The organism is Paenibacillus montaniterrae (assembly GCF_018403185.1).
Classification (GTDB): Bacteria; Bacillota; Bacilli; order Paenibacillales; family Paenibacillaceae; genus Pristimantibacillus; species Pristimantibacillus montaniterrae.
In genome coordinates this window covers 1-115,343 of sequence record NZ_BOSE01000011.1, presented here as the reverse complement: position 1 = coordinate 115,343, position 115,343 = coordinate 1, and the positions used below count along the sequence as shown (strand labels likewise).

At 46.3% G+C, this 115,343-nt stretch carries 94 protein-coding genes and 4 pseudogenes (1 of these 98 running past the window's edge); 29 read left to right on the top strand and 69 right to left on the bottom strand.

Annotation, left to right across the window (positions count from 1 at the left end; genetic code table 11):
* The 6 genes from KJS52_RS22785 to KJS52_RS22760 form a co-directional block, all read right to left on the bottom strand.
* Positions 1-1,027 carry the 5' portion of a helix-turn-helix domain-containing protein gene (locus KJS52_RS22785; protein ID WP_213519603.1) on the bottom strand. It extends 536 nt beyond the left edge of the window, so the window shows 1,027 of its 1,563 coding nt (coding positions 1-1,027); the start codon lies at positions 1,025-1,027; its stop codon lies off the left edge, out of view.
* Complete coding sequence (locus tag KJS52_RS22780; protein WP_213519602.1) at positions 1,008-2,798, bottom strand: sensor histidine kinase; 1,791 nt, start codon at positions 2,796-2,798, stop codon at positions 1,008-1,010. Before KJS52_RS22780 ends, KJS52_RS22785 begins: the two co-directional genes overlap by 20 nt.
* A gap of 166 nt (positions 2,799-2,964) precedes the next feature.
* The gene (locus tag KJS52_RS22775) at positions 2,965-3,240 is read right to left on the bottom strand and encodes a DUF2277 domain-containing protein (protein WP_213519601.1); all 276 of its coding nucleotides are present in this window, start codon (positions 3,238-3,240) and stop codon (positions 2,965-2,967) included.
* A 53-nt stretch (positions 3,241-3,293) separates the two neighbouring features.
* The gene (locus tag KJS52_RS22770) at positions 3,294-4,241 is read right to left on the bottom strand and encodes a hypothetical protein (protein ID WP_213519600.1); all 948 of its coding nucleotides are present in this window, start codon (positions 4,239-4,241) and stop codon (positions 3,294-3,296) included.
* A 19-nt stretch (positions 4,242-4,260) separates the two neighbouring features.
* Positions 4,261-5,358: a sensor histidine kinase gene (locus tag KJS52_RS22765; RefSeq protein ID WP_213519599.1), complete on the bottom strand. Its 1,098-nt coding sequence runs from the start codon at positions 5,356-5,358 to the stop codon at positions 4,261-4,263.
* Positions 5,355-6,074, bottom strand: coding sequence for a response regulator transcription factor (locus KJS52_RS22760; RefSeq protein ID WP_373871386.1), 720 nt, complete (start codon positions 6,072-6,074; stop codon positions 5,355-5,357). The genes KJS52_RS22765 and KJS52_RS22760 overlap by 4 nt, the downstream gene beginning before the upstream one ends.
* Positions 6,075-6,265: 191 nt before the next feature.
* Between KJS52_RS22760 and KJS52_RS22755 the strand changes: the two are divergent.
* Positions 6,266-6,937 (top strand): annotated as a pseudogene (locus tag KJS52_RS22755) (ATP-binding cassette domain-containing protein); the annotation flags it as partial.
* Positions 6,938-6,986: 49 nt separating this feature from the next.
* Positions 6,987-7,691, top strand: a complete 705-nt coding sequence (locus KJS52_RS22750) for an ABC transporter permease (protein ID WP_213519596.1) — start codon at positions 6,987-6,989, stop codon at positions 7,689-7,691.
* Positions 7,692-7,801: 110 nt separating this feature from the next.
* Here KJS52_RS22750 and KJS52_RS22745 read toward each other — a convergent pair whose 3' ends face one another.
* The 11 genes from KJS52_RS22745 to KJS52_RS22695 all read right to left on the bottom strand — a co-directional run bounded on the left by KJS52_RS22745 (position 7,802) and on the right by KJS52_RS22695 (position 22,393).
* Positions 7,802-8,692: a sugar phosphate isomerase/epimerase family protein gene (locus KJS52_RS22745; protein WP_213519595.1), complete on the bottom strand. Its 891-nt coding sequence runs from the start codon at positions 8,690-8,692 to the stop codon at positions 7,802-7,804.
* Between the two features lie 81 nt (positions 8,693-8,773).
* Positions 8,774-9,631 (bottom strand): sugar phosphate isomerase/epimerase family protein, encoded by an 858-nt coding sequence (locus tag KJS52_RS22740; RefSeq protein ID WP_213519594.1) that lies wholly within the window; start codon positions 9,629-9,631, stop codon positions 8,774-8,776.
* A gap of 57 nt (positions 9,632-9,688) precedes the next feature.
* Positions 9,689-10,558, bottom strand: a complete 870-nt coding sequence (locus tag KJS52_RS22735; protein ID WP_213519593.1) for a Gfo/Idh/MocA family oxidoreductase — start codon at positions 10,556-10,558, stop codon at positions 9,689-9,691.
* On the bottom strand, positions 10,555-11,616 hold the full coding sequence (locus KJS52_RS22730) for a Gfo/Idh/MocA family protein (protein WP_213519592.1): 1,062 nt from the start codon (positions 11,614-11,616) through the stop codon (positions 10,555-10,557). The genes KJS52_RS22735 and KJS52_RS22730 overlap by 4 nt, the downstream gene beginning before the upstream one ends.
* A 992-nt stretch (positions 11,617-12,608) precedes the next feature.
* Positions 12,609-13,622, bottom strand: coding sequence for a sugar kinase (locus KJS52_RS22725; protein WP_213519591.1), 1,014 nt, complete (start codon positions 13,620-13,622; stop codon positions 12,609-12,611).
* Entirely contained in the window at positions 13,615-14,370 is a 756-nt protein-coding gene (dagF, locus tag KJS52_RS22720; RefSeq protein WP_213519590.1) for a 2-dehydro-3-deoxy-phosphogluconate aldolase, read from the bottom strand. The genes KJS52_RS22725 and dagF overlap by 8 nt, the downstream gene beginning before the upstream one ends.
* 4 nt (positions 14,371-14,374) lie before the next feature.
* Positions 14,375-15,475 (bottom strand): DgaE family pyridoxal phosphate-dependent ammonia lyase, encoded by a 1,101-nt coding sequence (locus tag KJS52_RS22715; protein ID WP_213519589.1) that lies wholly within the window; start codon positions 15,473-15,475, stop codon positions 14,375-14,377.
* Positions 15,453-16,547: an amidohydrolase/deacetylase family metallohydrolase gene (locus KJS52_RS22710; RefSeq protein ID WP_213519588.1), complete on the bottom strand. Its 1,095-nt coding sequence runs from the start codon at positions 16,545-16,547 to the stop codon at positions 15,453-15,455. Before KJS52_RS22710 ends, KJS52_RS22715 begins: the two co-directional genes overlap by 23 nt.
* 65 nt (positions 16,548-16,612) lie before the next feature.
* Positions 16,613-18,925 carry a glycoside hydrolase family 3 N-terminal domain-containing protein gene (locus tag KJS52_RS22705; protein WP_213519587.1) on the bottom strand — a complete coding sequence of 771 codons (2,313 nt, stop codon included), beginning with the start codon at positions 18,923-18,925 and terminating at the stop codon, positions 16,613-16,615.
* 74 nt (positions 18,926-18,999) lie between these two features.
* Complete coding sequence (locus KJS52_RS22700) at positions 19,000-20,610, bottom strand: response regulator transcription factor (protein ID WP_213519586.1); 1,611 nt, start codon at positions 20,608-20,610, stop codon at positions 19,000-19,002.
* A gap of 4 nt (positions 20,611-20,614) precedes the next feature.
* Positions 20,615-22,393 carry a sensor histidine kinase gene (locus tag KJS52_RS22695; protein ID WP_213519585.1) on the bottom strand — a complete coding sequence of 593 codons (1,779 nt, stop codon included), beginning with the start codon at positions 22,391-22,393 and terminating at the stop codon, positions 20,615-20,617.
* A gap of 87 nt (positions 22,394-22,480) precedes the next feature.
* On the opposite strand from KJS52_RS22695, the gene KJS52_RS22690 reads away from it, so the two are divergent.
* Complete coding sequence (locus KJS52_RS22690) at positions 22,481-22,963, top strand: hypothetical protein (RefSeq protein WP_213519584.1); 483 nt, start codon at positions 22,481-22,483, stop codon at positions 22,961-22,963.
* 445 nt (positions 22,964-23,408) lie between these two features.
* On the opposite strand, the gene KJS52_RS22685 is transcribed toward KJS52_RS22690, so the two are convergent.
* The 4 genes from KJS52_RS22685 to KJS52_RS22670 all read right to left on the bottom strand — a co-directional run bounded on the left by KJS52_RS22685 (position 23,409) and on the right by KJS52_RS22670 (position 28,425).
* A complete protein-coding gene (locus KJS52_RS22685; protein ID WP_213519583.1) occupies positions 23,409-24,239 on the bottom strand; it encodes a carbohydrate ABC transporter permease in 831 nt (276 codons plus the stop codon).
* Positions 24,240-24,255: 16 nt separating this feature from the next.
* On the bottom strand, positions 24,256-25,128 hold the full coding sequence (locus tag KJS52_RS22680; protein ID WP_213519582.1) for a carbohydrate ABC transporter permease: 873 nt from the start codon (positions 25,126-25,128) through the stop codon (positions 24,256-24,258).
* Between the two features lie 636 nt (positions 25,129-25,764).
* Positions 25,765-27,072 carry an ABC transporter substrate-binding protein gene (locus tag KJS52_RS22675; protein ID WP_246563881.1) on the bottom strand — a complete coding sequence of 436 codons (1,308 nt, stop codon included), beginning with the start codon at positions 27,070-27,072 and terminating at the stop codon, positions 25,765-25,767.
* A 339-nt stretch (positions 27,073-27,411) separates the two neighbouring features.
* Positions 27,412-28,425 (bottom strand): glycoside hydrolase family 130 protein, encoded by a 1,014-nt coding sequence (locus KJS52_RS22670; protein ID WP_213519581.1) that lies wholly within the window; start codon positions 28,423-28,425, stop codon positions 27,412-27,414.
* 438 nt (positions 28,426-28,863) lie between these two features.
* Between KJS52_RS22670 and KJS52_RS27550 the strand changes: the two are divergent.
* The 6 genes and pseudogenes from KJS52_RS27550 to KJS52_RS22645 form a co-directional block, all read left to right on the top strand.
* Positions 28,864-29,376: pseudogene (locus tag KJS52_RS27550) on the top strand (RICIN domain-containing protein); the annotation flags it as partial.
* Positions 29,377-29,463: 87 nt separating this feature from the next.
* Positions 29,464-30,369, top strand: a pseudogene (locus tag KJS52_RS27545) (pectate lyase family protein); the annotation flags it as partial.
* Between the two features lie 37 nt (positions 30,370-30,406).
* Positions 30,407-31,093, top strand: coding sequence for a helix-turn-helix domain-containing protein (locus tag KJS52_RS22660; protein ID WP_213519579.1), 687 nt, complete (start codon positions 30,407-30,409; stop codon positions 31,091-31,093).
* A 195-nt stretch (positions 31,094-31,288) separates the two neighbouring features.
* Positions 31,289-31,813: a PadR family transcriptional regulator gene (locus KJS52_RS22655; protein WP_213519578.1), complete on the top strand. Its 525-nt coding sequence runs from the start codon at positions 31,289-31,291 to the stop codon at positions 31,811-31,813.
* Positions 31,814-31,819: 6 nt separating this feature from the next.
* On the top strand, positions 31,820-32,572 hold the full coding sequence (locus KJS52_RS22650; protein WP_213519577.1) for a CPBP family intramembrane glutamic endopeptidase: 753 nt from the start codon (positions 31,820-31,822) through the stop codon (positions 32,570-32,572).
* A 378-nt stretch (positions 32,573-32,950) separates the two neighbouring features.
* A complete protein-coding gene (locus tag KJS52_RS22645) occupies positions 32,951-33,967 on the top strand; it encodes an aminoglycoside phosphotransferase family protein (protein ID WP_213519576.1) in 1,017 nt (338 codons plus the stop codon).
* A 105-nt stretch (positions 33,968-34,072) separates the two neighbouring features.
* On the opposite strand, the gene KJS52_RS22640 is transcribed toward KJS52_RS22645, so the two are convergent.
* Positions 34,073-34,942 carry a LysR family transcriptional regulator gene (locus KJS52_RS22640; RefSeq protein ID WP_213519575.1) on the bottom strand — a complete coding sequence of 290 codons (870 nt, stop codon included), beginning with the start codon at positions 34,940-34,942 and terminating at the stop codon, positions 34,073-34,075.
* A 101-nt stretch (positions 34,943-35,043) separates the two neighbouring features.
* Here KJS52_RS22640 and KJS52_RS22635 point away from each other — a divergent pair, with 101 nt between their 5' ends.
* On the top strand, positions 35,044-36,210 hold the full coding sequence (locus tag KJS52_RS22635) for an MFS transporter (RefSeq protein WP_213519574.1): 1,167 nt from the start codon (positions 35,044-35,046) through the stop codon (positions 36,208-36,210).
* 54 nt (positions 36,211-36,264) lie between these two features.
* On the opposite strand, the gene KJS52_RS22630 is transcribed toward KJS52_RS22635, so the two are convergent.
* From KJS52_RS22630 to KJS52_RS22600, 7 genes are all read right to left on the bottom strand, one after another.
* Entirely contained in the window at positions 36,265-36,738 is a 474-nt protein-coding gene (locus KJS52_RS22630) for a GAP family protein (protein WP_281425693.1), read from the bottom strand.
* A 305-nt stretch (positions 36,739-37,043) separates the two neighbouring features.
* The gene (locus tag KJS52_RS22625; RefSeq protein ID WP_213519572.1) at positions 37,044-37,523 is read right to left on the bottom strand and encodes a hypothetical protein; all 480 of its coding nucleotides are present in this window, start codon (positions 37,521-37,523) and stop codon (positions 37,044-37,046) included.
* Complete coding sequence (locus KJS52_RS22620) at positions 37,520-38,308, bottom strand: MerR family transcriptional regulator (protein WP_213519571.1); 789 nt, start codon at positions 38,306-38,308, stop codon at positions 37,520-37,522. The genes KJS52_RS22625 and KJS52_RS22620 overlap by 4 nt, the downstream gene beginning before the upstream one ends.
* A 304-nt stretch (positions 38,309-38,612) precedes the next feature.
* A complete protein-coding gene (gene guaA / locus KJS52_RS22615; protein ID WP_213519570.1) occupies positions 38,613-40,151 on the bottom strand; it encodes a glutamine-hydrolyzing GMP synthase in 1,539 nt (512 codons plus the stop codon).
* 170 nt (positions 40,152-40,321) lie between these two features.
* A complete protein-coding gene (locus KJS52_RS22610) occupies positions 40,322-42,934 on the bottom strand; it encodes a transglutaminase-like domain-containing protein (protein WP_213519569.1) in 2,613 nt (870 codons plus the stop codon).
* Positions 42,918-44,564 carry a DUF58 domain-containing protein gene (locus KJS52_RS22605; protein WP_213519568.1) on the bottom strand — a complete coding sequence of 549 codons (1,647 nt, stop codon included), beginning with the start codon at positions 44,562-44,564 and terminating at the stop codon, positions 42,918-42,920. Before KJS52_RS22605 ends, KJS52_RS22610 begins: the two co-directional genes overlap by 17 nt.
* Positions 44,561-45,604: an AAA family ATPase gene (locus tag KJS52_RS22600; protein ID WP_213519567.1), complete on the bottom strand. Its 1,044-nt coding sequence runs from the start codon at positions 45,602-45,604 to the stop codon at positions 44,561-44,563. The genes KJS52_RS22605 and KJS52_RS22600 overlap by 4 nt, the downstream gene beginning before the upstream one ends.
* A 221-nt stretch (positions 45,605-45,825) precedes the next feature.
* On the opposite strand from KJS52_RS22600, the gene KJS52_RS22595 reads away from it, so the two are divergent.
* The 7 genes from KJS52_RS22595 (at position 45,826) to KJS52_RS22565 (ending at position 53,957) form a co-directional block, all read left to right on the top strand.
* Entirely contained in the window at positions 45,826-46,509 is a 684-nt protein-coding gene (locus KJS52_RS22595) for a response regulator transcription factor (protein WP_213519566.1), read from the top strand.
* Positions 46,493-47,920 carry a sensor histidine kinase gene (locus KJS52_RS22590; protein WP_213519565.1) on the top strand — a complete coding sequence of 476 codons (1,428 nt, stop codon included), beginning with the start codon at positions 46,493-46,495 and terminating at the stop codon, positions 47,918-47,920. The genes KJS52_RS22595 and KJS52_RS22590 overlap by 17 nt, the downstream gene beginning before the upstream one ends.
* Before the next feature lie 14 nt (positions 47,921-47,934).
* On the top strand, positions 47,935-48,738 hold the full coding sequence (locus KJS52_RS22585) for a DUF3919 family protein (RefSeq protein WP_213519564.1): 804 nt from the start codon (positions 47,935-47,937) through the stop codon (positions 48,736-48,738).
* A gap of 203 nt (positions 48,739-48,941) precedes the next feature.
* Positions 48,942-49,976, top strand: a complete 1,035-nt coding sequence (locus tag KJS52_RS22580) for an ABC transporter substrate-binding protein (RefSeq protein WP_213519563.1) — start codon at positions 48,942-48,944, stop codon at positions 49,974-49,976.
* A gap of 34 nt (positions 49,977-50,010) precedes the next feature.
* On the top strand, positions 50,011-51,666 hold the full coding sequence (locus KJS52_RS22575) for an ABC transporter permease (RefSeq protein ID WP_213519562.1): 1,656 nt from the start codon (positions 50,011-50,013) through the stop codon (positions 51,664-51,666).
* 48 nt (positions 51,667-51,714) lie between these two features.
* Positions 51,715-52,803, top strand: coding sequence for an ABC transporter ATP-binding protein (locus KJS52_RS22570; RefSeq protein ID WP_213519561.1), 1,089 nt, complete (start codon positions 51,715-51,717; stop codon positions 52,801-52,803).
* 128 nt (positions 52,804-52,931) lie between these two features.
* Positions 52,932-53,957, top strand: coding sequence for an extracellular solute-binding protein (locus tag KJS52_RS22565; protein ID WP_213519560.1), 1,026 nt, complete (start codon positions 52,932-52,934; stop codon positions 53,955-53,957).
* A gap of 290 nt (positions 53,958-54,247) precedes the next feature.
* On the opposite strand, the gene KJS52_RS22560 is transcribed toward KJS52_RS22565, so the two are convergent.
* Together KJS52_RS22560 and bcp are read right to left on the bottom strand one after the other, a co-directional pair.
* Positions 54,248-55,417, bottom strand: a complete 1,170-nt coding sequence (locus KJS52_RS22560; RefSeq protein ID WP_213519559.1) for a polysaccharide deacetylase family protein — start codon at positions 55,415-55,417, stop codon at positions 54,248-54,250.
* A 1,203-nt stretch (positions 55,418-56,620) separates the two neighbouring features.
* Positions 56,621-57,091 carry a thioredoxin-dependent thiol peroxidase gene (gene bcp / locus KJS52_RS22555; RefSeq protein ID WP_213519558.1) on the bottom strand — a complete coding sequence of 157 codons (471 nt, stop codon included), beginning with the start codon at positions 57,089-57,091 and terminating at the stop codon, positions 56,621-56,623.
* A gap of 205 nt (positions 57,092-57,296) precedes the next feature.
* Here bcp and KJS52_RS22550 point away from each other — a divergent pair, with 205 nt between their 5' ends.
* Positions 57,297-57,908, top strand: coding sequence for a TetR/AcrR family transcriptional regulator (locus KJS52_RS22550; protein ID WP_213519557.1), 612 nt, complete (start codon positions 57,297-57,299; stop codon positions 57,906-57,908).
* A 149-nt stretch (positions 57,909-58,057) separates the two neighbouring features.
* Here KJS52_RS22550 and KJS52_RS22545 read toward each other — a convergent pair whose 3' ends face one another.
* The 3 genes from KJS52_RS22545 to KJS52_RS22535 are packed head-to-tail and all read right to left on the bottom strand — an operon-like array spanning position 58,058 to position 60,719.
* Positions 58,058-58,849 carry an ABC transporter permease gene (locus tag KJS52_RS22545; protein ID WP_213519556.1) on the bottom strand — a complete coding sequence of 264 codons (792 nt, stop codon included), beginning with the start codon at positions 58,847-58,849 and terminating at the stop codon, positions 58,058-58,060.
* Between the two features lie 5 nt (positions 58,850-58,854).
* The gene (locus KJS52_RS22540; RefSeq protein WP_213519555.1) at positions 58,855-59,649 is read right to left on the bottom strand and encodes an ABC transporter permease; all 795 of its coding nucleotides are present in this window, start codon (positions 59,647-59,649) and stop codon (positions 58,855-58,857) included.
* Positions 59,646-60,719 (bottom strand): ABC transporter ATP-binding protein, encoded by a 1,074-nt coding sequence (locus tag KJS52_RS22535; RefSeq protein ID WP_213519554.1) that lies wholly within the window; start codon positions 60,717-60,719, stop codon positions 59,646-59,648. Before KJS52_RS22535 ends, KJS52_RS22540 begins: the two co-directional genes overlap by 4 nt.
* Positions 60,720-60,981: 262 nt before the next feature.
* Between KJS52_RS22535 and KJS52_RS22530 the strand changes: the two genes are divergently transcribed.
* From KJS52_RS22530 to KJS52_RS22520, 3 genes are all read left to right on the top strand, one after another.
* Positions 60,982-62,142, top strand: coding sequence for an LCP family protein (locus tag KJS52_RS22530; protein WP_213519553.1), 1,161 nt, complete (start codon positions 60,982-60,984; stop codon positions 62,140-62,142).
* A 135-nt stretch (positions 62,143-62,277) separates the two neighbouring features.
* On the top strand, positions 62,278-63,588 hold the full coding sequence (locus KJS52_RS22525) for a glutamate-1-semialdehyde 2,1-aminomutase (protein WP_213519552.1): 1,311 nt from the start codon (positions 62,278-62,280) through the stop codon (positions 63,586-63,588).
* Positions 63,589-63,790: 202 nt separating this feature from the next.
* A complete protein-coding gene (locus KJS52_RS22520) occupies positions 63,791-65,071 on the top strand; it encodes a class II aldolase/adducin family protein (protein WP_213519551.1) in 1,281 nt (426 codons plus the stop codon).
* 80 nt (positions 65,072-65,151) lie between these two features.
* Here the strand turns inward: KJS52_RS22520 and KJS52_RS22515 are convergent, their stop codons facing one another.
* The 5 genes from KJS52_RS22515 to KJS52_RS22495 all read right to left on the bottom strand — a co-directional run bounded on the left by KJS52_RS22515 (position 65,152) and on the right by KJS52_RS22495 (position 70,028).
* Complete coding sequence (locus KJS52_RS22515; RefSeq protein ID WP_213519550.1) at positions 65,152-66,432, bottom strand: methyl-accepting chemotaxis protein; 1,281 nt, start codon at positions 66,430-66,432, stop codon at positions 65,152-65,154.
* A 44-nt stretch (positions 66,433-66,476) separates the two neighbouring features.
* On the bottom strand, positions 66,477-67,325 hold the full coding sequence (locus KJS52_RS22510) for an inositol monophosphatase family protein (RefSeq protein ID WP_213519549.1): 849 nt from the start codon (positions 67,323-67,325) through the stop codon (positions 66,477-66,479).
* Between the two features lie 186 nt (positions 67,326-67,511).
* Positions 67,512-68,528 carry a UV DNA damage repair endonuclease UvsE gene (uvsE, locus tag KJS52_RS22505; RefSeq protein ID WP_213519548.1) on the bottom strand — a complete coding sequence of 339 codons (1,017 nt, stop codon included), beginning with the start codon at positions 68,526-68,528 and terminating at the stop codon, positions 67,512-67,514.
* Complete coding sequence (locus KJS52_RS22500; RefSeq protein WP_213519547.1) at positions 68,529-68,843, bottom strand: hypothetical protein; 315 nt, start codon at positions 68,841-68,843, stop codon at positions 68,529-68,531.
* Positions 68,844-69,038: 195 nt separating this feature from the next.
* Positions 69,039-70,028, bottom strand: a complete 990-nt coding sequence (locus KJS52_RS22495) for a chemotaxis protein CheB (protein WP_213519546.1) — start codon at positions 70,026-70,028, stop codon at positions 69,039-69,041.
* A gap of 161 nt (positions 70,029-70,189) precedes the next feature.
* Here KJS52_RS22495 and KJS52_RS22490 point away from each other — a divergent pair, with 161 nt between their 5' ends.
* Positions 70,190-70,567 (top strand): helix-turn-helix domain-containing protein, encoded by a 378-nt coding sequence (locus tag KJS52_RS22490; RefSeq protein WP_213519545.1) that lies wholly within the window; start codon positions 70,190-70,192, stop codon positions 70,565-70,567.
* Positions 70,568-70,887: 320 nt separating this feature from the next.
* Here KJS52_RS22490 and KJS52_RS22485 read toward each other — a convergent pair whose 3' ends face one another.
* Together KJS52_RS22485 and KJS52_RS22480 are read right to left on the bottom strand one after the other, a co-directional pair.
* Entirely contained in the window at positions 70,888-72,000 is a 1,113-nt protein-coding gene (locus KJS52_RS22485; protein ID WP_213519544.1) for a D-alanine--D-alanine ligase, read from the bottom strand.
* An 85-nt stretch (positions 72,001-72,085) separates the two neighbouring features.
* Complete coding sequence (locus KJS52_RS22480; RefSeq protein ID WP_213519543.1) at positions 72,086-73,336, bottom strand: amidase domain-containing protein; 1,251 nt, start codon at positions 73,334-73,336, stop codon at positions 72,086-72,088.
* A gap of 355 nt (positions 73,337-73,691) precedes the next feature.
* Between KJS52_RS22480 and acnA the strand changes: the two genes are divergently transcribed.
* Entirely contained in the window at positions 73,692-76,403 is a 2,712-nt protein-coding gene (gene acnA, locus KJS52_RS22475) for an aconitate hydratase AcnA (protein WP_281425677.1), read from the top strand.
* A gap of 105 nt (positions 76,404-76,508) precedes the next feature.
* On the opposite strand, the gene KJS52_RS22470 is transcribed toward acnA, so the two are convergent.
* The 15 genes and pseudogenes from KJS52_RS22470 to KJS52_RS22400 all read right to left on the bottom strand — a co-directional run bounded on the left by KJS52_RS22470 (position 76,509) and on the right by KJS52_RS22400 (position 93,230).
* On the bottom strand, positions 76,509-77,306 hold the full coding sequence (locus KJS52_RS22470) for an ABC transporter ATP-binding protein (protein ID WP_246563879.1): 798 nt from the start codon (positions 77,304-77,306) through the stop codon (positions 76,509-76,511).
* 73 nt (positions 77,307-77,379) lie between these two features.
* The gene (locus tag KJS52_RS22465; protein WP_213519541.1) at positions 77,380-79,992 is read right to left on the bottom strand and encodes an ABC transporter permease; all 2,613 of its coding nucleotides are present in this window, start codon (positions 79,990-79,992) and stop codon (positions 77,380-77,382) included.
* 244 nt (positions 79,993-80,236) lie between these two features.
* Entirely contained in the window at positions 80,237-80,908 is a 672-nt protein-coding gene (locus tag KJS52_RS22460) for a hypothetical protein (protein ID WP_213519540.1), read from the bottom strand.
* Positions 80,893-81,759 carry an ABC transporter ATP-binding protein gene (locus tag KJS52_RS22455; protein WP_213519539.1) on the bottom strand — a complete coding sequence of 289 codons (867 nt, stop codon included), beginning with the start codon at positions 81,757-81,759 and terminating at the stop codon, positions 80,893-80,895. Before KJS52_RS22455 ends, KJS52_RS22460 begins: the two co-directional genes overlap by 16 nt.
* Positions 81,728-83,815 (bottom strand): ABC transporter permease, encoded by a 2,088-nt coding sequence (locus KJS52_RS22450; protein ID WP_213519538.1) that lies wholly within the window; start codon positions 83,813-83,815, stop codon positions 81,728-81,730. Before KJS52_RS22450 ends, KJS52_RS22455 begins: the two co-directional genes overlap by 32 nt.
* 176 nt (positions 83,816-83,991) lie before the next feature.
* Positions 83,992-84,750, bottom strand: a complete 759-nt coding sequence (locus KJS52_RS22445; protein WP_213519537.1) for a glycerophosphodiester phosphodiesterase family protein — start codon at positions 84,748-84,750, stop codon at positions 83,992-83,994.
* Between the two features lie 18 nt (positions 84,751-84,768).
* Complete coding sequence (locus KJS52_RS22440; protein WP_213519536.1) at positions 84,769-86,082, bottom strand: ABC transporter substrate-binding protein; 1,314 nt, start codon at positions 86,080-86,082, stop codon at positions 84,769-84,771.
* A 54-nt stretch (positions 86,083-86,136) separates the two neighbouring features.
* Positions 86,137-86,955: a carbohydrate ABC transporter permease gene (locus KJS52_RS22435; protein WP_373871385.1), complete on the bottom strand. Its 819-nt coding sequence runs from the start codon at positions 86,953-86,955 to the stop codon at positions 86,137-86,139.
* A 22-nt stretch (positions 86,956-86,977) separates the two neighbouring features.
* Positions 86,978-87,856: a carbohydrate ABC transporter permease gene (locus KJS52_RS22430; RefSeq protein ID WP_213519534.1), complete on the bottom strand. Its 879-nt coding sequence runs from the start codon at positions 87,854-87,856 to the stop codon at positions 86,978-86,980.
* Positions 87,849-88,901, bottom strand: coding sequence for an ABC transporter ATP-binding protein (locus KJS52_RS22425; RefSeq protein ID WP_213519533.1), 1,053 nt, complete (start codon positions 88,899-88,901; stop codon positions 87,849-87,851). The genes KJS52_RS22430 and KJS52_RS22425 overlap by 8 nt, the downstream gene beginning before the upstream one ends.
* 160 nt (positions 88,902-89,061) lie before the next feature.
* Positions 89,062-89,823 carry an MgtC/SapB family protein gene (locus tag KJS52_RS22420; RefSeq protein WP_213519532.1) on the bottom strand — a complete coding sequence of 254 codons (762 nt, stop codon included), beginning with the start codon at positions 89,821-89,823 and terminating at the stop codon, positions 89,062-89,064.
* Positions 89,824-89,928: 105 nt separating this feature from the next.
* Positions 89,929-91,005: an alcohol dehydrogenase catalytic domain-containing protein gene (locus KJS52_RS22415; protein ID WP_373871383.1), complete on the bottom strand. Its 1,077-nt coding sequence runs from the start codon at positions 91,003-91,005 to the stop codon at positions 89,929-89,931.
* A 100-nt stretch (positions 91,006-91,105) separates the two neighbouring features.
* On the bottom strand, positions 91,106-91,867 hold the full coding sequence (locus tag KJS52_RS22410; protein WP_213519530.1) for a DeoR/GlpR family DNA-binding transcription regulator: 762 nt from the start codon (positions 91,865-91,867) through the stop codon (positions 91,106-91,108).
* Positions 91,868-92,422: 555 nt separating this feature from the next.
* Positions 92,423-92,767: pseudogene (locus KJS52_RS22405) on the bottom strand (multicopper oxidase domain-containing protein); the annotation flags it as partial.
* Between the two features lie 79 nt (positions 92,768-92,846).
* Positions 92,847-93,230, bottom strand: coding sequence for a hypothetical protein (locus tag KJS52_RS22400; protein ID WP_213519529.1), 384 nt, complete (start codon positions 93,228-93,230; stop codon positions 92,847-92,849).
* Between the two features lie 118 nt (positions 93,231-93,348).
* Here KJS52_RS22400 and KJS52_RS22395 point away from each other — a divergent pair, with 118 nt between their 5' ends.
* Positions 93,349-94,068: a hypothetical protein gene (locus tag KJS52_RS22395; RefSeq protein ID WP_213519528.1), complete on the top strand. Its 720-nt coding sequence runs from the start codon at positions 93,349-93,351 to the stop codon at positions 94,066-94,068.
* Positions 94,069-94,555: 487 nt separating this feature from the next.
* Positions 94,556-95,266, top strand: coding sequence for an iron-sulfur cluster repair di-iron protein (gene ric / locus KJS52_RS22390; protein ID WP_213519527.1), 711 nt, complete (start codon positions 94,556-94,558; stop codon positions 95,264-95,266).
* Between the two features lie 103 nt (positions 95,267-95,369).
* Here ric and KJS52_RS22385 read toward each other — a convergent pair whose 3' ends face one another.
* The 4 genes from KJS52_RS22385 to KJS52_RS22370 all read right to left on the bottom strand — a co-directional run bounded on the left by KJS52_RS22385 (position 95,370) and on the right by KJS52_RS22370 (position 99,339).
* Complete coding sequence (locus KJS52_RS22385; RefSeq protein ID WP_213519526.1) at positions 95,370-96,071, bottom strand: Crp/Fnr family transcriptional regulator; 702 nt, start codon at positions 96,069-96,071, stop codon at positions 95,370-95,372.
* A gap of 20 nt (positions 96,072-96,091) precedes the next feature.
* Positions 96,092-97,105, bottom strand: a complete 1,014-nt coding sequence (moaA, locus tag KJS52_RS22380) for a GTP 3',8-cyclase MoaA (RefSeq protein ID WP_213519525.1) — start codon at positions 97,103-97,105, stop codon at positions 96,092-96,094.
* A complete protein-coding gene (locus KJS52_RS22375; RefSeq protein ID WP_213519524.1) occupies positions 97,105-97,248 on the bottom strand; it encodes a hypothetical protein in 144 nt (47 codons plus the stop codon). Before KJS52_RS22375 ends, moaA begins: the two co-directional genes overlap by 1 nt.
* 132 nt (positions 97,249-97,380) lie before the next feature.
* Positions 97,381-99,339, bottom strand: coding sequence for a glycoside hydrolase family 127 protein (locus KJS52_RS22370; RefSeq protein WP_213519523.1), 1,959 nt, complete (start codon positions 99,337-99,339; stop codon positions 97,381-97,383).
* 120 nt (positions 99,340-99,459) lie between these two features.
* Between KJS52_RS22370 and KJS52_RS22365 the strand changes: the two genes are divergently transcribed.
* Complete coding sequence (locus KJS52_RS22365) at positions 99,460-100,320, top strand: helix-turn-helix domain-containing protein (protein WP_213519522.1); 861 nt, start codon at positions 99,460-99,462, stop codon at positions 100,318-100,320.
* Between the two features lie 841 nt (positions 100,321-101,161).
* Here the strand turns inward: KJS52_RS22365 and KJS52_RS22360 are convergent.
* The 3 genes from KJS52_RS22360 to KJS52_RS22350 all read right to left on the bottom strand — a co-directional run bounded on the left by KJS52_RS22360 (position 101,162) and on the right by KJS52_RS22350 (position 105,032).
* Positions 101,162-101,800, bottom strand: a complete 639-nt coding sequence (locus KJS52_RS22360) for a pentapeptide repeat-containing protein (protein WP_213519521.1) — start codon at positions 101,798-101,800, stop codon at positions 101,162-101,164.
* A 228-nt stretch (positions 101,801-102,028) separates the two neighbouring features.
* The gene (locus KJS52_RS22355) at positions 102,029-103,765 is read right to left on the bottom strand and encodes a methyl-accepting chemotaxis protein (RefSeq protein ID WP_213519520.1); all 1,737 of its coding nucleotides are present in this window, start codon (positions 103,763-103,765) and stop codon (positions 102,029-102,031) included.
* A 517-nt stretch (positions 103,766-104,282) separates the two neighbouring features.
* A complete protein-coding gene (locus tag KJS52_RS22350) occupies positions 104,283-105,032 on the bottom strand; it encodes an IclR family transcriptional regulator (RefSeq protein ID WP_213519519.1) in 750 nt (249 codons plus the stop codon).
* 610 nt (positions 105,033-105,642) lie between these two features.
* On the opposite strand from KJS52_RS22350, the gene KJS52_RS22345 reads away from it, so the two are divergent.
* The 3 genes from KJS52_RS22345 to KJS52_RS22335 all read left to right on the top strand — a co-directional run bounded on the left by KJS52_RS22345 (position 105,643) and on the right by KJS52_RS22335 (position 108,123).
* Positions 105,643-106,638, top strand: coding sequence for an alpha/beta hydrolase (locus KJS52_RS22345; protein WP_213519518.1), 996 nt, complete (start codon positions 105,643-105,645; stop codon positions 106,636-106,638).
* Positions 106,639-106,822: 184 nt separating this feature from the next.
* Positions 106,823-107,560: a class I SAM-dependent methyltransferase gene (locus tag KJS52_RS22340; protein ID WP_213519517.1), complete on the top strand. Its 738-nt coding sequence runs from the start codon at positions 106,823-106,825 to the stop codon at positions 107,558-107,560.
* A 17-nt stretch (positions 107,561-107,577) separates the two neighbouring features.
* Positions 107,578-108,123: a hypothetical protein gene (locus KJS52_RS22335; RefSeq protein WP_213519516.1), complete on the top strand. Its 546-nt coding sequence runs from the start codon at positions 107,578-107,580 to the stop codon at positions 108,121-108,123.
* 140 nt (positions 108,124-108,263) lie between these two features.
* Here KJS52_RS22335 and KJS52_RS22330 read toward each other — a convergent pair whose 3' ends face one another.
* From KJS52_RS22330 to KJS52_RS22305, 6 genes are all read right to left on the bottom strand, one after another.
* Complete coding sequence (locus tag KJS52_RS22330) at positions 108,264-109,736, bottom strand: UDP-N-acetylmuramoyl-L-alanyl-D-glutamate--2,6-diaminopimelate ligase (protein WP_213519515.1); 1,473 nt, start codon at positions 109,734-109,736, stop codon at positions 108,264-108,266.
* 114 nt (positions 109,737-109,850) lie between these two features.
* Positions 109,851-110,849 carry an iron-siderophore ABC transporter substrate-binding protein gene (locus KJS52_RS22325; protein ID WP_213519514.1) on the bottom strand — a complete coding sequence of 333 codons (999 nt, stop codon included), beginning with the start codon at positions 110,847-110,849 and terminating at the stop codon, positions 109,851-109,853.
* A gap of 45 nt (positions 110,850-110,894) precedes the next feature.
* Positions 110,895-111,971: an NAD(P)/FAD-dependent oxidoreductase gene (locus tag KJS52_RS22320; RefSeq protein WP_213519513.1), complete on the bottom strand. Its 1,077-nt coding sequence runs from the start codon at positions 111,969-111,971 to the stop codon at positions 110,895-110,897.
* A 59-nt stretch (positions 111,972-112,030) separates the two neighbouring features.
* On the bottom strand, positions 112,031-113,347 hold the full coding sequence (locus KJS52_RS22315) for an NtaA/DmoA family FMN-dependent monooxygenase (RefSeq protein WP_213519512.1): 1,317 nt from the start codon (positions 113,345-113,347) through the stop codon (positions 112,031-112,033).
* A 116-nt stretch (positions 113,348-113,463) separates the two neighbouring features.
* Positions 113,464-114,303, bottom strand: coding sequence for a helix-turn-helix domain-containing protein (locus tag KJS52_RS22310; RefSeq protein WP_246563876.1), 840 nt, complete (start codon positions 114,301-114,303; stop codon positions 113,464-113,466).
* A gap of 75 nt (positions 114,304-114,378) precedes the next feature.
* Positions 114,379-114,912, bottom strand: coding sequence for a general stress protein (locus KJS52_RS22305; protein WP_213519657.1), 534 nt, complete (start codon positions 114,910-114,912; stop codon positions 114,379-114,381).
* Positions 114,913-115,343 lie beyond the last annotated feature (431 nt).

Sequence of the window (115,343 nt, the reverse complement as noted above, 5' to 3'; positions counted from 1 at the left end):
TGGCAGCCAGCTCATCAGTGAACGCGGTGATAAGCTCATGAAGATACTGCTTATTTTTCGTTCGGACTGCCTCCAAAATGACGCGTTCCTTGTCAAAAAAGTAATTGATGGTAACTGCTTTTTCAGTCTGCCTTGCAGTTTGATTCAAAACATTGCAGTTGAGTATAGCAGACTTTTCCTCCAGCAAAGCCTGCTGCAGTCCACTCGAAGCCAGGCTTTGCTTGTGAAAGCCTACAAAGCAGTTCAGGCGCAAAGTTCGCCGCCATGCCTCCTGTAATTTGTGCACCGCCTGTTCAATATCGACGAGCAGCAAGCTCGAGCTGATAAACAAAATAATAAAGGCTTCATACTGCAGCGCATACCATCTCCCAAGCGGCTCAAACAGCTCCTTAATAATGTTATTGATCGCAAAATTAAACAGCTGCTCATCCCGTGCATAATACTGCTTTACGATCACATCCTTATTTCTCGGCAAAAATGTAACGACATAAAACTGCTCGGAATCAATGCCCAGCGAGTCAAGAAATGAAGTCAGTGCTTTGCTGGAAACTTGCTCTTCCTCAATCAAGCTGGCGAAGCGCTGCTCGTTGACGAGGTGGTTAACCTCATTTAAGCGAAAATTGGTGCTTAACTCCTTCAGCCGCGCTTCCTGCTCCTGCTTGATTTGACTGCATGCCTTTTGAATCGCTTTGTCGAGATCACTAATTTTAAATGGCTTGAGCAAATAATCGACGCCATTGGCCAGCAATGTCGCACGTGTATAATTAAATTGCTGGTAGCCGCTTAGCACAATAACCTTGGAGGACCAGCCTTCCTCCCGCAGCTTTTCCAAAAACTGCGGCCCATCCATAATATGCATGCTCATATCACAAATAATGAGCTCAGGCTGATGCTGTCTTACAAGCTCCAACGCCTCCAGGCCATGCTCCGCCATTAATATTTCATTGATCTGATACTGGCTCCAGTCGATAGAAAGCTCTATCCCTTCGCGCACATGCTCCTCATCATCAACGATCAGCAGCTTCATCCTCGTTCCCCCCTTGCTGTTGAATTGGCAAATGCAACGCTACACTTGTTTTCTCATACGGTTTGCTTGTAATTGACCATTTGAACGTACTGCCATAATAAAGCACTAATCGCTTCAGTACGTTGGACAAGCCAATTCCTCGCTTCTCCGTTTCAATGACCTGCTCAATATAGGAAGCTTTTACCTGCTCGATTTGCTGTTCGGTAAAGCCTTTGCCATTATCACTCACTTCTATAAGCAATTCATGCGGCAGCAGCACTATCGACACTGCTATATGAATTTGCCCATTCCCTCGCTCCAGACCATGAATGATGCTGTTTTCTACAATTGGCTGCAGCGTCATTTTAGGCACTCGAATATTTCGGGCTTCATCTGGACATGTCAGCACAAACTGCAGCTTTTGCTTATAGCGACCTTGCTGCAGCACCATATAATGCTCGAGATGCTCAATCTCCTCGGATAGCAAGACATCCTCCTTCTCAATATCCATTGAGTAGCGAAACATCGCAGCAAACTCAGCCAAGCGATCGCTGACCTCACGAGCATTGGACTTAATCGCCAAGGTTCCGATCGATTGCAGCGTATTGTAGAAGAAGTGCGGATTGATTTGCGCTTGCAGCATTTTCAAGCGTGCCTGCGACAGCTCAAGCTGATGGCGATACTGTTTATTCCACAGCTCATCCAGCTCGCTTGCCATTTCCTGAAATCTTATTTCCAGCAAATCCAGCTCGTCGGGTGTTGACGGCTTCGGTTTGCGTTTCAAGCGAAAATTACCCATTTGCAGCTTTTTAATATGCTGCAGCATAAGCTTGACTCTGCGAAGCATATAGTACGAGATGATCGCCGCCATAATAGAGACGAAGATGACCGAAACCGCTTGAATGGACAGCGTTTTGCTCAAGGCCGATGTGCGCGCTTCATTAATGAGCGATTGCGGAATAAGCTTGACAAGCGTAATGCTGAAGCCGTCATCATCCGTATTGCGATAGTAGACGTAGCTGCCTTCATCTGCTTGCAGCTCTCCCTTTTCGGTGCCTGACACCCCATCTTCCAGCTGCAATTGAAGATTATCCTGCCACGGCATATCCTGCTCTGCCAGCTGATCCGTTGAATAGAGCAGCTCCATATCCTTACCGATAAACAAATAAATCGCGCCATGCTCGCTAGTCGTTAATGAAGCAATCATATTGCGAATTTGCGTCGGCTTAACTTCAAAGGTAGTCAGTCCGATAATATCTCGCGTTGAAACATCTATAAATGGCCGATTGACCCGCAGCCTTCTCTCTCGATTGTTAAATGTAACTTGAAATGGCTGCTGCAGCTCGCTATGGACGTAGGACAGATCCTGCCCCTTGAAATCCGGAATCGTTATTTTGGAGTTGTAATTATGGCGAATGTTGAACTGTTTATTCGTGAGCGCGCTTTTATAGGAAACAGAGCTGATCTCACTGTAAGGAGCATAGATTTGCTCCAGCCTTTGGGCGATATAAACGCTTTCTGCAGGCGTTTGCGGCTCTGTAGAGGATAGCAGTCTGACCAGCCCAACATCAGAAAAATACGACAGACCGAGCAGCGACAATTCATGAAAATACGATTGCAAGGAAGACATCGTAATCGCCATGGAATTTTGATTCAACTCTACTAGCTGAGTTTTAATCGCCTTGCCTGTAATCTGATAAGACAAATAATTGGATACAATAAAAGGGATCGTCGTTGCTACGATTAAGCTAATGATGATTTTAGATATAATGCTGCCTTTAATAAGCTTCATCTCAAGCACCCCCTATTACATAAGCTTGCTGCTGTACATTGTAGCATAGCAGAAGCGAAATAGGTAAGTTGGTTAAGTCTGGCAGCATTGAACATAAGAAAACCACATGGAGTAGCACTCGCATGTGGTTAAAGCCGAACTATGACAACGGATGGGGACATTCATCTTATTCGTTGATCCCAAACCTTTTCGCTGCTCTGCTTCGGGCGCGTTCAATTTCAATCTCGCGATTTCGTGGCTCCGCTTTAGTCTCTAACGTTTCCAATAAAGTTTTGGAGATGAGCTGAATTTCATAAACGGCACGATTGAAAGCTGCCTCGTTTGCCTTTGACGGCTTGTTAAAACCCGTTATCTTTCTCACATACTGGAGAGCGGCTGCCTCGATTTCTTCATCAGTAGCAGATGGGGAAAAGTTGAATAGCGTCTTAATATTTCGGCACATAACTATCTCCTTTTAACCTTTTTAATTATTATTTTACTACACGCTTCCGAGTTCTACAGATGGCTGGCGTTTTCAATCCAGATCAAGCGATTGCGCTTTAAGGTGGACAGCTCGCTTTCTGCTGCTCGATAGTCAGACTCCAGTGTGTTGACAATCATCCTTACCTGATGCAGCGCCTCTAGCGTCTGCTCCTGGGCATTGTTGATTTTGCCTTGCACCATCCAATCTGTTATAAGGCCGTCAAACCAGTAATCCGCCATTTTGAGCATGCTGCTAATATCAATTTGAATATTGGTTGATCGCTGCAAATCCGCAAGCTCTTTATGAAAATTCTGCAGCTGGCGATTGGCATGATGAATAAAATTTCTCGCATCGTCCACATGTCCGTGCTTTATATGCGTGCTAATTAGCCCGCCATTGGCCCACATATCCCAGTTGCCCCAATTCTCCGCTTTTTGCAGGCTGTTGGAAGCGTCGGTTAACGATGCCATTACGCCTTTGCCAGCAGATAAAGCCTCGCCGATCTCCTTAAGCAGCAGGCTTTTGTCCGATATTTGCTCCTCCATCTCCTCCAGCTCGCGAGCTGTTTGCGGTGAATTGCGCAGAGCAGCCTCCTTGCGGACCATCCATTCATTGTATTCCGCATGCGCATTGGAGAGCTCGGCAATTCGCTCTCCTGTTTTAAGCAGCTCCTCCTGCAGCTCGGCAAGGCTCAGCTTCGCTTCCTGCAAGCGCAAGGCTGCCGTCAGCACCTGCTGGCGCTCCATCTCCAGCTGCTCCTGCTTGCTTCTTAAAATCGTATGAAATAAATTAGTCAGCGACATCCGCGTCAGCTTCTCAACATCCTGCTGCTCCATCTCCAGCTCTACTTCCAGCTTGACAATAAGACCTTCCTGCTCTCGAATCCGCTTCAGCAGCTCAGCTCGCTTTCCTTCAACTCTCGCCAGCTCATGCTTGCGCTCCCGCAGCGCTGTTATCTGTTCAAAATCATGCACAGCCATCCCATCATCGCTCCTTTTCTTATATACGATACAAGCTATGCGGCAAAGCAATCGTGAAGGTTGTTCCCTGCTGCAGCTTGCTTTCTACTGCAATCGTTCCTTCATGCGCTTCAATCAAGCTTTTTACAATTGCCATCCCCAGGCCAGTTCCATCAGATTGCTGCTCAGTCGTCGTACCACGGTAATAACGATTAAATACTTGCTGCCTGGTTTCCTCTGACATCCCGATTCCATTATCCTGGATCGTTATCATTACTGCACCTGGCTCCACATCGACATACGTATCAATTTTGATTGGTGCTTCATTATGAATAATCGCATTCATATAAATATTTTGCAGCGCCCGTTTTAATAAATACGGATCAAACTCCGCAACGATGTCATAATCTGTTCCATGCAGCTCAAAATGATGCTTTTGAGCGCGCATATCGTTGCTAATATCGGCTAGCACCTGCTGGACAAATGCTACGAGCTGCTGTGCCGTTTTTCGAAGAGGCAGCGATTGCGAGCTGTCAAAGCGCATCGCCAAGCTTAAATCCTGCACCAGCTGCTCCATGTGTGTTCCTTTGTCCTCAATTTCCCGGACGAAATTCATTTGCTCCTCTTTCGACCAATCATATTCAGCATTTAACAGCAGCGTTGAATAGCCTTTAATGTACGTTAGCGGAGTTTTAAGATCATGCGAAATACCTGCAATCCACTCTTGCTTGGCCTGCTCAACCTGCGCACGCTCATGCCTTGCTTGCTCTAGTTGCGTACGCATTTGATCAAGCTGGACAATTACCTCCTGATACAAACGAAAGCGCATTTTCAATTTGCCTTTGCGCGTATAGATCCTTTCACGCTCTTTAAGCGGAGAGCTGTCTTCATTCGCCAGCTGATTGATCCACTTCATAATAAGCAGCAGAGGACTTCCAAAATACCAGCCGAACCATACGATGCAAGCGAATGTATCGACAGCAAAAATAATGACGGCAATCCACTCATACTGCTCATTGTCCATTCCAAGCCTCGGCAATATCCCGTCCATCACAACCGGTACAGTAATTCCAAACAGAATAATTAAAATAAAAAAGCCAAGCAATATATGCTGAATAAAGCGGCTTTGGATTTTCATGACGCATCACCTGCAGGCGGAATAAATTTGTAGCCAATCCCCCGCAAATTTACAATAATCGCCGGCTTTCTTGTATCATCTCCCAGCTTCTTGCGCAGCCTTGCGATATGAATCGTGACTGTCTTCTCCTCACCAAATACATCGGCTCCCCAAACCAGCTCATAAATTTGCGAGCTGGTAAATACACGATTAGGATTTTCACAGAAAAATTGCAGCAATTCCAGCTCCTTAGCGGTAGCCTGAACAGCCTCCCCATTTACAGTTAATAACGCTTCATTGGGCGAAAAAGTGAATGTATCGTAAACATAGCTTTTGCTTTCAACCTGGATCTCTTGTTTCATATAGACGTGCTGGCGCCGCAAAATCGCGCGTACTCTGGCAACGACTTCCAGCGGGTTAAACGGCTTCGTTATATAATCGTCGCCGCCGACACTAAGCCCCGTCAGCTTGTCAAAGTCGCTGGAACGCGCACTAATAAACAGGATTGGCGCAACTGTGTGCTGGCGAATCGCTGAACATAAGGCAAAGCCATCCCCATCCGGCAGCATGACATCCAGCAAAATAAGTTCAAATTCTCTCTCCGCTAAAGCCTTCAACGCCATCGCTTTAGTAGTCGCTGTGACGATATGGGTAAAATGCTCTTTTCGCAGCGTGAGCTCAAGCAGCTTCAAGATACCTACCTCGTCATCCACGATTAAAATGTTTGCATCATCTATCATTAGCTTCCCTCTGTTTTTGTTTCTATTCTAACAAGTTTTTGCTCGCTGTGCTTGCAATCTGCCAAATATTACTCGCTTTTTCCCGACTGTTTACTTTATTTTTACTTTCATCGTTTACGCTTTAAATACGAATTCAAAGTCGTACTTTTGAACATTCGCTTCAGGTACGTAACAATAGGAGGCTGCAAATGGACTATATCATTCAAACTCATCAACTAACGAAATGCTTTGTTGTAAAGCCTGAAATTAACAAGGTCAATATGCGTATTAAACAAGGCGAAATTTACGGCTTCCTCGGCCCGAATGGCGCCGGCAAAACGACGATTATGAAAATGCTATTGAATTTAGTAAAGCCGACGTCTGGAGAAATTTATATTCAAGGTCAGCCTATTGCCGCTAGCTCGTACAAGTACTTAAAGAACATCGGCAGCCTGATTGAACACCCGATATTTTATGAGGAGCTAACCGCGTATACCAATCTGCAAATCCACTGTGCTTATATGGGCTATGAGGATCAAAAGCATTTGATGAAGGTGCTGGACATCGTCGGGCTGCGCAATATTGAAGGGAAGAAGGTAAAGGATTTTTCTTTAGGCATGCGGCAGCGGCTGGCAATTGCACGCGCCATCGTGGCCAAACCAAAACTGTTAATTTTGGATGAGCCAATCAATGGACTTGATCCGATGGGCATCAAGGAGGTACGAGAGCTGCTTGTCATGCTGAAGCAGCAATATGGGATGACCATTTTAATTTCAAGTCATATCGTCACTGAGATGGAATTTATTGCAGATACGATCGGCGTATTGAATCAAGGGGAGCTGCTGGAAGAAATCTCGATGGATGTTCTGCGTGGAAAGCAGCAATCCTTGGAGGATTACTATATTAAACGTATTTATGGAGGTGAGCAATTTGTTTAAACTAATCCAGTTAGAATGGCGCAAGCATCATATGGCCAAATATTTGAGCAGCTTTATCTTCTCTGTTGTTGGCGTTTATTGCTTTGTAGCCTTGCTCTCGCTCGACGCCAAGCATGATATTGACGGAGCAATGGGCTCATTTCAAGAGTTTATGTCTCTCTTAAATACGCTGTCGAACATTACATTTATTATTATAGGCAGCGTTATTTTATCTCGCCTGGTTATATCGGAGTTTCGCAGTAAAACGATGCAGGTGCTGTTTACTTATCCAGTACAGCGCAAAAAGCTTCTATTCGCCAAGCTGATGCTTGCCTACCTATTTACTGCAGCCGGCTCATTTATCGGCGCTTGGCTGATGCAGGTAACAACCTACTTTTTACAGCCTTCACTCGGCTTATTTGAGGGGACTGTTACTGCTCAGGATTTGATCGCGACGCTGCCAAAAACGGCGACAAATGCATTAATGGTTGGCGCGATCGCGTTAATACCGCTGTTTTTCGGGATGCGGAAAAAGTCTACTGCCGCTACCATTACATCAGCCTTCGTTATCGCGGTTTTAGTAAACACCACCGTTTCAGATGGAGGTGAAACGTTCAGCTTGGCAAACATCGTCATCATTCCCATTGTCCTCGCGCTGCTCGGTGTCGGGATCGCCTATTTATCGTTCCGCAATATAGATGCAAAGGATGTCAGCTAGGTTTTTTCTAGTAAAGAGCGGCAAAAAGCAAGGGAGCAGCGGAAGAAAACCTCGCCTGCTCCCTTGCTTTTTGATACTTCAAGGGCTTTTAGTCGCTTGAAGCCTTTATTTTAGCCTTTATATGCCTTCAAGAAATTAACTGCAAGGCGGATATCCGCTTCCGGATTACTGCCAACCTCGCGTTCAATTGTCAAATATCCTTTGTAGCCAATATCGTTCAGCGCCTGCAGATAGCCGTTCCAATCAACACTGCCTTCGCCAAGCGGCACCTCGCGGAAGGTGGCGCCATTCTCTACCATGTCTGCAATTTTATCGTGATCCAGCTCCGCTTCATAGCCGTACATGCCATAAACCTCACGCGGATCGACTGGCCCCAGCTTAATGCCGTCCTTGGCATGCGTATGGACAATATAATCCTTCAGCGTATATACCCCTTGAACCGGATCATCGCCAGTTACCATTACCATATTGGCTGGATCAAAATTAACAGCTACGCCTTTCGTGCCAAGACCATCGAGAAATGACTTCAAATGCGAAGCTCTTTCCGGTCCTGTTTCAATGGCGAAGTACGCGCCCATGCTGTCAGCATAGCTGCTCAATTCTGCGCAAGCTTCATGCATCGTTGCATAAATTGGGCTGTTCACATCTTCAGGCACAATGCCGATATGCGTCGTAACGACATTTGTGCCAAGCTCTAGCGCCAGCTCCATAATGCGTTTCGATTTTTCGATTTTCTCTTTATTTTGCGCAGGATCCTGAAAGCCGTGTCCTCCAAGATCGCCAACTAAAGCGGAAATTTCCAATCCTAATGAAGCGATATAGGACTTCCACTCCTGACGTGCCGCTGCAGTTAAATTGGCTGGGTCAAACTCTCCTTTAACCGCATAAATTTGCACGCCATCTGCGCCTACATCCTTCGCTTTCAGCAGTCCTTCCTTTACACCCAAGCCAAAGCTGTCTACGATCACACCGATTTTGTTCGTTACTACTGGCTTTGTCATAATATCACGCTCCCTTTTATTTATTACACATATTCGATCCGACTGTCCATAATGATGCCACCGTATACTGCTTCCAGGCTGCTACAGCTCTTCCCACATCCGTTTTATATAATCGAGGCCAAGCTTGGTTCCCCGCTTGCATTCCTCCATACCTTCAAACTCTATGGAAATATAGCCGTCATAGCCGCTATCCTTGACAATTTTTACAATGCGCGGCATGTCGATATCGCCTTGGCCCACGATCGCTCCTCTCAACCAACGGCCGCCACTGGAAGTAAACCACCCTTCCCCAGGCTGCAGATCGGCTGGACGAATATAGAAATCCTTGAAATGAACCATAGAGGCGATCTTAATATTTTTCGCCACTGCTATAACAGGATCCTCGTCTGCACAAAGAAAATTTCCGATATCAAGCGTTGTACGGAAGTTGTCGCGCGCAACGGCATGAACAATAGCCTGCACCCGATCACTGTGCTGGACGAAGAAGCCATGATTCTCAATACTCGTCGTAATACCACGCGTTGCAGCATGCTCGGCAATTTGCCGGCAAGCATCGACTAGGCCCGGCATTTCCTCAAGAAAATGGCTGATTGAAATATCTTCAGCTTTGGCTACATCATGGCGCATCCGCTTAATGCCTAGCGCCGCACAGGCATCCACCTCGCGCTTCACACGCTCGATCTCCAGCGCTCGTGCTTCCTCATCCAAGCCTGCAAAATTAGCCGGAATCGCATAGCTGGACAGCTCCAGGCCTGCATTGGCTGCCGTCTTTACGATCGTATTGATCAGCTCAGGCTGTTCAACCAGATTGTAGCCGATTGGAACGATTTCCGCATGCTCTGCTCCAAGCTCGGCAATCGTTTCAATAACGCCTTCCAGTGTTAATTCTCCCGACTTATAAGCGGAATATAGGCTGTACGTGCTAATTCCAAGTTTCATCGTTGGACCTCCTCGCCCTTGGGACGCTTTGTTAAATACCATTTAGCCGACCTGCTTCTAGTCGTGCTGCGGCTGTGCTACCTCGATCCATTCGTCGCGGTGTGCAAGCGCGGTCTGACCTGCTTCAATTAGCGCGATAACAGCGAGTGTTTCGGCTGGCTGAACAGGGGGCTTGCCGTCCTCGAAAAATCGCAAAATCGCATCCATCAACTGCATAAACATATCCGAGCATTGCGGTATGAAGCTGCCTTCTCCATCCTTAAGCTGAATGATCGCCTGAAATGGAGCGCTTTTCAGCTGCAAATAGGAGGCTTGGCGCCCGCCGCTGAACTCGACAATGATTTGGCGGCCATGCTCCGTGGACAAGCTTTTCAATCGGTTTGCCCCAGTGCCCATCAATGTCACGATCATTTCAAATTGGTGGACCGCGTAGTTGGAATACTTGCCAGGACCCGATACCGCTAAATAGTCGATAGATTCTGCATCCAGCTTGGCGGCATGCTCTTGAATTTCAAGCGCATAGCGCAAAGCAGAGGTCGAGAATAGCGGTGTGCTTCCCGCTTCAGCATGCTTGAAAATCCGCTGCGCCGTTGCCAGATCAGGTGCAAACGTCTTGTCCATATAGACCGGCTTGCCGGATTGTAGCGGCAGTCGAGCCAAACGCTCATGATGCTCTGGATGATCCGGCGACAAAATAACAATCGCATCGGAAAGCTCAATCAGCTCTTCAATTGTCGCTATGCGCTGTACACTTTGCGCTTCACACCATTGATCTGTCGTCATGCCGTCAGACTTGTCAATCTCAGCCCAAGCGTAGGCTACGTCCCAGTCAAGGCCAAGCTGCTTGCTGCGCTCGCGTATCCATGCCGGATAGTTGTTGGCATGCCATTCATCCAAATAATAGTCGATAAAGCCTATTTTTTTCATAGGCTCACCTCTTTGCCTTTGGCAGCAGATTCATATAGTGCATCCATAACCTGAGTTGTAACGAGTGTATGGTCGATATTAGCGCGATTTTTCTCTATCGCAGTGATCGATTCCAGGAAGGACTTAACCTCAGCGGCAAACATATCCTCCTGCGCAAAGGTAGCAGCCGTTTCATACAGCATACCGTTTTTGCTTGTATATAATGTGAATTCGCCGCCGTATTGCAGCTTAATGCCAGCCTTGCTGCCAAGGAATTCTACAAACATCGCCTTTTCACCGATATTTTGCGCCCATGCGCCGTTCAAGCTGATCGTTGGTCCTGAGGTACGGATTAAGCCCGTTACGAAATCCTCAACATCAAACGTTCCATCCAATACAGGCGGGCCTGCCCACATGCTCGTATAAACATATTCCTTAATTTGACGTCCCAGCTCTCCATAAGCTGCGCCGGATACGGTAAGCGCTTTTGTATTTTCGCCAAGAATATAGAAAATAAGATCAAGGAAATGCACGCCCCAATCAATTAGCACGCCACCGCCAGATTTGGCTTTGGACGTGAATGGGCCGCCAAGACCAGGAATTGAGCGATGGGAACGGAATGAGCAGTACACATGATACAAATCGCCAAGTTCCCCTGCTTCCACCAGCTCTTTAATTTTGTTGACAGCCGTATTGAAGCGGTTGACTACACCAATGTTAAGAATTTTATTATTGCGATCTGCCGCCTGCTTCATCTCCAGCGCTTCGGCAAAGGTCATAGCAGCCGGCTTCTCGCAGAGCACATGCTTGCCCGCGTTTAAAGCAGCGATAGAAATCGGCGCATGCGAAGCATTCGGCGTACAAACCGATATCGCATCAATCTCGGGATCAGCCAGCACCTTTTCCAAATCCGACGTCGTATGCGGCACATTATATTCCGCGGCCAGCTCATCCGCTCTTTCAATAATGCCATCCACCAAATATTTAATCTCCGCCAAACCACTTTTCACATAAGCTGGCACATGCTGTGTACGTGCGATCTGACCACAACCAATAACGGCAACTTTCAATTTACTCATATTATTTGGCCTCCAATTTATTTGATTTACAGCGCTTAGGAGCAATGCATCCTCAGCGCTCAGGAGCAATACATCCTCAAGTCGCTTTTTAAATCGTAATGCTCTTATTTGAATTTTAATAGGTCGCATTTCGATGTTAAAGGCGACACACTGCGTTTTTCGGTATGCATTGCTCCTTCGCTGGTGTCTTTTTTTCTTGTTTGTTGAGCTTCGATGTCCAATAAACCCCAAAGTTCCTCAGCGCTGCGGAGCAATGCATTCCTACAGTCGCTTTTTAAAGCGTAATGCTTCCTTGTTTAATTTTATGGTTGCATTTCGATGTTAAAGGCGACTCACTGCGTTTTTCGGATTGCTTTGCTCCTCCGCTGGTGCACGTTTTTCACTGTCAAGACAATGAATGCTTGCATGATACTAGAAAGCGAGAAGCGAGCGCGGCGTAGAGCAGGGCTACGTGGGCACCTAAAATATCTGTCTAGTAAATTCCTCGAGGCTTACGTGAAGGTTTAAAGAATCTAGGTAACGTTAATTTGTCAGATTGGTGTTTATCAAATTCTAATGAATTTACATAACGTTAATGACGAGAAACTACCTTGGTTACAGTGAAAATCATAGAATAAGACGCTACATATTCATTAGAACCGAAAACAGCTTCATTTGGCTCAAATAACGTTCCCTAGTTTCCTTAGCCGCACTCGCCTCTCAGCCCGCCCACTTCGGAAGCATAATCCTTCGTTAGCGTTCAAGCGTCACCGTCGACTAAGCTACAACGCCCAGCATCGTCATCAAAGTCGGATTTTTGGACCTCCCCTTCCAATGAAAGTTCAAAAATTCGGCTTTCAGGACCAAAAAGATGGCACGATACTAGAAGGCGAGGAGCGCAGCGTAGGCAAATTGCTACGTGAGCACCGGAGCCTTCGGTAGCGTGACATATTCGACGTCGAATACGCTACAATGCCCTACCTCGTCATCAAAGTCGTTTTTTTGAACATCCTCTATCTTGAGATGTCTCGAATTTCTTTTCCCATCGCCTCAAGTACCTCCCCCTCCGTAGCTAACGGCGTGTCGCCGGCTACGGTATGGGCCAGCATGGCTGCGGCTGCGGCGAACTCGACTGTATGCGATGGAGATGCGTTCTGCAGCTCGCCATGAATAATGCCGCTCGCATAAGCGTCGCCTGCTCCTACGCGGTCATATACGGCAAAGGTAAGCTGGTTGGAGAAATGAAATTCTCCTCCCTTATACATATAGCCGGTCAGCGAATGGGTGTTGTCGCCATTAATGCTGCGATGCGTGCCGGCTACGGTATTCAGCTTGTAACGCTGTGCTGCTTGAGGGATGAGCTCCCGCAGCTGATCTGCTCTATTCTGCTCACTGGTCGTCATGCCAAGGATATGGATGGCATCACGCTCGTTCATAAATGCAATGTCGGCAAGCTCCAGCATTTCCTCGTAATGAGGCTTTGCCAGCTCGTAGCCGCCGTCTCCCCAAAGCGATGGACGGTAGTTACAGTCGAATATAACGGTCTTGCCCGCAGCTTTTGCAGCGCGCCCCAGTCGCTTCATTGCAGCACGCACGCCATCGTTCATTGCGAGTGTAATACCGCAAAAATGTATCGCGTCGATTTCGGCGACCGCTGCTTTAAACCATTCATCATCGAACTCGGCGGTATTGAAGCTGCTGCCCCAGCGATCTGTATAGGTTACTCGGCTGGGCCTTGCACCAAAGCCGTGCTCGAGAAAGTAGCTTCCGATATAGCGACCACCGCGAGCAGCATAATCCGTTTGTATGCCTAGTCGCCGCAAGTAGGCAATCGCTGCATCGCCAAGCGGATTGTCCGGAAGCACCGTCAGCAGGAAGCCTTTGTGTCCATAACGAGTTAAGGCTGATACGACATTGACGCCAGTACCAGAAAAGGAATAGTTCAAGCTGCTGCTTTGCAACAATGTTGCGTAGCGCGGCACCTCAAGCCGCATCATCACCTCTCCAAAGGCTGCAACTCTACTCATAGCGATCAACCAGCGTTTTAAGCGAATGATACAGCTTGATTACATCCTCAACCTTCGTTGCTCCAGTAGCAGGATCAATAATCGAGGTGTACACATGCGGAATAATTTGCGGTACGCCAGCCTGCAGTGCAATTTCGACGATCTCAGCAAAATTGTCCAGATCAATGCCGCCTGTCGGTTCAAGCGCAAAGCCTTCCTCGCCGCAAGCGCGTGCCACTGCCCGATATTCCGCTTCCAGCTTTAGTCCGCCCATCGGGTAATATTTCAGCGCATTTCCGCCCATATCGCGCACCAGCGCAATGGCAGCCTTGACTGGAACAATTGCCTTGTCTTCAATAGCGCTGCTTGCTACGCCTGTAGAGATGTTTACATAGCCCGGCTTGCCGCAAGGCGATACAAGGCTGTTTACCCAGCTGTCTCTTCCATTAAGATTGGCGCGGGTTGCACCTACAGCAGGGAAAATTTGATTAATATGCGCGCCGACATAGCTCTTTACGATTTCCGCTACGACAGCAGCTTGACGGTTATCGCCTGCACCGAGACCGATCGATACCGCATCGTCAATCGCTGCCCCATACTCCTTCATTGCTTCTACAGCCGTTGCCGCATCAGGATATGACTTGGATAAGACGCCAACCAATACATGACCTTCCGCCGCTGCAAATACATCCTTGGCATTGGCGATCGAGTTCGTTAATACATTTAATGCCGCCTTGCCTTTATATAAACGTTTATTCATATTGCTCATGTCCTTATCCCCCAATTATTTCGCGTATTCTGCTGGCAATTACCGAGATGTCATCCCCCTGCAGGGAGCGAGGGTCAATGTCGAAATAGCCTTGCTTAACACCGTAATCGCGCGTATAAACAGCAATCTCGCCCTCACGCAGCTGATCATTGACCTGTGCAGCATTAACACCAGCCTTGCTCTCGTCAATCCGAATGCGGCTGCGGAAAATAGCGCGGCCCGCTTCATCCTGCACGATGCTGACCGAAACGCCTGGCAGCTCGGACAAGCTGTCCAGCTCAGCGAGAGCTGCCTTCTCCTGCTCGCTGTTATCCTGCTTGACCAAGTATTCGTCAAGCGCCTGCAGCAAGCCAAAGATGCTTTCCTTGCCAACCTTCATGCTGCGCCCGATGCCGTGCAGCTGAGTTCGCACCCAATCGGTGTAAGGCAGCTTGCCTGCTACAATTCCAGATGTCGGGCCTTCGATTGCTTTCGAGCCGCTGTAAATTGCCAAATCCGCAACGCGAACATATTTGTGCAAATCCTCTTCAGCTGCAGCATCTACGATGAACGGGATGCCATGCCGCTTCGCCAGCTCGCTTACTTCCTCTACAGAGGCCATATTTTTTTGCACGCAATGATGCGATTTGACAAATAAAATAGCTGCCGTCCGCTCGCCAATCGCCTCTTCAATATGCTCCGTGCGGCCTTCGTTGGCGTAGCCAACCTCAATCAAGCGACCACCGCCAAGCGCAATCATCGTTTCTACAGGGGCACCGTACTGCACATTATGTCCTTTGAACATAATGATTTCGTTGGCATAGATCGGGTCCTGATGCAAGCGAAGGCTCGCCCGTGAAAGACCTTTGGTCACCATAGCCGCTACAGACAATGCAATCCCGCTCGATGCGGAATTGACGGCTACCGCTCCTTCTGCACCAAGCAGGCGGGCAATATGCTCACCGGATTTGACAACCAAATCCGCCATCTCCACATACTTTTGCCCTCCTTGCTTCACTGCCTCCATCACCGTATCCGTTGGTGCGGATACCCCTAAAATGCTCATCCTGCCGCTCGCATTGACAACCCGCTTCAATCCGTATTTAGCATGCATGGTATGTGCCACCTGCCACCACTCCTTGTACTTTAATAAATTCGGCTGCGACTCTTTCCTGTCCTTCTGAATCGATCAGCGTCTTTTGCCCTCGCACCACCTCAAACAGTGTTAAATCTGCCGGGCCTCCTACCTGAATGCTGCCCAGCTCAGGCCGTCCCAGTCTGGCAGCAGCGTTTGCCGTTACCATCGACACCACTTCATCGAGGCTGTAGCCCAATAGCAAAAACTTGCTCATCGTATCGGCGAGACTGTATACCGGCCCATTCAGCCGATTGTTGCGATAAATATCTGTACTGATCGTATGCGGATGTATCCCCGCTGCTTTGGCCTGCTCTGCCACCTTGAAGGAAAAGCTGGCCGTCCCATGCCCTACATCCAGCTTCACGCCTCTGGCAAGCGCTGCACGCAAGGCTGGAACAGGCTGGCCTGTTTGATCAAATAAATTGTTGGCCTTGCCGTTCAAAAAATGCGTAATAATATCGCCCTGCTGCAGCAGCTCTATTACTTCTTCAATCGCAGGCGGACCTGAGCCGATATGAACCATTAATGGAAGTTTATAGCGCTCGGACCATTGACGTGCAACCTTAAGCGGCTCCAACCCCTGCTCCTTCACGACGCTGCGGCTAATTCTAGCTTTCAATCCTACTATAAAATCTTTATGCTCCATAAGTGCATGCCTAAGCTTTGCTTCATCCAACCATTTCATATCGGACAGCTCATCAATCCGCTGCAAGCCGATATGCGATATATTCAAAAATGATAATACCCGTGTCTGCGCTTCTGCCGCTCTCTCCCGCAAGGCCGCAATTTTGTCTGCCCCACAGCTGCCTGCATCTGCAATTGTCGTCACGCCCAGCTTGATACCGATCTCATCAATCTCATCGCCATAAGGCGCAAGCTCGGCCATTGCGTGCACATGCAAATCGATCCAGCCCGCTGACGCCAAAAGTCCTGAGCCATCGATTGCTTGTTCGGCCTTTCCTTGTCCGGGAGCAGTAAGCTCGCATATTTTGCCATCTGCAATTACAATATCGACTGCCTTGCCACCTGCCAGCGTAACATTTTGCAGCACCCATGACATATGCCTTCTCCCCCATTCCTTTCCAAATGTGTTCCCAGTAAAAGTAGATCCTTCCGGACTTTAATCTAAGGACTAACCTTAATTTTGCAAACTTCAGGCGCTAGCGAGCTCCCACCTGCAAATACTGTAAGCTCGCAAGGCTCGACTTTAAACATCATCTCCTGATTCCAGATCGCCACTTCTTCCTTGCTTAGCTCGAACTCAACTGATGCCTGCTCGCCCGGCTGCAATTCCAGCTTGCGAAAGCCTTTTAATTCTCGAACTCTGCGGGTAATCGGAGAGCCTACAGCCTGAATATATAGCTGTACCGTTTCTGCTCCGAAACGCTGCCCTTTATTCGTTACGCGAACGACCAGCTTAATGCTTTCGCCGCGCTCCAGCTGCTGCGCAGAAATTTGCCGAGCGGATACTGATTCCAGCTCACAGTCAAATTCGGTATAGCTGAGCCCGAAGCCAAATGGATAAAGCGGCTGCTCGGTCATATCGACATAAGGCCGGCTCCTTCCTTGATTTTTCTGATTGTAATAGACCGGCAGCTGGCTCGATGAACGAGGCAGCGAAACCGACAGCTTGCCGCTTGGATTAACCTGGCCAAACAAAATCTCTGCAAGCGCCCTGCCTCCTTCTGGCCCAGGATACGTAGCATAGACAAGCGCGTTGCAGTGCCGCTCTATCGCTTCCAGCGCATGCGGTCTTCCCGCGATAACGATTGCTGCAATCGGCGTTCCCGTAGCAGCGAGCTGCTCGACCAGCTTCTCCTGCACGCCGCCAAGCCGCAAATCAGCCAGATCGACGCCTTCGCCGCAATCCATTTCGCCTGCATGATCTCTCCCCATAATGATGGCGCCGTTATTATCAAATTGGTCGCCAAAATCACGGGCGCTGCTGCCTCCCAGCACCAACACTGCAACATCCGCATGTGTTACTGCTTCAATCGCTTCGGCAAAGCCATCCTCTCGCATATCGCGAATACCGCAGCCTCTGGCATAAACGATCTCTGTGCCGACAGGAGCCATTTGCCGAATCCCTTGCAGCACCGTCGTGCACGTGCCTGGCAGCTGGATGCTCGTATAATCGCCCAACTGGTTGTAGACATGATCGGCGTTAGGGCCAATCACCGCAATCCGACGCTGCTTAGCCGATAATGGTAGAATGCTGTTTTCATTGCGCAGCAGTACGGACGATTCACGTGCAAGCTGCAAATTAGCGGCTTTAGCCTGCTCTGTCCCGACTGCGGAGACGGAAAGCGCTTCGTCGACATACGGCTGCTCAAACAGCCCAAGCTCAAACTTAAGCTGCAAAACGCGGCGCACGGAGCGATCCACTTTCTCCATATCCACTAAACCGCGCTCTACTGCCGCTTCTAACGTTGTATAGGCTTTATCCCACAAGCTGAGATCAACGCCCGCCTGCAAAGCCATTGCTGCCGCTGCTTCATAATCGCCAGCAAGCGCGAGCAGTCTGTCGACAGCGCCGCCATCGGCCATTACGATTCCATCGAACTGCCATTCGTCACGCAGGATGCCCTGCAGCAGGCGAGAATTGGCGTGACAAGGCACGCCGTCTATTTCGTTGTAGGCTGCCATTAGCCCCTTCGCTCCAGCAGCAACCCCTATGCGCGCAGCAGGCAGGTGAATTTCACGAAGCTCCCGTTCACCAATATTGGCTGGTCCCGCGTTATGACCTCCCAGCGCCGCTCCTTGCGCACACAAATGCTTCAGCACTGCAGCGACTCTGCTGTTCGAGCGCAAATCCTTCTCACCGTCTCCCTGCAAGCCGCGGACAACCGCCTGGGCAAATTGAGCTGCCAGGAACGGATCCTCGCCATAGCATTCCTCGGCGCGTCCCCAGCGCGGCTCGATTAAAATATCCAGTGCTGACACTAAGCCAAGATGAGCTCCGCGGCCGCGAATTTCAGAGGCCACATATGAATAAGCCCGCTCAGCCAGTGCAGGATTCCAGGTCGAGCCTACCGCCAAATTTACTGGCAATAACGTCGAATCCAGCGCCTGATGGCCGTGCGGGCATTCTTCTGAAAGCAATACAGGGATGCCGAGTCGTGTATGCTCGCGCACGTACCTTTGAATAGCATTTGCTGCTTTTCCGTTCAAGCGAGTCGGAATTCCGTTATCATGCGTAACCGCCGACCATGGATCAGCGCGGAATAGACCGTAAAGCGCTCCCATGCCTCCGCCAAACGCTACCTGCTCCTTGAATTTGTCGGTTAACTCGATGTCTTGACCTGAGCGGCGATAAGCATCCCAGCCATACATATGCTGGTTAAGCTGACCGACCTTTTCCTTAAGTGTCATGCGCGATACAAGATCGTCTACCCGCTGTTCCACAGAAAGCTCCGCTTTCATATAATCGGCAACCATTTCACTCACTCTCCCAATGAGCTCCATCTATGATCAGAGCATAATTTTGCTTTTGCTTTCATAGTGTCAAGATGCTACATGCTTGCTTTTATAGCTCGATATTCCTTTGGCGTCATGCCCGTTACAGATTTGAATACAGACACAAAATATTTATACTCCTTGTAACCAACCCGATCTGCAATTTCAAAAACTTTGTCGTTCGTCGTAGCAAGCAGCCGCTGCGCATGACCGATACGCACATCATTCATATATTCCTTGAAGTTTTTTCCTGTATTTTGCTTGAAAATATAGCTGAAATGGTTCGGCGTAATATTAAGCCACTCTGCTACCTCGGAAGCCTTCATATCCTCGCTATAATGCTCGGCAATATATTTCATCGCCTTCTCAACAATCCAGTATGATTTGTTTACCGATTGATTGCCGACCGCATCGAGCAATGCGTGCAATTCCTCGAGCAGCAGCTGTTCAAAAGCATCGTAGGAATTGTACTGATGCAAATCAACAGACAGCTTCCGCTCATTCGTTTGATTCATTTGCATCGCATTATGGCGCAGACGCTGACGCAGCAGTGCCATTTGCTCCTCATAAATGCTCAGCATTTCAGGCAGCAGCAGACGCTGCTTGCGCATTTCCGCAAAAAGCTCGCGCAGCATAGCTTCAGCCTCCGCCCATTCCTGACGGTACAGTAAACTGCTTAGGCGGCTGGCCCAATCGCCAGGCGGCGAGTAACCACGAAACGCCCTTCTTTCGTTTTCCAGCTCCTTGCATAGCTGCTCTGTCAAAATCGCTTCAGGCTGTAAAATAGAATAGAACAGCATTTGTTTTACGCGTTCACAGGCCTCGGACGTTTTTTCAGATTCCGTAAAAGAAGCTGAAAGTGCGACTGCTACTTCGCCCTCGCGCTGCCAATTGGCTGCTGCTTGACTCAACATTTTCTCCCATTGTCGTTCGTTCATGCTGTTATGAGGATCGTGGACAAAGGCATATAGCAAATTGGGATGAGCAAATGCAAAAATAGTAGACAGTCCGGCAGCATGAAGACTTGCTTCCAGCATATCCTTCCACTCCGCCTGCACATCTCTAATTTCCTCAGCAGGCATATCGCCGTAACGCTGCTCATAGTCAGTCAGCTGGCTGGCAATCACGCGAAAGGAACCTCCCGCGCCAATACAGCGGCGAAGCGGCACCGCTTCGGCAAATTCAGCCTTACTGTGGATCGCATTCATTAGCCACAATACGTCCTCTTCCCGCGAGCCGTGATCATCCCGCTCGCGAATGCGAGCTATGACATTGCTTACTACAGCCTTCAACTCATCAATATTGACCGGCTTCAGCAAATAATCGCTAACGCCAATTCGCATTGCGCGGCGCGCATATTCAAAATCCTCATATCCGCTAATCATCACCAGGCTGATTTCCGGGTACATCGCTCTTAGCTGCTCAGCCAATTCCAGACCGTCGATGCCGTCCATCCGAATGTCCGTTAATACAATATCAATTGGCTCAGACTGAACGATCTGCAGCGCCTGCTCGCCATCATAGGCCACACCTGCAACCTCGACGCCAAGCTGCGACCAGTCAATCGTTTTTTTCAAACCCTCGCAAATGATCGGCTCATCATCGACAATAATCATGCGAATAACCCGATGATTGCTGCGTCTCTTATCATGTTCATGGTTGTTCATAGCGTTATTCACCACCATTGGAGTTGAGATAAGGGATTTTAATTCGCACAAATGTACCCTTTTCCTGACTTGACATTAGCTCAAGTCCAGCGCCAGGACCATAAAAGATCGTCAAGCGCTCATTAATATTTTGCAGCGCTCCGATTTTGTCTGACCGCTGCTGTCTTCCTTTAAGCGAAGCTTGTATTTGAACCATGCGCTGCGCCTCAATTCCTTTGCCATTATCGCGCACATCAATCCAAACCTCGTCGCCGTTGTGGTAAGCATTTACCTTGATCCAGTTGTTGTTGGATTTCGTATTAAAGCCGTGAATCAGAAAATTCTCAACTAACGGCTGAATGACCGTTTTCGGCATTTTCAAATCAGCCAACGAATATTCCATAAACAAAGCGTAATGAAGCCGCGTCCCCAGACGCACCTGATGCAGCGTAAGATAGGACTGTACAAATTCCATTTCCTGCTGCATGGACGTAACATATTGTCCATTATTCATGCTGGAGCGGAAAAAGCGGGACAGCATTTCGATTAAATGGCTCGCCTTGTCTGCATTTTCAAGACGTGCCGTCCAACGGATCGTATCAAGCGTATTATAGAGAAAATGCGGATCGACCTGGCTTTGCAGCAGCTTCAGCTCCGATTCCCGTTCTCTGATTTCCATCTTATATTTATGATCAATCAGCTCCTGAATCGTATCCACCATCGCATTGAATTTGCGATTCAGATCTGAAATCTCATTGTTCGAGTTAACTGGCACCCGCGCATTAAAATCTCCCATCATGACGCGTGTCGTCTCATTTTTCAAGCGGAGAATCGGGCTAATAATCATATATTGAAATCCTGCCAATGCGGTAATAAGCAGCAATAAAATAACGATCAATACCGTCGTCATCAGCCACCGAACGCCAACCAGCTGCTGATCGATCACCGACTTGGGAATAGCCGTCACAACCGTCCAATTGGTGCCTTCCATTACACGACTAAACGTATAATAGGAGCTTCCGTCCGCTTTATAGCTCATATCTCTGACGCCCTTGCTGTTCATTGTCTCGAGAATGTGATTAGGATCGAGCTGCGACGTAAGGGCTTTCTCAGACTGGAGCACATGCTCGCCGTCGGGACCGACAACGAACACAAAGCCTTCTTCACGATACTGCTCGTTTTCCAGCAAATCGACAATACTTTGTTCATCCAAACGAATCGTCAAATTGCCAAGCGGTGTCGTTACGTCCTTATACAGATTCAAAACCCGGAACAAGGACACTACGCTTATATTGCCCTTCCACCCGCTGTTAACCGTATAGCCTTCACTCCATACAATTTTCCCTCTTTGCTCAGCAGCTTCAAGCTGCCAGGCTCGCTCATCGCCAATGACCGGCTCGCCCATCTCAATCAAGCGACCATTCAAGCCTTCAATCGTAATCGACAAAATATAAGGCTTGGAAAATATATGGAAAATGAGCAACCCTTCCACTGACTCCTGAAGTCTATCAATACGCTCGCTGTACTCCTCAGGATCAGATTGCAAGTAAGCATTGAGATCGGCATTATAAATCAAATAATCTGCAATATCCTCAACCATGGAAAACTGCTCTTCAAGCTGGTTCACAACCGCATCCAAATTGCGGAGCGTCGATTGAACATATTGCTTCTGTAAAATTTGCGTATAGCTAGATTGCACGAGGATGCCTACTCCCAATGTTGGCAAAATTACCAGCAGTAGAAAAATGAGCAGTGCAATTTGTTTTAATCCGAAATTTCTAAACATTCGTAATTTTCCAGGCATCGGACGCATCCCCTTTCAGCGCTCCGGAGCAAAGCATCCTCCAGTCGCTTTTTAAATCGTAATGCTCTCTTATTTGAATTTTTATGGTTGCATTACGATGTTAAAGGCGGCACTCTTCGTTTTTCTGCGCTCCGGAGCAAAGCATCCTCCAACCGCTTTTTAAATCGTAATGCTCTATTATTTGAATTTTTAAGGTGGCATTACGATGTTAAAGGCGGCACTCTTCGTTTTTCTGCGCTCCGGAGCAATGCATCCTCCAGCCGCTTTTTAAATCGTAATGCTCTATTATTTGAATTTTTAAGGTGGCATTACGATGTTAAAGGCGGCACTCTTCGTTTTTCTGCGCTCCGGAGCAATGCATCCTCCAGCCGCTTTTTAAATCGTAATGCTCTATTATTTGAATTTTTAAGGTGGCATTACGATGTTAAAGGCGGCACTCTTCGTTTTTCGGATGCTTTGCTCCTCCGCTGGTGCTTTTTTTTGAATGCAGGGTCAAGAAGCTTGGACGCTGGTAGAAGACGAGGAGCGCAGCGTAGAGCAGAGCTACTTGAGCACCGGAGCCTTCGGTAGCGTGACATATTCGCCGCCGACTATGCTACAACGCATAACATCGTCATCAAAGTCGTGCTTTTTAAACTACCCTTCCAATCGAGGTTTAAAAAGCTGGGCTTTCAGGACCAAGAAGGTTGGACGCTAGTAGAAAACGAGGAGCGCAGCGTAGGCAAATTGCTACGTGAGCACCGCAGTTTTCGCTAGCGTTCAAGATTCGATGTCGACTATGCTTCAGCGCCCCACATCGTCATCAAAGTCCTGCTTTTTAAACTACCCTTCCAATCGAGGTTTAAAAAGCTGGGCTTTCAGGACCAAGAAGATGGCACGATACTAGAAGGCGAGGAGCGCAGCGTAGGCAAAAGCTACGTGAGCACCGCAGCCTTCGGTAGCGTGACATATTCGCCGCCGACTATGCTACAACGCATAACATCGTCATCAAAGTCCAGTTTTTTAAACTACCGCTCTAGCCTTTGACTGCACCTGCTACCATCCCGTTTACAAGCTGCTTCTGCAACAGCAGGTAGAAAATAATGATCGGAACTAAGGCAATTGTAAGGGCCGCCATCTGCAAGGTCAAGCTTGCCGTTTCAATGCCAACGAAGTTGGCGATACCAAGCGGCAATGTTTTGAGCGACTCTGAGCTGATTAGTACCAGGGCAAACAAGTATTCATTCCAGTTATAGATGAAGTTCAGGATCACGACCGTTGCGATAGCTGGACGTGTGATAGGCAATATAATCGACCAAAAGATTCGATAGATGCCGGCTCCATCCATAATTGCGGATTCTTCAAGGTCTCGCGGAAAGCCGCGCATAAAGCCTTCCAGAATAAAGATGGTAAGCGACAAGTGAAAGGCAGTATACGGCAAAATCAATGACATATAGGTATCAAGCAAGCTCATATTTTTCATAATCATAAAGATTGGAATCAGTGTTGCATGAATCGGTATAAGCATGCCTAGAAGAAAGATTGAATAGGTTGCGCCACGCAGCTTAAATTCAAAACGCGATAAGAAAAATGCGGCAAGTGCACCGAGCAGCACCGTTACAATCAATGAAGCAAAGGTGACAATCAAGCTGTTCAAAAAGTAAACATCCATTTTTGCGATTTCCCACGCCTTGCTATAGTTCGAAAATTCGAACACTTTAGGCATGGCAAATGGACTTGCAGCGTACTCCTGCTCCGATTTAAAGGAGCCTACGATCATATAAAATATCGGGATAATGTTAAATATGGCGAACAGTCCAAGGAACGAGTAAGCCAAAATATAATAAAGCGGTGATTTTTTGGTCATCATGTTCAGTTCCTTTCTAATTCTTTTCCTTGCCGACTCTGTTTGCGATCATGACAACGATAAGACTGAATATTAGAATCAGAATAGAAACCGCGCTTCCGTAGCCGAATTGTCTGCTCATGAAAGCATTATTGTACATATAAATTGTCATAACCTCAGTCTGGTGAGCAGGTCCTCCGCCAGTCAAAATTTGAATTAAGTCAAATACACGGAAGGAATTACTGATGCTGAAAATGACTGTGAACAGAATCGTAGGACGGATAATCGGAATCGTAATCAGGAATACCTTTCTCAATCCTGTAGCCCCGTCCAGCTCTGCCGCTTCATTCACTTCACTAGATATGTTTTGCAAAGCGGCTAGAAAAATAATCATGTACAAGCCACAGTTCTGCCAAATATATGCTACGCTGATCGATAGCATCGACCAATCGGGATCACCAAGCCAATTGCGCTGCCAGCTTTCCAGGCCAAGCACGCCTAAAATGCTGTTGAGAAACCCATATTCCGTGTTATAAATCATTCCCCAAATAAGCGATACCATTACGGAAGAAATAACGACTGGCAGGAAACCGATTGTTCTGAAAAATCCATTTCCTTTTAACCCGCGATTAAGCAGCAGTGCAAGCAAAAGCCCGAGCGGCAGTTGCCCTATTAGACCAGTGAGCATAATGATGACATTATTTTTTACAGAAAGCCAAAAAATATCATCTTTAAATATTTCACTGAAATTATCCAAGCCAATAAATACTTTGGCGGAAATGCCATCCCAATTAAAAAAAGAATAGTACAAGGAAAGAATGATTGGAACAATGGCAACGCCAATATAAATAATTAGCGAGGGGAGCAGCCCCACAAAAATGGCCAGCTTGGTCTTTCTTAATGTATGCATCAGGCATCCTCCTCCAAGCGTAAAGATTTTTTTTCATCAAATAAATTTCAATTCAGCGCTATGGAGCAAAGCATCCTCCAGTCAGCGGTACGGAGCAAAGCATCCTCCAGTCGCTTTTTAAATCAGCGCTCCGGAGCAAAGCATCCTCCAGCCGCTTTTTAAATCGTAATGCTTACTCATTTTAATTTTTATGGTAGCATTACGATGTTAAAGGCGGCACACTTCGTTTTTCGGATGCTTTGCTCCTCCGCTGTAGCTTTTTTTGAGTGCAGGACCAAGAAGATGGACGCTAGTAGAAAAGGAGGAGCGCAGCGTAGGCACAAGCTACGTGAGCACCTAAAATGTTTCCGTAGGAAAGCATAACCCTTCGCTAGCGTTCAAGATTCGACGTCGACTATGCTACAATGCTAAGCATCGTCATCAAAGTCCAGCTTTTAAACTTCCTCTTTAAATAAGTGTTCAAAAAGCTCGGCTTTCAGGACCAAGAAGCTTGGACGCTAGTAGAAAATGAGGAGCGCAGCGTAGGTACTTACTACGTGAGCACCGAAATTTTCGCTAGCGTTCAAGATTCGCCGTCGAATCAGCCACAGAGAAGTTACATCGTCATCAAAGTCGTGTTTTTTGAACTACCTCTTATTATTTGCCGATCAATGCTTGCGTATCTTGGGCAACCTCCTCAGCAGTACCTCTACCTACTGTAATAGCTTGCAGGCCGTTTTCAAATTCTTTTGCTGCCTGAGTATTAATGACAGCATCAAATACCGGAGCAGTGCCATGGCTGGTTAGCTCGTACATTTCTTTCAGGTACGGACTAATGTCATCACCCATTTCTACATTTGCAGGAACCAGAATGCCAGCCTTAGCTAAATCTGTATACAGTTCCTCGCTTACAAAGAACTTGATGAACTCAAGTGCTGCAGCTTGTTTCTTCTCATCGAGACCATTTTTGATTGAAATACCGAACTGAGATACGCCAGCGGACATTTTAGGATCACCTAAGCCTCCAGGCACGCTCGGGAACAATGCGATTCCAAATTTATCGCCTTCTTCGTTGTTCGTACGAATACGTCCATCAACAGTAGCGGATGAAATATGCATAGCAGCTTTACCTTGGATCAAATAGTCTTGCGCTTGTACAGAGTCCATATTGTTAGCATCTACGTTAAATGCTTCCAGCTTAGTCAATTCATCAATGACTGCAATAGCTTTCACATATTGCGGATCAGTCAGTTGAGCTTCACCAGCCATTACTTTGTTAAGGAAGTCCTCTCCAGCAAAGCGTTGTCCGATAATGGACATGTAGGACGATTGAAGAGGCCATTTTTCTTTGTTGCCCAAGGAGATTGGTGTAATGCCTGCTTCCTTCAGCTTCTTGATCATGTCAATAAAGTCTTCGTAGGTCGTCGGGAATTCGTTATATCCTACTTGTGCGAGATATTCTTTGTTGTAATAAATAATGTCTACAAAGTTGCGTTTTGTTGGAATTGCCAGCTGATTGCCGTCTGCATTATAACCGACCAGAGAATCTTCAAGAACAAGACCATTCCAATTGTCCATATAATCGTTTAGCGGCATAAGCAAGTCGCCTTTAACTAGCGGCTCAAGGTCCGCACCAGGCCATGTAACGTTAATATCAGCCAAATTGTTTGCAGTAGCCAATGTGAACAGCTTTGTTTTATATTGCGCTGCTGCTACACCATCCTGTTGAATTTTAATATGCGGGAACTGTGCTTCAAAGGCAGCGATACGAGCTTTATAAACTTCATTATCCACGTTAGGCGATGTCCAAGGGTGCATCATCGTTAGCGTAATCGTTTCTTCCTGCGAAGCACCTCCTGTATTATTTGCGCCCTCGTTATTTTCCTTTTGATTGCCGCATGCTGCAACTACAATCATTACTGTAGCCATAACCATTGCAAATGTAAGACGTGTCCATTTCTTCATTTAAACCCACTCTCCCTCATAAAGTTTAATGATATAAAATCTGACACAAAATATATAATCTCATGTCATATTTCCATGATAATCTTCCACTCCAGTAAAAAATATCCGAATAATTCATGATTATATCTGTATTTTTAAGATTTCACTAAATTTAATGTCATATTACATTACATAATATTGAATTCGCTTCAGGTTATAAGGTTTTCCATAACTATAGCCAACCATTCGGAAGCGTTTTCATTTCAGCTAAATGACAGCGCTTTGATATTTTCGAGCGTCAGATTGTGTGTAGTTTTAACAAAAACATCACGCAATCTGACATCATCGCTTGTTGAAAACTTAATTTCCTGCAAGTACGTAATCAACTAGCTCATCCAATGGAACTGTAGCAAGCGCAATCGCTGTATCTGTTACTCCGTAGTAAATGTAGAGCAAGCCATCTTTCACAACATTTCCAGTTGGGAAAATAACATTAGGAACTTGGTAGCCGAACTTTTCATAGTAAGGCTCTGGCTCCATAATGAAATTGTTCGTTCTGGCGATAATTTTTTCCGGATTTTCAAGATCAAGCAGAAGCGCGCCAACACGGTACACACTATCGTAATCAACGCCGTGATACAAGACCAGCCAGCCTTTATCCGTTTTAACTGGTGGAGTTGAGCCTCCGATTTTTTTCTGCTCCCATGGCTCTGGACCAGCTTTAGCAAGCAACTTAGGCTCTTCCCAATGAATCAGATCATCCGAATAGGTAATCCACATCGCTGCTTTCTCTGTGCCATATTCAGGTCCGACATACTCCTCAGGGCGGCGCAGGAGAACATATTTATTATTAATTTTTTCCGGGAACAAAATGTTGTCGCGATCATTAATCTCCAAAGGCGTCGTATCGCAAAGGTACTCCCAATTCAGCAAATCCTTGGATGTCAAAATCCCCGAGCGAGTCAGCCAATGCTGTGGATCATCTCCCCAGCCGTCAGGATATTGAGGGATCGAGCGTTCCGGCAGTCCCGTTCCGGTCGGATAATAATTCATGGCGCAAGGGCGAAGCGCATAATTAAGATAGAACGTATCGTCTATTTTAACGATGCGCGGGTCCTGCACACTTCCGTAAGGAAAGCCCAGCATATCTGGCGTTACGATCGGCTCATCCTTCACATGGGTAAAGTTGACGCCGTCCTCACTTTCCAGCAGACCTAAATAGTTTTTGCAAGGTGTCAGAGAACCCGCTGTGCGCTCAATCATGTAAAACTTCCCATTCTCGATAATGACGGCAGGATTAAACACTGTCGCTTTGCGCCATTCAAACAAGCCAGGCACTACAATCGGATTCTGGGGGTGTCTCGTTATTTGCATTCGTGAACCTCCTGACAAGATGTAATTGACTTCTGGGTTACATTATATAACGCAGATCCTATCATTTATATCCGAAAAAACTTCGATTACATCCAATTTTATAGCAAATTTGATTTTTAATCGCTTACATTTTGTGGATTTTCAAAATAAGGAAAATTAATGTAATGAATAGTAACATATAAATAACAAATAACTAACACATTTTTACACTTGCAAAATCTTCATATTCTCAGATTTGATGAAATGTTTTCTAATGATTATCGACGTTATGCCGGACGTGTGCTATATTGGCGGTAATCTATTTGGAAGTATTTTACTTTGGTTGCCAAAATTGATAACGCTTCCAAATTTGAAGGGAGGGATGGGTGCAGCGACACCGAAACATTGGGGTTGAGGAGAAAACCTTCTACTGTAAATTTACAGATTCAGGAGTGATTAATGATGAAGCGCATTAGTTCTATTCTGCTCGCATTTGCGATGGTTTTGTCTGTTGTATTTATAGCTCCAGCCCAACATGCAAGCGCAGCCTTTGATACCTCAAAATCGTATGTGCTGCTCAACAAAAACAGTGGACAGGCGCTTGATGTCTTTGAATGGGCAACAGGCGACGATGCCCCGCTTGCTCAATTTACACGCAATGATTTGGCCGTACAGCAATGGCAAATTGTCGATGCCGGGAGCGGCTACAGTCAATTGATCAGCCGCCATAGCGGAAAGCTTGTCTACGTCAAGGACAAGTCCAAGGAAAACGGTGCCCAGATTGTGCAGATGCGTTCACGCAGCAGCCAAGCGCATGATTGGAAGATTGAATCTGTCGGCGGCGGATTTTACAAGCTGACCAACAAAAATAGCAACAAGGTACTGGAGGTAAGCCAAGGCTCGCAAACCCCTGGCGCCCTGATCGTACAAAATACGTATGATGGCTCAGACAAACAGCTATGGCAAATTGTCGAGGTCGGCCAATCCGGCGGCAATCCTGGAAATCCTGGTAATCCTGGAACTCCCGGAACTCCCGGAACCCCTGGTTCAGGAACGCCTGACTTTAGCATGAAGGGCTTTGCAACGCTTAACGGCGGTACAACCGGCGGCGAAGGCGGGACGACGGTCGTCGTAACAACGGGCAACCAAATTATAAACGCCTTGAAAAACAAGTCGAGCAATACTCCGCTTAAAATTATCGTCAACGGCAAAATTACACCTTCCAACACCTCTGCAAGCAAAATCGACATTAAGGACGTGAATGATGTTTCAATCGTCGGCCAAGGCACCAATGGAGAATTCGACGGCATCGGCATTAAAATTTGGCGTGCAAACAATATCGTTATTCGCAACCTGAAGATTCATCATGTCAATATCGGCGACAAGGATGCAATCAGCATTGAAGGGCCATCCAGCAACATCTGGATCGACCACAACGAGCTGTACAACAGCCTTAATGTCGACAAGGATTATTATGATGGCTTGCTGGATGTGAAGAGCAACGCTGACTATATTACGATTTCATGGAACTATTTCCATGACAGCTGGAAAACCTCGCTCGTTGGCAGCTCAGACAGCGACAACCATAACCGCAAAATTACGTATCATCACAACCGCTGGGAGAATGTTAACTCTCGCTTACCTTTGTTCAGGTTCGGTCAAGGGCATTTATTCAATAACTACTATAACAACATTATTGATTCCGGCATTAATTCACGAATGGGAGCAAAGCTGAGAATCGAGCATAATCATTTCGAAAACTCCAGCAATCCAATATTGTCGGCCTACAGCAGCCAGGACGGCTACTGGCATGTCGTCAACAACAAATTTGTCAATAGCTCTGGAAGCATGCCAACTACTTCAACTACGACCTACAATCCGCCTTATTCGTATTCACTTGATCATGTCGATCAGGTCAAGTCGATCGTTACACAGTATGCTGGCGTAGGCAAAGTAAATCCATGAGTTGATGTGTGAATCTGCAGGCGAAGGAGGCGCTCAGATGTGGAAGTGGAAGGATACCTTCATGGCGCTTGCATTCTATGTTCAGACAAGCTTCGCTCGCAATAGGGGAACAAGCGCTCCACCACCACAAGGCAAACCTCCTGAGGATGCAAGCACTGTACACAAAACAGCGGATAAGATGCTAACGACAGCAGACAATACGCCAATTTTGACTCACAACATGCTAGCGGCAGCTGACGCTGCATCAGTGAAAGCTTACAGCATGCCAACAGCAACTGACGCTACATCACCATCAGCTCATAAGGCTCCAAATCTAGCGGACAACCTGCGAGCGGCAGACTTCAGCTTCAAAGCAGCGGACCGTTTGCAGCGCGTTTTTGAGAGCAAGCCGACTTATAGCGGCCGCACGGCAAGCCTAATAATGAATACCGTGGAGCACTCGTATGTAGAGCCTATAACGCTACATTTGCTCGCATCGCGCATGGGACTGCATCCAAACTATTTGAGCACGGTGATCAAGCAGGAGCTTGGCATCAGCTACACAGAGCTAATAGCTCGGTTAAGAGTAGGCAAATCAATGGAGTTGCTGGACGATCCGCGCTTAACCGTTAAAGAAATTGCCGTTGAATGCGGATATGAGAACGTCAACACATTTATACGTAACTTTAAACGGCTGCAAGGTATGACACCAGGACAATACCGCAAAAGACAGCGCAGCAACTAAAATCAAGCGTACTACTGTCTTCCATACAAAAAGCAGCTCCTGATGACTAAACAGCAAAACAGCCTCCCTTCATCAACTTGGAAGGGAGGCTGTCGTTTATTTAAAATTGACATTGACAGAAATGAATGAATCGGCTAAATTTTATATATCAACTCGATATATCAATTCGATGCATTTTTGAAAGGAGCATTAATAATGATCGACCTCGTTATACTCGGAATGCTTATGCAAGAAAAAATGAGCGGCTACGATATAAAAAAAATTACAGAGCAGACAATCGGTATATTTTACAAAATGAGCTATGGCAGCCTCTATCCTGCCTTAAAAAGATTAGTAAAGGACGGCTATGTTTTCGAGGAAGAAACGAACGATAGTAAAAATAAAAAGCTGTATGCCGTTACTGAGAAAGGTCAGCAGCATTTCATAAAATGGCTGGCTGAGCCGCTCAAGGCATCAAGGCGAGAGTATATGGTCAAAATATTTTTTTATGACTATTTGGATGAAGAAACGCGACTACGCAATCTAAAGGACTATCAATACAGCATCACTCGTCAAATGGAGCAAATGGATGCTGTCCAGGCTATCGTATCTCAAGAGCTTGAGCAGCTGGAAAACAAGGATCAGTACTACTATCGCGTCTCGACAATGTACTACGGCTTGAAATTTTTTCAAATGGAAAACGAATGGCTTAAACAAATTATGAACAAAGAGGAGTTTTAGTATACGATGACAGACAACTACCATGTAAAACGTCCTTATCTGCTGTTGATTTTGATCGAGCTGGCTTTAATTATTTTTGTAGCAGGAGGCAGTGCATATGTGTCAATCGCAGAATTGACGCATCCACTTGCACCATTTCTGGGCTTTGTTCCAATTGCGTTATTTTTATTAATTTATCTTTCTATTAAAAAGAGATGGCAGAGCTTCTTTTTCAGCAATCTTCGCGAGCTGACAGCAAAGCAATGGCTCGATTATTTTCCTTTGCTGCTGATCCTGATCGTACTGCTAGTTGGAAACCAGGGCTTCCAGTCTCAGCCACCTGCTTATTTTGTCTATTTGCTGCTTTCTCAGCTTTTACTGGTCGGGTTTGTTGAAGAAACGCTGTTCCGAGGAATGATGCTGCGGGCACTTATTCAGAAAGGAAAAATGTATGCTGTTATTTTATCCAGCGTACTATTTGGTGTTACCCATGCGCTTCAAGCGCTAGGCGGTCAATCCTTGGAGGATACGCTGCTGCAAATTGTATATGCATTTCTGGTTGGTTTTGTACTTGCTTTGCTCGTTGCTAAAAATCGTGCTATTCAGCTAACAATTTTGTTCCACGGCTTGCACAACTTTATTAACTTTACCGGCAATACACCAAGCACCCATCTATACGATTATATCGTGCTTGCTATACTCGTTGCTCAGCTCATATGGCTGTTGCTCTCGCCGCGCAATTATTCTGTCCTCAAAGAATCTGCTCAGATTGTTTCATAACTTGATACATTAATTGATACATTACAACATGAATTTTAGATGATACTTGATATGGATATATTTTCTAAAATATGTTAAGCTATAGTAGCTTAGCAATAAGCAAGTTCCTTACACGAAGGGAGAGGTTTTTAATGGCAATGAAGTATATGGTGGTTTTGCCTTAAAACTGAACAGAAGGCATACATCAAAAAAGCGGGAAAACGCCCGTATTATTTGGTGTGCCGTCCAAAGTAACCTTTCGTGAATATTGCTGTTTGCGGGATACGATGAAGGTCGTATCTAATTTATGGCCTGATGCCGCGCGACAGCAGCTTCTTTAGAGGCTGCTTGTCCGCGGCTTTTTGCGTCCAAAAACAACATAATAAGGAGCTAACAAACATGAATATTAAAATCGAAACGCTAAATTTTGCGTTAAGCCAGCTATTCAATACGGAAATAATCTCCGCCGATTGCGAAACTGTACCGTTACATGGCGGGACTGTGGGAAGTGTATACTTGGTAACAGGGAATGCTAACACCGCTAATGGGGAAACGTTGCCGTACCGTATCGTTTTAAAAATCCAGAAGAAATGGGAGCGTTACGGCGATCCTGGTTCATGGCGCAGGGAGTACGATCTCTATACGTCTGATTTTGGAGCAACGTTCTCAGATGCTTTGCGCTGGCCGACATGCTATCACGCCGAAATCAATGACGATGAAAATGAACTCCAGCTATGGCTGGAATATATCGACGGCGTATCCGGTTTAGACTTAACTGGTGACATGTATGAACAAGCCGCACTGGAGCTAGGACGATACCAAGGCAGGCTCTATGCAGAGCAGCCAGCCGTACTGCAGCGTTTGAGCAATCTAAGCCAAGCCGAGTTCATGAAAAATACGTATCTCCATTACCGGTCATGGCCATTGGTTTACAATTATTTACGCTCAGAGGACTGCGAATTCCCGAAGCATGTGCGAGAAATGCTCACTGACATCGATGAGCATGCAGACGACATATTCAAACGAATCGAAAAATTGCCGCTCGTGCTATGCCACCGGGACTTCTGGGTAACCAATATCATTCACGCCGATGAAAAAATCTTCCTTATCGACTGGGATACTAGCGGATGGGGCTACCTTGGCGAGGATCTTGCAAGCCTGATTGCCGATGAAGCAGATATCGACCACATGGTCGAGTACTACCAGCGTTGCGTTTCCGCGTATTATAGAGGGTTTTCGGAGCATGCGGATGTATCCCATATCACCGATCCTTGCATCTACGAGATGATCCCACTCACATTTGGATACAGACTTGTAGAGTGGTATATCCACGCAGAGGACGATGAAGAAAAGACACAGTGTCTCCAGACGCTGCAAAAAATCTATGAGATCGGTACCAGCCGAGCGCAGGGCTGACCTTACCCTCGTGCTTATATGAATAAGCTGCTCGAGCATTATAGGTAGCGTTAAACAAAGAACTCCGAAATCCCGTTGCATTTAACGGTTTCGGAGTTCTTTCATTCAGGCAAAAACTTCTTTGGCAACATGAAGAAATTCCTTCACAGCAGGAGAAGCATTCGCAATGGAGCGACAAGCGAGTGCAACTTCTCGGCTATTGTTAAGATTAAGCTGGCTAAGCTTTAGATTGGACTGAGTCTTTAAAAACAGCTCTGGACCAATCGTAACGCCAAGCCCTTCCTGCACCATATTGGCAATGGTTGTACAGTCGTGCACTTCAAAAAGAATCGCTGGTTTGATCTGTGCTTCCTCGAACAATTCCATTACATGTGATTGATACATCCCGGCTGGCATAATAAATGGCTCGTTTATTAGCTCTGCCATATCGACTATTGCTTTCGACTGGAAGCGATGTTGTGGATGATAAGCTACGACCATGTTGTCTTTAATAAGAGGCACTAATTCAAATTCTGGATTTGATTTTCCTTTTACAACAAACCCGATGTCAATGATTCCTGAGCTTACCCATTCCGTAATCTCCTCATACGTTCCTTCGTAAAACTTAAACTCTATTTTAGGATGTTTTTTCTGAAATTTTGCCAGCAGCTTAGGCAATAAACAGGAAGACGCGCTTGCAAACGTGCCGATACGAATCATTCCTGCTTCCAGATTTGTCGCTAAGGCAATTTCCTGGTTTATTGCTTCGACTTGTATTAATACTTCTCTAATATGCGGCAGTACTTTTTGTCCGATCTCCGTTAGTTTAATGCCTTTTTTGCGATCACGAATCAATAAGGAGACACCCCATTCAGACTCTAAGCTCGCAACTGCATGACTCACTGCTGATTGAGTCATATTTAACTGCTCTGCAGTTTCTGTAAAGCTTTTTAGCTCGACTACTTTGGCAATAACTTCAAAGCGAGCGATGCTCATGAGTAATTACTCATCTCCCTTATTAAAAACATCAATTTTACTTATGTTAACACGCGACTTAAAATGAAAGCAATGTTTTCAAATGTAAGGAGATGTGCAATATGAAAAACAATCAACTAATCATTATACTTTTAGCTTTAGGGTCCTTTGTAACTGGAACGGCAGAATTTGTTGTTTCAGGAATATTGGAATTGATAGCTTTTGATCTAGGCATATCTATTTCGGCTGCTGGACAGTTAATAACGATCTATTCTTTATCCTATGCCATAGGGGCACTGGCATTAGTTATGTTAACGTCCAGGTTTGATCGTAAGAAAGTGCTTTTGTATGCTGTGTTTGCTTTTATTTTGGGCAACCTTGTCGCATTTCTTAGTTACGATTATATTTTCCTTATGCTATCGCGAGTTATCATGGCAATGAGTGGAGGATTATATATTGTAGTTGCAACGAATTACGCTGCTCAAATCGCAGCACCAGAAAAAAGAGGCAGTGCCATGGCAACTGTTATTACGGGATTTACTGTCTCACTAGTACTTGGAGTGCCGATCGGGACATTTTTAGCTGGCTATCTAAATTGGCATTACATTTTTTTAATTATCGCTCTCTTCACAGTTCTGCTTCTCGCAGCACTTTATCGAATATTACCAAACATACAAGGGAATCAAGCTTTGCCGTTCAAGCAACAGCTTCGTATTGTCAAAGATAAACGCATCCTTACTGGATTAGCAACTACGATTTTTTGGATCTTAGGATATACCATGGTGTTTGCTTACATCTCTCCATTGCTAAGTCAAGCCGCAGGCTTTTCCATAGAGATGACTAGTATCGCATTGTTTGTATTAGGTGTTTTTGCTTTTATTGGCTCTCGCTTTGGGGGATATGCGGCAGATAAATGGGGACCTGCTCGAACGATAGCTATAAGCTTATGTGTGCATATCATTTCTTTATTTGTCCTGGCATTTACACAGTACTCAGCCGTTGGTGTTTTTATTACGCTAGCCTTTTGGGGAGTCGCAGCCTGGACCACTACGCCAGCCAAGCAATTTTATTTAATTTCACTAAAACCACAATCGTCCGAAACTGTACTCAGCTTTAATACAGCCTTAATGAATGTAGGAATGATGCTGGGCTCTGCACTAGGAGGAATCCTGATTCAATATACGGATATAGGTAATTTAAGCTGGATTGGCGGACTATCCGTCATACTTGCCCTTGTGTTTATCAGATATTCCTTCTACTTAAACAAAAGCTCAGATGTACTGTCATAGCAAGGACATTAACTTTATATTCGTTGGATCTCCTTTACCTTTTATCTTATTAAATTAGTTAAACCAATCTAGAGCATAAATAGCATTAGCAGCTAATAAAAATCCAACGATACCAATAATCCAAGCTGTCATACTCTGTGCATTTTTAGTTAACCATTTATCCAGCCTAATGAGTATTGGTTCTAGTGTTTTATGAGCAACAAGCCGACCTACCAATAGTAAAAGTGCAGGAAGTATCATTATAATACAGTAACCTAAGAGCATAAAACTAGAAATTGACCATGAAGGACTTTCAACTGTAATTAGGCCAATTGCTGCTAAATAGGGGAGCATTGTTGCGATTTCTAACACCACAGCAGTCAATGCAAGTCCAACCAACGTGATTAGAGCACTTTTATTGGAATCTTTGCCTCCCATAATGCGTTGTCGCCAATTTAAAATTCGACCACCACCTTGTGCTGCACGCTCAGAAGCTCGAAGACGGGCTTTTTTTGAATCCATTAACTGGCTAATAATCAGTAAGAGAATCCCTAAATAAATTGTCCAATTAACATCTGTTTTGATTCAAGTAATGAGCCATATCTGTTCAGAAATAGATCAGCACTAAACATGATTATCAAACCAAATAGAAAGTAAAGTCCTACTACGGTTAATAAGTAGATTAAAAATCTATCTACTCGAACGCGACGAGAAGTCATTAATAACCAAACGGGTATCAGTAGTGTACCGAAACTCATAGAATCAATTAAAGCGAGCACGACAAGGCTAGAAGTAAATGTTAAGAATGTCACTAATAGTTGACTCCTCTCTTTTATAAATGAAAAATAAAGCTCCTATAGTCCCCTTGGTCCCGTAAGTTTTTCACAGTAAGCTCTTCCTGCATCTCCTTTTGATTGATGCGTGGCTACTTCTTCTCCGTTATATAGGATGGTGCAGCTTACCTGACTGCCATCACCCACGCTTGCCCGTGCTCGGGTAGAAGTAAGAGGAAACATCATATCTGAAGAAACAGTGAATTCTTCTCTGTAAGGAACTTCAATAGAATCAAAATAAACACTTTGTGGATTCTTACGACTATTTATTTCTACTTCAAGGTTATTTACTGAATCACCATCACTTTCAATAATAATCTCTACAGTAATTTCATTGGTTTCTTCTTCGGATTGTTCTTCTGCATTCTCGCCTGTCTTTTCATTTCTAAACAGTCCTTCAGACACACCTTCATACGTGCTCTTTATTACTCCGCAGCCCGATAGCATAATTAACATCACAGCAAAGAAAAGCATAAAAAAACTTAGCCGACTGAACTTCATCTTTCTTCTTCACTCCTTTGCTTTAAAAAATAGTCCATCATTTTATCAACATAATCTATAAAATCTGAATCCATTCCCACAATAACTGGTTCACCATCTTCCTGTACTCGAATCATTTCCCAATATTTATCTAATAAATCTTCATCATTATCAAATAGTTCAAGTGATTTTTGATATAATTTACCTGCAATCTCTTGTGCTTCTAAAGAATAAGGGGATTGATGCATAATTCCTCGTATTTGTTGATAAATAGCAATAATATCCTCAAGCCGCTTATCATCACTTCCAAAAACGGGTAAATGGTTAAGTATCTCTTTTTCCTTAGAATTTAATGATAAATCATCACCGAAATGGGCGGGGATTACTCCTTCTACAAGAGAACGATTTTCTAATGCTTGAATAACTTGAAAAATTTCTTTTGCCTCAATTCTTCCTTTGAGCTGAATGGCATGAACGGTTGACCTAAGGTAATATTGTTTGCGGTTCAATTCTTCCTTTTCCTTCTCGATCAGCTCTATTTGTTCATTTAATGAAGTTATCCAGTTTTTATTTTCTTCAATATCATTTTGATTTTGTGATAATAGTTGTTTTATTTGTTCTAATGTATAGCCAATTGATTTTAGCAATAAAATTTTTTGAAGGCGAAATAAGGCATTCTCGTCATAGTAACGATAACGATTTTCTCTCGTTTCTGTAGGTTTTAACAAGCCAATCTGTTCATAGTGGTAAAGTGTTCTTTTACTGATATTTGTTTTTTTCGCTAATTCTCCAATCAATATCTTCATTTGTTGTTCCTTCCCTTAAAATTATTATAAACAATGACGTATACGTTATTGTAAAGCAATTTATTTTTAAAGCTATCATATAGCAACATACTTTTAGGTAACAGTTTTTCTTCTAGAAAAAATCCCTAAGAAGTATTTACACAACTTAGGGATAATTTTAGAGTAATGATATCGTCATATTAAAAAAGCATCTTCTAAAAATCAGTATGCTCAAGCTATTTACGAAACAAGTATTCAAAATGTGCAATAAACAAAAAAGAGTTAGAAGCCCTCATATATCAAGGGTTTCTAACTCTTCTCCAATTTATTCCCACTCAATTGTCGCAGGCGGCTTGGACGTAATGTCATACACAACGCGGTTGACGTTGTCTACCTCGTTAACGATACGCACAGAAATTTTCTCCAGCACGTCCCACGGAATACGCGCCCAGTCGGCAGTCATGCCGTCGATCGAGGTTACAGCACGGATGCCTACAGTGTAGGAGTACGTACGCGCATCGCCCATTACGCCGACGGATTTCATATTCGGCAGTGCGGTGAAATATTGCCAAATTTCACGGTCAAGGCCAGCCTTGGCAATTTCCTCACGCAGAATGTAGTCGGAGTCGCGAACGATCTTCAGCTTGTCCTCTGTTACCTCGCCCAGCACGCGAATGGCCAGACCAGGTCCCGGGAATGGCTGACGCCATACGATTTCGCTTGGCAGGCCGCATTCTTCGCCTACTTTGCGCACTTCATCCTTGAATAGTGCTTTAAGCGGCTCAACCAGCTCGAATTTCATATCTTCAGGCAAACCGCCTACGTTATGATGCGACTTGATTGTTTGCGCAGTTGCCGTACCGCTTTCGACGATATCGGTATATAGCGTGCCTTGCGCAAGGAATTTGAAATCATCGAATTTCGAGGATTCCTCGTCAAATACGTAGATAAATTCGTTGCCGATAATTTTGCGCTTCTGCTCAGGGTCGTCGACACCTTTCAGCTTGCTCAAGAAACGCTCCTGTGCGTCGATTTTCACAACCTTCATATCGAATTTGCCAACGAAGGTTTCCATTACGCTTTCCGCTTCACCCTTGCGCAGCAAGCCGTGATCGATAAACATACAGGTCAATTGATCGCCAATTGCTTTATGCAGCAAAATTGCAACGACAGAGGAATCTACGCCGCCAGAAAGCGCGCAAAGCACCTTTTCGTTGCCTACTTGCTTGCGAATGTCGGCGATTGTGTCCTCGATAAAGCTTTCCATCGTCCAATTGCCTTCGCATTTGCAAATATTGTACAGGAAGTTGTAAATCATTTCGTTGCCTTTTACAGAGTGGCGAACCTCAGGATGGAATTGCACGGCATAAAAGCGGCGTGCATCATCGCTCATCGCTGCAATTGGCGCATGCTCCGTGCTTGCATCAACTTTAAAGCCTGTGGGCGGCTCAATAACAAGGTCGCTATGGCTCATCCAAACCGTTTGCGAGCTTTCCAGGCCAGTTGCAATCAAGCTGCCTTCTATAAAGGTAACATCCGCTTTGCCGTACTCGCGCTTGCCAGCACGTTCAACCTTGCCGTTAAGCTGATGCGACATCATTTGCATGCCGTAGCAAATCCCTAAAATTGGAATATTCAAATCGTATACCGCTGGATCAACAAGCGGAGAATTTTCTTCATATACGCTTGCAGGACCGCCCGAAAATACGATGCCCTTCGGATTTAATTCGCGAATGCGTTCAACAGAGGTGTTGTAAGGCAATAGCTCACTATATACCCCTAAATCACGAATACGTCTTGCAATCAATTGGTTGTATTGTCCTCCAAAATCGAGAACAACGATAATTTCGTTTTGCTTCGTCATGACCGAGCCTCCCATAATTAATGTGATAATTATATCTATACCGCTTCGGCGTAGTCAAGGTGGTTGCAAACTTCTACGCAAAAACGTCGCGCTATTTGACGAATAATCGCAAATAACACGACGTCCAGCATCATTTAGTTCCATTATTTGCCGAAACCAGGCAAATGTCCTTACTTTCGCTCAGTCACAAAACCTGTCTCCTGCTCGCTGCCGGCTAGAGACACAGATGCCGAGCTTTGGCTGGCAAGCGTTCGTGCTTTACTGCTCCGCAGCCGCAGCGGCAATCGCATGCCGAGCAAGCGGCCGGGCCGCAAGGCTAGCAGCTGCTGCCTTAGCTCATCTGGAGCAGGCGCCGTCATGCTCATGCTGTACTGCATTTGCTCAAGTGATGAAAGCAGTGCGGCAAGCTGCTCGCGTTGCACTTGATCTGTGCTGCATGCAGAGACTGCTTCAATCCGCTGCCGCCATGTCAGCCCCGTTCGCTTCACTGGTTGCTCCATCGTTTGCTTCACCGTCTGCTTCGCTGTTTGCTTCATCGCCTGCTTCGCTGTTTGTTTCATCGCCGTAGTTTGCTTATTCGGCTGCTTCACCTTTTGCTTTACAGCGGCCTTTCGCTCAAGCGAGCTTAGCTTCTGATCGACAAGACCTTCCATAGCATGCTGCAAACGCTGCTGGAGATGAGGCTGCCTGTCTCTTGCCAGCCTTTGCACAGCTAAACGCTTTTTGTTGCGCGACGGAAAGCTGCAGGATAGCTGCAGCAGCTGCTCATCCTGTTTAAGCTGCTTATACGCACGGGCGTACCTGCTCAGGTACATGCGGCGTCTAAGCGCCGACCAGCCCGTAGCAACTGCCAGCAGAGCGCCGACGGCTGCAGCTGCTGCTACAGCTAACCACTGCCACTGCTTTGTAGACAATAACGCGCTCCAACGCTTTAATTCACCCCAAATGTCTCCGCCCAGCTGATCCAGATCACCTAGCCAAGCAGAAGTCTGCTGCTCAGCTGCCGCAGGAGTCGGATCGAACGGAACCCAGCCTGCTTCCGGGAAATAAACCTCAACCCAGGCGTGGGCGTCCTGCTCCCTTACCTTATACTGCGTCTCAACAATCCCGGCTGCATTGGTTTGCTCTCCGACTGCTTCGCCGGTCTGGTACCCTTTCACCCAGCGAGCCGGAATTTCTTGCGAACGAAGCATGACGACCATCGCTGTTGCAAAATGTACACAGTAGCCCTTCTGCTGCTCAAACAAAAAATGATCGACAAAGTCTTCATTTTCACCCGGCATTTTGCTTTTCAGGCTGTATGTATAGTTTTCCTTCAAATATTGCTCAATCGCTTTAACTTGATCGTAACGGCTCGTCCAGCCGCCGCCGGACACCTCTGCAGCGAGCGCAGCTACCCGTTCAGGCAGCTGCTCAGGCAGCTGCAAATAAGGCTGCAGCATATCACTTTCCCAGGCACGCTGGGCCAGCTCCTCATCCCGCTCCGCGAGCTCATTCAAGACCGCTGGATCACTCACAGGCAGCTCGGTCAATACTGTATAGCTTTTAATCGCGGCATCTGTTACAGGCGGGTACAGCGCTCCTGTAGCGGGCTCAGTAATGTAGCTGCTTAGCTCGCGCTCTGGATTGCTTGCTTGCAGCTCCAGTACAACACCCTTCGTGCCTGACTGAAGCAGCGGCATGCCGGCAATCGGCTCGATGAAGGCAACCTTTTGCTCGATTTGCTCCCGCTTGCCCTTACTGCCCAGCTCTGCTGCTGCGGACTCTGCTCCGTCTGCGATTTTATGCAGCGTGACTGCTCCGCCCTGATCACCCCAGCCTTTGCCCGTATAAGTCGCTTTCGTCTCGGCGCGCCAATAGCCTGGCTGCGGCGACCAGCCGTAAAATACGACTTCATTGGACGGCCGAAGCGTTTGTCCAAGCTCGCTGTCATCACTGTCATAGCCGGATACTGCGACCGATGAGCCGCTGTAGTTGCTGCTGGTTACATTTTTTAGCGGAATGCCGCTTGCCTGCTGACTCCAGGCAACAAGTTCTTCTGTAACCGAATCAGAAAACAGCTCCGTCCAGGCAATCGGCTCGCTTCGCTTTTCCTTGCTGTCACTGGCCAGCATGCCGCCAGCAACAATTGCGACAGACAGCACCAAAACACTGGCAATTTGATAGCGATAGCGTCCGGCCCCGCCTAAGGCAAACTGGTAACGCTGCAGCTTAAGCAGCGTGGCAACCGCAATAAGCAGCAAGCCTTCGCCAATGACGCGCAGCAGGCCCAGCCAGACGTTAAAGCCAAGCGATAAATGCAAAACGATAAGATACATGATGGTAGCCGCCACCAGCGACAAGGATAGCTGATAGTACCACACCATCGACTGCAAAGCGGGAGCAAGCAGCAGCCAGCCCGTAAACAACAGCAGCGTACGGAATTCATCGGACATGTACCAAATGCCGAATTTCAGCATATCGTTGAAGTTGCGGCCCAATGAAGGGACGAGCTCGAGCAAATACTGACCGATCGTTTGACCTTCTCCGCGATATACGAGAAACATCGCCACCAGCCCAACGATAACGCCGGCAGCGATAAACCAGAGCAGACGCGGCCTTGTCAAGCCAAGTGCGAGCATCACTACAGTCATCCATATTAACGGCTTCGGCTGCAGCAGCTGGCTCCATTCTCCCGCATGCACCCAAGGAATTAGCCATTCCACCAGCAGACCGAGCAGCAGCAGCGTTGTCATGAGTCGGTAAACAAAAGCAGGCTCCTGTTCATCATGTGCCTGATGCATAGCGCTCACTCCCTTTCTCTACTTCGATGATAGAGGCGGGCTTAACATAGCTGTATCGCCATACTAGCTGAATGCCCGCGGCTTCCAGCACCTTCTGCTGCTCGCGCATAGCGTAGGTCATAACCCGATTAGTCGTAACGAATTGCAGCTCCAGGCTGCTTCCCTTCAGCCACGCCGCCTCAGCTAGCGCAAGCCAGCCTTCGCTATCCTTCCAGGCACCTGAATAAACAACGACATGACCGCCGTCCGGCAGCAGCGGCGCCAAAAACTGCACTCTTTCCTTCAAATGAGTAGTCACATCAGGGCGTGTCAGCGCAAGCAAATATTTCAGCTCTGCTGCATGCCGCTGCCCGCCGTATTCAAAGCTCCAGTTATCGCTTAATACCGAAACATTTTGCTCTTCCCCCGCCTTGATTGTATCTGCCAGACACCAGTTAACCATGGAATCAAACAGCTGATCCTGCTGCGCATCCTGATAAGGCAAATCATACTGGTCCAGCAGCATGCACAGCTTTGGTGCCGTATCATCCTGCTGCGCCAATCTCGTATGCAATCCCATCCCTCTGGCTGCTGCGCGACTATCGATTCGACGATAGCTGTCTCCTGCTGCGTAGGGCCTTGTAGCGAGGCCATTCCCTTCCTCCTGCAGGCTGCTGCTGCCAAATTCCGCATCGCGCTTTTGCCGCAGTTTGCTTCTATGCTGCAAGGTCTGGTCTTGCTTGCCGGCATTCGTCATATGCTTCATCCAAATGCTGCTCGTATTGCGCGCAACATAGCTGTCTTCCTCAGGCTCTTGAAATTGCGGAAGCACGATAAACGACGCTGCCAGCTCTCGCTGCACCGTTATACATGTAAGCCCAAGCCAATCGCCGACACGAATCATGGCAGGCTTGGCTTCATAGCTGCCGCGCTCGATATTTTGAATGCGATAGGTTAGCGACATCGATTTATGAAATAGAGGCATAAAGCCCGCCTTCAGCGTAATCCGTTGCCCGCGCATCGTGCTTGTATTATGCAATTGATCATAAATGGAGTACCAAACGCTCGGCAGCGGCAGGCTGCGCTGTAGCTTAATCGCAATATACAGCTCTCCCTGCTCAATCGTTGCAGCCGATAAACTCCGCTCGTATCGCAGACGATACGCAGCAAGCAGCGGAAACAGCCCGCTGCTAATGAAGACAAGCGTCAGCGTCGTCAGCAGCAGCCATTCAGGCGCATCTCCGCGTAGCACAACGGCTGCCAGCGAGGCAAGCCACAGCACGACGATGCCAGCCCACGCAACATATCTCGTGCGATAGCTTGGCTCCAGCTCAACAACCTTGCCTACCGGCGCTGTACGTGCACTATGTAGAGTCGAAGCAGGCTGATCCGCCATTTCTAGCCGATCAGCCGTTTCTTGGCTGTTATCGCTATTGGACAGCTTCCCTTGTTGCTCGTCTACGGGCTGCTGCGAGAAAGTCATCGCTTCATGCTTGTTGGCTTTCGGCTGTTCCACTTGCTGCTGCTCGCCCGGAGACTGCTGCTCACCCGCAGGCTGCTGCGAGAAAAGCACTGCATCCGTTTGAGGCGGCTGCGGCGTGCGAGCAGCCTGCCTCCTGGATGAGGAGCGTTTAATTGAACGTTTGCTCATTGTACTCTCCCCTTTGCGCGCGGCGACATCGGGATTCGCTGCAGCAGATCAGCAATATAGCCCAGCTTCATGCCTTCTGTTTGCGGGTAGCCGTTAAGCTCAATCCGATGGGCCAGTACGGCTCCGCCTAGCTGCAGCAAGTCATCAGGCACAATAAAGCCTCTGCCCTGTTTATAGGCGCTCGCTTGCGCGGCCCGCAGCCAATCCCGCAAGGCACGCGGACTCAAGCCAAGCGTTAATGCTTCGTCTTGCCTGGACGCTGCTGCAACATCCGTCATGTAAGCAAGCAGCGATGGATGCACATAAACCTGCTGCACCTCCGCTTGCATATGCAGCCATTCATCATGCGAAATAACCGCTCGCAAAAGCTCGGCCTGCGGTCTGGATTGCGAAGCAAATTGCGCGAGCAGCTCCCGCTCCGCCTCCAGATCAGGGTAGCCGATGCTAATCTGCATCATAAAGCGGTCAAGCTGCGCCTCAAGCAGACGATTCGTCCCTTCATAGCGCAGCGGATTTTGCGTTGCGACAAATATAAATGGCTCGGGCAGCGCATGTGTTACCCCTTCAATGCTGACACTGCCATGCTCCAGCGCCTCCAGCAGCGCTGACTGCGTACGCGAGCTGGCGCGATTCAGCTCATCTGCGAGCACTACGTTAGCCATAATCGGGCCTTCACGGTAAACGAGCCCTCTGCCCTGTGCATCAAGCACCATCCCGCCAATAATGTCAGCAGGCATCAGATCCGACGTAAATTGAATGCGATGAAACGTTCCGCCAAGCAATTTGGCAATTGAGGTAGCAAGCAGTGTTTTTCCTACGCCCGGCACATCCTCGATTAGCAAATGTCCGCCTGCAAGCAAACAGGTGATCACATGGTGAACAACCGCCCGCTTGCCAAGCAATTGCTGCGAAAGCCTTGCTTCAAAGCGCTGCAGAAGCACCTCTGGCGGCTGTGCCCAAGTAAAGGAATCCGCTTTGCTTGATTGGCCAGATTGAAAAACCGTATCGGAAAATTGGATACTAGAAGAGGGAATATTCATAAAAAACCTCCTAAATCTATTCGTTTCATGATGTATAACAGACTTGGTAGCAGGACCTATCATTTCTTACTCTAGTATCGCCAATCTCTTAATCTTTTAACCGCCAGTTTCTTCCGGTTTGCACATAATATACCCTTTACAAAGTTCAAGTGTTGACCAATAATATAGAGCAAAACAAATCCCTCGCTGTTTATTGAAAGAGGAAAATAAGGTGAAATGATATGAACATACTAATTGTCGAGGATGATCCGAGCATTCAAATGCTGCTGAAGCTCAGTTTACAGGTAGAAGGCTATGAAGCGACCGTTGCAGGTACGGTACGCGAAGGCATGGAGCTGCTTCAAGAAAAATCGTTTGCTCTTATTTTGCTAGACCTTATGCTGCCCGATCAATCAGGCTTTCAATTTTTGCAAACGCTTCAAAAACAGTATCAGCATATTCCCGTTATTGTACTAACCGCCAAAAATGCGATGAATGATAAAATTCTCGGGTTCCAGTTAGGTGCTGACGATTATATGACTAAGCCATTTGAGACAAGGGAGCTTGTTGAACGGATAAAGGCGGTTATAAGAAGAATGAAAGCACCCGCTCCTAATAAAGCGATTGTCATTGGGAATATTGAAATTGATTACGATGAGCGCACCTTAAAAATTGATGGCAAGCTCATTAAAACAACGTCGAAGGAATTTGATTTCATGTGGCTGCTGTGCAACAATCCCAAAAAGGTATTTACACGCGAGCAGCTGCTGGATGCTGTATGGGGATATGACTACTATGGTCCGACTCGTTCAGTAGACATGATGGTCAATCGCCTGCGTGAAAAATTAAAGCCGCATGATGCTATCGTCGCTACGGTGCACGGCAAAGGGTACAAGCTGGAGGCTGCAAATGAAGCTGCGAAATAAAATGTTCATTCAGCATTCGCTAACGATTATTATGCTGCTTATCGTCATGTACGTTGTCGTGCAATATTCTTTAAGCAAAGGAATGCTCGAAAAGGAAACAGGCACGCTCAATCAATACTATACGCTGCATCGAATCGAAACGATGAAACTGATTAGTGATCAGAAAATTAGTGTCGATCAATTGTTTACGGGCAATTATGCCCCATTTATCGCCTCGCATCTTTCCGCGAACAGCAATTTTCAGGTTCAGCTGTTTACGAAGGATGAAACAATCGTGGGCAGCAGCGATAAAAGTCTGTTGTTGAAGCGCAGCGACATCACTTCTGCGTTAAAAGGACAAACTGCAACAATCATTGCTCAAGAAAATGGTACTCGCTACTTTATCTACGCTGCCCCGTTTACTTACCAGGGAGAAATTGTAGGAGGCATTCGCTATCTGGTTGATCTTGGACAGCATGATGCCGCGCTTCGTGAAACGAGATTATGGTTTATAGGCGTTGCACTTGCCTGCCTCCTTATTTCATTGCTTGCGGGCTTCTCCCTTTCTTCTGCCCTGCTTAAGCCTCTGCATGATTTGCAGCGTGCGCTCAAGCATGTTGCTAAAGGAAACTTCAACATAAAAATTAAACAAAGCAGCAAGGACGAAATTGGGGAGCTTAGCCAAGATTTCAACCATATGTCGGACGCGCTGCTGCATCATATTGCGCTGCTGGAATATGAACAAAATAAACAGAAAAAATTTTACGATAACATGACGCATGAGCTTAAAACACCATTGACCTCAATTATCGGCTTCTCCAATTTGATCGACAAGCTGCAGCCAAACGATGATGTTCGTGAAAGCAACAGCTACATTCGTAAAGAAAGCACTCGCTTGCTTCATATGGTCGAGCAATTATTGCACATTTCCCTTACAAAGCAGGACGGCTGGAATATTCAATGCAAATACGTCAATCTTGCCGAGGTAGCTGAAGAATGCTTGCAAATTCTTCAACCAACAATAGCGAAATCTTCGATAAAGCTGACCGTAAGCAAGCAATCTGCAATCGTGTACATTGATCCTTTGCGCACTCAGCAAGTAATCTTTAATGTAATTGACAATGTGCTGAAGCATAGTGCCTGCAGCAAGCTGCAAGTCGAGCTGCGTGAAGATGCCTTGTACGGCATAATCATCATTACCGACAACGGCAAGGGAATGGATGCAGAGCAGCTTGCTTCGTTATTTAAGCTTAACCAGAAAAGCAGCCGCACCCTATCCTCCAATTCATATGGGTTGGGCATGCCGCTCGTTAAAGAGCTTATGGAATTGCAAGGCGGATCAATAAACATCTCCAGCAAGCCTGGTCATGGCACGCAAGTTACGCTGTTGTTTGATAAATATGAGAAGAAGGCATCATCATATCAAGTTTGAAGGGAGAGATATTGTTGCTGCGCAATCGTCATTCATTGCCTTGGCATTGGCTCATCATGATGCAGCTTTTAATAGGCAGCTTGCTTATTACCTTTTGTGCGTATACCTTTCGCATCCCTGTAGAGCAGGTCAGCATTGTTTCCAGCGACCAGCTTGCACTAGACGCGATGTCCGGCATGCCTATGAAAGTAGAAGTGAGCTATCCTGGTCTGGGCAGTGTCTCGATAGAAGATCCCAAAGAGCTGCTTCAGCTTAAAACGATCTTTCAAGAGCTGTTCGCGGCCGGATCAAAAGAGCCTGTAACCAAGCGTTCCAAGTTTGCCATTAGCGGCGTCATGCATTATCTTGATCAGGATCCAAGTTATTTTATCATCGATGCCAAAAGCTTTAGCTTCAATGATGAATACGTTAGCTCCTTAAATATTAGTGCGCAAATTCGCCAGCTGCAGAGCCAGTTTATCGACAAATTGTTAACGGAAGACATGATCGTCGCCGCTTTAAATGAGCCGACAAATTCAGTCGCTTCTCTTGTTGACGGCAAGCTGACGCCATTAGGCCAGTCTGAACGGGTACGTTTAATGAACGACATCAGTATGGCTGGACGCGTAATCGACTTTAGTCCGATTACTCAGCTTGATCATCAGCCTGTTGCCCACTATGTCCTGCAATTAAATGACTCCAGTGACGTAAACAAGCACTGGCTGCACATCGATGCATACGACAGCGGCTACTTCGTCGTATACGATTTGCTGGATGAAACGAATCATCACGCCTATTTTAAACTCGAGACGCTTTCACAAAGTGAAACGCAGCTTTAACGCATAAAGAGCATCAATGTCCGATTTACTGCGACATTGATGCTCTTTTTTTGCAAAAATGAAAGCGCTGTTACAAAACTGATACATTTATTCAATCTTTTTAAGATAATAAATCGTTACAGTTGAGACATGAGCAAAAGAAAGGGCTTTCATGAGGCGATGTTCTTTTCTCTAAACAACTATTCAAAAGGTGGGAATTTACGATGGCAAGAAGAAAAAATAATTCGTCAATCGTTGCAATCGCTGTCATTGCTGTAGTATTAATCGCTGGCTTCTTTCTATACAAAAGCGGCGTGCTTGGCAGCAAGGAAAACAAAAAAATTACGGTCTACTCTATTTTCCAGGAAGAAGATGCACGAAAAATATTGGATCAATTCAAAGCTGAAACCGGAATTGACTATGATATTTTGCGACTGCCAAGCGGCGAGGCTGTAGCTCGCGTGCAAAATGAAGCAGGCAATCCGCAAGCAGACTTTTTAATGGGCGGCCCTGCTGATTCCCATGAAGTATTAAAGCAGGCTGGCGTGCTGGAGGCTTATATTTCGCAAAATGCCGCTGATGTTGCCGCCAACCACAAGGACCCGGAAGGCTATTGGACTGGCTTTTATCTCAATCCAATTGCAATCGGCATAAATGAAGAACGTTGGAAAACGCTATACGGCGACGATCCATATCCGCAAACATTTGAAGAATTGCTGGACGCGAAATTCGAAGGAGAAATCGGCATGTCCGATCCTGCAACATCTGGCACGGCTTATACAGCTGTAGCTTCGCTGGCACAAGTATGGGGCAAGGATAAAATGCTGGAGTATATTGATCAATTGCTGCCTAACTTGAAGGAACGACCAAAGTCTGGTATTGAGCCAATTCAAAAAGCGGCAAATGGTGAATATACAATTGGCATTACGTTCCTTGGAGATCAGCTGAAGATTAAAGCAAAAGGCAATCCAATTGTAAGTATCGTTCCTGAGAACGCTGGCTATGAGGTTGGAGGTCTTTCCATTGTTAAAAATGGTCCAAATACTGAAGCTGCAAAAAAATTGATGGATTTCATGCTTACTGATCAACCAGGCATTATCTATACTTCATCAGCTTATTCCGTATCAGTTAAGGCGAGTGTGCCTATTCCTGATGGCGGCATTGATATTAAGGAAACGAATTACAACGCCAACTACGACTTATGGCAAGCCGCAGCAGATCGTAAAGAGCTGCAGGATGCCTTGAAAGATTTGAAATAAGCTTAAACGCGAAAGGTGGTTAGAGCCCACTATGATGAAAGAGAAAAAAGGTGCAGGCGAGTCGTTTAAACGCTTATTGAAAGATCCATCTTCATTAGTTCTAGTACTGACAAGCTTCATCTTCCTTATTCTGTTTGTTATTTATCCTTTAATCGTTATTGTTTTTACTACAGATGGCAGTGACTGGTCAACCTTCTTCACCAAGCCGCGCTATGGAACGGCTTTGCTGAATACGATCGTCAGTTCCACGCTATCTGCTTTAACGGCAACTGTGTTTGGCTTTATTTATGCATACTCTATTCACTACAGCAACATTAAAGGGAAAAAGTTTTTTAGATTTATCGCCTTTTTGCCGCTGCTTGCTCCATCTGTCATGAGCGGTTTAGCATTTCTGCTGCTTTTTGGCCGAGGCGGCTTTATCTCGCAGTGGCTCCGTTCAAATTTCGGAGTTGAGCTTGATCTGTATGGCTTGCCGGGATTGTGGATCGTACAAACGATCTCCTATTTTCCGCTCGCCTATATGACAATTACAAGTGTGCTGCGCTCCATTTCTCCCAATCTTGAAGTAGCAGCTCAAAACTTGGGAGCGCGCGGCTTCAAATTGTTCAGAACCATTACGCTAAAGCTTGCGTTGCCAGGAGTCGTCAACGCCTTCCTGCTGGTGGCAATCAATTGCTTTGCCGACTTTGGCAATCCTAAGCTAATTGGCGGAAACTATTCTTTGCTGGCAGTAGAAATCTACGGAGAGATCATTAACAATGAGCCTGGATTAGCTTCCGTAATGGGAATTATTCTCGTAATTCCTGCCCTGCTCGTCTTTTGGCTGCAAAATAAAGTGTTGGCGAAAGGCTCATATTCAACCGTAACAGGCAAGCCGGTAGCAGGCTTGAACCGCGTTACAACTTCAAAACGTACAGATTGGCTGTTATTTCTGTTCAACAGCTTGATCTCGCTTATGATTATCGCGATGTTCCTGATCACCATTCTTTATGCGTTTACGCGCAATTTTGGACGCGACAATACGTTTACATTGGATCATTTGCAAAAGGTCGTATTTAGTTCCTCCAGCCCTGCGGTGATGAATTCATTAGTACTCTCGCTGATTAGCGCCTTGTTGGCGGTTGGCCTTGGACTTGTCCTGTCTTATATTATTACACGCAAGCCATTCCCGGGCAAAAAAGCTCTCGACTTTTCAGCTGTGTTGCCAATTGCCCTGCCTGGCACGTTTGTTGGTCTTGCCTTAATTGTTGCTTTCAGTAAAGGTCCTATTATTTTGCAGGGCTCGGCTATTCTCATCGTTATAGCGATGCTGCTCAAGCAAATGCCCGTCAGCTATCGCGGGTTGACGGCAGCATTTAAACAAGTGGATAAATCCATTGAGGAAGCCTCAACGAATCTTGGTGCGAACAGCAACAAAACATTGGGTACGATTGTGTTCCCGATGCTGCAAAAAACGATTGTCGCAAACTTTGTATATGCCTTCATGAAAAATATGAACACACTGAGTACGATTATTTTTCTGATAACTCCTAAATGGGTCGTTGCCGCGGTTTCGATCTTTAATTATGCGGAAACCGGAACGTACTATTGGGCTGCTGCTGTAGCAGTCGGACTTATGGGAGCAACGCTGGGAACGCTGGGGATTATAAAGCTGATTTTCCGCGATAAAGTGAAAATTTTCGATTTCTAATTCTGCTGCTCAGCATGTTAAATATGACGACTCTAGGGAGTGAAGACGATGGCATCGCCACTATTGCTAGACTTAAAAAATGTCAATAAAATATTTGGTCAAAATCATGTTCTAAAAGATATTAATTTGCAAATTGAAAAAGGAAAGTTCATTACCTTTCTCGGGCCGAGCGGTTGCGGCAAAACGACCCTGCTGCGCTCAATTGCCGGATTTTACACAATTGACAGCGGCGATATTTTTATCGCAGGCAATCGCGTCAACGAGCTGCCGCCGTATAAGCGCGGAACGCCAATGGTATTTCAAGAGTACGCGCTGTTTCCGCATATGACCGTCTTTAACAACGTCGCCTACGGCCTCGACATTCAAAAACGTCCTGAGGACGAAATTCAGGAGCGAGTATCCGCAGCTCTAGCTAAAGTGAAGCTGACAGGACTGGAGGAACGTTACCCGCATGAAATGTCAGGCGGACAGCAGCAGCGTGTCGCAATGGCTCGCGCACTAGTAATGAATTCACCAATAATTTTGCTGGATGAGCCGCTGAGCAACCTGGATGCAAAGCTGCGCGAGGAAGTTCGAGTTGAGCTGCGAACCATTCAACAAGAGCTAGGATTAACAGTAATCTATGTTACTCACGATCAGCTGGAGGCACTATCGATGTCCGATGAAATTGTTGTGTTCAACAAAGGAGTCATTGATCAGCATGGCACGCCGCATGAGATATACTACAAGCCGCGTACCCAGTATGTCGCTGATTTCATCGGGACAACTAACTTTATCCCTGTTGAAGTTGTCCGTATCGAAGGCAGCCGCATTACCGTCAAATATGGCAAAGCCGGACGTACGGTTACCGTTGAAAGCGACTTGTCACTTAAGATTGGTGAACAGATCATGCTTAGCGTTCGACCAGAGTCGTTGCGCATCAACGAGCAGGCTAATGAGCACGATTTTGTCATCCAAGCTTATGTTTCCCACTCTACCTTTTTAGGGGAGAAGGAACGCTATTTTGCAGTAGATAAGGATACTGCCGACTGGGTTCCGCAATGGATTATTGATGCTTACGATATTGGAGCGACTCGCTATAGAGGCAGCATTCAAATTAGTGCCGCGCCTGATAAACTGCATCTGATTAACAAATGATCGCTTAACGTTATCCAGATTGTTACAACTCTTCATTGGCTCTGTAAGCCGCTTTCTGGACAGTTGCTTTCTGTTATGCTATTGTTCAATACGAAATCGGCTTAACAACAGCTCAAAGAGGTGAGAAGATGCGTAATCTCAAACGATGGCTCGGGCTTTTTATCTTTATTATTGCAGGCGTGTTCGGCTGGTTGTTTTTACATGATCGCCCCAATCAGACGCAGCCGCTTAAAGTGCTTGTTGTTTTTCAAGAGGATGAAGCGCGCATATTGCTGGAAAAGTTTAAGCAGCAACAAAACCAGCCATATGAGATTATGCGCATGGCTAGTGGCGAAGCCAGCTATCAACTGCTTACCATGAACCAGACCGGAATTGATGTTGTGCTGGGGGGCCCTGCCGATCTTCATGAGCAGCTTAAGCTGAATAATAAACTGCTAAAATATGCTCCGAAAAATAGCGAGCTAATTCCTGACGCATATAAGGACCCGGATAAATATTGGACGGGAATGTATACTGGACCTCTGGCGATTGGCGTCAATAAAGAAGCCTGGCAGCAAGATCCTGAGCTTGTCTCGCTTTCGTATCCGCAAACGTATGAAGATTTGCTTAAACCGCAATTGCAAGGGAAGCTGGACATTCCCAATCCTGAAACCTCGGGGACAGGCTATACGCTGTTGGCATCGCTTGAGCAGGAGCGTGGAACAGAAGCTGCCCTTTCCCTTATGCACCAGCTAAAGCAGCATAGCTCGGCTGTTCATTTCTCTGGCATTACTGCCGCTCAACGGCTTGCAATGGGCGAAGCAACGGTTGCGATCTCCTTCCTTGGAGATCAGCTGCGCTTCGCAAATTCAGGCTACAGCATCCATTCGATCGTCCCATCTCATGCAGGCTGGGAAATCGGTGCAGTGTCGATACTAAAAACAAGTAATAACCGTAGTGCTGCAAAGAAGCTCGTTGATTTCATGCTGTCTAACGATGCGCAAATTTACTATATGAATACCGCATTTTCGATTCCAGCGCAGTCGAATATTGAGCTTAACGATACGTTGAGAAGTGTAGATATGGGGCAATTATTGGAGAGCTATCGTTTTGATCTGGCCGCAGCACGACGCAGCGAGCTGCTGACAAGCTGGAAAGAAAAAAACAAGCCCTAGGGCGCGTCTGAAAACCCGCTCAGCGGCCCCTTTCACCGCCTTTTCGCCCCCTGCTTCGTTCCATTTGCTTGACGTACGCCCGGTACGCCTTCCCAAACGCGCCTTGCATGGAACGAAAATTCGGCAAAATGGGCTGGCCTCGGAGTTCTCAGACACGCCCTAAGAAAATGATACTCCAAGCGACCAGAAAAACATAAAAAGGAAAACATTGCGAGCTGAGCGTCGAGCAGTCTCGCTGTTTTCCTTTTCTTTTAACCAGTTCCTTTACTTGCTTTTCATTTCGGCATGCTTTATTGTACCTTCAGCTCGGCCAGCTCAACCTGCCGCGCCTGTACGCGGAGCTGCTCAGTTCGCACTTTAAGCATTTGCGCCTGCTGATCGCTCATTGCCGTTCGCTGCCATTTGATGCTGTCTGCAACGGGAGAGGTTAGCGGCTCTGTCTCGCTCGTAATCAGCACAAATTGGTAGTTTAGTGATTGAAAATAAGCAATGATTTGCGGCAATGCGTCAACAGTCGCTTGATGCGTCGCGCTGTCATGCATTAGCACGATCATCCGCTCTCTCAGCTTCGCTTCCTTCACATTAGCGATAATCTCCTCCGATGTTACCTTGCTCGATCTGGAGTCGCCGCTGTCCACATTCCAGTCAAATACGAGATAGCCCGCATCCGTCAAAGCCTTCATATAGCTGGCATCTAAATTGCCGTAGCTTCCACCGGGCGCACGAAACAGCGGCGTGACTACTCCTGTTGCGTCGTAGATCGCTTTATTCGCGTTCAGCACCTGGTCGACAAAGTTTTGCGGAGAACGATACAACTCGTCATAACGATGATTGTAAGTATGATTGCCAATGCTGTGCCCTTCCTCTACAACGCGCTCCGCCAGCTTTGGAAGCTTCTCGACCTTTTCTCCCAGCACGAAAAAGGTAGCCTTTATGTCTGCTTCAGCTAACATATCCAATATCGTTGCGGTTAGCTGACTTGGACCATCGTCAAACGTTAAATAAACCTTACCTGCATAATGATGATCCAGCTCGCCCTCGTTTTCACTTGGCTCCGTGGAAGGCTGGCCTCCGTCCGGCTGCGCGGCAAGCTGCTTCCTCAACTGCTCGCATTGCTCCAAAATCTTTTCGGTAGAGGCGCCTGGCTCGGCTTGCTGCGACTGCTGAATGCAGTACATCATATGTCCAATTCCGATATAGCTTTTTGATTTTTCTGTTTGCTGTTTGGACAAATTAGCCGCTTGCTTTGCCAACATGAACGGTTTGCCCTTGCTCCCCTGCCATATTGCCGCAAGCTGAAGCGGATAATCATTTACCTGCCCACCTTCAATTGCCAAAACCGTTTGACCCGCAGGCATAATTTCATATACCGACTGAATCGCCCATAGAAATGCCATAACAACGCCTGCAATGAAGATGAACAACAGCGCTAGCCGACCGCCACTAACCTTCCGTCTCACTGCCTCTCCTCCCGTCTCGTTCATTCCATTCAATATATGAGACGTGTGAAGGACACATGTATGTTTCAATTATTGAGAAAAAGTTTTTACAGCGCTCCGGAGCAATGCATCCTCCAGTCGCTTTTTAAATCGCAATGCTCTTATTTGAATTTTTAAGGTCGCATTACGATGTTAAAGGCGACGCACTTCGTTTTTCAGCGCTCCGGAGCAATGCATCCTACAGTCGCTTTTTAAATCGCAATGCTCTTATTTGAATTTTTAAGGTCGCATTACGATGTTAAAGGCGACACACTTTCGTTTTTCGGATGCATTGCTCCTCCGCTGGTGCTTTTTTGAGGGCAGGACCAAGAAGCTTGGATGAAACAGAAGCAAGGAGCGCAGCGTAGCAAAAGCTACCGCAGGCTCCCGATTAATGCTATATTCGCCACCGACAAGCTACAACGCAACCACATCGTCATCAAAGTCGAGCTTTTTGAACCGCCTCTTCCAATGAAAGTTCAAAATGTTCGGCTTTCAGGACCAAGAAGATGGCACGATACTAGAAAGCGAGGAGCGCAGCGTAGGCAATAAGCTACGTGAGCACCGCAGCTTTCGGTAGCGTGACATATTCGACGCCGAATACGCTACAACGCAAAACCGCGTCATCAAAGTCGGACATTTTGAACTACCCTTCCAATGAAAGTTCAAAATGTTCGGCTTTCAGGACCAAGAAGATGGCATGAAGCTAGGGAATGAGGAGCGCAGCGTACGGTTTTTGGTACGTGAGCACCGCAGGCTCCCGATGAATGCTATATTCGCCGCCGAATACGCTACAACGCAAAACCGCGTCATCAAAGTCGAGCTTTTTGAACAACCTCTTCCAATGAAAGTTCAAAATGTTCGGCTTTCAGGACCAAGAAGCTTGGACGCTAGTAGAAAATGAGGAGCGCAGCGTAGGCAATAAGCTACGTGAGCACCGGAATTTTCGCTAGCGTTCAAGATTCGCCGCCGACTAAGCTACAACGCAAAACCGCGTCATCAAAGTCGAGCTTTTTGAACCACCTCTTCCAATGAAAGTTCAAAATGTTCGGCTTTCAGGACCAAGAAGATGGCACGATACTAGAAAGCGAGGAGCGCAGCGTAGGCAAAAGCTACGTGAGCACCGCAGCTTTCGGTAGCGTGACATATTCGACGCCGAATACGCTACAACGCAAAACCGCGTCATCAAAGCCGGACATTTTGAACTACCTCTAAAACGGCTTGAGCGTGTCCTTTTACTTTTACCCTATCCCACCGCTCCAGCAGCTTCCCTTTTTCATCAATCAGGAAGGTCGAGCGCACAATTCCCATATATTCGCGGCCGTACAGCTTCTTCAGCTGCCATACGCCGTATTTCTCGCACACCTTATGATGCTCGTCCGTCAGCAGTACATAGGGCAGATTTTGCTTGGCAATAAAATTGCGATGCGATTTTTCGCTGTCCATGCTAATCCCGACAACTTCAACGCCGAGCTGCTGCAGCTCGCTATAAATATCACGCAAGTCGCACGCCTCCTGCGTACATGCAGGCGTCATATCCTTCGGATAAAAAAACAGCACGATCTTTTTGCCCAACTGCTCCTTTAGCGACCATTTTGTGCCGTCTGAGGCAGGCAAGGTAAACATCGGCACCTTTTGGCCTATTTCCAGGCTCATTTAAATTCCTCCTTGCGATCTCCATCTTAAACTACTTACTAACAACATCCTCTTAAAGCAACTCCTTTTATCATAGCAGAATACGAACAGACCTGAGAGGTGCTAACGCATTGCAATCCGTTACAAAAAACTGAACAAATGGTGTTGACTTTCTGGGTCAATCCAGCAAAATAAACTGTAATTAAAGCGAATTGAGGCGAGACGAATGAATGACAAATTTTTTACGCTCGACAAGCAAAAGCAGGATCGTATGATCAATGCTGCCTTAAAAATATTTGCACTGCGCGGCTACAAGCTGGCAAATACAAATGATATTTCGGCGGCAGCGTCTATTTCCAAAGGACTGTTGTTTCATTATTTCGGCAATAAGAAGAAATTATATCTCTACCTCTATCGCCATAGTGTAGCCTTCGTTAAGGAGCAAATGCGCGCCCAAATGGACCTGAGCGAAACAGATTTTTTCCTCCTGATGATGAACGCCCAGCAAATTAAAACGAACATTATGAACAGCTACCCTTACATCTTTTCTTTCTTGCTTAAAGCTTATTATGAACAGGATGCTGCCGTTGTCGATGACATCGCTTCTTATAATGTGCAGACGCTGGACGATAACACCGCGCTAATTTTGCAAAAAGCTGATCGCTCCAAATTCAGAGATGACGTAACATTAGAGCAAGCTCTTAAGCTCGTCGTTTGGTGCGCTGAAGGGTTTATGAGGACTAAGCTGCATCAAGAGCACTTTGATGTGGAAGAAATGAATCGCGAATTTTTACAGTGTCTGCAGCTGCTTAAACGAAGCTTTTACAAGGATGAATAAGCAAAAATCCTCCAGAACGCATTATTGCTGGGACTCTAATGACAGACAGCCATTGGAGCAGCAAGGGCCTGGAGGATTTTTTACGTGGAGCTAATTGCTCGCGAATTTAAAAGCTAGTTGCTCGCTGACATGACAGCTGGAAGCTTAACTTACGAGCCTGCGCCGCGATAACGCTTGACGCCGCGATTCCAGATCGTCAAGCCAATGCTGAACACGATCAAGCCCATTACAGGCGTAAGCAGCGCCAGCCTTGAAATATCATCTTCCTTCGGCTCCAGAAAATAAGAGGCTGGAATAATGCCAACGAAAGCAAATGGCAGCAGCCAGGTTAACACAAAGCGAATCAGCTTATTGTAAATGTTGACGGGATAACGTCCGTAGTTTTGAATGTTGTACATAAGCGGCACGATCCCCGTCGGTGAATCCGAGTAAAACGACAAAGCGCTGAGCGCCGTATAAATGCCGCCATATATAAACACGGCGCCGATGACCAATACAACAAAGACGAGTACATCGACAGCATGAAGCGCTAGCCCCATATCCATCCAGCAAACCGCCATCACAATCATACCGACAAATGAGCCGAACAGCGACGGTGGATCAATATTTTCCAGCAGCACCTGATACAAGCTATGCGCCGGACGCGTCAGCACGCGATCCATCTCGCCCTTGACGATGTAGCGCTCGCCGAAATTCCAGATGTTGAAAAATGTGCTGAATACACCGTACGGCACCATAAAAAAGCCATAAACAAAAATAACTTCAGATTGCGACCAGCCGCCGAGAAGCGGAGTATGCTGAAACACAATTAAAATAAACACCAAATTCATTCCCTGCTGCAGCAGGTCAGAAAATACTTCGATCCAGAAATCTGCGCGATAGGTCATGCGGCTTTTCACATAATTTTTCAAATACTCCAGCATTAAATTCATGTATCGCATGTCGCTTAACCTCCCTGCACAAACAGACGCTGTCTAGCCGCACGCCACATGATGAGAATTGGAACCAGCAGCACCAGCAGCCATGCCAGCTGGATTAAAAACACTTCTCCGGCCTCGGACATCGGCGTTCGGCCTGTAAAAATGGCACTTGGCAAATACGTAATGGCTTGAAACGGCAGCCAGCTCATAATCGCGGACAGCCAGCCCGGAAAGAAGGCAATCGGGATAATGACACCCGAAAACAGATCGACCATGACGCGCTTCATCCGCATCAGCCCTTCGTTATTTTCTACAAAAAATGCAAACAAGCCCGTAATAATATTAATTTGCGAATTAATAAGAAAGCTGAATACGAGCATGGCTAAATAGGTCAGCCACACAACCGGGTCCGTTGGCAAATCAACCGGGAAAATTAAACAGACAATCGCCAGCCCTGGTATCATAAACAGAAGAAAGCGGAACAGCCCCTCGCCAAAGCCCTGCATCAGCTTGACGACCAAATAGTTGTACGGACGGATCATTTGAATCGCCACACTGCCGTCCCGAATTTCATTGGCGATGTCCCGGTCCAAATTGTTAAAGTAAAAGGCGCGCGCCATCCAGGAAATCGCCAAATACGTCGTCATCTGATCAATCGAGAAGCCAGCTAGTGTATCCTGAGCGCCATAAATGGCTTTCCACAAAAAGTAGTAGGCGCCAATATTAATTGCATAAATAATGATGCCCGAATAATAATTAACGCGATAAGCCAGCATCATTAAGAAGCGCATGCGTATAAAATCAATATAGGCAGACATCATGATAGTACAGACTCCTTTTCTCCCGCTTGCTGCGCTTCAGCCTGCGGCTGCTCAGTCTGACCGCCGCCAGCATCAGCAGAGCCTGTCTGATAGATGCCGCGCACAATATCATCTGTGTTCGTCTCAAAAATTTTAATATCGCGGATATTCGCTCCGCCAACGACGACACCCATTGCCTCCGAGAAATTAACCTCATGCGGCACAAACAGCTTGGCCGTATACTCGTTCTCCCGCGTCCATGACACATTTAAGCGATGCGTAAGCTGCTCCAGTCGGCTTACCGACATCGACTCGCCAAATTGGAACTGAATCTCCCTCCCCTTGCTCCACGTCGTTTTCAGCTCCTCCAGCCCTCCATCATAAATGATCGAGCCGTCATCGAGCATTATGACGCGTGAGCATAGTGCTTCGATATCCTGCAAATCATGCGTTGTCAGCAATATCGTTGTGCCTTCCTGGCGATTCATTTCCAGCAAAAAGTCGCGAATTTCGGTTTTTACTACAATGTCCAGGCCAATCGTTGGCTCGTCCAAAAAGACAATCGCAGGGTTGTGCAGCAAGGAAGCGACCAGCTCACAGCGCATGCGCTGGCCCAGGCTAAGCTTGCGTACAGGGCGATTAAGCAGCTCGCCAAGCTGCAGACGCTCAACCAGTTGATCCAGCCTTCTATTAAAATCGTTTAGCGGAACATTATACACCTTGCGCAGCAAATGAAACGACTCGATCACCCCGATATCCCACCATAACTGAGAGCGTTGGCCGAATACGACGCCAATCCCTTTCACAAATTTTTCGCGATCGCGATGCGGTACATAGCCGTTTACCTTCAGCTCGCCAGAGGTCGGCACGAGAATGCCTGTCAGCATTTTAATCGTGGTCGATTTTCCCGCACCATTTTCACCGATATAGCCGCAAATTTCACCTTGCGGAATTTGGAAGGTAATATCATTGACCGCCGTAACCTCGGTATATTCGCGTTTGAACAAATCCTTGAACGCACCGCCTAAGCCCGCACGGTTTTTTTGTACTTTGAATTGCTTTCTCAAATCTTTAACATCTATCGCTAGCATATGACAATGTTAGCTCCTTTCTGGTCGACATTTCCTGGGAAATATACTGTGATTTACGAAAAACTTGCAACAACTTGTCTGTAGCCTTTATAATTTGATGATATGTAATCATACAAAACTTCTAGCAGTACGTAAATGAAATCATGTATGTTTATTTTGGATTTTTATCATGAATTAGTTTACCATAAAAGCATGCGATGAGGTTGTTTATGATGCATAAACACTACTTAGAGTTTCAATGTGAAAGGGGACCATACACGCAATGCGTACAGGGTCAAAGAAACGTAAAACAAAGTGGATCGTAACAACAATAATAGTAGTAGTCGCTTTAATTGTCGGTGCAGTTATTTATTGGGGTGCTGGCGTTATCGGAGAACTGGATGGTTTGGAGAAAGAGCAGGGACAATCGCCAATCAATCCTGTTGAGCCGGAAATTGAGGTTGAAATTCCGACATGGGAAGGCAAGGAACGAGTCAACATCTTGCTGCTTGGCGGCGATGCTCGCGAAGCCGAGGAAAATGAGCTTGCACGCTCAGACTCGATGATTGTTGCTTCCATTGATCCGGTCACTAAGCAGGCTCATTTGTTCAGCATACTGCGCGACACCTATACAGAAATCGAAGGCTATGGACAAGGACGGATCAATACTGCTATTACGCTGGGCGGCGCACCGCTAGCTATGCAGACGATCGGCAACCTGCTTGGCCTGGAAATTCAGTATTATGTATATACAGATTTCGAAGGATTTAAAGCGCTCGTCGATGCGATTGGCGGAGTTTATTATACAGTCGAGAAAGATATGAAATATACCGATAACGCCGATAAAAATCGCTACGACATTGATTTGAAGGCAGGCTATCAATTGCTGGATGGCGATAAGGCATTGCAGTATGTCCGTTTCCGCCATGATAAGCTGAGCGACTATACGCGTACAGAGCGTCAACGCAATTTCTTGATGACGGTAGCCAAGGAGCTGCAATCTACCTGGAATATTATTCGGATGAAGGAAATCGTAGGCAAAGTATCGCCTTACATCGATACGAATATTAGCGTACCGGATATGCTGAAGCTGGGCCAGCTTGGACTTGGATTGAAAATTGGCGACAGCGCGCAAATCCCTCCATTCGAGCTATTGCGTGAAACAACGGTAGGCGGCGCCTCTGTAATCAGTTATACCAACGAGGAGGATTTGCAAAATTACGTGCAGGAGGTGCTGACGGCGACACCTGAGTCAACTGAAACACCTGGCACTGACTCCGGTACTGGTAACGGATCAGGTAACGGATCAGGTACTGGTAATGGATCAGGTACTGGCAATGGCTCTGGTACTGGCAATGGCTCTGGTACGGAAGCAAGCACGAATTCATCCGCCAATACGAATAAGGCTGGGAATTTGTCCGAGAGCCATGCAGCAGCACAATGATATGCACTAAAAAATCGTGCAATATGTTACACTAAGAGCAGAGATGCTCGAACTAAAAGAGATAAAGCAGGGGCGTCCATCGCCTCCTGCTTTTATTTTTGCATGCATATTTGTTACATAAAGGAGATATTCGCAATGTCAGAACAAAGATTACGTTCAGCCCAGCTTTATGAGGAGGCGCTGCAGCATATTGTCGGCGGTGTAAACTCCCCTTCCCGCTCATTCAAGGCGGTTGGCGGCGGAGCACCCGTGTTTATGGATCGCGCCGAAGGAGCTTATTTCTATGATGTGGACGGCAATCAATACATTGATTATTTGGCGGCATACGGTCCAATTATAACAGGACACGCGCATCCCCATATTACGGAAGCAATTGTCGCCGCAGCAAGCAAAGGGACGTTGTTCGGCACGCCGACCGAGCTGGAAATCAAGCTCGCCAAAATGCTGAAGCAAGCCATTCCTTCAATGGACAAGGTTCGCTTTGTCAATTCAGGCACAGAAGCGGTGATGACGACCATTCGCGTTGCGCGCGCTTATACAGGACGCAACAAAATTATTAAATTTGCAGGCTGCTACCACGGCCATTCTGATCTCGTGCTCGTTGCCGCTGGCTCTGGACCTTCGACGCTCGGGATTCCAGACAGCGCCGGCATTCCAACAAGCATTGCGCATGAAGTCATTACGGTGCCGTACAATGACGTTCCAGCTTTGGAAGAGGCTCTGCAAGCATGGGGAGCCGAAACAGCGGCAGTAATGATTGAGCCGATTGTCGGCAACTTTGGTATGGTCATGCCGCACCCGGGCTATTTGGAGGCTGTATGCAAGCTTGCACGCCAGGCTGGGGCGCTTGTTATCTATGATGAGGTCATTAGCGGCTTCCGCTTCCATTACGGCTCTACACAAACGTATGCGGCCTTTCCCGATCATGCGGCGATTGAGCCTGACTTGACGGCTTTGGGCAAAATTATCGGCGGCGGTTTGCCGATTGGCGCGTATGGCGGCCGCAAGGAAATTATGGAGAAGGTTGCTCCGCTTGGACCTGCTTATCAGGCTGGTACGATGGCTGGCAATCCGGCTTCAATTTCTGCGGGCATCGCCTGCCTTGAGGTGCTGCAGACGCCGGGCATTTACGAGGAAATGGAGCGGCTGGCCAGCAAGCTGAAGCATGGCTTGCTTGAAGCAGCCAAGCGAAATGGGATCGCATTAACAATCAACCAAATTCGCGGCTCGCTATCCACTCATTTCTGTGACCACGAGGTTACAAATTACGAGCAAGCGCAGGATACGGATGGTGAACTGTTTGGCCGCTTCTTTAAAGGGATGCTCGCGGAAGGCATTAACCTCGCACCATCCAAATACGAAGCATGGTTTTTAACGATCGCGCATACAGAAGCGGACATTGACCGCACAATAGAAGCAGCACACAAAGTGATGAAGTCACTGTAACGGCTGCTGATGTGCTTTCTTGCTGAGATTGCAGTAGTGCTGTGAAGATATGGCAGCGATTGCTGCGGTGCTTGTGAAGAAATCGTGACGATAACAGGCATGCTATCGCAACGCAGACTGTGACAATTGCAACTGCAATCTTTCTCTTCAGCTGGTATGCTGGAATCAAGTTCATGGATTATTCAATAAGGAGCTGCTCGGCATGAATATTCAATATTTACATCCTTCCGATCAAATCGTGATGATGATGGAGCGCATTTACAGCTACGGCATGACCACTACCTCTGGCGGCAATCTGTCTATCGTGGATGAAAATGGCGATATGTGGATTACACCCGCCAGCGTCGACAAGGGCGAGCTTACAAGACAGGATATTGTATGCGTAAAGGCTGATGGCAGCATTATTGGCAAGCATCGGCCATCGAGCGAGTATCCTTTTCACAAGCTCATTTATGAAACACGGCCGGATCTGAAAGCTGTTGTACATGCCCATCCGCCAGCACTCGTCGCCTTCAGCATCGTGCGGCAAATTCCAAATGTGGCGCTGCTGCCGCATGACTATCGTGTTTGCGGCACAGTCGGCATGGCTAAGTATGGCTTGCCTGGCAGCATGGAGCTCGGCAACAACATCGCTGATGTATTCGCCAGCGGCATCAATACCGTAATGCTGGAAAACCACGGCGTCGTTGTGGCAGGCGAAACGCTGTTTCAGGCGTTTCAGCGCTTTGAAACGCTGGAGTACTGCGCAAGGCTGGAAATTAATGCGCGCCGCATCGGAACACCGACAGAGCTCATTTCTGAAGTGGACATTGTCGCGGTTGAGCCGGAGCTGGAAACCTTTACGCCTCATATGATCAGCAGCGAGGAGCGCGAGGTGCGTCGTGAAATGTGCAAGCTGATTCACCGATCCTACGAGCAGCAGCTGTTTACGAGCACGCAGGGCACCTTCTCGCAGCGATTGTCGGACGGTTCGATTATTACAACACCATATAATATGGATCGCAAATATTTGCAGCCCGCCGATTTAGTGCGGATCAAGGATGGAAAACGAGAAGCTGGCAAAAAGCCAAGCCGCTCGATCAAGCTGCAGCAGGCGATTTATGAGGCCCAGCCGCATATTCGCTCCATCATACTGGCGCACCCGCCGAACATAATGGCCTTTGCGATTACGAGCGAAGTGTTTGACTCGCGGATTATTCCCGAAAGCTATATCTTACTGCGCGATATTCCAAAGGTAGCGCATGATGATCTGTATACGAAGGAAGCTGAGGTCGCCAAGCTGCTCACACCGCAAACACCGATCGTAATCGGCCAAAACTGCTGTGCAATCGTGACCGGCTCCAGCATTCTCAATGCCTTTGACCGGCTCGTGGTTGCAGAATACAGTGCCATGGCTGTCATTTCAACAAAGGCGCTCGGCAGTATCATCCATATGGAGCCAGCTAGAATAGAGGAAATCGATATCGCCTTTAAGCTAAAGTAGTGCTGCCAACCATAACAAAAAGGAGCAAGCTTGAACGCGCACCTTCACGTGCATTTCAAGCTTGCTCCTGCAATTAAAGTTTATACTCTGAAGTATGATGCCTTCTCTAGCAACTCACTAGACTTCGCCCGCAGCTCGTCGGTAGACGCAGCGATTTCTTCCATAATCGCTGCCTGCTGCTGCGAAGTATCATATACGCTTTGTGCGCCTTCTCGTATGCTTTCAGCAACCTGGGCTACCTTGCTCGTCTGCTCGCGAGATTCTTCAGCTTGCTTTGCTTGAGCAGCAAGCAGAGCAGCCATTTTTTCTACGGTTACTGCTACAGTTGTTGCTTCTTCCTTGACCTGATGGAACGCTTTAGCAAAGCGCTCGCCGTTTTCCGCTTCCTGGCTGGAAAGCTCATATTGTGCCGTAATCGACTGAACCGCAGCCAATACGCCTTGCTGCACCTGCTCGATCAGATGGCGAATTTCGTCAACCGCCTGGCCGCTGCTGTCGGCTAGCGACTTCACTTCCTGGGCAACGACGACAAAGCCTCTGCCTTCCTCACCCGCGCGCGCAGCCTCAATGGCCGCATTTAATGCCAGCAAATGCGTCTGGTCGGCGATTCCTCCCACCACGCTTGATATATTGCCGATTTCCTCAGCAATCTGGCTTAGCTGCTGGATGGTTTCAAGCGAGTCTCTATTCAACTGTTCAAGCTGGCGCATCCCGTCAACAAGTGAGCGGAATACTTCCTCGCTTTGGGTTGCAGCCATATTCATATGCTCTGTACGCTGCTTCGCCTCGCTTGCTTCCTCCTGCATATGCAGCGCTGATTGGTACAGCTCGTCGGCAGTGCTGTGCAGCATGCTGGTAGAGCTTGCCTGCATCGAGGTTCCCGATGTAATTTGTTCGGATTGCATTGCAAGGCCTTCAAGCTGAATGGCCGTCTGATTAACCGCGCCTTGCAACTCCTGCACATGCTTGTCCGTTAAGGATGAATTGGATTTAATGCTGTTAACGATCGTGCGAAAGCGTGACAGCATGCCATTGACTGCCTCTGCCAGCTGATACATTTCATCTCGTGTATGTACTTCTACTGATTCCACCTTCAAATTGCCTGTAGCTGCCTCGGATACCGTTGAGGTCACCTTTAGCAATGGCTTAAGCATCCATTTGGTCGCGATAAAACCGAATAGTCCCGTCCAGAACACCCCTAGCACCAATGTCCCGACTACAAAAAGCCATGTAGGGATGCTAGAGAATAGATCCATCTTCCCTAGCACCAACAAAAAGAACGCACTTGTCGCATACGTAATCAATGATGCTACCGTAATCCCGAGCACCATTTTTCTCACGATGCTTTTGCGAATACCCATATCCTTGCCCCTTCCCCTCAACTACAATCTTGTTATGCCAATCTCTATTGGTTTGACTTGCGGAGCTCCTGAAGCAATTCTTGATGTATATGACCATTGGTAGCAACGACATTGCGAACCTCTAGCTGATAAGGCGAGCCTTCGATATCTGTAATCGTGCCGCCAGCCTCTTGTAAAATTAAAGAGCCAGCCGCCAAATCCCAGCTATTAAGATTATATTCCCAGAAGCCGGTCAAGCGGCCCGCCGCCAAATGCGCCAAATGCAGCGCTGCCGAGCCTGCTGCTCGAATATTGCGCACCTTGGGAGCGAGATGCACCATGCTTTGCAAATTAAGCGGCAGCGCATAGCTTGGATCTGCCGGAAAGCCGGAAGCTAGCAAGCTTTGCTCCAGCGTCTGCTCCTTCGATACTGCAAGGCGCTTGCCGTGAACATAGGCGCCCTTGCCCTTTTCGGCTACAAACAGCTCATCCGAGATTGGATCGTAAATTACGCCAACGATAACCTCGCCCTTATGCGCCAGCGCAATAGATACGCAGAAAAACGGAAAACCATGGACAAAATTCGTCGTCCCGTCAATCGGATCAACGATCCACAAATATTCGGCATCCTTGGCAGCTGCTATTGCCTGAGAAGAAGCCGCTGCGCCAGGCTCTACCCCTTCCTCGCCGAGAAATGCATGATTGGGAAAATGCGTGCTAATTAATTTGCGAATTAATCGCTCTGAGCCTCTATCTATTTCCGTTACAAGGTCGGCGACAGAAACTTTTAAATGTGGCTGCTCAACAGTTCCCAGCTTCGTCTTCACCCACTCGCCTGCTTTTGCAGCGCAATTGATCGCAACAGCAGTGAAGCTTTTGCTGCCCACAATTGAGGATGGATTTTCCTCCTTCACGCTCTATCACCCTTTCTTCCAAATAGTACAGCTTGTCTGCATGCTGCATGTCTCTTTTCATATTAGTATAAATCTTTCCAGGCATCAAACATTGTTTCAAGGCTGCAAGCAAATTTTATTAAGCTTACCCAGCATTTTAAAACGTTTACATTTTGTTGCAGGGCAAATTGTGCTGTTTCGCACAGTCTACAGCTCAATTGCCGCATCATTCAAAATCTTAATATGAGGCATATTGCCTGCTGCCGCTGCTTTCAGCTCCTTCATTAGCTGAAATACAGCAAAATCCTTTGCCTTGGCCTCCAGCATGCAGTCGATTGCCTGTGCATGCCCCTTCGCCTGCTCAAGAAATCGCAGCAGCGGCTCCAGCTCGACATAGTCGGCATGGCCGCGTGGATCACTCGCGCTTTTCGGGCTTGATGCGTGGATTTTTATCGGCAGCTGAGCTTCCTTCAGCTTCAGCCGCTCGCGCTCTCTTGTCCATGTCGCGACGATGCGCGGCCAATATTCGTCAAGCAGTTGCCGCTCCGTAATACCGCCATCGTTAACCGCATAATGATGAATATCAAGCACCATCGGCACGCCTGCCGCTTCTGCTGCCGCCAGCGTTTCCGCAACATTGAACGTTTTATCGTCATTTTCCAGTGTGACGCGCTGCTTCAGCCGTGCAGGCAACGCACCGAATTGACGGATAAAGCGCTCTGCCGCAGCTGGCTTGTCGCCATAGGCCCCGCCCATATGAATATTGCATTTGCTCCGTTCATCAAGCCCCATCGCTTCCAGCATCGTCACATGGTACTCCAGATCCTTGATCGAATTGCGCAGCACTTCTTCTCTCGGCGTGCTGAACACGCAGAAATGATCGGGATGAAGCGAAACGCGCAGCTGCTTTTCCTTGACATACTGCCCAATCGACTGAAAATGATCAGCCAGCCGCAAATAAGGATTCCAACCCTCCAGCGCAGCATGTGTAGCTAGTGGAATTAGCTTGGACGAAAAGCGATACAGCTTGATGTGATGGGCATCGCAATGCTTCAGCAGACGCAGCGTATTATGCAAATTCGTTGCTGCTATTTGCTCCAGCCGCGCGACAGCAGCTTCCCGATCAGCCAGCTTGGAAAAGCTGGCATAGGTCATCGTTCTGGAAGGCGACGCTTGCTCCAGCTCAAGACTCATGGCGACAAAGCCAAAACGAATGATAGTCATCTATTGCTCTCCAAAAAACATTTCATAAGCAAGTGCGGTTTGAACACGTGCTTCCTCCTCCGTCAGCTTGCGCACAAGCTCCATTTCAACCTGAGTAATTTCTTCACCTTGAAAATTAATTTCGGCAATCGAAGCGGAGATGCGAACAATCGCAATCGCTTCATTCGCAGGCGTATAGGCGATTACCTTTTGTCCTGTCGGGTAAACGCGAAATCCTTTCTTTACCATCTTGCCCTTTCCGTACTCTAACAATTCATACAGCTCTTGCTCGGATTTGAATTTGCATACAGAGTTGAATTCCGTTTGAAATCCCATCGTTCATCCCTCTCGATCCTCACTAGTTTAGTAACACCGACTTGAGCATAAATGCCAAGTATAGATCTTGTATAGTATACCTTAATCTGCCTGGATGTTTCCATATGAAGCACGAAAAGCCATGCGACGACGTTTGCCAGAAACGTCCACATGGCTTGAAAAAATATAAACACGCACTTGAAATGAAGCTGTTCGTTACAGCACCTGCAGCAGCTGTTTCGCCAGTCGGTCGGAGGAATGGAATTCCTCGACGGCAGACAGCTCATTGGCAAGCTTGCTCATGCGCCGTACTGAATTCTCAACTCTGGCAAATGCTCGCGCACCAGCCCGGCGCATATGGTGCAAGCCGCGTACGCCATCTTCATCAGTGCCAGTCATCAGAATGCCAATTGCATAGCAGCCCATCGTAACCGCAACCGACTCAAAAAAGCAATCCAGCTTATGCGCTTCCTGCTCGTCCGATCGGCAATATTTCACATAGTAGCTGCGATCATCACTGGTCAGACATACCGGCTCATCAGTCGAAGCAACCATCACCGTGCCTGGCCGCAAATTATCGCCGTCGGCTGCTTCCTTGACTCCCATTGTACAGTTGGCCTTAAGCTGCTCTACGAGCAGTCTGGAGTTGCCGTATGGCGCTTGGTGCGAAAGCAGAACAGGCGGACAGTTGCTTGGCAAATTGCTTAGCAGCTGAACAATTTCCGCAGTTCCATGAGTGGAGGCGCCAATTGCAATAACCTTGCTTCTTCGTGATGCAGCCTTGCGGAATGGATGTCGATCCCGCCTCAGGCGCTCCGACTTGCCAATCTGCATAGCCATCGTCAGCAGCTTAGCGGTAAACCTTTGTACCTCTGCATAGGTTGCAGACTTTGGCTTGGCGATAAAATCGATAGCTCCCGCTTGCAGCGCCGCTCCCTTCAGCTCTTCATTAACCGACATGGCAATGATAGGAACATTGGTCAGGCTCAAATGCTTTCGGATCAAGTCAATGCCGCTTAAAAAAGGCAGCTCATGCGCACAAATGATTACGTCGGGCCTGTACTTGTTAACTTTGTGCAGCGCATCAAATGGATCACAAGCGGAGGGCAGCAGCTGCAGCTGTGGCTCCTGAACTAATCGCTTCATCAGCATCTCACGAAAAACGATTGAATAATCGATAAGCAGCATTCGAATCGGCATACTCATCTTGCACCTCTTCCACGTTTGCATATTCAAGGGTGTAAAGAACAATACATTATTGTTACAATATGTATAAGGATCACCCTCATTATAATCGTAAATACGATTATACACAATATGTAAAAGCTGTTTGGTGCATGACAATTAAGGGGATTTGAGGTGAACGCATGCAGGACATTAAAGCAAGAATTAGATGGCTGCGCAAGCAGCATGGCTTAACGATGGCGCAATTTGCAAAAAGCATTCAAGTTTCTCCGGGCAATGTTGGGGATTGGGAGTCCGAGAAACGCCCTTCTGTTCCTGGTGCGCAAGCTTTAATCCAGATCGCCAAAACCTACGATGTATCCATTGACTGGCTCCTGATGGGAGCGGCCTCTCAGCCCGCTGTGAGCAATCAAAGCTACAGCGCCTATATCAAGCCGGAATATGCTGCTCATCCTGAGCTGTACCAGCAGCTGACTGAGCTTGCGCTTACGATGACTGAGGAGGAGCTGCTAAGGCTGATTCACAGCATTCAACAGCATGAGGATTATCGGATTGGATAACAGTAAAGGTAGTTCAAAAATCCGACTTTGATGACGAAGTAATTGCGCTGTAGCTCAGTCGACGGCGAATCTTGAACGCTACCGAAAGCTTATGCTTCCGATGTATGTTTCCTGCAGAAACATTGGAGGTGCTCACGTAGCTTTTGCTCTACGCTGCGCTCCTCGCTTTCTAGTATCGTCCAAGCTTCTTGGTCCTGAAAGCCCAGCATTTGAGCTTTTACTTGAAGAGGAGGCTCATTTGCTGGGCTTTATTTGAAGTAAGATGCATATGCTGTACTTTGATGACGATATGATTGCATTGGATACTTAGTCAACGTGAGCTACTGCAAGTCACCGGTAAAATTGATCTTCTGCTTGTCAGCATGACGGGCAAAGCCCAAATTGATAAGCTCATCCAGTAATTCCTTATAGCTCAAGCCTGTTTCGCGCCATAGCAGCGGATACATGCTAAACGGCGTAAAGCCAGGCATGGTGTTGGCTTCGTTAATGAACCATTTCCCCGAAGTTCGCTCCAGGAAGAAGTCAACGCGAGACAAGCCGGAGCCGTCAATCGCCAGAAAGGCCGTTGTGGCCATTTCTCTGACCTCATTCATTTGCTGCTCGCTTAGCTCGGCAGGAATAGCCATTTGAGATTTTCCGTCGATATACTTCGCTTTATAATCATAAAAATCGTTAGAAGATATAATTTCTCCAGCAACTGATGCTTTCGGCTCATCATTGCCGAGCACAGCCACTTCAATTTCACGACCATCAATAAATTCCTCGATAATGACCTTGCGATCAAAGCGAAAAGCGTAATCAATCGCCTTGATCAGCTCCTGACGGTTGCTAGCTTTGGAAACACCGACGCTTGAGCCAAGATTGGCCGGCTTGACGAAGCATGGGTAGCCAAGCGCTATTTCGCATTCCATCAAATAATATTCCTGCTGCTTGCTCCATTGTGCTTTGGTAAAGTAGCGGAATACGCATTGCGGCAAGCCTGCGTCGGCAAATGCCTTTTTCATAAATACTTTATCCATGCCAACGGACGAGGCAAGCACGCCAGCACCGACATACGGAATATTTGCCATTTCAAACAAGCCCTGAATTGTACCGTCCTCGCCAAATGTACCGTGCAGCAGCGGAAACATCACGTCGATTCTTTCGTCGTGCTCAATGCCGTCCAACGCGGCAAACACCGAAAAAAGCGCGGCGTGTGTCGAGCCGTTCGCAAGGGCCAGATCGGCCTCAAGACGCAGTTGCTCAGCTGCCTTGGGCGGCTCTACCATCGTCGGGCCTGAAAGCCACTGCCCTTGCTTTGTTACATAGAATGGCTTAATTTCGTATTTGCTATAATCAAATTCCTTGGATACAGCGAATGCAGTTGACAGCGATACTTCATGCTCGCCGGATTTGCCGCCGTATACAAGGCCCACCTTAATTTTACTTCCCATTTACTTGTCCTCCGCCGCTTTCATTTTTCACATTGATGCGTAATGCTTTTGGTTGCGATAAATGAATGATAGATACGAGGTCGGTTTACATAAAGTCGCTAATATGAAAGAAGCGATAACGCGTATTCGGTGTCCATGCATAGGAATCCTGGTAATCCCAGAAGCGATGCCTGCTCGCATTCGTATTGGCGTTGACGAGCGGTTGACCCTTGCTGTCGAACGCAGTAACGATGGTCGTATGCTGAAAGCTGTTGTTGCCGTTCCAATCGTAGACAATAATATCTCCCAGCTCAAGCTGATCGGCAGCATTAACTTCAACTGCACGAAGCCCCGAGCTGCGCGTTTTGGAAAGAAAAGCTGCCAGTGAGCGAGACACTGCCCAGCTATAGCTCCACCATTCCTTGCCCTTTGGCCCTCTGCCCTTGTACCACCATCCATTATCTCTTCTATTAGTATAGAGCATAGGCGCTTCGCCTGCAAAGAGACATTGTGAAACGTAATTGGTGCAATTCGCTTCAAATTCCTCGTAATTCGGATTTGGCTTATTCCACCACGCATCGGCATAGGCGACGGCCTGCTCGCGGCGATAACGGTTGGTTGCTCTTATGTAGCGGAATTGAGACATGAGCTCGGGATTTAGATAAGGACGGGCGATAGCCGGCTCTTCCTCCACTGCCTCTTGATCTGCTGCAGTCCAATCCTGCACAACTCCTCCATGACGCGGCTTTCGTTCTGGCACAATAGGCTCAACACGGGAAATTTTCCACTCCTCGTGGTCCTTGATCAGCCATAGCCGCTCTTGATCGAGCCGCTCTTCCGTATACTGCTTGCCATCCTGAGAAATTTTTCTCGTTAAATGATATTTCACATTTAAAACGACTTCCTGCTCCAAATCATTAATGCTTACAATTTCCGCTTTCAATTCACTGCCCGCAACATGCGCTCCGCGGTACAGATCGCGCTCGCGCAGCCGCTGCAGCCGTTCGTCAACCCGCTCATTATGCAGTTGATCAAGCGTATATTCGTTCAAACGCTGGCTGTGCTGATCGATTTCCGCTTGATTGTATCGTGTAATGTACTGCTCGAATACAGGCTTCCAATGACTTTTTTTATCCTTGTGCGCCATGGTGGCGAGCGGTGTAAGTGACGCCTTGATTACGGCTTTCTCCTCGGGCTCTTTGCGCTGCTTGGCACTTTTCTTCGTGCTGCCGCCTGATTGCAGGCCACTCTGCTGCTTGCTTGCCAGCATTACTGAGCGTTGCACACCATGAATGACGGCTTGCTTGCCTTTTGTTCTTTTCCTTCTTCGCTTCACATTTACCGTGGATCTGCTCATTCTATCCCTCCTTAAACTTTTCCTTGTGACCGCTTGCCAATCTTAACCGCACATAGCCGTAAATCGGATGTATTGCCTGGATATAGGATAAGCATCATAATACCGTATATGAATAACTGCTTCATTATATGCACATGCTAGCCTATTCATGTAAATTTGCTCTGCTTGCACTTCCAGCAGCCATTTATGAGAGAATATGGTTCTAATAGCTGTTTTTTTTGAACTCGCTATGAGAAAGCTTACAAAATCACTTTACGACCATGCATCTTTACCGCTATACTATAGATATAAAGTTTTTTTGAAATACAGTTCCACTAGATGAAACTGTAAATTTTTTAGAAGAAGGAGACTTATGATGGCTACACAAAACGAATATTCCGTTCGTTCCACGCTTGTGTCTGGTGGCAAAGAGTATGCGTACTACCACCTTGGCGGACTCGAACAACAAGGCTTTAAAGACATTTCCAAGCTACCATTCTCCATTAAGGTGCTGCTTGAAGCAGCCGTTCGTCAATTCGACGGTCGCGCGATTACGCCTGAGCATGTCAAGCAATTGGCTAACTGGGCTAACGGCCGCGAAGACAAGGAAATTCCGTTCATTCCAGCACGTATCGTACTGCAGGACTTTACCGGCGTTCCGGTTGTCGTTGACCTTGCAGCAATGCGCGACACTGTAAAAAAAGCTGGCGGAGATCCGAAAAAAATCAACCCGCTTGTACCAGTTGATCTTGTAATCGACCACTCTGTTATGGTTGATGCGTTCGGTACACCTGAAGCGCTTGAATACAATACAAAGGTAGAGTTTGAACGCAACGAAGAACGCTATCGCTTCCTTCGCTGGGCGCAAACAGCCTTCGATAATTTCCGTGCTGTACCTCCAGGGACTGGTATCGTTCACCAGGTTAACCTAGAGTATTTGGCATCTGTTGCCGCTACGAAAACAATCGACGGCGAAACAGTTGTTTACCCTGACTCGCTTGTTGGTACTGACTCCCATACAACGATGATCAACGGTCTGGGCGTTGTCGGCTGGGGCGTTGGTGGTATCGAGGCGGAAGCAGGAATGCTTGGACAACCTCTATACTTCGTTATGCCTGAGGTTATCGGCTTCAAGCTTACTGGCAGCCTTGCGGAAGGTGCTACTGCAACTGACCTTGCGCTTACGGTTACAGAAATGCTTCGTAAAAAAGGCGTTGTCGGCAAATTCGTCGAGTTCTTCGGTCCTGGTCTATCCAATATTTCCTTGCCTGACCGTGCAACGGTAGCGAACATGGCGCCTGAATATGGTGCAACAATCGGTTTCTTCCCGGTAGACAGCGAAACTTTGTCTTTCCTTCGTCAAACGGGCCGTTCCGAGGAGCAAATCGCACTAGTAGAAGCTTATTACAAAGCACAGGATATGTTCCGCACAGACGAAACGCCAGATCCTGTATTTTCAGATATTATCGAGCTTGATCTTTCGACAATCGTACCGTCGCTTGCAGGTCCTAAGCGTCCGCAAGACCGCGTAGAGCTTACGAATATGAAGAAGGAATTCAATGACATTATTCGCAAGCCGATCGACAAAGGCGGCTACGGCCTAACGGAAGAGAAAATCGAGCAAAGCGTGCCAGTCAAGCATCCTAACGGTGCGGAAACAGAATTGAAAACAGGCGCAGTCGTTATTGCTGCGATTACAAGCTGTACGAATACGTCCAACCCTAGCGTTATGCTTGGCGCTGGTCTAGTAGCGAAAAAAGCGGTTGAGCGTGGCCTGGTAAAACCGGCTTACGTCAAAAGCTCGCTTACTCCAGGCTCGCTAGTTGTTACGGAGTACTTGAAAAAAGCAAACCTGATCGAGCCGCTTGAGGCACTTGGCTTCCACGTTGCAGGCTATGGCTGTGCGACATGTATTGGTAACTCCGGTCCGCTTCCAGAGGAAGTAAGCCAAGCGATTGCTGACAACGATTTGACAGTTGCTGCCGTGCTTTCTGGTAACCGCAACTTCGAGGGTCGTGTTCACGCTCAGGTTAAAGCGAACTATCTTGCTTCTCCACCGCTTGTTGTTGCCTATGCGCTTGCAGGTACGGTCAACATCGACCTTGCCAACGATCCGATTGGTCATGACAAGCAAGGCCAGCCTGTATACTTGAAAGACATCTGGCCAACGAATGCAGAAATTAAAGAAGCGGTTGCAGCTTCGCTTAACCCTGAAATGTTCCACAGCAAATATGAGCATGTATTTACGCAAAATGAGCGCTGGAACGCAATTGACGTGCCAGAAGGCGAAAGCTATGAGTGGGATGAGAACTCAACTTATATTCAAAACCCTCCGTTCTTCTCGAACCTTGGCAACGATCTTAACGATATTGCGGACATTAAAGGCGCGAACGTGCTTGCACTAATGGGAGACTCTGTAACAACAGACCACATCTCTCCTGCTGGTAATATTACCGTTACAAGCCCTGCAGGCAAATACTTGATCGAAAACGGCGTAGAACGCAAAGACTTCAACTCTTACGGCTCTCGCCGCGGTAACCATGAAGTCATGATGCGCGGTACATTTGCCAACATTCGTATCCGCAACGCAGTTGCACCTGGAACAGAAGGCGGCGTAACGACTTACTTGCCGGACAATGAGGTTATGTCGATCTATGATGCTTCCATGAAGTATCAGGCAGAAGGCAAAAACCTTGTCGTTATCGCAGGCAAAGAGTACGGTACTGGTTCTTCCCGCGACTGGGCGGCAAAAGGTACGTACCTGCTTGGCGTAAAAGCAGTTATCGCTGAAAGCTTTGAGCGTATTCACCGCTCCAACCTTGTAGGCATGGGCGTGCTTCCGCTGCAATTCAAAGCTGGCGACAGCTGGAAATCACTAGGCATTACTGGACGCGAAACGTTCGATATTGTTGGTCTGTCCAACGAGGTTCAGCCTGGTCAAGAGGTTAAAGTGACCGCTACTCGTGAGGATGGAACAAGCTTCGAATTCAGCGCGATCGTTCGTCTTGACTCGCTAGTCGATGTAGACTACTACCATAATGGCGGTATTCTGCAAACAGTACTACGTCAAATGATCGCTAATATGTAACCTGATGTAATAAGAAGAGAGCGATTTTCCCGGACAGGAAAATCGCTCTCTTCGTTTAAACTCTTTTGAAGTCATAGGCTCTTTTATTCTTCAAGCTAGACGGTACTAGGCTAATACTTGATGACTACGCGGTTTATTACTAATTGCTTGCAGCCTCTCTAAAATGTATATAGATCGCTCATTTCGGTCATTTCCAACAATATGTTCCGCACTGTATTCGTCTACAATTCGACCGTCACGAAAGAGAACAACACGATCACCATATGTAGCCACATACGGATCATGAGTTACGATAAGCATGGATTGTCCAAGCTGGTCACGCATGCTGAGAAGCAATTCAAGAATGTCTGCTGAATTACTTGAGTCCAAATTGCCTGTCGGTTCATCAGCCAGCAGAATGGCTGGTTTATGAATTAGTGCACGTGCTATAGCAACCCGCTGTTGCTGTCCTCCTGACAACTCAGCTGGACGATGCTTGCTTCGCTCTGACAATCCTACTAAATGCAGCATTTCTTCTGTCAGGGCGGCAACCTTCTTCTTGGGTTGACCTGCCAGAATGAGTGGCAGTGCCACGTTCTCCTCTGCCGTTAGTGAGCTAATAAGATTGAAAAACTGAAATACGAACCCAATCATATCCCGTCGGTAATGAGAGACCTCTGGTTCGAGATAGAAATTTTGCCATTCGCCACCCGTCACCTTGATCCTGCCTTCCGAAGGCGGTTCTAGCCCGCCAAGAAGCTGTAACAGCGTGGTTTTGCCTGATCCGCTTGGCCCCATTATCATAACAATCTCTCCAGCGGCCAAGTCTAAATCCACATGGTCTAACGCAACAACTTGATTCTGTTCTTTTCCATATATTTTGGTAAGATTTCTTACTGCTAATATTGAATTTGAATCTTCCACGATAACTCCCCCTAACGCACTTTCGATGCAAGTGATATCACTGAGTGCAAATCATCCATATATACCACCTCGGCTACTTGACAGTTAATTCTTCAGTTATGGAGTTCGATGCGATCTGTTTAGCATACAAGATTGATACAAGAAGTGATATAACGACCACTACGACAATAGGCAACGCTATAGTAAACCAGTTTATCGTCCATCCATTGATTTCATCGGTGCCGCTAAATATTCCTATAATAATCCAGGCACCGGCCAACATTCCTATAACGATAGCAGCAATGGCATACAATAGACCTTGTACGATCATTAACGATTTCAACCTCGCTGCTGTTAGACGAATCGCGCGCAGGATGGCGTACTCTCTGCGATGTGCATGAAAGGTCGAGCCAAATGTGTTAATGATACCGGCAATAGACACGATTACAAAAATTGCCATAACCGCCCACAAAATCGTATATTGTTCCCTTGATTGATCTGCGATGCGCAGTAGCTCAGAATCAATATCCGTAACCTTAATTAGCGGATCATCTTTTAGCAGCTCCTGTAATGCAATTCTTACACTAACAATATCCGCCTCTCCGCTAACTTGTACATAAATGGTTGCAGGTGCAAGCTCGTTAGATCCGGTACTTGCTTCACTCTCAAGCCATGACGCCTTAGAATTTCGATAATCGACTAACCCCAGCGTTTCATCTATAGTAAATCCTAACTTTGCCACACTACTTACGGGCAACTCGGATTGTTCTAATTTTTCACCCAGACTTGTTCTTTGCAAATATACGGAATCGCCTATGCTTAAGCCCATATGCTTAGCATACTCCGGTTGTATGACGATCCCCGACGACAGCTCTTTATGTTCCCCCTTTATCAACCCCATCTGCTGCATCAACTTTAAATCTGTCTGCGCCACGCCTATCCATTGATATTGATGTGTATTATATAACGGAGTGCCTTTATTAAAATGCTCAGGAGGATTACTATTGCGCTGCAACCATTTCGGATCAGCTCGTCCATAATCCATATCTCCTAGAAGCACAGCATGAGGTGAACTCACTGGCAGCGCTTGTTTAACCCCGTTCACTTGACGTACTTGCTCTACTACGTTAGAAGACATTGGAACAGGCCTCTTTGTAATTACAATCGGAGTAATGTGCTCGCGCAAAACCTGCTCCGCATTTGCACGGTTTAGATTATCGATGAATACCGGGATCGCAATAAAGGCTGTCACGATACTTGCCAATAGCATAATAATGAACGAATTTTGTTTGCGTAGTGCTACGAATTGCTTCACTGCGTAATAAGCTTCAGCAATAGCCACCTTCCGAATAAACCAGCCGCTGCTGCGAGAAATAACAGGGATCATATATCCTGTGCCAAGAATACACCCTACTGCTGCTAACAATCCGCCCAACAGTGTAATGAGCAAGCGTTCACTGCTGCTAATTAGGTCTAACGATCCCAAGCAAAATATTACACAGCCAATTATAAATAGACTCGCAGCGATCCATCCACTCGCTCGATTTAATCCCTGCTGCTCGCTATACCGAACAGCAACTAAAGGAGCAGTAGTGGTAGCAGTCGTGACGGCAATTCTAATTACAGACAACGTCAATACTACCCAGCCGAGCACGGCGATTATAGCGATGACTTTCCAGTCTATTTCCACATTATTTACAGCTATCCCCATCATTGAATCAATAAACCAGGTTGAGATCGTACACAAAAGAATGCCTGTACCAACGCCAAGCACAATGCCAAGCAAATTTAGCACTGCTGCTTCCATCATGACCATTTTATAAATGATCTGCTTAGTAGCCCCTATCATGCGGAATGTTGATAATTCTCGCACACGTCCAAGCAGCATAAATTTGTAGCTGCTTGTCAAAAACAGGATGCAGACTAGTAATAATACGCCTCCTAAGCCAATTGCTATAAATCTAAATATGGTCATTTCCTTTACAAACGTCGTACTCTCCGATCGCAACGCGATATCCATATCCGCATCAATTTCTGCTCGAATCGTTGCCGCCACAGCGTTAGCAGATTTACCATCTGCCAGAATGAGATATACAGCATTGGCAACCTCACCTAACGCATATTGTTGGCGAATGGCATCAATATGCACAATTACTGCAGGGCCCGATGTATAATTAGGAATAATTTCACCTACTGTTTTTTTCAGTACGATATCATCACTTATCGAGAACTCCTTCGTATCCCCTGCTTCCACTCCCCAGCGTTTCGCCAGCTCCTCAGTAATTACAATCTCTTCAGGCTGTAATTCTCTCGTAAATTGATAGTAGTTGCGGGCCAATTCATTAGGTTCAACTGCATGGTAATTAATACCATCCATCCGTCCAATCCCATTTAATGCAATATCAAAAAGCTGGATCGCTTCTCCTGATTCAATAACCCCCTCCAAACTCCTCAATTTGGAGATCTGTTCCTTTGTCAATAATTTGTTCTCTTGCTGCCCTTTGAATGGACTATATCCTGCAACGATATCAATCGTTCCTATTTCCTTATTGATTGTGTCTTGCACGGAACGCTCCATGGAACTGTACAACGAACTTATAACGATAATAAGACCGAAGGTAACAGCAATACCGATACAAGTTAGAATTAAACGCTGTTTCTTAGCAAATAACATCTTCATTGCAATTCCAAATAAAGAGCGTTTCATCATTAGCCTCCCACAAAAGCTTATGTTTGAGAATGACTTATGATCCATTCCCTTCCAAATATTATATATAATGATGTCGAATCTTTAACGTTCAGCTCGTAGGTGTGCAATTTTTCATCATAATAAGAAGAGAGCGATTCTCCCTGTCCGGGAAAATCGCTCTCTTCGTTTTAAAATTCCACTGCTGCTCGTAGTTAGTGAGACACTTCTGCTTGTTTCTCAAAACTGTTTTTGAACTCAAGCCTTATTTTTTCAACATAAATGCTCGATTCTTAAAAAATATATTACTTATAGTAATAAAAATAATACTTACACAAAGCAAAATAAAAAGATTGTCCTCATACGTTCTTGCAGAATTCGGAAACGACCAGTGGAATGGGTAAAGCGGTCCCAATGCTGATCCTCGCGTCATATATTGCATAGAACAAAAGACTCCAATGATAATATAGCTGTACATGAGATTTCGAGTTAAAACAATACTTATGAAGGAAAGAGTTGCCAGAAAAAAAATACTAACAAGAGGTAGTACAAAATCAAACCATTCCCACTGATCAAACAAATTTAAAAATAGAGATACACTACACCATCCAATATAAAAAATGATGAAATATATGATTGTCGTTCTAATAACTCTCATAGCTCCAAATGTAAAATGATTATATGGTAAAGATAAGAGCGCTTCCTTCCCTCGGGCATCAGCGAGGTCTTGAAACATAGGAATAATCCATAAACATATCCAAGGTAATGTCAACGTTCCCCATTGGTTTCTAATCAAATTAATCTCTGAAGTACTATCAAACCGTATTAAAACAAGACAAAAATTAAGGATCATAAATAAAATAGTTACCCAAAAAATTCCGCCAACTAATTTAAATTCCATAAAAAAGGAGAGCTTTGATTTTAGTTTTTGATCCAAGTCATATACCCCTCTTCTATTGTCGGCTCAGTTAAAACGGCCTCCTCACTTGGTTTCTGCTCGCTCCATATACGCAATTCGATCCGATCACTAAAAATTTTAGACGAAACAATCTCACCAGTTATTGATAAGCGTTGAAATTCCGAATGATTCACAATCAAATTCCATACTTGCCCATTTGCAAGCGAAGCAAGATTTTCCAACTGCTTAAACACTTTAAGTTTTCCTTGATAAAGGATTGCTGCCGCACTGCAGGTCGATGAAATGTCTTCTACTATATGAGTGGATAAAATAACAATCCTGTTCCATGCAATTTCTCTTAATAAATTCCGAAATCGAATACGCTCTTCCGGGTCCAATCCAGTAGTTGGTTCATCTACAATCAATATTTTGGGCTCACCGAGCAATGCTTGCGCGATACCGAGTCGTCTTCGCATTCCACCTGAAAGCTTTTTCACCTTGAGCTTAGCATGCTTTTGCAAGTTTACTCGCTCTAGTATTTGATCAATTGCTTCCAAGCGCTCCTTTTTTACTAAAATTCCTTTTAATTGAGCTACATAATCAAGACACTCCATGACATTAAATTGCGGCAATACATCAAAGTCCTGAGGCAGATATCCTATAATCTGCCTGGCCTTCTCCGGGTGCTCAGACCATTTCAGCTTGCCATATGTGATTTCCCCGTTATCTGGTCGTATGATTGCAGCTATCATTCGCATTAAAGTTGTTTTTCCTGCACCGTTAGGTCCAAGCAATCCAAAAATTCCAGGTGCTAGCTGAAGGGACAAGTCATCTATTATTTGTTTTTTTCCATAACTTTTATTTATTTGTTGCAGTATGAGCTGTTCCATTACCACTCACCTCTTTCATTGACTTTTCCCAGACGTCATCATGAATTTCATTTTCCAGCAAATTATGATAAACCACCTTTATTAGTCTTTGTATTTCATCTTGTGTAGCCGTCCCCATCCATTCAATGATTCTATTAGCATTAACATAAAGTGAATCTTGTTCATTAAACTCCGTGTATTGATCTGAAAAATCCTTTAATAGGCTACTGTAGCCCCCATATTGTTCTCCGATAAGTTCGCTCAAGAGTATACTATCTCTCATCTTTTCTTGATACTGCTGACCCGTTAGTTTGTTTTTCCAGTAATAAGAATAGAAGATTACTTCTACATTATACAATCGAGATTGCTGCCTAAATACCGTCTCACTGTTGAATATAATTGTTTCAGGCATAAGCTGAATAATGTCCTGCTTCCAAGTGGAATAGGAAGGTGCAAGCATTATTTTTTGTGGAATATGTGCTGGCTCCACATCCAACCAATTTGCCAATTGATCAACAGTTTCTCTCATTTTACGAATAGAAACATCTAGTTGATCTGGCAAATCAGGCGGTGCAACAATCTCATTTTCATCAATATAACTTTTCAAGAGATTACTTGATGCAAGCATAAGTCCATGAGCCTTTCCTTCAAATTTATGATTTTTAATCTCAGAAAGATTGCTAAATACTGCCTGTCTAGGAGATGATAAAACTTCTACATTAAATTCTGCTGCCTGAGGCAGCATAGTGCTAATATATTGAGGCTCAAAGAAATATGGGGAGACAAAAGCAATTGTTTGCTTTCCAGGAATAGGATACCAAGGAAAGTCTTCAGCTAAATAAAATGAATTGTCGGTTACCAAACTTTTTGCCCCACCTTGTCCAGAGACCTGAATTCTCAATTGAATAGGAGATGTTTTAGAGGATGGCTTCTGTACAATAAGCTCATCACCATTTTGGCTCCAATTTACAACCTCATCATTAATAGTGGCTTTCAACACCTCAAATCCATGATACAAGGTAAAAACATAAGCATCAGGCTCTTTTTCAGACGTTGTCTCCAGATCGATAGTGGCTTCGTAGTCTATTGTTTCGCCTTTATGCTTTAATCTTATGTCATAACGATTCGCTATAAGTTCCTGGTTAAATTGCTTCTCAGTGACTATTGATTGTTCATAAAAAGGACGATCCTCGTTAATGCGTAAATTAACATACGAACTAGCCAATGTCTTGTCCAATACTGAAAAAGAATGAGGCAAGACAAGGAAAAAACATAGTAAAATGATGAATCCTGCACTCAAATATTTTATTCTAGAGCCAGTTGAATAGTAGCGCGGATTTTTTACGGCTACTACAAGAAACAATAAACACAAAGTAAAAAGAATAAATGAAACATGCTTAGATATAATGAATGAACTTATCAAAATTCCTGTAAATTCGTTAAGCATTACATTCATTTCACGTTCTGTTCTGACAAACCAATTTAATCCCGTCTTCACGAACTCAGGAATTTCATACCCTTTTACCCAACCAGATATGAAAGTAGTTGATAGAAACCAAACGATAATCCCCACCACTATTTGAATCCATCTTGTTGAGCTAATGAGTGAAACGGTCATTCCGATCACATAAGCACCAAATAACGCAGTTCCCCAGTAACAAACAATGTACAAAAATATTTCTCCATAATTATAAACAAAATCTGATTTAGCGAAGGAAATAAATAGGAATATAATTAGATTACAAAATAATAAATAAACTAAACAAAAAAAGAACCATGCGCACAGCTTGGCAGTAATTCGAAACCGATCACCAGGAAGTGCCAATAAATATTGGTCCATTTTTGATTTTCGTTCATCATCAATTGACATAATTCCAAATATATATCCGATCAGCAAGCAAGCTAGTATTAGGTAACCTGTCGCCATTATGTAACTCGCTACCTCTATTCCATCATTCATGAACTGAAGAAATCCCCATAGTAGATAAAGAGGTGTGCAGGCTATACCTCCAAGCAATAGCCAATTCCGTCTATAATATCTAAGCTCGTTGTAAAAAATAGCAAGCCAAATTCCCATCTTGTCCTCCTGCTATAAAATCGTTTAGTACATAATAATACAATTATGTCGAATTATGAATGTTCAGCTCATAAGTGTGCAATTTTTCATCATACAAAAAAACGCCCGTTCTTGGAGAATTTACTCCTTGAACGAGCGCTCATTTGTACAACACTAAAACGATTAACCAAGAGGGATTAGAGAGCTTGCGATTTTCGTGCCAGACCAGGAAGCGGATTGTTGCAGGTCATCACATACACGCCACATGACAATGCATAATCCACTGCCGCTTCATCATCCGGGGCATAGCACCAAACCTGCAGCCCCATTGCTTTAAAGCGTTGTACATCTTCTACATTGAGAAGCTTCATATCCATGGCCAGCGCCCACATTTTAGAGTAGGTTCCATGCTCGCCTTCAACGAAGTTGAACATCTTCTCTCCTTTAAAGCCTTGCGTCTTCGCGCCGTAGTTATCATACAAATAGGCGACAACGTTGGCATCGAAGGACGTAAATACGCAGTTGTCATAAAGTCGGTACTGCTTGAGCAGCTGCACCGCCGCGTCCGCGGTCTGGATCGCCTCGGGACTCGGCTTGATCTCTACATTGAGCAGCACTTCAGGATAATCGAGCATCAGCTTGCAAAACTCGAGGAAAGAAGGTATCTTTAGCCCGGCAAATATCGGGCTAACCCAGCTTCCCGCATCTAATGCCTGCAGCTCCGCCAATGTGAAATCCCTTACCTCGCCAGTGCCGTTCGTTGTGCGATCGACTGTTTCATCATGGATAACGGCGATTTCGCCGTCCTTGGTCATGCGCAGATCAAGCTCCAGCATCGGCACGCCCAGCTTTATTGCCTCATGGAAGGCGAGTAAGGTGTTTTCAGGATAGCTGGCCTTGTATCCGCGATGTCCAGACACGACAATTTGCGTTGTATCGGTAATTTGCTCAATCATTCCGCAACTTCCTCTCACCTATTCTGCCAGCAGTCGTTCAGCTGATTGCTGCAGCTTCGCCAGCGTAGCATCGATATCCTCGTTGTCGTACATAATCGCTTCAATTGCTGAGAAAAACTCAGGCTGAATGGATGGCCAAGCCAAATCCTTATTTGTATCTACCGCGTACTCAAGCTGCTTGTATGCTGTTTCGCGGATTGGCTCCTTCGACCATAGCTCTTTAATTTCGTTGGACTCAACCATTTTATGCGTAATCGGCAAATAGCCTGTGTCAATAATGAACTGCTGTGCGCCAGCCGCTTCTGTCATCAGCCATTGCATAAAGGTTGCGCCTGCTTCCTTATTTTTCGCATTGTCAAACATGACAATGTTTCCGCCACCAGTTGGGGTTGAGTATTGCACATTTTGCGGCAGATACGCTGTTACATAGTCAAAATCTACACCCTTCAGCAAGCCGCCGATCGTGCCAGTTGATTGGAACAGCACTGCAACCTTGCCTTCGGTGAACATCGAGTTTACGATTGAGCCGGAATCTGCTGCTGGCGGGTAGAACAACGCGCCTTCAGCCTGCAAATCCTTCAAGTATTGGAAAACCTGCTTGCCTTTACCGTCCGTCGTAAATGGAGTCGTCGTTTGACTTTCATCAAATACTGTACCGCCAAGCTGCTGGATCATTGCAATCGGATACCAGGTGTCGTAAGGCATCGTTAGTCCATATCTTGTTGTTTCGGAGCCATTTTTGACAACAGCCGCTTTGGCAACCTCCGCCAGCTCATCCCAGTTAGTCGGAATGTCCATGCCAAGCTCCTCTAAAATCGTTTTGTTGACATGCATAATTGGCGTTGAACGGTTGAACGGCAAGGAAATAAGCGCGCCATCATGCTCTGTGTCACCCATTAGCCCTTGAACAAAATCATCCTTCGTTACGCCTACTTCCTCCAGCACCGGCACAAGATCGGCCAGCACCTCAGCGTCTGAGAACAGCTCTACAAAGCCGCGTTCGATCATCGCAACCTCTGGCGCCTGATTCGATGCAGCAGCCTGTTGCAGCTTCGTTACCGTTTCGGCATAGTTGCCCTGGAACGTTTCCACGACTTCGATGTTCGGATGCGCATCATTAAAACGCTTCACCATTGCTGCAATTGCTTCTCCGTTGGAGCCGCCCATCGAATGCCAGAAATCAATCGTTACTTTATCGCCCGAGTTTGAGCTTGAGCCGCCATTCGCATTGCTGCCCGGCTCCGTTGTATTGCCCTTGCCGTTGTTGCCGCCGCATGCCGCCAGCAGGCTGATCATTAAAGTAAGCACGATGAACAGAGATAATTTTTTCATGAGTTGACCTCCAATTTATCTGTTTAGTTAGTTGCGTTAAGGACGGTGCTGCGTTTACTTGATGCCTGAATAGACGAATGCCTTAACAATTTGCTTGGAACAGAACAAATAGACGATTAGAATCGGAATAACCAAAATGACGTTGCCGGCCATAATGACATGCCAGTTGCTGATGCCCTCCGTCTCGCGCAGCATCGAAATCCCGACGGTCAATGGACGCACAGCCGCCGAATCCGTCATTACGAGCGGCCAGAAATAATCGTTCCAATGCGAGACAAAGCTGAACAACGCAATCGTCGCAAGCGCCGGCTTCGACATTGGGATCATAATTTTCCATAAAATTTTAAATTCGCTGGCATTATCCAGCCGTGCCGCCTCAATTAGCTCCTCCGGCACCTGCATCAAATATTGGCGCAGCAGGAAAATACCGAATGCGTTGGTCATGAACGGAATAATTTGCGGCAATAGCGTACGGCCAATGCCCCAATCGGACATCATCAGGTACACCGGAATGAACGTGACCTGACCAGGAATCATAAACGCCAGCAGCACCAGACTGAACAAGAAGGAGCTGCCCTTGAATTTATACTTGGCAAAGCCGTAAGCGGCTGGAATGAGCACAAGCATTTGAATCACGATAATAGAAATCGTAATAATTGCCGAGTTGCTGAAATACGTTAAAAACGGACCCGACTGCCATGCCGTCACATAGTTGATAAACTGAGGAACGGCCGGCACCATCGTCGGAGGAAAAGCCAGTGTTTCCTTAAAGGTTTGCAACGAGGTTGAAATCATCCACAAGAAAGGAAATATAAACACCGTTACCAGCAACAGCTTCAGCAAATACCCGATAGACAGCTTCACGATGTGCATCGATTTAGTCATAATTCCCTCCTTATTGATAATGTACTTTATTGGCCAGCATGCGGAAGTAGACAAAGGTCAATATTCCGATTACTAGCATCAGCACCATCCCTGTTGCAGACGCATAGCCGATATTAGTCGTACGATTTTGATAAATGTAGTAAACAAGCGTATTCGTCGAGTTGTTCGGTCCGCCCAGCGTCATCATCCGAACGGTGTCGAACACCTTGAACGAGCCGATCGTCATAATAATTAAAATGAAGAACAGCTGCGGCGAAATCATTGGCAGTGTAATCTTGTAAAAGATTTTCCACTTGCTCGCATTGTCAAGCGAAGCCGCTTCGTAAATGCTTGGCGATACGCCCTGCAGCGCAGCAACAATAATGAGCACGTAGTAGCCAATGCCCTGCCACACCGATACAAAAATAATCGAAGCCATCGCCGTGCTGGAGCTTTGCAGCCATTGCGAGGTTGGCAAGCCTACTGATTTCAATATATAGTTCAGGAAGCCAAGGCTTGGCTCCATCATCCACATCCATACAAGCGCAATCGACACGATCGACACGATGTGCGGCGTAAAAATGCCTGCCTGAATGAATTGATTGAACTTCGTATTTTTGCTGACCCATACCGCAATCGCGACTGACAGCACCAGCGTTATTAGCACTGTCGCGAACGTATACAACGCCGTATTGCCGAGCACCTTGTAAAACTCATCTCTCGCAAACAGGTCGGCATAATTGTCCAGCCCGATAAATTTGCTCTTAGCAGGATTCATCAAATTGTATTTATGCAGGCTCAAATATGCCAAATAAAAAATCGGATAAATAACAAATACACCAATGCCAATCATTGCAGGCAAAATCATCAGATATGGACGAATGACGCTGGATACACGCTTTTTACCCATAGTATTGCCCTCTCAATGCTTGAATTTTATCTAAATAAAGTGATGAATCCTGTGCAATCCGCTTCTCCTGATCGTCAAAGAAATGAATTTTCTCTTCCGGCAGGCTCACATAAACGGTTTCATTAACGCGATACTGGTCATCAATGCTTTTGATCATAAAGGTGTCCAGCGGCGTTTTAATTTGGTAAATCGTCTCCGAGCCGAGCATTTCTCTTGTAATGATTTCCCCGGAGGTTTGCACCAGCCCCTGCTGCGGCGATCTGCCGATTGCTGCACTTTCAGGGCGGAAGCCAAAGGTCAGCTGCTTCTCGCGCACATAGGTAATATTCATTGGCGGCACGCCGATAAATTGTGCTGTAAACTGATTGCTCGGCGTATGGTACATAACCTCCGGCGGCGCCTCCTGCTGGATAACCCCTTTGTTCATCAGCACGATTTTGTCAGCCATCGACATCGCTTCCACCTGATCATGCGTTACATAGACGAACGTTGTACCGAGCTTTTTATGCAGCTCAATCAGCTCGATCCGCATTTGCACGCGAAGCTTGGCATCCAGGTTGGAAAGCGGCTCATCCATCAGAAAGACGGAAGGCTTCTTGACCATCGCGCGCGCAAGCGCGACCCGCTGACGCTGACCGCCAGACAAGGTTGATGGCTTGCGGTCCAAATAATCCTTTAAGCCGACTGTTTCGCTAATGCTTTCCACCAGCTCGATCCGCTCCGCCTTCGGCACCTTATTGTTTTTAAGCCCGAACTCGATATTTTCACGAACTGACATCGTCGGGTAAATCGCATAGTTTTGAAACACCATCGCAATGCCGCGCTGCCCTGGCGCTGTTTTCGACACATCCTTGCCGCCAACAAGCACCTGGCCTGATGTTTGCGGGTCAAGACCTGCGATCATGCGCAGCAGCGTCGTTTTTCCGCAGCCGGATGGTCCGACTAATACGGTAAATTTGCCGTCCTCTATCGTAAGATTCAAATCTTTAATAACATCATGCTTTTCGAAGGTTTTTGTAATGTTCTTCAATTCAATGGATGCCATCTTTTCACTTCCTTCTACATTTTGTGTCTGTTTGTCTCATTTATGTGCCATCATCTCCTTTTGTCCAGCAGCCGCATGCTGTTCCTCCCAGTTCTCTCCACTTTTCAATAACAGCCATGCTAGGCAAGATGATTTTTAAGCGCTTTCAATTAGTGCTCGACTATAAGCTGACAGCAGATTGCTTGCTGGCAGTCAGCTTCTGCTCCTCGCCAGCCACCTTGACGGAAATAATAGCGTCCTCCAGCTTGATCGATTCCAAAATCGTCAGCCATGCAATATGCTTCGGAATTTTGCAGGTTACGACAAGCTTCATAAGGCTGCTGCATGCTCCGTCGCCCTTCTCATGCTCGTAAGGAATGATGCTCAAATTCATTACTTTAACCCCATGCGCTTCAAAAATCATTAAAAGAGGTGTAATTTCCTTGGCTCCATCCTTTACTAGCAGTTCAACCTGCTTGATGCGGCGTTTACGGGATAGCAGCTGCTCGCATTTATTCAAAATAAACAGCGTAATTAAAACTAGTGCGGTGCACAGCACAGCTGCTTTGTGAAAGCCTGCGCCAATGCAAAGGCCAATTGCGGCAACAACCCAAAGTGATGCGGCTGTAGTCAAGCCTTTAATAATATTTCCATTCCGCATGATCGCGCCTGCGCCCAAAAAGCCAATGCCGCTAATGACTTGCGCAGCCAGCCGCGCTGGGTCCATACGCACGTTATACTCATTAACAAAGTCGGAGAAGCCATAAATAGATAGCAGCATAATGGTTGTCGAGCCGAGACAAACTAAAATATGCGTGCGAAAGCCTGCAGAATGATTGCTTATTTCGCGTTCGATTCCTACCAGACCTCCGAGAAATACTGACAGAATAAGCCGCAAAACCAAATCAATATCGCTTATTGACCATACACTAAGATTGTTCATTTATTGTGCCGTTAAGGGAATGTGCCCATGTCACTATGTGCTTCTACAAACTATTTTGCATCTGCTCAAAAATAGTGTAGAATAATGCCATGGGCAAACATGCAATTACCAGTTAAACTGGATAATTGTTTTTTCCCAGCTTCGGTGAGCTGCGGCGGACTCCATAACTTTGGCGAGTTGGTCTGCCGTACTCACAACCTCATATTGCTTCGGTACAATTTTGTTAAGCGACTTCTGATATTGTGGCTGTCTCATCGCTTCAATGATTTGTTCAAAATCATAAGCGGTGCTGCGGCTGCTTCCAAACATCGTAATGCCCTTCTCCAGTACATCACGCGTATTGATCGGTACAAGATCCTCGGTAACGCCCATCAGAACCAAAATACCGCCTGGCTTCAATATTTGGATGGCTTGATTAATCGCGCTTTCGCTAAATTTGCCTCCGGTGCATTCAATCGCTATATCAACAAGCGGCGCATTGTCAAACGGATAGGTTTGAACCATTTCCCTTGTTGCGAAGTCAAATTGATTCAGCTTCTCCTCTACCGCGCCAAACACTGTTAAACGATCTGCGTTCAGCTTATACATATGATGCAGCATTGCTGCTGTCATATAGCCGACCGGCCCATCGCCAAATACGACGACCTTGCCTGTTGCCAAACGCTCGCGCACCCGCTCCAGCGCTTGATGCGACACGCTGCACAGCTCAGTCAAAACGGCGATATGATCCGGCACATCATCAGGTATCGGAATTGCATTGGAAGCGGAAATCACCAGTCTGCTTTGCGCCATGCCGTCGATGCCGCTGGCTAAAAATCCGCCATGCTCACAGTAGTTTTCACCAATCCCGTTGCAGTACTCGCAGCAATCCTCCTTAGCCGTACCATTCATCTCGTATGCCGGCAGGTTAGGGACAATGACGACACGCTGACCAACCTTTACACGATCTGAATTGCTTTGCAGCACCTTGCCTATCCCTTCATGAAATAATGCCATTGGCAGCTTTTTGGCGAGCGCTTCCGGACGTCGTTGTCCTGTATAGTAGCGCAAATCAGCATGGCATATGCTTACCAGCTCAGGCTCGATCATCACCTCATGCGGCGCTAATGAGAGCTCAATCGCTACTTCCTTAATGCTGTGCGGCTCAATAAGTCTGAACACTTTACTTAAACTGCTTGCCAAGCTGCACACCTCCTGTTGTCAAAAGTTATATATGATTTTCAAGCCAAATCTGCAAGCGCATACAACAGAGTTGGACTTGAAAGAATCATCAGCCTTCCGCTTACACCCTAATGACTTCTACTCCGCTTTTCTCGAACTGCTCCTGATCATATTCTGTGATCGCTTTGCCCGTAATCAGCGTGTCAAACTCATCATTTGCGGCCACCGTATGCAAGCTTACCTTTCCAATTTTCGAATCATCAGCAACTACGATAATCTTTTCAGCTGCGCGTATCATGCTTTGCTTCGTTGGCACAAGCTGCGCTTCCGGATGCATTAACCCAAACCGCGAATGCAGCACGGGAATGCCGATAAACGCCTTGTGGACATGCAGGGAGTCCAGCACCTGCTCGGTAAACATGCCATTCAGCATATAGCTTGACGGATAAAGCTCGCCGCCTGTCAAAATCACTTTAATTCCCGGCGAATCCTTAAGCTCCGCGGCAACATTCATATCATTGGTGACGACTGTCAAATCAGCGCGATGAATTAAATTTTTCGCAATATGCAGCGTCGTCGTGCCTGAATCGATAATGATATGCTCGCCGTCCTTGACCAGCTCTGCCGCTCGCTTGCCAATCAGCATTTTTTGCTCAAGCTGATTGCTGTAGCGCTCGCTGAAGGATGCTTCAGAATTGGTCCATTCCTCAATTGTGACTCCGCCATGCGTTCGCTTCAGCAGCCCTTCCCGTACAATCTCGTTCAAATCTCTTCTAATTGTTGCATCATGTACAGAAAAAGCCTTTGCCAATTCGCTAATCGTCGCCACTCTATGCTCCTTGACATATTCGATAATGCGATTTTTTCTCTCTACAGCAAGCATAGCCATCACTCCTACACACTTATGTTCACTGATGCTCAAAATTGTTCACAACATAATCATAATTGGATAAATTGTGTCTGTCAACACATTTTCGAGCATAAATGTACAATAATGAGCAAATATTTTGCACATAATGAACATTTTATTAATATTATGCGCGAATATCGCTGCGCATTTGCTTGTTTTTGCTCATATAGTGTGCGAATGGTTGCACTGTATGCGGCGGTCTAGTTGGATGTTACGAGGCGGTGGGGACTCGGTAGATACTGTTTTAAAGAATCCTGATAACGTTAACTGGATCGTACGAAAGTCTAATGGAATCTAACGAATATTCATAACGCTAAGAGTGAAAAAACGCTTCTGATACGGCGGAAATCACTGATTAAGCCTCCTCAGATTCATTAGAAATAAAAAGAAGCCGAATGTCACAAATAGCGTTACCCAGCTTCCTTAGCAATAGATTTTTAGCTTTCGAGTTTACAATCTCCATTGGATCTTTCACTCCCTACGAGGCTAGCAGCTTACTCAGTTACACGGTTTACTCGGTTGCACGGCTTATTCAGTTACACGAATAAGCCCGACTGCCCCTTTGGCTGCATAATTGAATTGATGGGTCACAAATGGATAATCTCCCGCTTCGGTTATGGTAAACTCTACTACGGCGCCTCCGCTTGCGGGAAGCAATACGGTTTGCAGCCCTTGCAGCATATTGTCAGGATTGCCATCGACGTAAACATGATCAAACACAGTTCCGATGACATGGAAGGAAGAGGTTTCATTGGGCCCGGCATTGCTGACGTATAAACGGATCTGCTCACCGACCTTGGCTGGCAACGGATTGTCCTTCAAGCTATAATCGTTGCCGTTAAATACGACATATTCCGGGTTGCCATTCAGATATACATGCTTAGAAATGCATTTTAAGGTCCGCCTTTCATTCTGCACCCAAAATATGATTACAATTTTATTTATTCAGTAATTAATTTTTTTTCGCTAAGATGGTTTCTTGGTGATCGTTCCATTCAATGGTAAAAGTAATCACATTCTCAGTTTCAAGATATTTGTCATAAGTCCTACTCTTAATTACCCCATTATTTAAAGGGAGAATGCCACTTTCGTTTAAAAAATCACTTGTAATTTCGTAACTAACACTTCCAGTTACTTTTTCTGTACCTGTATATGTTAGTGTATAGATTCCATAATTGTCATTATTTTTATCACTAAACATAGTAACTGTATACTTGATATCCCAGTTATCACCACTACCTGTATATAGTAATGTATTATTTCTAGAGCAACCAAGTAATAAGCTAGCGATAATAAAAAAAATACTTACTGCCAGTTTGAGCTTAAATCTGCGCATAGTAATGCTCGCCTCCATTGTTCATAAAATATTCATATTTAGGTAATTTAAACCAATTATCCATATGTTAAAATTGGAAACCGTAATACAATAATAACATTTTTAAGGAGGGAATACCATGAAGAAACTTCTTTCATCAATGTTGTTACTAGCAATTATTTTCACTCTTCTTACACCAACTGCTCTTGCTAATTCAAATGCAGATGTACCAGAGGGCTTTATTGTAATCAAGGAGTACGATCAACAAGAAAAAATTCTATCTAAAAAAGCAACTTTAAATGTTGAAGCTCCAAAAATCGAGAATGCATCATTGGTTAATATGGAAACAGGAGAAGAAGTAATTCCAGAAGTAATCGAAAATAGTGTTAGGCCTATAAAAGATCTAATGAACAAAAATACTGGAGAAATTACAACGCTATATGCCGCTGATTTTACAATAATGTCTACTAGCGGAAGAAAATCTGGTAATAGCGGAAATAACGATGCATATGTTAAATTCTATGTTACTATGTATTATTATTGGACTGGACCATCTAACACGTATATAACATTAGACAAAGTTGATTATCGCTGGGAAATTACCTACGATCCCAACAATAATTTGTCAATCGAGTATGCAAAAATGTTTATTAAGCAGTACGGTCCATCAGAAAACAATGGTGGTCAATTGCAAAGCAAAGAAGTCGACATCAAATCGACAAGTGGGACTGTTTTAGTAAGGGATTGGGATTGGCATCCAGTTTTAGAAGATGGATTGGGATACGTAATTAGTTGTGAGACTACAGCATCGATTTATGCAAGAGGTGTATGGAGTTTTTCATATCTATTTGGACTCTAGTTCATTTAACCTGTTATTCTATGAAAAAGATAATCTGACTGATTCGTCAAGGAACGATGGTTAATCATCAATTTTGTTGAGATTTAAAAAGCCTAGACTGCAAGCTGGCGTCGGTACTCTACCGGTGTCAGCTTGTTTAATTCCAATTGAATCCTTTCTTCTTCATAAAAACGAATAACCTCCTCAATTCTTCTTTATGCTTCGTCCATGGTGCGTTTATTCAGGGTTTAACTCACATTCGCGATCTGTTAGATCCAGCTTCTTTACTAAATCGTAGTATGTGGTATTTGAGACAATGCTACAAGTACCTTCATCGAGTATTTAAGTCTCTAATCATAGACGACTTTTCCAATATCTATTCTAAACGGTGCACTTAATAGTCGAACTAGGGTGGGCTTATAAAAAAAGCGACAATGTGATACGCCTCACACTGCCGAGCAAGCAAGCCATTTATACTATTGGTACTACGTTAAGGGAGCTGATTGAAATGGTTAAAGTATTTGATGGAAATGAAAAAGTCGGTGAGCTAGTAGCCGCATTTCCTGGAGCCAGCAATCTATTGAAAAGCTACAAAATCGACTTTTGCTGCGGCGGGGATCGTGTGCTGTCTGCCGCGCTGGAGCAGAAAAGTATCGATGCCGGGCAATTTTTGCAAGCACTAAATCAACTATATAATGAATCGCTTAAGCGGGCCCAGCGAGATACAGACTGGCGACATGCAGCGTATAGCGAGCTGATTGATCATGTTATCGCAACGCATCATGCTTATCTTAACGAAGAGCTGCCGCTGCTTGGACATTTTGTCACAAAAATATTGCGTGTTCATGGTACGGAGCATCCGGAGCTGTCCTCGCTTCATACGCTTTTCAGCAAGCTGCGCAGCGAATTAGAGCAGCATTTGATCGCTGAAGAAGAGGTAGTATTTCCGCTCATCAAGCAGTATGAGCAAAGCGGCGCTCAGGAGCTGCTGCAGCAAGTGCGCTCAGCCATTGATGAACTGGAAGACGAGCATGAACAGGCAGGCCAGTTATTAAAGGAAATAAGAGACGTTACTAATGATTTTACTTTGCCGGCTGAAGCCTGCCGTACCTATACGTTAACGTTCCAGAAGCTTGAGGAATTGGAATCCGACATGTTCCAGCATGTTCATTTGGAAAACAATATTATGTTCGCCAGGCTGCTAGCTGCCGAGGCATAGGGGAAGTGAAAGGGCTGTGTCTACAATCATCATTTGGGCATGGTCCTTTTTCTGGAAATTTGTTGCGCCACCGTTTACCGTCGTTTGATGCCATTTGCTGCCTTTACCGCTGCTCAGCGCTCCAATCTGACAGCGCCTGTGGATTAACAATAACGAGCTTGCTGCCATCCTTTTCAATGATGTTTTGCTTGCGCAGCTGATTTAACAGCCGATTAACCGTTTCACGCGTCGTTCCAATCGCGTTAGCCATCTCCAAATTCGTAAGCGGCACAGGAATGACAAGCCTGCCAGACTGCTCCACACCATAGCGCTCGGCAATTTTAAGCAGAAAAGCAACGCCCCGGCTCTGCACATCCTGGCCAGTAATTTGCTGAAGCATTTGCTGCAGCTCGCGAATTTTGCCGCCCATCATCACAATCGTTTTTTTCGTTAACGCAGGTATGGCGAGAATAAGCTGCTCGAATGATGATTGAGGGATGACAATCATGTCACTGTCGACCAATGCTTCGGCAGTTGCCGGATAAGGCTGTGAATCGAAGAAAGTAGCGTGAGGAAACATATCTCCTTGCTTTAGAAAGGAAACGATATTTTCATGGCCGTCTTCGTCGGTTTTGTATGTTTTAACGAGTCCATCATATATAAAATAGATTGCTGCTTTTTCTTCTCCTTCATGAAAAATAACCGATTTTTTTCGATAGGTGCGAAAGCCAGAAATTTGATAAACCTGCGCCAGCTCCTCATCCGTCAAATCCTGAAAGTACAAAAATTGCTTCAGCATATCCAGCGTAAAATGATGCTGCTTCATCGTCCCCACCTCTTTACACCTTAGCCGCCGATATAGGACATATTCACCTTTTTGCGATGCTTCGCAGTATATGCGGTACGCTCATCCGAATAACGATCCGTACGCTGCTGCCAAACCTGAGAAATAGCCTCTATCAGCTCCTGATCTGACGCTCCACTGCGCAGCATCGCACGCAAATCAAAGCCATCGGCAGCGAACAAGCATGTATACAGCTTGCCTTCAGACGACAGTCTTAAGCGCGTGCATGTCGAGCAAAACGACTCCGAAACCGACGTTATAAAGCCGATTTTAGCCTTATGCTGATCATATTGATAATATTTTGCTACCTCGCCGTAATAAGCCTGCTCTACTGGGGTCAACGTATATATTTGCTGCAGCTGCTGCAGCATTTCCTGCTTCGTTACAACCTTTTCATAGCTCCAGCCGTTATCGTTGCCAACGTCCATAAATTCAATAAAGCGCAGCGTAATATCATAGTCTTTAAAATAGTTCATCATCGGAATAATTTCTTGCTCATTTACCCCTTTTTCCACAACCATATTTACCTTTATTTCAAAGCCTAGCTGTTTGGCGTAGTCAATATTTTGCAAAATGCGTGCTGGCGCAATGCCTCTGCCGTTCATTTTACCAAACAGCTCTTCATCCAGCGCATCAAGACTTATGTTCAACCTTCTTAACCCTGCATCATAAAGCGCCTGAGCCTGTTGATCCAGCAATAAGCCATTCGTTGTTAAGGCTACATCCTCAATGCCGTCCACCAAATGAATTTGACTGATCAGCTCCTGCAAATTTTTGCGCAGCAATGGCTCGCCGCCAGTCAATCTTATCTTTTTAACACCTAGCTTGCTGAATATGGCAACGAGACGACTGATTTCCTCGTAGGACAGCAGCTCGCTTTGCGGCAAAAATGCGTAATTGTCGCCAAACACTTCCTTCGGCATACAATACGTGCAGCGAAAATTGCAGCGATCAATGACCGATATTCGCAAATCTCGCAGCGGTCGTTGATACATGTCATAGATAGAATCGTTCATTACAGGCTCACTTCCTTCATCTGCTCCGGGCTGTTCATATTTTGCAGCGCGTGCTCAGCATTTTCAAATAACAAGCTGCCTTCAATCCATACAGCCCTTGCATGGATTAGCAGTTGATTAACCCGATATTGTTCATTATCCAATGCTTTCTTGATAAGAGCAAGCATTTCTCGTTTCCAGCATTCGCTACAACCTTCCACACACAAAAGAAAGGCATCGCTCAGCTGCAGCCAAGCGATGCCTTTGTCCTTACATTGGGGTATATTGCTATCCTGTTACTCCTTTACCCAAACCATCATTTCGCCTTCACCGCGATTGGCCCAGGTGTAGTAAGGAATAAACGTCAATTTCTTTTCTTTAAGCGGCAGCGAGGTATTTGCAGCATAGAGATCATGTTGCCATGCTTCCATATCAACCGAAAGACCCGTCGCTTCGATCGTATATACGCCATTAGCCAGCTCGCTGTTGTAGGCAAGCTTCAGCTCTGCGTTGTCTGGCAAGCGTACAAGCTGCAAATCTGGTCCATTGTCTGCTTGCTCAATGCAATAAACAAGCGGCCCGCGCTGCAATGCAACCTTGCCTGCATTCGCTCTTACTTTAGGATGAGCCTTCATGCGCTTGATCGACATATCGAGCTCGAGCTCAACTTTATCGCCGTTGGACCATGCTCTTTCAATAACTGCGTAGCCGTTCTTCAGCAATGCTTCAACCGCAATTTCCTCACCATTGACGCGAATCGTCGTCTTATTCGACCAGTTTGGCACACGCACTGCAAGCGCAAATGCTGCAGAGGCTTCAAGCTCCAGCTCATAGCTGACCTTGCCCTGCCATGGCAGCTCGGAATGCTGTGTTAACACAATCTCCTGTCCAGCAACCGCAACCTTTGTCGTACCGCCAATAAACAAATGCGAATAAATCGTATTATCGTTAACCGAATACATATAGTCGCCAAGCGATGCAAGCAATCTCGCCAGGTTCGGCGGGCAGCAAGCGCAGCCGTACCATTCCGGACGAACGGGCTTGATATGATTGAAGTTCTTGTTGTGTCCGTGGCATTGCTGCGGGAATACCTCCAGCGGATTGACATAGAAGAAATGCTTGCCATCCAAGGCCATTCCTGAAATGACCGTATTGAATAAAGCCCGCTCCATCACATCAGCATAATGCGCATTAGGCTCCAGCTGCAGCATGCGCTGCGCCGAGAAGATCAAGCCGATCGAGGCACAGGTTTCAGCATAAACAGTATCATTTGGCAAATCATAATCAAACGAAAACGCTTCGCCATGTACCATGGAGCCGATCCCGCCAGTAATGTACATTTGCTTGGATACGATATTGTTCCATAGCGTGCGGCTCGCTTCAATCAAGCTCTCATCATTCGTCTCGCGGGCAATGTCGATCATGCCGGACAGCATGTACACCACACGCACCGCATGACCTACTGCCTCAGACTGCTCGCGCACAGGCTTATGTGCCTGAAAATACTCGCGGTCAATATGGATTTTGCCATTGTGCCAAATTGACGACCAATCGCGTTTCTCTGCTTCCTCGCGGAAGAAATCATTCGTGCCGCGCTTATCGATAAAATATTTGCTAAGCTGCAAATATTTTTCGTTGTTCGTTGCGTGATACAGCTTCACGAGTGCCAGCTCGATTTCCTGATGTCCATCGTAGCCTGGAATTTGATCAGGACCATCGCCAAATACGTCGGCAATATTGTCGGCAATCCGGCACACAATATCAAGCAGCTTGCTTTTCCCTGTCGCCTGGTAGTAAGCAACACCTGCTTCAATCATATGCCCGGCTGTATACAGCTCATGTGCCTCCGTCAAATTGCGCCATTTCAGCTCCGGCGCTTTAATGGAGAAATACGTATTCAAGTAGCCGTCCGGCTGCTGTGCTTTTTCAATAATATCGATCATCTCATCGGCAATCGCTTCAAGCTTATCATTTGGCTCCTTCGCCAACAAATAGGCGACCGCCTCCAGCCATTTCGCTACATCTGTGTCCTGGAAGACAAAGCCGTAAAATTCGCCCTCGGCCATACCAGCAGCGATTTTAAAGTTTTGCACAGCATGGCTTATTTCTGCACCTTCTACACGGTCGTTGATCGCGTCCCATTGATACGGCACGACAACATCTCTTACAAGCTCAATATAAGGCCCCCAGAACGGATCGTTAATATTCACCTGCTTCATTGGAACAAAGCTGGAACGATTTATAGTAGCAACCATCATAACGCCTCCTATGCAAATTTCACACTACATCTTTATTTTATGTGTTATGATAGCGATACACGATACAAAAAAACAACTAATTACTTATAAAATCTCACACTAACCGAGGTTATACCTATGAGCTATATCTATTTCAACAGTCCGCCGTCTCCCTACTATCTGGAAAGCGGTTCTTCCGACTATAAAATCGGTGATTCGCATCCCAATCGACATAGCCTTAACTTGTTTGACCTCATCATCGTGCGCAGCGGCAGCCTGCATCTTGGCGAGGAGCAAACGAGCTGGAAGATGCAGGAAGGACAAACACTAATACTACTGCCTGACCGCTACCATTATAGCGTCGAGCCCGTATCGGCCGAAACCTTCTTTTACTGGATACACTTCCAGACCGTCAATGAGTGGGCTGAAAGCGAGCAGCTTCATTACAAATTCCCGACGGAAGCGCATCAGGAGTGCTTTAATCCGGCTCCGTACACCATGCAAATTCCAAAATCAATGCAGCTGCTCTATCCGCAGCAGGCCTATCGACTTGTTGAGCAAATGAACGATGCCAGCAAGCAAATCGAGCCTAAGGCGTATTGGCAAAAGCAGCATGCCTTCGAGGAGCTGCTGCTTATGATGGATATCAAGCAAAACAACAAGCAAACAAGCAGCATCGTACGGCTTGCAGAGCAGGTCGAGCACTATATTCGCAATCATTATCAGCAGCAAATTACAAATCAAGCGCTGTCGCTTATTTTCAACTACCATTACAATTACATCACGCGAGCAATGAAGCAAGTATACGGCTTCACGCCCAACGAATATGTAATGAAGGTCCGATTGGACCAAGCTAAAATATTGCTGCTCAACACCCATCTATCCATCGCCGACATAGCCGAATCAGTTGGCTTCGACAACATCCCTTACTTCTCTAATTGCTTTATCAAGCATGTAGGAGAGTCACCATCGAGCTACCGTAAAAAGTACTATGAGTAACAGCGCTACGGAGCAATGCATCCTCCAGTCGCTTTTTAAATCGTAATGCTCTTATTTGATTTTTTATGGTAGCATTACGATGTTAAAGGCGACACACTTTGTTTTTCGGATGCTTTGCTCCTCCGCTGTAGCTTTTTTGAGGGCAGGACTAAGAAGATGGCACGATAGCAGAAAGCGAGGAGCGCAGAGTAGGCACTTGCTACGTGAGCACCGCAGTTTTCGCTAGCGTTCAAGATTCGCCGTCGAATCCGCTGCGAAGCGGTGCATCGTCATCAAAGTCCAATTTTTAAACCTCATCTTCCAATTGAAGTTTAAAAATTGGGCTTTCAGGTCCAAGAAGATGGCACGCTACTAGAAGGCGAGGAGCGCAGCGTAGGCAATAGCTACGTGAGCACCGGAGCCTTCGGTAGCGTGACATATTCGCCGTCGACTAAGCTACGAAGCAATGCATCGTCATCAAAGTCCAATTTTTAAACCTCATCTTCCAATTGAAGTTTAAAAATTGGGCTTTCAGGTCCAAGAAGCTTGGACGCTAGTAGAAAGCGAGGAGCGCAGCGTAGGCCAATTGCTACGTGAGCACCGCAGCTTTCGCTAGCGTTCAAGATTCGCCGTCGAATCCGCTGCGAAGCGGTGCATCGTCATCAAAGTCCAACTTTTTAAACCTCCCCTTCCAATTGAAGTTTAAAAATTGGGCTTTCAGGTCCAAGAAGCTTGGACGCTAGTAGAAAGCGAGGAGCGCAGCGTAGGCCAATTGCTACGTGAGCACCGCAGCTTTCGCTAGCGTTCAAGATTCGACGCCGACTAAGCTACAAAGCAATGCATCGTCATCAAAGTCCAATTTTTAAACATCCTCTTTAATGATGAGTCCTAGTAATGTTGCAAACTGTACTGCCTGATACCTCGACACCTTGCAGCCTTTCAAATGCTCCATCGCGACAGTCAAGGATGTGAACTCCGAGCTGCTTATATCCACCTCTTTCAGCGGTGATCCGTCAAAGCTCACTGCATCAAGCTTGCAAGCAGCAAAAACGATCTTTTTCAGCTTACAGGCATAGAAATCAGCATCCTGCAGCAGGCTGTCAGCAAACAGCACTTTTTCCAGCTTGGACTCACCAAAACTGGACAAGCTAAGGTTGCTTTGCTGCACGTTCGTATTGCCAATGCTTGATTTGGCAAGTGTAGTGCCGACTAGCTTGCAGTTGACAAATTCTACGCGGTGAATAGATGAACCGCTTAGCTTGGCGTTGGATAAATCACATTGCTCCAGCCGCACATCCAGCAAATCCAGCGAATCAATTTCGCAGCCTTGGAAATTGCAGCCCTTCAATATAACATTAGCCGCTCTAAAGCGTGAAAAGCCTTGCCCAGCAAAGTTTTGGTTAGAAAGTATTAGATCATCCAGCTCAATAGAATCGTCGACCGCCTCCTGCCAGTCAGCCTCCTGCAAATTCGAGCTTAGTTTTGGCGCATCAAGCTTCATTGTCTTGCTCCTCTCATCAGTTAAAAATCTTCATTTAAATAAACAATACTAATTATAAGCTTACCTAACTTTGATCGAAAAAACATATGTTTTTTTATGAACATGAACAAAGCTGCACCAGCGTCTTAAAACAAAAATCCCCTTGCCGCAGCTAGAGAAGCGCATGACGACGCTTCTTTATTCACTGTTTACGGCAAGGGGATGCCTATTCAACTATTGTGCTTGTTGTCAAACCTTGAACCTTCCTACAGCCTCTTTCAGCTCGTTCGCTAGCTGTTGCAGCTGCTGAGCCGAGCTTGCTACCTCCTGTACGGATGCCAGCTGCTCCTCAGAAGCCGCAGCCACCTCTTGTGAGTGTGAAGCGGAGTTGTTAGCCATCCGTTCAAGCTCCACCATTGAGGCTGCCACTTCTTCACTTCCCGCAGACATTTGCTCAGAGGCTGCAGATACTTCTTGCACCTGCTGCGATACCTGCTTAATAGATTGCAGAATAGCACGGAACGATTCACCTGAAGCATTGACCAGCTCTGTGCCAATTCTCGTTTCATTGGCAGATTGAGACAACGAGAGCGTTACATCCTGCGAACGACTGCTAATTTGCTGCAAAATTTCTGAAATCTCATCCGACGACTGCTTCGACCGCTCTGCCAGCTTGCGAATTTCATGAGCAACCACCGCAAAGCCTTGGCCATACTCACCTGCGCGAGCCGCTTCAATTGATGCATTCAGCGCCAGCAAATTGGTCTGATTGGCAACCTCGGAAATATGCGACAAAATATCTTCAATTCTACTGCTCGATTGATTCAACTCCTGCATCACTACTGCTGCGCCCGACACCTGCTGTTCAATGGTGTGCATTTGATCAACTGTTTTATTCATTACCTGTTCACCCTGAGCCGCAAGCTGTGAGGTATCGGTTGCAAGCTCAGATACCATTGAGGAGGATTCAGCAATTCGTTGTATGCCGATTGCCATTTCCGTCATCGCCCGCTGGCATTCCTGAGAGCTGACAAGCTGAGTTTCGGCGCCCGAAGCGACGTTTTGAATCGCAGTCGAAATCTCATTGGCAGCCGACTCTGTCTGACCAGCCGTTTCCTTTAAAGCAATCGAGGACTGAGACACTTCCGTTGATGTTTTCTCAATATGAATCGTAAGCTCGCGCAAGCTTGTAATCATCTCATTAAAGGCATTGCCTGCCTGTCCAATTTCATTTTCACCAGACACCGGCACCTGGACGGTCAAATCCCCGCCCGCTGCTGCTTTCGCCTGAACAACCAGTGCACGCAATGGTTTGATTGTCGCGCGTATTAACACAATTACAAGCGCAATCGCGAGGATCGACACTATAATTGCAAACGCACTATTTTGCAGAAGCAGAAGGCTCAACTGCTCCGATACTTTATCATAATCGTAATCCAGTCCCATTACTGCAATCGTATTACCACTGGCATCTTTAATCGGGGCCAGATATGCGATCCACTCGCCATACTCGTCAACGTACATATCCGTCAACCCTGCATGATTGTTGAGCGCTTTTTGATAAGCTTCAAAAAAATCAGCGTGGGCAATATAATTGGAGCCTGCAGACATTCCCAATGTCTCCATACTTTCCGATATTTGCAAGAGCTTGATTTCCGCCTGATCCTCCAGCTCGGTATAATCAGAGGACAAGTAATAAGCATTAGCAAGAAAATCATCTTCTGTCATCGCATTTAATAAGCGTTTTAATATTTCCATATCACTCTCAGGAGGAGTCTGCCCCGTCTTTAACGCTTCCCCAGCCGCTGCAATTAAGCTTGCATTCGCGAGCGCTTGCTTGTGAAGCTTGTCTCCAATCGTTGTAAATTCCTTAAACACTGCTTGCCGCTGTGCATAATACGACAATGAATTCATTAAAACGATCAGGATTACAAAAATAATTGCCAGAACCAAAGAACTGCTAAATACAAGACTTTTCTTTCTCATCCACTTCAACACTGCTGTACACCCCTCATCATCTGTGCATATACAAGCTCAAACAGAGTAATTGTACATGCAAATTGTTAGCTGCTTGCGTGAAAAGTATTAAAGATGTGTGAGGAGCTATTCGCTCTTAACACTTCAATAAAAACCAATGCTTGGTATATATCGGATATTTTGAATTTATAATGAATCCCATTATATAACATGATTCTTATGAACTATTTTTTACTACATTAAAAGAGTTCTAAAGTATTGATTAAATCTAAATCATGCCGTAATTATGCGGTTTAATTTACCGAAGATCTACTCTGTTTATTGATTGTTTACAAGTTTTTAACAACAAAAAACTGCCCTCGCGATGCATAGCCAGCATGCTAAGGCAGTTTCTTCTCGATCAATCCTATTTATAAAATGGAGCCGACAACAGCCTATAAGGTGCTGTGCAGCAGGATGTACACCGCGCATCACCAAAATAGGCGGAACAAGCATGCCCAATCACGCTGCAAGCTGTTAACCAGTTCTATCTGGTCATCATACTCATCCGCTTGGCAGCACTTTGCATAATCGGCGCATATTCTCGCATGCGCTCCTGCGTCAGTCGGCCAGACGGTCCTGATACCGCAAGCGCGGCAATAATCAACCCTTCACGGTCAAATATCGGCACGGATACAGCAGCTACACCGCTCTCCCGCTCCTCAAAGCTGACAGCATAGCCTTGCTCCAGCACCTCGCACAGCTCGCTTTGATACTTATCCATTGTAAGCTGATCGCGCAGCTGCCAGGTCGGATGCTGCCATATTTCCTGCTGCTCCTCGGGCATTGCGTAAGCGATCAAAATTTTGCTTGATGCTCCAGCATATAGGGGAAAACGAGCTCCAACCGGCGCCACTCGCCGCACAGGCTCATTGCTTTGTACCGATTGAATCCGAATCCGCTCCACACCGGAACGAACATAAATGCTCACCGTTTCGCCAAGCTGATCGCGCAAACGCTCCATTTCCTTCTGCCACATCGTGGACTGATCATTGGTTGCAGCCAAATTCGCCGACAGCTCCCAAACCATCAAGCCAAGCTGATAGCGGTCAGTAACAGGATCACGCTCAATAAATCCTTTTTCCTCCAAGGTCGCCAGCATGCGATGCACCGTGCTTTTATGCAGGCCAACCTGTTGAGCCAGCTCCGTCATAGCCCAGCTTGGACGAATCGTAAAGCAAAGCAACAGGTCAAGCGCTCTCTCCACTGAACGAACCGTTGTCTTTCCTTCATCCACGAGCATCCCTCCTAAAGCATTTCATGGTTATCATCTTATCCTTCTAGTACATGAAAGTACGTCGAAAGCTTAGGCTAATGACATTTTATCACGAGCCAAGCATAACTAACAGCACTTTGTTTCATACAATAAAACTAATTTCAAATCCACTGATATTCGTTCTCATTTAGTATACGACGATATCGTCTCAATGTACATTGCATTTTGCGCAGCTCCCCCGCAATGTTTGTGAAATGTTCCAGTTGACAGCCCAAAGCACACCGTCTAGCATTTAATATACAGGGAGCGCTAGCTGTGGCAAAAAAGCTACTTAAGTCACAGTATTCGCTAGCGTTCAAGATTCGCCGTCGACTATGCTACGAAGCGATGCATCGTCATCAAAGCCCAATATTTTGAACTACCATTCCAATAAAGGTTCAAAATACTGGGCTTTCAGGACCAAGAAGCTTGGACGCTAGTAGAAAACGAGGAGCGCAGCGTAGGCCAATTGCTACGTGAGCACCGCAGTTTTCGCTAGCGTTCAAGCTTCGCCGTCGACTAAGCTACAGAGAAGCTGCATCGTCATCAAAGCCCAGTATTTTGAACAACCGCTAAAAAGAGGTGAGTCATCATGAGCATAACTAACCAACCCCCCCTCCAATCACCTGCGACCGTACGAGTCGCGCCGAGTGTGGTTATTAAGCGCAAATCCAGGCTGACTCATTTTTCGATCGCCAGCATCGTTACCGCTATTGCCTTTTTTGGCTTAACGGTCATCGTCAGCCATGCAATTATTGCCTGGAATCTCGCCTTCCCATACGTTCCACCGCTGGAAAGCAACCCATTTGATAAAAAGCAGCTGCCCTATGAGGTTGTTGTCTTTCCAAGCCGCAGCGGTGAAACAACGGTAGATAGCTGGTATATTCCTGCTGTCTCTTCATCATCCAAAGCCGAATCAAAGCAAACGGTTATCCTCTCTCATGGCTATGGGGCCAATCGCGAGGAAAGCTGGGTGCCGATGTACGATTTGGCAGAATTATTGAATGAGCTGAATTATAACGTCATTATGTTCGATTATGGCTACGCCTCCAAACGCTATAACGCGCCAGCTACATGGGGCACTGAGGAAAAAAACCAGCTGCTGGCGACAGTAGACTATGCCAAGGAGCGCGGAGCTGAGAAAATTATTGTTTGGGGCTTTTCCATGGGCGGCGGAACCGCGCTGCAAGCGGCTCTGGAAACAGACGCCATCAATGCACTAATGCTGGATAGTTTATTTTTACCAAGTCCGGATACGCTCTATACGAATATTCAGCAATATATTGGGCTTCCCAAATATCCAACAACGGCGATCATCAGCAAGCTGCTGCCGCTCTGGACGAATCATGCTTTCTCCAATCAGCCTGCGCAAGCGGTGCTTGCCAAACAGTACGATATTCCGCTGTATATTATGCACGGCACTGCTGACAACAAGGCTGATGTGCATATTGCCGAGCAAATTGCCGGCAACCAGAAGTTAGTGCAATCTCAGCTATGGGTTGTTGAAGGCGGACAGCATGAGCTGCTATTCCGCAAGGACCCTAATTTGTATATGAAAAAAATTGCCCAGTTTTTAAGCTCAATATAAGAGTGTAGTCCCGATTCTTTCTGTAGATATTGTATAGGGAATCGGGCTTTTTTTATTTCGCCCTTTTCTAACTGACAGCTATTGGTTATAATCGTTTTAACTGCTATATGGCAATCGCCACTAAGCAGCTGAAGGAAATTAGACGAGTTAGGCTGAGATTAGTTTAGATGAGGAGAGAGTAGAAATGAGTAAAGAAAACGTTAATGAGAGCTTGTACCCACAATCGGGAGTAGCGATGACATGCCGCTCCTTTAATGAGTATTGCAGCATGTTTATGCTGGACAATGAACTGCCCAAGCACGGTCAAATTCTTGATGTGGCAGCAGGAGCTTCCTCCTTTACAGCGGAGCTCAGACAACGCGGCTATCAAGCGTTTGCCTGTGATCCACTTTATGAGCTTAGCCCAGACGCTATGCACCAGCATGGCCTGCAGGAGCTGGAGCTCGCCTCGCAAAAGCTGGCAGCCAAGCAGCACGCCTTCGTATGGAAGGACTATGCTTCGCTTGAAGCGCATGACGCGGTTCGCCACCAATCTCTGGAACAATTTATTCACCACTACCGCAAGGATAAGCAGCAGCCACCGACTGAGCAAGCAACAGCCTGCTATGTGGCGGCAAGGTTGCCGAAATTGCCATTCCCGGATCATACATTTGAGCTAGTTCTATGCAATCACTTCTTATTTCTATATCAGGAGCAATTTGACTACAGCTTTCATTTGCAGGCAATACTGGAAATGCTGCGGATTACAAAGCAAGGCGGAAAAGTGCTGCTTTATCCATTAGTCGGCTTCCGCAACGAGCTGTATCCACAGCTGGATCAGCTGCAGCAGGAGCTTGTACAAGCTGGAGCACAAGTCACACTGCGCAGCACAGCGTTTCGCTTTCTGCCTGCGGCAGACTCATTTTTGCAGGTAACTAAATAAATTTGCGAGGGATCGACATGCGTAAGCGCTATATTGCATCGGCTGCTGCCATTATACTGGTGATCGCTATCATTGCTGCAGCAATCTACTATATTCCAAAATCCGTTAAGCTTACCGTATCAGGAATCCAATATCGGCTCGGAGAAGAAAACAAGCAAATCGTGGAGCCTATAGAGGTCAACATAGACGGGCGAATCGGACGTTTATGGAATGGCGATCGCTTTTTTGAGGGAGACATCTCACTTCCACAGCTGCAGCTGCCGATTCCAGATAGTGCGAAGCTGATGAGAATTTCGCTTGGTGAAGATCACTCCGGCACTATGACCTACCATTATGTAGAGGACGGTTCTCCAAGTCTATTCAGCTTGGGAACAGTATTTTTCAGCAAGGATTTTGAAGCGTTAACGATTTTGCTGCTGGACAGAGATGAAAGTGGTGGCGGCTCATGGAATGCCCAGAACGGAGCTATGCTGTCGGCTCCGGCAGCTAACCGTGAACAAGCGCTCATCCTTTCCAATCAGCTAATGAAGCAATTTTTGCAAGGAGCCGAAGAGCTGAAGTAAATGCGCTGCGACAGAAAAAAGGCGTATCGAGGCTGGCGAAGCTCTTTAACTATGAGCTGCCAGCCTCGATACGCCTATCTATTTATAGTGGATGCTAATGCTGCATTCGTTTGTGTCATTGGTTTACGGATTTCATCCGCTTAATTCGTATAGCCGAGCTCGATCAGTTTGTCGCGCGCAACTTCACGGTCATCAAAATGCGATTTGACCGTCCCGATAATTTGGTAATTTTCATGCCCTTTGCCCGCAATCACAATAATATCCCCCTGCTGAGCATTCGCAATCGCAGCCTCGATCGCCTGCTTGCGATCTACAATCGTCGTAAAATGCTGCACACTCAAGTCGCGCGTCATATCCTCTAAAATCGCCACTGGATCTTCTGTCCGCGGATTGTCTGATGTGAAGTAAACATAGTCAGCCAGCTCGACTGCAATATTCGCCATCAAAGGTCGCTTGGTGCGATCACGATCTCCACCACAGCCAACGACGCAAATCAGCTTGTTAGGCTCTAGCTGCTTGGCGGTCGCGAGCACATTTTCCAAGCTATCCGGAGTATGCGCATAGTCGACAACAACCGCAAACGGCTGCCCCTGCTGCACCGTTTCAAAGCGGCCGGCAACGCCTTGAATGCCTTCAATCGCTGCTTTAATTTGCTCCAGTGTCAGCCCTTCCGGAATAACCGCGCTAATCGCGGCAAGCAAGTTGTACACGTTGAATTTGCCAATGAGCGTCGTGTTGATCGTAGTTGAGCCAAGCGGAGTAATTAGTGTAAAGCTGGTGCCGTCCGCGCGAATCGAAATATCCGCTGCCCGTACTTGTGCCTGCTCGCTCAAGCCATACGTGATCACCTGGGCCGAGGTCATTTTCTCGTAGGTGCTGCTCCATGGATCATCGGCATTCAGCACAGCGAAGCGCGCGTTGCCGTAATCATTGCCCAGCTGCGAAAACAGCAGTCCTTTCGCTTGCCCATAAGCCTCCATCGTCTGATGATAGTCCAAATGATCCTGTGTCAAATTCGTAAACACCGCCGTTTTGAACTGGCAGCCATGCACGCGTCCGCGATCAAGCGCATGAGAAGAAACCTCCATGACCGTGTACTCTACCTTGGCCTGCAGCATTTCGTGAAAATAGCGCTGCAAATCGTAGCACAGCGGCGTAGTCAGCTTCGCTTCCTCCTGAAAGCCTGGATAACGAATCTCAATCGTGCCAATAACACCCGTCCGATGCTGAGCATATGTCAGCAGATGCTCAATCAGATTAGTCGTTGTCGTCTTGCCATTCGTTCCCGTAACGCCAATCAGCTTCAGCTTTGCAGTAGGCGAGCCATAGAAGCGGTCTACCATAATGGACGCCGCCTTTTCCGTGCTGGGCACATGGACAAACGTAACGCCGGCTAACGGCTGCTGCTCCTGCTCCACAACAATAACCTTGGCGCCTCGCTCAATCGCTTGGGGAATATAATGGTGACCGTCCAGGTTGGCTCCCCTCGTACAAACAAACATATAGCCATCTTGAACGACGCGAGAATCGTTCGTTATTCCCGTCACATCAACCTCATGCTCGCCTAAAACGTTAGCGAATAATAATGGCTGTATTAATTCCTGCAGTTTCATATGCTCACTCCCTTAACTATCGACCTAATCTATTATACGTCAAAATGTTCCTCATTAATATAAGACGCAGTCGATAATCAAGCACTTGCAGGTGAATTGCTTCAGCTGCTTGCACTATTCGTTTAGCTCGGAAAAATATTGAGCCGCAAGCCGAATCGCCAAAATGCTGCCTGTATTCAACGAGTTGTCAAAATAGAGTATGCGCTCATTTTTCACAGCATCCAGCATGTTCCAAACAGCGAGCGATTCCTTCTCTTTTACCGCAGCTTGGGAAACCGCAATATCATGCTGCAAAATAATATAATCAGGATTCATTTCAGCAAGCGCCTCAAGCGACAGCTCTGTGCCATCCTCAGGATAGCCGTTCGGCACGCCTAAGCCGAAGCCGTGATCTGGATCATAGTAGTTTGTGTTTTTCGTACCTTGCGCACTAAAGGTAGCATTGCTTCCTACTCGCAGCAAGGCAAAGCTTTTTTGCTGGATAGCACCCATTTTATTTTGTGTCTCGGCTATAATGGCCTTCGTTTCCTCGATCAGCTGCTGTGCCTCGTTTTCCTTGCCGATAATTTGCGCGCAAAGCATTGCCGCTTCATCCCAATTGCTGCTGTAATCGATCAGTACAACCGGAGCTATTTGCTTCAGCCCCTCGTAAATTGATTCTGCATGACCAATAAAAGTAACGATTACGTCTGGCTCCGCCTCCATCACCTTTTCCAAATTAATCTCGCGCCCACTTCCCAAATCAATCACCTCGGCAGTATTGGCATAAGGCTGCAGCGTTGCATAATTTTGCAGCGCCTCCTCAGCATTGCTGGACGCGATCGGCGGTGTATCCAAAGCAAAGAAATATTCCATATACAACGCATGAAGAACCACTATTCGCTGCGGCTGCTGCTCGAGCTTAACCTCATTGCCAGCATCGTCTATAATCGTTCTTGGGTAGGCTGCCTCCGCTGGGCTTTCTTCACTAGAAGCAGCTTGTCCGTTACTAACAACTGACACTCCCTCTTGCTTCGTTTCAGGTTGATTGGAGTTGGGGTTGTTTCCTGAACAGCCCGCCAATACAAGCACTAGCAACGAGCAGACTGCTACAAGCACCATCCATTGCTTCATCGTTAAATTCCCCCTAGTAGTATCGATCTATCGCTTATTCAGCTTTTATGCTTTATCTTGCAGCGGAGCCTGCTTATCCTCACGATATAAATGCTTGATCAATTCACGATTTTTTTGAGCAAACAGCTCGTTGTGAGAGGAAACCATACCGGTTGCTTTTGCCTCCGGTTCAATAAACTGCTTTGCCTTATTAACTGCATTGGCCGCATCCTGAAATGCGCCCGCTATTAAATGCAGCTTGCCTTCATGCTCCAGCACATCCCCAGCAGCATACAGGCCTGGCACTGTCGTTTCGCTCATCGACGTTCCTGCCACTCCGTGCTCGGTCAGCTCAATGGAAAGACTGCTGTTCTTTAGCAGCTCCTTGTCCCGTTCATAGCCATGATTAACAAAAATTTCATCAATGCTTAGCTCGAAGCAATCTCCATGTTCATGATTTTGCATCATTACAGAAGCGATTCGTTCATGGTCAGGAGCAGCGATCAGCTTTATAATCGAGGTATTAAGCAAGCATTCAACCCTATTGTTGGCCAAACGGGCAACATCCGCCTCATGTCCCTTTAATGCGTCCTTGCGGTAGGTTAAATATACCTTTTTTGCAATTGGCGCCAGCTCATTTGCCCAGTCTACTGCGGAGTGGCCTCCTCCCGATATCAGCACTATTTTGTCCTTGAAGCGCTCCAAGGATTTTACGGTATAATGCAAATTAGCAACCTCATAGCGTTCAGCACCTTCAATTTCCAGCTTGACCGGATTTAAAATGCCCTTGCCTATCGCCAGCAGCACCGTTTTGGAATAGTGCCGTTCTCCTGATGCTGTAGTAATAACGAAAATTCCTTGCTCATTGCGGGAAATAGCAGTGACCTTCTCTCCAAGCACAACCGTCGGCTTGAATGTCAAGCCTTGAGCTACCATCTGCTCAATCAAATGAGCTCCGGAAAGTGGAGTCAAGCCGCCTACATCCCATATCATTTTTTCCGGATATACATGCACCTTGCCACCCAATACAGGCTGGTATTCTATAATTTTCGTTTTCATCTGACGCAAGCCGCTGTAAAATGCACCAAACAAGCCAGCAGGGCCACCGCCAATAATCGTAATATCAACATGCTGCTCCTTCAACCTTCTTCGCCTCCTATAAATCTATTTATATTCAATCAAACCTTGTTGGACTTAAGCGGCTAGACCATTCCTAAATGCTCTCGTAAAGTCGTACCCGCATATTCCTTTCTGAACAGTCCCTTTTCTGCCAGCATTGGCACAAGCTCCTCGCAAAACAGTCCCAGCGATTGCAAGGAACCGCCAGGCAAAGCAATTATGCCATCCATCGCTCCAGCTTCATACCACTCCACGATTTCAGTAAAAACCTCCTCCACAGTCCCGACAACTGTCCAATGCCCGGAGCCGATTACTTCTGGACGCGCAAGCAGCTGCTTTAACGTCGGCTGCTCTCTGGCAATTAACCGATACAGCAGCTTAGCGTGCGTCCTGCTGCGAAATGCCTGCTGGGAATCGGGCAACAGCTGCAGCAGCTCAGGCGTAACAGGCTGATCCAGCGGCATTTGTGAGCAATCAATGCCTAATATAGATTGCAGTGCAGTCAGGCGCCGTTCATCATTTAGATGCGCATGAGCCTCCTGATAAAGCTCCTCTGCTTCCTCGCTCGTCTTACCCAAGAAAAAGTAAAGCCCAGGCAAAACTCGAATCGCTTCTGGATTGCGACCATGCTTTTGGGCGCGCCGCCGCAAGTCATAACGCAGCTCAATTCCCGCTTCTTTGTCGGGGATTGAAGCGAAAATGGCATCAGCTGCATATGCGGCAAAGTCTCTCCCCGTATCCGAAGCACCCGCTTGAAACAATGGCGGAGTACCTGTAGCGTGCTCAGGAACATTAAGAGGACCAGCAACATTGAAAAACTTGCCTTGATGGCGAATCGGCTTTATCATCTCATAGCCATTCCACTGTCCTGCTTCGCGGTCAATATGCACGGCATCATAAGGAAAGCTTGACCACAGCTTGTTAACTACCTCAAGAAATTCCTGCGCCTTGGCATATCGATCTTCAGCTGCAGGCATTGCTTCCGCTGAAAAATTTTCTGATCCGGCGAGTGCAGTCACAATATTCCAGCCCGCTCTGCCACTGCTTGTCCAATGCAGCGATTGCAGCTGCCTGGCAACGACATAAGGCGGATTAAATGTAGTAGATACCGTCGTAACCAAGCCTATATGCTTCGTTGCAGCAGCAATGGACGCCATTAAAATAGTTGGATCGAGGCTGCCGCTGCCTGGCATATTGCCGCCTCTCCCCATGTTTAGCGCCAATGCGTCTGGTCTAAATACAAAATCGAGCTTTGCACGCTCTGCCTGCAACGCCAGCTCTTCATAAAAATCCCGCATATATAAACGCTCTATCCCACTATCCTTACGCAGCCAGCCATTACCTTTCAGCCATGTTGCAGACAGCGCCAAGCCAATACATAACTGCTTCTTTCGCATCAATTTTCATCGCCCTTCCTACGCTGCATAACCAATAATGATTATTATTCTCAATAAGAGATTATAGCAAGGCGCTTCTTCAAAGCATATGCACAAATCCCTAATTGGACATGAATATTTCACGAATTAAGCTTGCTGCATTGATTCATATAGTCGCTCGGAGACATGCCAAATTTTCGTTTGAAAGCTCTGCTGAAATATAACGGATTAGCATAGCCAACACTTATCGCCACATCATGCACCGCAAATTGCCCTGTTCTTAACAGCTCGCTTGCCCGCTCCAAGCGATATTGAATCAAGTAATCTATCGGATAGGCCCCCATATATTTGTGAAAATAATAAGCAAATTGCTTCTCGTTCATGCCATGCAGGGCGGCAAGCTCATGAAGCGTCATCGTATTCATATAATGACCATGAATGTAATCCGCAGCCTCACTAATCAGCTTCTGGGCAGGATCAGCCGAGCTTGCATTGTGATGGCTGCCTTTAAGGACCTGATACAGCACACCGCAAAATAGCTCCTTAACCCGCAGCATTTCGATTGCATCCGCTGCACTGGCATGCCGATGAAGCAAACGCAGCATTTCAGCAGTTCGGGAATAGCTTGACCCTTCTAACGAGAAATGATTATGGAATATTGGCTCAGCAGCAAATGCTTGCTGTGCCGCATCATCTAACTGATAAAAAACAGAATAATACTCAAAAGGAACATTGCCAAGCACCTCAGAGCCCAGCAGCATATTAGGAGCTGCGTGCAGCAGCGAGCCTGGCTGGAGCATGTAGATTGTGCCATCAACAAGCATTTTGGCCGAGCCGTTTACGACGAAAAGCATACCATGCTCGAAAGTATGAAAATTGCGCAATTGGCTTTGAGGCTGTATAACAAGCCGATAAACTCCTTTAATAAGGTATAGCCCTGTTGAGAAAAACCTGGCAACCATTTCAATATCAACCTTCACAGCTGCAAACCACCTGTCTATTAAAATGAACAACCCATCGTTTCCGCAATAATTCAATGCCTAATCCTGACCGCATCATTTCCCAGTATACTTAGAAAGGCGCTTGAAGTCTTTATTCATACTGGACTGCTTCAGCCTCCTGCTTTGCAATAAATTTTTAATATCAGAAATACTGTCATACGAAAGCTGAATGTGGAAATAATTTATATATTCTAGAACCGCAAAGGCATAGATAAAAAAAGCAATTACTAAGCTGGCTGTTGGAGTCGAAGACTGCCACTTTATTAGGTCAAACATAAATGCGAGACCTGAAAGTATAATTAAGGCCAAATTCAGTGATTTTAGACGATGCAGCTGCCGAACGATTTTAATCGGGGTAGCTATTGTATGCTCTTCTCTCAGTCGTTTTATCTTGGAATGCCAGTACATTGAACCTTGAAGTAAAAGCAGTTCCAACAGGATAAAAGATGTCCAAAAAGAAAATAAGGCATATAGCCGGAGACTGGGATACACGTAACTCGCATAACAAGCAACAAAAATAAAACTGATCGCGGCAAATAATTCACCCGAGTGCAAATAAGATAGCCGTTTTTCTATTCTCTTCCTCAACTTCGCTGCCACTTTCCTCTCTATTCTAATTAGGCCACGATTAACGCCTTAACGATTGCTTCTATTTTATCAAAAATACAGTTCCCTTAAAGCAAAATGCGAAAAAAGCCCTTGATCAAGGACTTTGGGGAGATGGTTGCATTGGGGGATGGGCTCCATTGAAGATCGTATTATGATTCTAAATACGAGTAGTTTCAATCTAGGCAGCAGCATGGAGTGCGACTATAACAAGACAGTTTGTGAGTTACAAGCAGAGTTACTTTCAATCCACGCACTCGCATGGAGTGCGACCGTATAACGTTTTTGGAGTGCTACGATAAAAATGCAGTCGCAAAACCCCCTCATATGAAATAGAATGAAAGCTGACGAGGGAGTTGAGCACGAATGAAAAGATATGACAAAGCATTTAAAGAAGAAGCCGTAAGATTAAG

What these genes read in the sequence shown, in the direction of transcription:
- KJS52_RS22780 (WP_213519602.1), bottom strand. Translation starts at nt 2,798, where the DNA reads ATGAAGCTTATTAAAGGCAGCATTATATCTAAAATCATCATTAGCTTA.
- KJS52_RS22775 (WP_213519601.1), bottom strand. Translation starts at nt 3,240, where the DNA reads ATGTGCCGAAATATTAAGACGCTATTCAACTTTTCCCCATCTGCTACT.
- KJS52_RS22770 (WP_213519600.1), bottom strand. Translation starts at nt 4,241, where the DNA reads ATGGCTGTGCATGATTTTGAACAGATAACAGCGCTGCGGGAGCGCAAG.
- KJS52_RS22765 (WP_213519599.1), bottom strand. Translation starts at nt 5,358, where the DNA reads ATGAAAATCCAAAGCCGCTTTATTCAGCATATATTGCTTGGCTTTTTT.
- KJS52_RS22745 (WP_213519595.1), bottom strand. Translation starts at nt 8,692, where the DNA reads ATGACAAAGCCAGTAGTAACGAACAAAATCGGTGTGATCGTAGACAGC.
- KJS52_RS22740 (WP_213519594.1), bottom strand. Translation starts at nt 9,631, where the DNA reads ATGAAACTTGGAATTAGCACGTACAGCCTATATTCCGCTTATAAGTCG.
- KJS52_RS22735 (WP_213519593.1), bottom strand. Translation starts at nt 10,558, where the DNA reads ATGAAAAAAATAGGCTTTATCGACTATTATTTGGATGAATGGCATGCC.
- KJS52_RS22730 (WP_213519592.1), bottom strand. Translation starts at nt 11,616, where the DNA reads ATGAGTAAATTGAAAGTTGCCGTTATTGGTTGTGGTCAGATCGCACGT.
- KJS52_RS22725 (WP_213519591.1), bottom strand. Translation starts at nt 13,622, where the DNA reads ATGAGTAGAGTTGCAGCCTTTGGAGAGGTGATGATGCGGCTTGAGGTG.
- dagF (WP_213519590.1), bottom strand. Translation starts at nt 14,370, where the DNA reads ATGAGCAATATGAATAAACGTTTATATAAAGGCAAGGCGGCATTAAAT.
- KJS52_RS22710 (WP_213519588.1), bottom strand. Translation starts at nt 16,547, where the DNA reads ATGTCATGGGTGCTGCAAAATGTTACGCTGGCAGGTGGCAAGGCAGTC.
- KJS52_RS22705 (WP_213519587.1), bottom strand. Translation starts at nt 18,925, where the DNA reads ATGGTTGCCGATTATATGAAAGCGGAGCTTTCTGTGGAACAGCGGGTA.
- KJS52_RS22700 (WP_213519586.1), bottom strand. Translation starts at nt 20,610, where the DNA reads ATGAACAACCATGAACATGATAAGAGACGCAGCAATCATCGGGTTATT.
- KJS52_RS22695 (WP_213519585.1), bottom strand. Translation starts at nt 22,393, where the DNA reads ATGCCTGGAAAATTACGAATGTTTAGAAATTTCGGATTAAAACAAATT.
- KJS52_RS22685 (WP_213519583.1), bottom strand. Translation starts at nt 24,239, where the DNA reads ATGACCAAAAAATCACCGCTTTATTATATTTTGGCTTACTCGTTCCTT.
- KJS52_RS22680 (WP_213519582.1), bottom strand. Translation starts at nt 25,128, where the DNA reads ATGCATACATTAAGAAAGACCAAGCTGGCCATTTTTGTGGGGCTGCTC.
- KJS52_RS22675 (WP_246563881.1), bottom strand. Translation starts at nt 27,072, where the DNA reads ATGAAGAAATGGACACGTCTTACATTTGCAATGGTTATGGCTACAGTA.
- KJS52_RS22670 (WP_213519581.1), bottom strand. Translation starts at nt 28,425, where the DNA reads ATGCAAATAACGAGACACCCCCAGAATCCGATTGTAGTGCCTGGCTTG.
- KJS52_RS22660 (WP_213519579.1), top strand. Translation starts at nt 30,407, where the DNA reads ATGTGGAAGTGGAAGGATACCTTCATGGCGCTTGCATTCTATGTTCAG.
- KJS52_RS22655 (WP_213519578.1), top strand. Translation starts at nt 31,289, where the DNA reads ATGATCGACCTCGTTATACTCGGAATGCTTATGCAAGAAAAAATGAGC.
- KJS52_RS22650 (WP_213519577.1), top strand. Translation starts at nt 31,820, where the DNA reads ATGACAGACAACTACCATGTAAAACGTCCTTATCTGCTGTTGATTTTG.
- KJS52_RS22645 (WP_213519576.1), top strand. Translation starts at nt 32,951, where the DNA reads ATGAATATTAAAATCGAAACGCTAAATTTTGCGTTAAGCCAGCTATTC.
- KJS52_RS22640 (WP_213519575.1), bottom strand. Translation starts at nt 34,942, where the DNA reads ATGAGCATCGCTCGCTTTGAAGTTATTGCCAAAGTAGTCGAGCTAAAA.
- KJS52_RS22635 (WP_213519574.1), top strand. Translation starts at nt 35,044, where the DNA reads ATGAAAAACAATCAACTAATCATTATACTTTTAGCTTTAGGGTCCTTT.
- KJS52_RS22625 (WP_213519572.1), bottom strand. Translation starts at nt 37,523, where the DNA reads ATGAAGTTCAGTCGGCTAAGTTTTTTTATGCTTTTCTTTGCTGTGATG.
- KJS52_RS22620 (WP_213519571.1), bottom strand. Translation starts at nt 38,308, where the DNA reads ATGAAGATATTGATTGGAGAATTAGCGAAAAAAACAAATATCAGTAAA.
- guaA (WP_213519570.1), bottom strand. Translation starts at nt 40,151, where the DNA reads ATGACGAAGCAAAACGAAATTATCGTTGTTCTCGATTTTGGAGGACAA.
- KJS52_RS22610 (WP_213519569.1), bottom strand. Translation starts at nt 42,934, where the DNA reads ATGCATCAGGCACATGATGAACAGGAGCCTGCTTTTGTTTACCGACTC.
- KJS52_RS22605 (WP_213519568.1), bottom strand. Translation starts at nt 44,564, where the DNA reads ATGAGCAAACGTTCAATTAAACGCTCCTCATCCAGGAGGCAGGCTGCT.
- KJS52_RS22600 (WP_213519567.1), bottom strand. Translation starts at nt 45,604, where the DNA reads ATGAATATTCCCTCTTCTAGTATCCAATTTTCCGATACGGTTTTTCAA.
- KJS52_RS22595 (WP_213519566.1), top strand. Translation starts at nt 45,826, where the DNA reads ATGAACATACTAATTGTCGAGGATGATCCGAGCATTCAAATGCTGCTG.
- KJS52_RS22590 (WP_213519565.1), top strand. Translation starts at nt 46,493, where the DNA reads ATGAAGCTGCGAAATAAAATGTTCATTCAGCATTCGCTAACGATTATT.
- KJS52_RS22580 (WP_213519563.1), top strand. Translation starts at nt 48,942, where the DNA reads ATGGCAAGAAGAAAAAATAATTCGTCAATCGTTGCAATCGCTGTCATT.
- KJS52_RS22575 (WP_213519562.1), top strand. Translation starts at nt 50,011, where the DNA reads ATGAAAGAGAAAAAAGGTGCAGGCGAGTCGTTTAAACGCTTATTGAAA.
- KJS52_RS22570 (WP_213519561.1), top strand. Translation starts at nt 51,715, where the DNA reads ATGGCATCGCCACTATTGCTAGACTTAAAAAATGTCAATAAAATATTT.
- KJS52_RS22565 (WP_213519560.1), top strand. Translation starts at nt 52,932, where the DNA reads ATGCGTAATCTCAAACGATGGCTCGGGCTTTTTATCTTTATTATTGCA.
- bcp (WP_213519558.1), bottom strand. Translation starts at nt 57,091, where the DNA reads ATGAGCCTGGAAATAGGCCAAAAGGTGCCGATGTTTACCTTGCCTGCC.
- KJS52_RS22550 (WP_213519557.1), top strand. Translation starts at nt 57,297, where the DNA reads ATGAATGACAAATTTTTTACGCTCGACAAGCAAAAGCAGGATCGTATG.
- KJS52_RS22545 (WP_213519556.1), bottom strand. Translation starts at nt 58,849, where the DNA reads ATGCGATACATGAATTTAATGCTGGAGTATTTGAAAAATTATGTGAAA.
- KJS52_RS22540 (WP_213519555.1), bottom strand. Translation starts at nt 59,649, where the DNA reads ATGATGTCTGCCTATATTGATTTTATACGCATGCGCTTCTTAATGATG.
- KJS52_RS22535 (WP_213519554.1), bottom strand. Translation starts at nt 60,719, where the DNA reads ATGCTAGCGATAGATGTTAAAGATTTGAGAAAGCAATTCAAAGTACAA.
- KJS52_RS22530 (WP_213519553.1), top strand. Translation starts at nt 60,982, where the DNA reads ATGCGTACAGGGTCAAAGAAACGTAAAACAAAGTGGATCGTAACAACA.
- KJS52_RS22525 (WP_213519552.1), top strand. Translation starts at nt 62,278, where the DNA reads ATGTCAGAACAAAGATTACGTTCAGCCCAGCTTTATGAGGAGGCGCTG.
- KJS52_RS22520 (WP_213519551.1), top strand. Translation starts at nt 63,791, where the DNA reads ATGAATATTCAATATTTACATCCTTCCGATCAAATCGTGATGATGATG.
- KJS52_RS22515 (WP_213519550.1), bottom strand. Translation starts at nt 66,432, where the DNA reads ATGGGTATTCGCAAAAGCATCGTGAGAAAAATGGTGCTCGGGATTACG.
- uvsE (WP_213519548.1), bottom strand. Translation starts at nt 68,528, where the DNA reads ATGACTATCATTCGTTTTGGCTTTGTCGCCATGAGTCTTGAGCTGGAG.
- KJS52_RS22500 (WP_213519547.1), bottom strand. Translation starts at nt 68,843, where the DNA reads ATGGGATTTCAAACGGAATTCAACTCTGTATGCAAATTCAAATCCGAG.
- KJS52_RS22495 (WP_213519546.1), bottom strand. Translation starts at nt 70,028, where the DNA reads ATGAGTATGCCGATTCGAATGCTGCTTATCGATTATTCAATCGTTTTT.
- KJS52_RS22490 (WP_213519545.1), top strand. Translation starts at nt 70,190, where the DNA reads ATGCAGGACATTAAAGCAAGAATTAGATGGCTGCGCAAGCAGCATGGC.
- KJS52_RS22485 (WP_213519544.1), bottom strand. Translation starts at nt 72,000, where the DNA reads ATGGGAAGTAAAATTAAGGTGGGCCTTGTATACGGCGGCAAATCCGGC.
- KJS52_RS22480 (WP_213519543.1), bottom strand. Translation starts at nt 73,336, where the DNA reads ATGAGCAGATCCACGGTAAATGTGAAGCGAAGAAGGAAAAGAACAAAA.
- acnA (WP_281425677.1), top strand. Translation starts at nt 73,692, where the DNA reads ATGGCTACACAAAACGAATATTCCGTTCGTTCCACGCTTGTGTCTGGT.
- KJS52_RS22465 (WP_213519541.1), bottom strand. Translation starts at nt 79,992, where the DNA reads ATGAAACGCTCTTTATTTGGAATTGCAATGAAGATGTTATTTGCTAAG.
- KJS52_RS22455 (WP_213519539.1), bottom strand. Translation starts at nt 81,759, where the DNA reads ATGGAACAGCTCATACTGCAACAAATAAATAAAAGTTATGGAAAAAAA.
- KJS52_RS22450 (WP_213519538.1), bottom strand. Translation starts at nt 83,815, where the DNA reads ATGGGAATTTGGCTTGCTATTTTTTACAACGAGCTTAGATATTATAGA.
- KJS52_RS22445 (WP_213519537.1), bottom strand. Translation starts at nt 84,750, where the DNA reads ATGATTGAGCAAATTACCGATACAACGCAAATTGTCGTGTCTGGACAT.
- KJS52_RS22440 (WP_213519536.1), bottom strand. Translation starts at nt 86,082, where the DNA reads ATGAAAAAATTATCTCTGTTCATCGTGCTTACTTTAATGATCAGCCTG.
- KJS52_RS22435 (WP_373871385.1), bottom strand. Translation starts at nt 86,955, where the DNA reads ATGCACATCGTGAAGCTGTCTATCGGGTATTTGCTGAAGCTGTTGCTG.
- KJS52_RS22430 (WP_213519534.1), bottom strand. Translation starts at nt 87,856, where the DNA reads ATGGGTAAAAAGCGTGTATCCAGCGTCATTCGTCCATATCTGATGATT.
- KJS52_RS22425 (WP_213519533.1), bottom strand. Translation starts at nt 88,901, where the DNA reads ATGGCATCCATTGAATTGAAGAACATTACAAAAACCTTCGAAAAGCAT.
- KJS52_RS22420 (WP_213519532.1), bottom strand. Translation starts at nt 89,823, where the DNA reads ATGAACAATCTTAGTGTATGGTCAATAAGCGATATTGATTTGGTTTTG.
- KJS52_RS22410 (WP_213519530.1), bottom strand. Translation starts at nt 91,867, where the DNA reads ATGCTTGCTGTAGAGAGAAAAAATCGCATTATCGAATATGTCAAGGAG.
- KJS52_RS22400 (WP_213519529.1), bottom strand. Translation starts at nt 93,230, where the DNA reads ATGCGCAGATTTAAGCTCAAACTGGCAGTAAGTATTTTTTTTATTATC.
- KJS52_RS22395 (WP_213519528.1), top strand. Translation starts at nt 93,349, where the DNA reads ATGAAGAAACTTCTTTCATCAATGTTGTTACTAGCAATTATTTTCACT.
- ric (WP_213519527.1), top strand. Translation starts at nt 94,556, where the DNA reads ATGGTTAAAGTATTTGATGGAAATGAAAAAGTCGGTGAGCTAGTAGCC.
- KJS52_RS22385 (WP_213519526.1), bottom strand. Translation starts at nt 96,071, where the DNA reads ATGAAGCAGCATCATTTTACGCTGGATATGCTGAAGCAATTTTTGTAC.
- moaA (WP_213519525.1), bottom strand. Translation starts at nt 97,105, where the DNA reads ATGAACGATTCTATCTATGACATGTATCAACGACCGCTGCGAGATTTG.
- KJS52_RS22370 (WP_213519523.1), bottom strand. Translation starts at nt 99,339, where the DNA reads ATGGTTGCTACTATAAATCGTTCCAGCTTTGTTCCAATGAAGCAGGTG.
- KJS52_RS22365 (WP_213519522.1), top strand. Translation starts at nt 99,460, where the DNA reads ATGAGCTATATCTATTTCAACAGTCCGCCGTCTCCCTACTATCTGGAA.
- KJS52_RS22360 (WP_213519521.1), bottom strand. Translation starts at nt 101,800, where the DNA reads ATGAAGCTTGATGCGCCAAAACTAAGCTCGAATTTGCAGGAGGCTGAC.
- KJS52_RS22355 (WP_213519520.1), bottom strand. Translation starts at nt 103,765, where the DNA reads ATGAGAAAGAAAAGTCTTGTATTTAGCAGTTCTTTGGTTCTGGCAATT.
- KJS52_RS22345 (WP_213519518.1), top strand. Translation starts at nt 105,643, where the DNA reads ATGAGCATAACTAACCAACCCCCCCTCCAATCACCTGCGACCGTACGA.
- KJS52_RS22340 (WP_213519517.1), top strand. Translation starts at nt 106,823, where the DNA reads ATGAGTAAAGAAAACGTTAATGAGAGCTTGTACCCACAATCGGGAGTA.
- KJS52_RS22335 (WP_213519516.1), top strand. Translation starts at nt 107,578, where the DNA reads ATGCGTAAGCGCTATATTGCATCGGCTGCTGCCATTATACTGGTGATC.
- KJS52_RS22330 (WP_213519515.1), bottom strand. Translation starts at nt 109,736, where the DNA reads ATGAAACTGCAGGAATTAATACAGCCATTATTATTCGCTAACGTTTTA.
- KJS52_RS22325 (WP_213519514.1), bottom strand. Translation starts at nt 110,849, where the DNA reads ATGAAGCAATGGATGGTGCTTGTAGCAGTCTGCTCGTTGCTAGTGCTT.